Raw genomic sequence first — 115,343 nt, 5'->3', positions numbered from 1 at the left:
CCCACAGCATAAAGCGCAGCGGCTGGTACCCGTGGTAGAAATCAATACGTCTGGTATCAGCAGGATCACTCATCCGATCTATGAAGGCAACAGTGTAGATTATCCTACTAAAGAGGGCGTATTGCTATCGGGCGGAGCCGGTCTTAGCTCAACAACAGCTGACTATGCAAAATTCCTTCAGCTGTTGCTTAATCGCGGAATGTATAACGGAAAACGGTTGATTGGTAAAAAAACCCTTGAACTGATGACCACTAACCAGCTTGGTCAGGAAGCAATGGCGAATGGAGATGCCGGCTTCCGGTTTGGACTCGGATTCTCTTTGATAACACAGGACAATCAATACCTCCATTCGGAAAATAGCGGGTCGTTCTACTGGGGTGGTGCATTCAATACACATTATTGGGTTGACCCTGAAGCAAACCTGATCGGGCTTGTTTTTACACAACAATATTTACCATCGTCATATTGGGACCTGGGCACACTTTTCAAAAATGTCATCTACGCATCACTTAACGATTAATTGCCGTGAAAAAATACGCATACATTGGCGGCCTGGGTTTCCTGGCCGTCATTACCACTGAATTCGGGGTCATTGGCATCCTGCCACAGGTTGCCCACCACTATAAGATCAGTATCGACCAGGCCGGATACCTGTTAGGTGCTTTTGCCCTGGTGATCGCCCTTACTGGTCCGGCGATGACCTTACTTCTGTCCGGGTATGACCGCAAGAAGGTGATGCTTGTCGCGATAAGCCTGTTCTTAATTACCGGGATCATCTCATTTCTTTCTCCTCCGTTTTGGCTTCTTCTACTTGTGAGAATTTTACCGGCCTTTCTGCAACCTGTGTACATTGCTACTGCCTTAGCGGTATCAGTATCGGGTGCTGATAAGGCAAGGGAGAACGAGTTGATGAGCATCGTGTTCAGCGGCGTGGCTATTGCTATGGTTTCCACTGTTCCGTTGGCGACCTGGATAGCGAGTTTCTCCTCATGGCAATTTTCTTTCGCCGTACAGGCTATTGTCAGCACGATTGCCCTGATCGCAATATACCTGGGTCTGCCATCCATGCCGGTGACAGAGCGCAGATCCTATGGCAGCGCCTTGAGCATTCTGACCAGGCCGGTCTTCATTGTTAGTACAGCAATGAATTTTTTCATGATCACTGCCTGGTTTGCCACCTACGGTTATTTTGCAGAATACCTTATTAAAGCCAAACAGATGGATGAGATTATGGTGAGCTATATGCTTTTGTTATTTGGAATTATGGGCGTGGTTGCAAATTGGGGCGCCGGGAAAATGCTGAATAAAAATGTTGCTGCTACAACCGCTATTTTTTTGTCGGGCACAATTATAGTACCGGTGTTACTACATTTTTCCGGGGCAGACACCATAAGTACCTGGGTGGTAATTGCGCTTTGGGGACTGTTTTATTCTCCCAGTTTTCTTAACGCTTCAACCTATATGATTTCGGCAGCACCGGACAGTCTTGAATTTGCCAATAGCTTGGCCACTTCTTTTGGAAACCTGGGTGTTACCCTGGGCACGGCAGTTGGCGGATGGATAATAGTTACCTATGGTGCCGAATATTCTCCCTGGGTAACGGTAATCTTTGGGGCGCTGGCTTTTACGATGATGTTATTGAGGCGGGTACTTGAGCAGCGGGTAGCCGCTCCATCGCGGAATGAAGGAAAAGTGGAAAGGGTTTAACATTGCCGTCAAACGATCAAACAGACTTTTCCGTATTCCGTGAGATATAAAACGAAATTTTTTGAGGGCGATTAGTACCCCGGTTCAAAATTTTTGGTGCCTGATTTTTTAAAAAACCGGTCTTGTATAATTCATTCACGAAAAAGATCAGCATATTGTCCCCATCTTTAAAGTTCAATCGTTATTAAGGCGAACATAAAAATTTTAAACAATGAAAGAATTTGCGTTAATCTTCAGATTAAAAGACATTGGGGATTTTAAGCCCTCACCCGAACAAATGCAGCAACGGATGAACTGGTTGGCCGGTATTGCCGCTCAGGATAAATTAGTGGATAAGGGCAACACGCTTTTACCCGCTCCGGGAAGCGCCAAAACGGTAAAACCAAATAATGTGGTAACAGACGGCCCGTACACTGAGATCAAAGAGTTTATCAGCGGGTATATCGTGATAAAAGCCGAATCGATTGACGAGGCTGTAGCAATAGCAAAAGAGAATCCTATTTTTGAACAGGTAGGAGGAAGTATTGAAGTTCGTGAGATTTTAAAACGCGACTAAAAGATCATATGGCTGATTATGGGAGCAGGGCAACAGTGTAACGAATTATTACCCCACTTATTCCGCCAGGAATATGCGAAAATGACGGCAGTGTTAAGCCGTCATTTTGGCCTGCGCCATATTGAAGTTGCTGAGGATATTGCCAGTGACACCTTTTTAAAAGCATCTGAGCACTGGGCGATCAACGGAATCCCGGAAAACCCTATTGCCTGGTTATATGCCGTGGCAAAGAATAAGACTAGGGATTATTTTAAAAATGTACGCGTTTTTGAAACTAAAGTCAAAAACGTAATGACAACAAATGAGGTTCAGGCAGCGCCTGATTTTCATTTTAATGAGGCGGTTATCTCCGATAGCCAGCTGGCAATGATATTTGCCGTCTGTAACCCTTCAAATTCAACAGAAAGTCAAATTTGTTTAGCACTTCAGATTCTTTGCGGGTTTAGTGTGGAAGAAATCTCCAATGCATTTTTGACGAAACCTGAGACCATTAAAAAGCGGTTGCTCAGGGCAAGAGCCACACTGCGTAATGATCATTTTGAGATTAAAACATTAAATGAAAGCCAGATCACATCGAGGCTGGATATTGTATTAAAAACCCTGTACCTCCTGTTTAACGAAGGCTATTTTTCCAAAACCAATGATCTTCAGATCCGGAAGGATATCTGTTCGGAAGCATTAAGACTGACATTTTACTTAACAGAAACTCCTTTAACGAATACTCCTGCGGTGAACGCACTGATGGCGCTCATGTGTTTTCAGAGTTCTCGCCTGGAAGCCAGGACCGATGAATATAACGAAACTATCCTGTTTGAACAGCAGGATAAAAACCAATGGGATCAATCCCTCATTACCAGGGGAAATTATTATTTGATTAATGCTACCAATGGAGGCGGTATCTCAAAATACCATTTGGAGGCCGGTATTGCCTACTGGCATACGGTGACCAGTCAGGAGAATAAATGGGAAAAAATATTACAACTATATAACCAGCTTATGCTCATAGAATATTCGCCAATTACGGCACTTAACAGAACTTTTGCATTTGCCAGGGTATACGGAAATGATAAGGCAATAGCAGAAGCGGAAAAACTAAAACTTACTACCAGTAATTACTACCACGGGTTACTGGGGTATTTGTATTCGGAAAAGAACATTTCAAAAGCCATTGAACATTACAAAACAGCCATGAGCCTAACCCGGTCCGGGGCAGAAAAACAAACACTGGCGAAAGAGATCCAACGCCTGAAAAAAAAGAGTAAATGAAGGCTCGGGTGATTTTAGAGGAGAAGCAGGCGTTTTGTACGATGTAATTATCATGTTGCGCCAATGGGCCGGAAAACAATAATGGAGCTATAGAAGCCGTACCAGACAACCCTGACAATATCCTTTTTTTAACTTTACATTATGTCGATAAAACAATCGATCAATAATACTTAAGCCCGGAAACTATTATCTTCTGCGTTACAAGAACTTATCAAACTTAGTCATTAGCTTTGAGACTCCGGAGGTCAAAAAAAGTATTATGAATATCATCAATGACTATGACAACTTCTTTCTGCCAGCAGAAAACCTGGATGAGGCAAAGGAATTTTATATCAACAAACTTGGACTGGATATCAAATTTGATTTTGCCGATAAAGGCATGACGGCCTTTCGGGTGGGGGATAATGAACCTGCCATTATTGTGAACAGTATGCAAAACGCAAAGCCTGCCATCTGGTTTACCGTGGGATGTGCAACAAGCTTATACCATGCTGCAGCAAAAGGGAATAAATTTTCTAAGTGAGCCGTTTGAAATTGCGACCGGGCTGGCTGTGGAATTTACCGATCCGTCCGGCAACAAACTGGGGCTCACGGATTATTCGAAAATGCCTCAGCTCCGTGTACAAAAAAACAATAAAGACTAAAACAGCAAGGCACCCACTTTACACGCTCCTTCAAACGAATAAGTAATGGTACAATTCGGCTATACAATTTTATATGTGCAGGATGTTGCAGCATCTATCGCATTTTACGAACAGGCATTTGGGCTGGAGCGACGGTTCCTAACCCCTGAAAATGATTACGGGGAGTTACAGACCGGCGCAACCACCATCGCCTTTGCCTCCCAGGGACTAGCCAATACAAACCTTAAAAACGGGTTTATTGAAAGCAACCCGGATGCCAGGCCTTTCGCTATGGAGCTGGGGTTTGTAACACAGGATGTAGCAGCGGCGGTAACACAAGCGTTACAGTCGGGTGCTAAAATGGTACAGGAACCCATGCAAAAACCATGGGGGCAGACGGTGGCTTATGTACGGGATATAGATGGGTTTTTGATTGAGCTCTGCACACCCGTTAAGCTGTAAGTAAGCTGTTTTAATATCAAAAAAAATACTGCCGCTGGCGGTGAAAGAATACCAGGAATCATATTATCAACTGCCAGGAAAATAAAACGGCCATTTATGGTGTGGTCAATGATACCGAAAACTTTTACGCCCCCAACTGATCGCCAAAACAAACCAGGGTTTCGAAGAGGGTTTCTCTGGAAAAACCGTTCAGCTCCTTTTCTTTTGCTGATCCAGATATAATCGGATAAGAACTTACTCAACCCGCTGTTTAATTACTGTGTGAAGGGTTTCAAAACTTTAAATTCATTTTATTCTTTTTAAATATAGGTCTTGAAAGTCGAAACTGAAATCCATAGAAGGCGATATTCCTTTTATTTTAAAAGATTGAGCGCTGTCTTTTTGTTCAGGATAAAAAGTGATTAAAGCGTCACAATTCATGTCACGGTATTCCCATTTGACGGCAAACATGTTGGTGTCATAAAAAAACATGCGACCGTTTAATTTTGGCGAACGCAAACTTCTGATCCAAAGCCCGGCCCCTTTCTTAAAAATCTCCATCCGTCCAAACCATTTATCTTCATACATACCAATATAATCATGAGGGTTGTATTTGGTGTTTTTTACAGAATCGACCTGTGCCCAAACCTTCCTTGTTGCTTCATCAGCAGCGCTTATGTTTACGGCAAGATTTCGGACCCTGTTATCGATCCACTTTGCATCATCCAGGCCGAAATAACTGTCCATAATTGTTCTGGTAAGCGCAAATGCCAGGCTACCACCACCGCTTTCGGTATTCGTTAAAACTACTATCCCTAATTTCAAATCTGGTACTAAGGTCACCTGTGATAACATGCCGGGCAAGCCGCCTGTATGCATGGCCACTAAATTACCTCTCATATCATTTAGCACCCAACCTAAACCATATCCGTTAAAATGCGTATTGTATCGTTCAGAGACATAATTGGGTAAAACAGTTTGAATCGTCCACATTTTACCGCTGTTCGCGGTACTAAACAGCACTTGTTTTTGATCACTTCCATACCGCCCCCTATTGATCTGGGTGACCATCCATTTTGACATGTCTGAAACATTAGAATATATCCCACCTGCCGGACCAATCATTCCAATGTTGAAGCGGTTTATCGTTTTTAATTCACCCGTTGCTGTAGAATGCGGAGCAGCAAGACTCCCGGCTGTAGGAATATTAGGGTCCCCGACAAAAGAAGAAGTCATCTGCAATGGGGTGAAAATTCGTTTTTGAATAAATTCATCGAACCTCATATTACTCACCCTTGCTATGATTTCGCCGGCAATAATATAGAGTAAATTATCATAGTTATATTTTGTTCTAAAAGGGGAAACGGGTTTGAAATGTTGAAAAATACCCAGGAGATCATTCACCGTGAAATCAGCTCCGTCCGGAATGAAAGTTAAATCACCCGCTCCCAATCCCAGGCCGCTGCGATGAGTCAGCAGATCAGCAATGCTAAAATTGTCCGTTACATAATCGTTGTACATTTTAAATTCAGGGATATGGTCTTTTACTTTATCCTCCCACTTTACCTTCCCTTCATCTACTAATATTGCAAGTGCGGCGGTGGTAAAAGCCTTGGTATTGGATGCTATTTGGAAGTTGCTATATTCTGTGACTTTCTCTTTCGTGTTGATAGAAGCGAAACCATACCCTTTTTGGTGTATAACCTTTCCATCTTTTACAACGGCAATCGAGGCTCCGGCAACGTTTAATTTAATTAAAGCCTCTTCCATAAGTGAGTCGATCTTTTGAGAAGATAACTGGGAAAAAACCGGAAGAGCAGTCAATACTAATAAGGTCACTAAAGCGAACTGAGCTATTGTTTTTTTCATGGCGTCCTGATTTTCAAAAATATAAACCAAAGAAACATTGAAAAAGCGGCTAAAACTTGTAAAATTGTTACCTGCTACATAAAACGCCAAACGTTCTTTAGTTCCGTATTTACATTTCTAAAAAAAGAATGCGGGCTTGATTTGGTCAAGGTTTTAAAGTCTTTTACCAGGTGAGGTTGATCGTAGAAGTCGTTTTCGTAGGACAACTCTGTTAAGTTTTTCACTTTGCCCTTGTTCCTTAAAGCATTTCTGAACCTAAATATTTTTCTGTAATCCATAGGAGATTTGCCCAGATACTTGTAAACCATCTTGTATAGATGTTTTCTCGAAATATTATTTTTTTGGGCAATGTCGGCAATCTTCATGTTTGATTCAATATCAGCCAAAATATTTTCAATGGCAGATAAATCTTTCTCTATCAACTTCGATAACCAATACGCTTCCAATTCCTTTCTTTGGCATTGCACATCAACAATATGAAAGATCCGACTCATCTCTTCCTTAAAATCTGAAAAGCCGGGTGTAAATTCTACCATCTGGCTAGATGAAAACATTGTCTCAACATTATTTACAAAACGATTAATACCAAGTGGCTTGAAATAAATAGTTATCTCCCGAATGGGTTTTTCGTAATATACTATTATCGGAACAGTGTAATTATAGACCAGGCTGGCATGTATATTTTTTTTTGCAGAGGGCACAATTGAGATCCTGTTTTCGGCAAACGTAAAATCTGAATTGAGATTTATTGTGACAATAGAATAATTATTGGGGAAGGTTAAATATTCTTCAGTTCTTTTCGGGTCGTCATCAGCAATGAAATAGTAGCCTTCTATAAATTGCTTCAACGTATCATTTTCTGGTATGTAAAATTGTAATTTCAAACCGATCAATTTTTTGAATAGGCGGTACGCATTAAACCATTCCTTTGGTCTATTAAAATGTTATCTTCTTTCTTTACAACAGTATGCAAATATTCCGGGGCTAATAAGCTATTTTGTTTTTGATTTTCAATTTATCACAGCCTTACCATCTGGATGTATCACCTTTTACTAAAGTTACTGTTTTTGTTTAATTGGTAATAAAAAGGAGAACAGTTCATTTTATTATTGGAACCATTGAGGGGCTTAAGGCCGATGACCGGCGGCCTTTTTAGCGAAGCATACTAAGTTGACAGGTTCGTAGAGGAGGTTCATTATGATACTAGAACGGGAAATATCGGATACCTAAACTCGGCTTTATTTTGAAGCAAGAACAAACAAAATGGCCAGCAGCGCAGGAAGTGCCTGTACAAAAAAAATTTTTTTAGAAGCGGTAAACGCGCCGAATATACCTGCAACAGCTACACATCCGAGGAAGAACAGCCTGATATTGATGCTCCATGTTGCATCATTGATGAAAAAAGACCAAACCAAACCTGCCACAAGAAAACCGTTATAAAGCCCCTGATTTGCGGCCAGCCCTTTAGTTGGTTTGAAAAGATGGTGGGGTAAAGATTTTCCGAATGTTTTTTTACCGGCAGTTTCCCATGCAAACATTTCCATCCAAACAATATAGATATGTTCTATAATAACGAGAGTAGTAAGGATGTTTGCAATTATGTGCATCATAATTATTAAAATCGGTTAGTTTGATGAACCGGTATATAGGATACAAATCTATACATTATATTATTGAAAAGGGTTTCGCTTTTAAACAATTTGTTTAAAGGTAATACCTAATTGGTTCGTTAAATTAAAAGCCTGTCAAAAGGGATTGCCTCCCGGCGGTGCCTGCCAGGCGTTCGATCTATAATAAGATTTTTGAACAGCGCTACTTCTGGCCATTACAGGTAATATTTTTAACCGGGTTGCTATTTTTCATTATTTTCTGCAATGGTCCGTAAATGGGTGGGGTAACGTTCGCCGGTGATCTTAATTGTTGACAAGGCCCTATTAATTTGACCTAATTCGTCGTTTGTAATAGTGACTTTTGTTGCACCAATGTTTTCCTGCAAACGGAGTAATTTTGAGGTGCCGGGAATGGGAACGATGAATGGTTTTTGTGCCAGCAACCAGGCCAATGCGATTTGTGCTGGTGTTGCGTTTTTGTCTGCTGCGATAGCAGTAACCAAATCAACCAGTGCCTGATTGGCGGCCCTGTTTTCTTTGCTAAAACGAGGCAGCATATTTCTCGTATCATTTTTATCCAACTCAACACCTGCGTTGATGGTTCCTGTCAGAAAACCTTTGCCCAATGGACTGAAAGGAACTAAACCAATTCCCAGTTCTTCTAATGTTGAAAGGATATTGTTTTCGGGTTCACGATAAAACATAGAATATTCGCTTTGCAAAGCTGTTACAGCTAAAACAGCGTGCGCTTTACGAATCGTTTCTTCATTTGCTTCGGAGAGGCCAAAATACCTGACCTTGCCTTCCCGGATTAAATCTTTTACTGCTCCTGCCACCTCTTCAACAGGAATATTGGGGTCAGGCCTGTGCTGGTAAAATAAATCAATGACGTCTGTCCTTAGTCTTTTTAACGAAGCTTCGGCTACGGCTTTGATGTTGTCAGGATGACTGTCTAAGCCTTGTCTTACATCCCCGTTTTTAAAACCGAATTTAGTGGCGATAACAACCTCTTTTCGTAATGGTTCAAGTGCTTCCCCTACTAAGAGCTCATTCTCTCCGTAGCCCTGGGCCGTGTCAAAAAAAGTAATACCCTGTTCAACGGCTGAACGAATTAATTTGATGCTTTCTTCCTTTGATGGTGCATTGGGGAAGCTTAACCCCATTGCTCCAAAACCAAGTTCAGACACTTCCGGTCCGCTTTTTCCTAATTTTCTTAATTTCATTTTTCCAGATTTTAAATTTGAAAAACGAAATTGACCAAATAAAAAATGGTATCATTTGCCAAATGGCAAAAAGCGGTTTTAGCGGATATTTTTTCTGATCCTGCTTAAAGAAGATTGTGTGATCCCCAGATAAGAAGCAATGTATGACAATGGTACGCGATTTACCAGTGTTGGGAATTTTTTAATGAAGTCAAGATAACGTTCAGTTCCCTCCTGAGACACCAATTCACTTCTTCTTGTAATTTTTTCAGTGTGATGTTTGGTAATTATTTTTTGAATAATACTGCTCCAGCCTATAATAGTGTCGCTGAGGTCTTTCCAGTCCTGTTTTGAAAAAACAACCAGTTTACAATCTGTGGTAGCAGAAAGGTATTCGGAAGGGGTATAAACTTCGTCAACAGTGTTTCCGGATAAAATCAAATGATTTTCGTCAATAAAGTACCTGGTAATCTCTTCGCCTTTGTTGTTGTAATAAAAAACCCGAATAACGCCATTGGTTAGAAACCCGATTTGTTTCACGGTTTTCCCGGCTTCCCAGTAGTATTCGTCTTTGTGGAGTTCTACTTCTGTCGCCTTGTTCTTAATAAGGTCAATTTGTTGCTTATTCAAATTGCCAAACTGTAAAACATATTCAATGAAGGTATCCATTGAGCAAAGTTAGAAATTGTTGTTGGATGTGAATTTGTCATTTGACAAATAATAGTTGTTTCCCGCAATGTCCTTATATTGATAACCTTGCTATTTGATTGAAATACCGGAAATCCACTGACAAAACAGGCATTGATAAGCAATAAGGAACTCCGTGCAAAAGAATGTTAAAATATGTCTTTAAACCTAAGATATTAAGGTCTATCCATAAAACATGTATTTTAGCTGATATTTCTAATCCGATGATCCGCAAATTATCAAAACAAAGTATAGCAGCGCAAGTGGAAATAATACATTTATTGCATAATGCTGTTTAGCTGAATAGATATAACATTAGTCTCAGTTTCAGTTAAATTGTAAATGACTGTAACCCCTCTCTATAGACGTTGAGCTTTTTTGAAGACACATTTGTTAGAGGAACATGGGCTTTAATTGTGGAGGGCAGATCAGATGTTAAAAAGTTTAGAGAAGTATATTTAAAGTTCTTAGCTTTTAAGGAGCTCATTCCCACAACAATCGATTTTAAAGGACGAAAATACCACAATGTGGTATTGCATTATAAAACAGGGTTTCCTACTTTAGCTAAGCTTCCTGACTAATTTAACTTGCGACTTCTTTCGCCGCTCATTGTTGGGGCTATTTTGAAAGTTGCAGGGAATTGCTCTACCTAAAAATGCTACAATGCCCAAAAACCACTGTGTCGAACCTAAGTTTGATGCGTTTAAAATTTATTGCGTCCACCGTCCTACAGCTAGAAAGAATACTTAGCCGATCATAATATTCTATCTACATACCATTTTTATTTCTCCACCAAAACCCAATCATAAATCAACTATGAGAAGAAATCAAAAACTACTGTTACTGAGCCTTACATTCGGCATCTTCCTAATTGTTAGTAATAGCTGCCGCAAAATAGATTTCGAACGGACCAAATCAGAAGATATTTCTAGTGTAAAGGCTCGGTTTTTTCAAACCACTACTACTACCCATCCAACAGTATTAGCCATTGCTCGCAGTATCGAGCGACAAGATGCTTCCCGCAATTTTGTGAGCCGCTTGACTCGAAATGCGGGTTTCCCATTATGGGATAAATCAAAGGTGGCCACAGGACGATCTCAAGCTACAAGAGGGCAGGGAAACGCCGTTGACAATCAAATGATATTTATTCCATTTGTCCGCGACAGTAGTATTACTACCGATGCTATACTCATCGCAAAGATCACACAGTCCGACACGTTGTACCGGCTGGTCTATCCAACCCGGTATCGCGACCTTTTGGGTGAAGGACAGCCTACAGAGGGGCAATGGGGGGGCAAGGACCTCTTTTTATCCTTCCTGTATTTTGACTACAACATTTTCGGGAACACCCAATTCGATCTGTACGATAGAAGATTGATTGATCAAAGTAATGATTTGTCCATGGACAATCGACTTGAAATAATTCGATTCCACAACAACAATGCGGGGCGAATTCATGGGTCCGAGAATGGCGTCTATTGGGAAGAGGTATGTATAACATATACTTATTTTGTTAGCTGTACAGCTGTTAGGAGTTCTGCCGTATATAACAGGTCTATGATAAAGCCCTCTTGCTCGGCTGAAAATACCGTCTGCATTACCTTTTGGTTTGATGACTTTAATGATGAAGATTGGAGCTGGTTTAGTGTGCAGAGCAGTGGCGGTACAAGTGGTTCCGGCTCTTGCACGAATTGTAATTGGGAAGACGAAGATCCCTGTCCGGAAAATGAACCAGGTACCCCCGCCACTGGTTTTGAATGCGACCCTGGCTGGCTTCCGGAAATTCCATTTGACAGGATCGAAAAAGTAGACACTACGACTTTCGATAGACTGGCGGAATATGAGCATGTCAGCACTTATGTAACTTCTTCCGGCCAGCTTATCACATTTCCTGCAGGTGCCCGCGTACAGGTTTATAAAAACATTGATCCAGCCAGTCATACCAATGGTGCAGTATATGGCTTCTCTATCAATGGACAGCGATACGTATCGATCCAAGAGGAATATCTTATGCCTGGTGCCATAGCAGTTCCTCCACCGAAATTTACAGGCTTCTATAAGGTTGTGAATGGCCGACCCAATTTTGACAGCCTGTTCAATCCTTCTCTGCTGGTTCAAAATCCAACGCCGGTGGACGGCTTCGTGAAAGTGGTCAGAATGAAATGGGTGAAAGAACCGAATGGGCAGTGCAAAATTGAGCGACAGATCGTAGATTATCGTCTACGGCCCAACACTCCAGGCAACATCAATACAACCGCCAGTGAAGTTTTCGATATTGAATCTGCACCCTCTTCACCAGGATCAGTAGTGGAATCTACTCCTACCGAGTGCCCGGCAGCTTCTCCCATCAGTGCCCCAGCTTCGCAGACACAAAAAACAATTACCAGTTATTTTAATGAATCGGCTGCCAAGCTGGACAGCTTTTTAAACAACCGGCTGCACAGCTCGGTAAAGATTTATTTCTATGATCAGCAGACTCAATCCGTAAAATACACTGTCGGCCAGGGTGGCCCCAAAACATTGACCTTTGGCGAAGAACTTACAGAAACTAACAAATTCGAAGACGGTACTTTCGGACCTACCGATGCTGACATTGCTATTCGCGCCTATATTGAAAATGGACAGTGGCAATATGAGGTAAAATTGAATTACACACGACTTGGCAACCCACATCCCAAAATTGTTAACCATGTACAACAGGTTGTGACCGAGATCAGGGAGCAGGCTGAAGCAGAAGCCCGTGATGTACGCACCGTTGGTCGCGAACGACAACTCGAAAGATATCAGGTGCTGAATGAAGAGGAGTTTTCTAAAGAAGGGATGGGACTGCTGGAGGCCATCAGCGCCATTTGGGATGTCGGCCGTCACATCATTAAAGAAGGCCAGATGCCTGAGTTCATCTGGGATCGTGGTGTTCGGTCTAATACTACCCTGATCAATGTGAAGGCTCTTTACGATAAGAGTGTCTTTAAAATGCCATCAGCAGCGGCAGGCGCAACCGATCAACTGGTGGATGAACTTACCGGAGTAATGCAAATGGTCAAAGCCGGTTATGACTTTATTCGTCATCCCGCCCGCACCCTCAATACGATCTGGAACGGTATCGGCAAACTCAACAGTGAAAAAATTCGCCAGTTCCTCGCGGCTGCTTCCGGTTACGATAATTATAATGCAGGCGGGGATCGCAGCAAGTACCAAGGTGGCCGGCATAGCGTGCAGGTAGCAATGATCGTTATCGGCACCGTCAAGATACTAAATAAAGGACAGGATGTGGTAAAAGGTGCTGGGGAAGAAATGACCGGTGTCCAGAGCTTTGTTCCCAACACACCAGGCACCAACCCTGTTTCAGATGCGATCAAAAATGCTTCGACCAATGGTAAGCTGGTAAGGAAAATTGACAATGATAAACTCCTGACGAAAAATATCATAAATGGCGAAGAGCATGTGATCGTGATCGATAGGACAAATGAAGTGTATAGCGGAAAAGCCACACATAACATCGACGGGGTAAACGATAATGTACTGAAAGCGTCCAATGCAGATGAGATCATTGATATGCATCAGGATCTGGCTATTAACACTGAGGCCAAAGTGTATCCGCAGCGTTGGATCGACGGGAAAGCATTTGAAAAGGCCATTAATACAGATCCATCCCATCCCCTAAAAGTACAAACAGCTAGTGGTGTAAATCTAACGGGATTTGAAAGAGTGAGTCAGGTGCAGATTAAACTCCCTGACGGTAGCTACATGGTAGCAGATAATGTATGGTATAAGAGTGTCGGACCTAACCGATATGAAATAGTAGTCAATGAAACCAAGTTGAGTAGCAATGCTCCGTTTACGACAAACCAAATAAATTTTACGAATCAGGTAAGCACCGGAAATACTAATTTTACGTTGAGAAGCAGCAGGTTTGGGCAGAATTTTCCGCAAAATGCACAACTGGAAGTAAAAGCTTATGTCAATACTATCGGAGATGGAACTCCAGGGATTTCAAACTATAATGTAACCAAAATATATTAGGAATGAACAAGACGGAAGCACGACAACTGATGATGAAATACTTGATACCCCGGATTGAACAATATGGCTTTAAGGAACGGGGAAAAGCAACTGACTTTCAAATTGTAAGAAAGGTTGATTGTGGAGAAGACGTTATTAACGGTGGGTTAACAGATTATAATCCTGAACAGCAAATAATATACAATTTTTATAAGAGGCATAAATCAATCATTGAACTGTTAATGGCACTTGAGAAAAAAGGCATTTCTTTGTCACCTCCTATTTCAAAACACACGGGGACGATTGGATTCAGTTATGAAACTATAAATGGAATACTTCAAATTGGTTACTTACCTACTATGAAAACTGAACATGACGTGGAAAAATGCGTAGGCTTAATAACCGACTTCATGGAAACTACTGCGATACCTCTGTTAGACAAATTTGAAGATTTACGGGAAATAGATAGAATGATTAACGGGAAAACCCCTTGGGAAACAGATGCGGATAAGCCCTATCGATTTGGTGGGAATTTTCACTTAAAGAGACTGATTGTTTCAAAACTTGCAGGGTTAGGAACCTACGATCGGACATTGAATTTTATAAGGGAGAATTATACTTCTCATTTTAATGACAAATATGGAGACGACTACAAACAAGCTTTGCAGCACGTTGAAGAGTTAAACAATATTTTGGAAGGAGTAATGCCGATCTACTAAAAAATCTGAAAAGTTGTTTGATGAATTCTTGTCGGACACAAAGGGATGGCGTGAAATTGCCTTGTTTTTAGCAGCACAGGGCAAGGCAATATATCAAATATTGAATAAAGAATAATCCCAGTTCGATTAAAAATGCAGTTCAGTAGTAGAAGGTATACCTGCGGTAGCTATGATACGTTTCATAACGTAAAATTGATTAACGATTAATTAGCGCAAAAGGAGAGTTAAAACAGCTCTCCTTTTGGCTATAACTCAAAGCATTAAAACCAAGCCCCTTTTACTAAGCACATTCCAAGGCTTGGGATTACAGGCTGCAAGAAAGAAGCGGGAGGTATGTAATTTCACAGGTTGTGGCATCTGTATTTGTACGACAAGTTATTTTATTACTGATCAAACATTTATAATATTGGAGAATGAGAAGTTTATTTACTTTCATGAGCCTTCTGTTGATAACCGGTGTTATCCGGGCGCAGCTTTTTGTGCAAAAGTCGTTTTATACGAATACAACCAGCATCATACGGAAATCATTGAACGGCTTTGGTAAAGGGTTTTGGACCATGGAAACACTCGACTCCCTGGGGCGTGTGTCGGCAAAGGATCATTACAGAAACAAAAAGCTACTTCAGCAAGACAGGCATTTTTATAATGATCAAAACGATATAGTAGCCTCAATCACAATTTTTGATATCAATGATCCCAAACGAAAGGATACCACCCTTTACGAATATGTTTACAACAACGGGTTAATTGTTTCGCAGAAAATGATCAGTCCCCGTAAAGACTCTACTATCACTACATTAACAGAAAACAAGGGTGATTCTATCCTAAGCTATCACAGTATAGCATACCATTATGTACCCGACAAAAAAATAACCACAAAAACAGAAAAGCGTCATGACGCCATCCTCAGTAATAAAAGGCTTGTACAACTTACATCCGAAGGCCTCAATTACGAAGTGGGAAAGGTGTCAGTCCGGTTTGAATATGACAAGGATGGTAAGCTGTTACGCAGATTTACGGAAGGACAAACGCCAGAGGTTATCACACTGGGTAGTCCCGGTAGTCCCAAAGGAGAATTTACGTATGAATATGATCGGGCCGGACGCCTGAGCAAAATGTACAGCATTGTCGAAGGAAAGGCCATTTTACTTGCCGCATATTCCTACAAGTAAATTGAAGAGACGTTAATAGCGGCATCACCAGTGGTTTTACAGCCTTTATTTGGTTATGTGCGGAAGTACGATCACGCCGTAGCTTATGGGATTAATATTTGTGCTGACCTAAGACGCAAAAGAAGAATACCCGGTTTAAACCCGTTTTTTAATCTTGCTAAAGGTGGCGCCTGTTCCGGATATCCCGTTAATTAAACGACTGTCTGAAATCCAATGGAGAAATATTGGTTTTGCGCTTAAACAGTTTGCTGAATGATTGCGAGTGTTCAAAACCTAATTCGTAAGCTATCTCACTTATGGAAAGATTTGTTGTAGTTAGTTTTTCTTTGGCTTTTTCTATCAGTTTATTATGAATGTGTTGCTGTGTATTTTGTCCTGTAAGTGTTCGCAACAAACTTCCCAGGTAACTTGGGGAAAGGTGGAGTTCTTCAGCGACATATTGTACCGTGGGCAATCCTTTTAAAATTAAATCACCACTGTTAAAATAACCGGTTAACAGATTTTCCAACTGTTCCAAAATTTGATGATTGGATTTTTCACGTGTAATGAACTGACGATTGTAATACCGCTCAGCATAATTTAGTAAGGTCTCGATATGCGAAATGATGATTTGCTTACTAAATTTATCAAGGTTGCCGAGATACTCTTGCCGAATGTTTTCTATAATATCATTGATGGTTTTTTCTTCTTTTTCTGAAAGAAATAATGCCTCATTTACAGAATAATTAAAAAACTCATATTGTTTAATTGTCTTTGCAAGTGATGTGTTCCAAAAAAAATCAGGATGAATAAGCAATAACCAACCTGACTGTGCGGGTGTTTCGCCGCTGCTTGTGAGGCTAAAAACCTGATCGGGCGACATAAAAAACATCACGCCACTATCAAAGTCATATTCTTGCTGTCCGTATTTCAGCTTTATATTTGAACTGCGTTTGATACAAACAGAATAAAAATCTACCATCACACCTGATAAATTATGTTCAGGCGAAACCGTTTCCAGGTCTGTAACGCTGATCAAAGGATGTACGGGCTCTCCAAAACCACGCAAACGATGATATTCGGTTAAGGTTTTTATTTTCCTGCTTTGCTTCATTTTTGTTTCAGGTAAACTGATGTTAAACGTTCTGGAAGCTTTGCCAATTCGCTTTCAAATATCCCTTGCGAAAACATATCCTTTTCATTGGCTTTTATATAATGACTAAGATAGGAAATCCGCAACAATGAGATTGCAAACGGAAGTTTTTCTTCGTTCAGAACAGGGTAAGTAATATTAGTTTTAGGAACATAAAGATGCTTTTTGACCAGTTTTTTCTTCAGTAATTCTTCAGTCATCTGCTCCCCGAATGAAATATCCAGATCTCCGGTTTTGTGTATATGGCCAAATTCTTTTCCCCGATATAAAAATGTTATGGCACCAAAATCACCATTCCCGGTACTTGTTTCCTCCCATTTTAGAACGGTATTTTCTATTTCCGTAATGATTTTTGAGTTTTCCATTAGTTTAAATGAATTAGAGAATTATACTTGTCAAAACCTGCAATCCAACAATCAATTTTGTCTTTGCCGGATATCGTTGTTTTAGCGAAGTCCTTTTATTAATACTGTAGTTCGGCTTGCGCCCTATCAGTATACATTTCCCAGAATTTTTCTGCCAGAATTTTTGGTGAATGTGTTTCGCTATCCGGGCGAATGGTATTATTAACAGTTAAAGTACCCACATAAATGCCGTCTTCTTTAAGAACCTCGTGTAATTGAATGGCTAGATTTCTTAATGCCGCTTTTGTAACTGATAAGGAGCCAACCTGAACATTTGGATAAAGGGCTAGTCCGCCGCCAGTAAACAATACCGCTCCATTTGTTTCTTTGAGTTGCTGATGCAATATTTTTACGCAATGAAATGCGTTTGCCACCGACATTTTGAAATCATCCGTTAGATCATCCGCCGTTTCGTCGATGATGTTTTTGTATTTCATTGCCGCTGCGTTGTATAACAACACATCTACGCTTCCCATTTTAATCGCTAATCTGGCAACAGCGTTCTCTATTTGTAATGTATTGTAAGCATCTGCAACGGCATATTCTGCCTTAACGCCTTTCGCCTTAAAGTTTTCGATTTGAGCTTTTAGTTTTTCTTCGTTTCTGCTGATCAGTCCGATGGAAAAATTTTTTTCAGCAAACTTTTCTGCAATTCCCAGGCTTAAATTTGGACCTGCTCCTACAATAATGATGTTTTTGTTCATTTCTTACTGGTTTAATTTGATGATACAAAATTGCAACACGTTCAAAAAACAGATGTATCCAAAATGACTGTTGTTGTAGTCAAAATGAAAAATCAAACGTAATAATCACCAATTCAAACAACCACTTTGATATACCTGTTATACTTTCTAAAGAACTTCAGCGGTTCTGTTCCGGTAACAACAGGATGAGATACACTTGTTTGCGATATGAAGAATAATAATCAAGCCAGATAATCCAGTATCAAATACCGGCAATGGAATACCGAATGAATTACAGGCTGCTGCAATTTTCTCAATACCACGCCCCCAGGATTCTATATAGCCGGAGCGAAAAAATGTAGCTGCAATATCCGGGTTAAAGGGGACAGAGGGGTCAGAAAGTTCACCTAAAACCTTTTTCAATAAAGGAACACTATTCGGCAAAGAAAATACCTTCTGGCGTATACCTTCCTAAATTTTGATGTTCCATTTGTACAAGTTTTTGAAATAATCTGTTTATAGTTTTGTCTCATAAAAAGTTGATTTATGAGATATGGCATTTTAATTTTCCTTATTTTATTAAGTTTTTTTGTACAAGCACAGGATACCTATTCAAATCTGACTACAAAAGCCTTAAAGCAAAAGGAGAGTGCTAAAGAAGTAGATGAGTACAAACAGGCCTTAAATCTATACGAGATAGCTTTTAAAAATTATCCTGATAGTATAGATAAGGTAAGCCTATATTACGCAGCAGTAATCGCAGTTAAAATAAAAGATTATGATAAGGCCTTTCTTTACCTTACCCCTCTTGCCGCTATGCAAACAGATGGCAATGGGTATCCTAGCTGGAATTACATCCTTAGAGATTATGCAAATGAAGAATTCAAAAATTTGATTTCGGACCAGAGATGGGGTACTTTAAAAGCGACTGCAATAAGTAAGAAAAAACAATTTTACGACGAATTGCAAAAAAGAGAGGAGGAGTTCTATAGCGGTAATAAAATTATCTTGAAAGAAACGGAAACTGCAAAGCAACTATACCAACAAATCAGGAATTTCAACCCATATAAGGCAAAAAAAGAAAGTGACTATTCCATCTCTTTTATAGTAAACGACAGTACAAAAACCTCTTTTTTTATTCACCTACCCAAAAATTACGATCCCGGAAAAAAATATTCTTTATTGTTTTTCCTCCACGGGGCCGTAAGACATAATGCGTTGGTTGATTATCAATTTGCCGATTGGAATTTAGGGGGTTGGAATAGATATTACACAAAATACGCTGAACAAAACGATGTGATTTTAGTTTTTCCAAAAGGAAGCCGACAATATAACTGGATGACTCCAGATGACGGTTTTTTTATGATACCTGAAATGCTAAAAGTTATAAAAAGGGGAATTAATATAGATGACAATAAAGTTTTTATTTCCGGGCACTCAAATGGCGCAACAGGTTCTTTTTCCTATCTCATGAAACAACCAACACAATTTGCAGGTTTTTATGGTTTTAATACATATCCCAAAGTTTTTACAGGAGGATCATTTATAGAAAATATAAAAAACCGTTCATTTGTCAACTTTTCGACGGACGAAGATTATTATTATCCGCCAAATGCAAATGATGACTTTACCAGGTTAATGAATGAAATAAAGGCAGATTACAAGGAATATCGTTACAACGGATTTCCGCATTGGTTTCCTCAATTTGACGAATCTGAACCTGCTTATAAAATTCTTTTTGATGATTTAACAACGCGAAAAAGAAATCCGTTTCCAAAGGAAATTTCTTGGGAATTTGACGACGAAAAATACGGGAATATAGATTGGATTTCCAACATAAAGTTGGATACATTAAGTTCAAAAGCAAAATTACATAAAGAGCTAAATTTTAAGATTACCCAATGGTTAGAATATAATAAAGATGACAGTTTAATAAGTAAAACAGTTGATAAAGCTGCTTTCGACTTTCCTAGAAGTTCGGGGAGAATAAAAGCACAATACGACAATAATATATTCCACATCGAAACTTCAGGCATTCAGTCATTTTTAATCAATATTTCTCCTGAAATGGTAGACTTAAAAAAGGAAGTAAAGGTTTACATCAACAATAAATTATGTTTCAAAGGAAAAGTAGCATACAATCGGGCGTTTATGTTACAAAACTTTGAAAATAACAAGGACCGGGAGCAAATTTGGATAAACTACATCAGGCTGAAAGTACAATAAACTCATCTAATCCGGAGAGCATAAATAAGGTTATGAGGCTTCCTTTCACTTATTTGACAGGAAAATTTCAAGCCGTTTCCGCATTGAAGGAAATAATCAATACAAACTTAAAAGCTTAAAAGTTTTGCAGAATTGCAGCTCAGCAGAAAATTTTTAGCCTTTTCTACGGTAAAATGAATGAGGTACCAGGAACTGCTTTTTAAAGGCTTTAGAGAAGTTTGACAGTGCTGAAAATCCCAGATCTAAGGCTATACGCTTAATTGATTCGTTTATATGCAAGAGCCGGTTGCGTACCTCATCCATACGGTGAGTGGACAAGTAGTCGTATATGGACTGACCATTGATTTGTTTAAACATTTTTTTGAATGTGGAAGTATTCATCCCGGCTGTCCTTGACATTTGGACGAGGTTGGGTGGGGTGGTAAAGTCTTTCAGAAACCGCAAGATCCGGGAATTGATGAGCCTGGAAGTGATTCAACAATAGTGATATTAATCGTGATCGACAAGTTATAAATTGAAGGGATAAGCTAATTTACAAGGACGCCAAAAATTAATCTTAAAAGGGTGCACAATTATTCAATTACTGCTTATTAAATAAAGGATGAAAACAATATTTCCTTAACTTGGATAATTGATGATAAAAATGATATTAAATTAGATTGTCCTTGTCGAAAAAATGCATTCATGCGGTTGTGGAAAGTCCCGCACAGAATCTTAAGCCCAAAGACTTGCTATGGAAAGGGTACATATGGACAACATGATTACAGGTCACTACCTTAAACCAAAGCGAACAGAACGAGATACGATGAACTTGGATTTTTACATACCAAAGAAACTGGAAGGAATATCACCCATAATTTGGGAACAGACATCAGACAGCTCCCTGAATTGGCAAATGCTTCCCCAGGGACTCATTTCGCTGACTTTCAATTTTGAAGACCCGTGGACGTTTCACAGTGAACGCTTTACCAACAAGTCGTCCAACCCGACCGAAAAATTTGCCTTTTTATGCGGCCTGAATACAAAACCACTTAAAGTTTCATTCCCCCATATAAAAACAATGGGTATAACCTTATATCCGATAGCCGCCAATCTTGTATTTGGTATTCCTTGCAGCGAACTGGTTGATTTGGCGGTTAACGGAGAAGATATTCTATCCCATCATATGGACAGAATGGAAAATGAAATTCGGGAATTGCCAGACTTCAGTTCCCGGGCAGTGTGGCTTGAAAACTTCATATACTCTATTATACAAAACAATACTGACTTTAGCATAGCAATAAAAATATCTAAACTTCTCGACCAGCTAATCTACAGAAAGATAAACGGGTATTCAGCTGACCTATACCGTCTCACAGGGTACTCAAGAATGCACACGTACAGAATTTTCAAAGATTGGTTTGGCCTTTCTCCTTCACAGGCAGTTTCGATTAGGCAATTTAACCATACTCTTGAAAACATGCATCAAGAATATGACACACTTACAAAGATTGCATTGAGGAACGGTTATTACGACCAGGCGCATTTTATCCGAATGTTTAGGCAATATGCCGGCATGACGCCTCGTGAATATGTAAAGCACAAAACCCATATTGTAGGCCAGCTCCCCTTCTGATGCGATTTTAGGAAGATGTTACATTCATACAATTTAGCAGAGCCGTAACCTTCTAGTTTTGCTTGCGATATAATATTTATTTCACCGATAAAAAAATGAAGTCAAACTTCGTAATAACTATCAATCTTGCGTAAAAGTCAGACTTAAAAAGATTTATCGCAATAGAAAGACTGCTTATGAAAGATTTTTGAATTTCATTTCTTATAGATTAAAAAACTAAGATTAAAATGAACACTATTAGAGCAATTTCAACGGGAGCTTTAATCTGGCTACTTGTTTTTTCTACATTTATCATTCTAAGCTATGTTCCTGCTATTAAAGATTCCTTGAGCCAACAAACACTCATTGTTGCGATATTCATTATTCCTTTTGCACTATTGGGTGCTTCAGTTTTTTACAAAAATGGTAATAGGATTAATGGTGTTATTTCTGGAACAATCATGAGCCTTACAGCTATTATACTTGACACTTTAATAACCGTTCCATTGGTGGAAATACCCAAAGGAGGTAGCTATGAAAGCTTTTTTACATTTCCTCTATTTTGGTTACTTGTAGCTGTAAATATGGCAACGATATATTTTTATTGGATGTTAAAAATTAGACGAAGCTGAACACTGATCAAAACAAAAAAAAGAGAAGGAGACCAGCCTGCCATTGCTAACCTATATTAGCATTAATTTTTTATACCCTTATTTTTTGGTTGGTTTATTTTATGATGTATTCGTAAGTGGTAGTACTGCTTAATGTACCATTCGATGTTTGTTGGCTGCTGGTGGGGTAGCCATTGGCATTGGCTACATAACTGTATGTATAAGTATTTGTGCCTACTATAGTGCCGTCATACTCTTGCACCACTTCTTTTTCTATAGCATTGATATAGCTCCAGAATGTAAGTGGCTCTGTAGCCCGATAAGGACTTTTCAGATTGCTATCTGGCATAGTAATTATTTAAGTCACTCAAATATACCAAATAAGAAGTTCAGTTAAAGAATAACGGTATCATTGGAAAGCAGGACCTCAGGCGTGAAAATCAGCCGCATATTTCCTGTTATACTAAATGCGGTATTAGGGATAAAATAAAAAATTTCAATGGCTTCCTGTGCCCCAGCGGTACTAAAAAAACCGGCAAGGGGTAAAATGCGCTTTAAACTATACGAAATTATATCACTAGCTAATTAAGCTAGTCTGCTGTTGTTGTATAAACTAAAAATTTCTTGATCATAGTTGTAACATTTCAATTGCTTTACCGTTTAAATTCAGACAGTTTTCTGGCTGGTATTAATCTGAAAACCTGAAATGAAAAATATGTTAAGAATCCTTGCCTTGTTTTTCCTTATAGTATCAATCGCCCTAAATAGTGAAGTTGCTATAGCACAAAAAATCACCCATTATGACGGTAGTATTTATATTGATTCCTTAAAAACCCTCAATGCTACTTTTAATGTTAGTTATCAAAATACACATGAAAAGGATTTTCATTTCTATTTAAACAAAAATGCCAACATTAAACAATTGAAATTTGGAGATCAAGCTGTCAGCTACAAGGTGATTGACACAATTGAAGATTTAAAAAGTATTAGGATTCAAAATACATTCCCCTCAAAGTACATTCTAACAATAATATACTCCTACCCACTGGATAAAATTGAGAGTGCTGTATTTGCATATAATCCTAACTGGATTGAACTAAGCCTTTACACGGGTTGGTTCCCTGTAAACATTGATGATAAAAATTATTCCTACTATTTAAAATTTCACAAACCAGAAGAGTACGAGGTTATTGGTAACGGAGTTATTAAGAATGAAAAATCAAATGTAATAATCGCCAATTCAAACAACCACTTTGATATACCTGTTATACTTTCTAAAGAATTTCAACGGTTCAGTTCCGGTAACAACAGGATGAAATTCTACGGTACAAAGCTGCCAAAAGAAAAAATAAATGAAATTCGAGTAATATCACAATCCATTTACAGTTTTTTTGAGACATGGTATGGAATAACCGATTCTGACAACCTAATTATAGCGGTAAATCCTTTTGGACATGATATGTCATACGCAAGGAAAGGATTTATTTCATTATCTCTATTAGATGGGTTTGGCCCAGTGGACAAAAAAGTACTTGCGCACGAAATAGGACACCTTTGGTGGCAAAATGCAAAAGTAGAGGGTTGGGAAGACTGGCTTAATGAATCTTTTGCAGAATTTGCAGAATTAAAATGGATAGAGAATACACTTTCTAAAGACGCATTTCAAACGTTGTTGAAAAAGTATGAAGATGCCTATAAAAAACCTATAAGGATCTCCCAAATAACAAAGAGCGATAACCAATGGCATTCAGTAGCCTATTTTAAAGGGCCTTATCTTTTGTATAAACTCGAACAAAATATTGGTGAAGAGAAAATGTTGCTGTTTTTGAAGGATATCCATAAGAGAAAAGTTTCAACGACCGAAGAAATGATGACAGTGCTAAAAGAGTATGCTGATGAAATATCTGTAAATGCTTTTAAAGCAGAAGTTTATTAAGCAACTAGGTTGACGACAGCATCGGCAACTCTTCCATATTAAATTTATTGAATAAGCAACAAGACAATTTATCAAAGTGTATTATGATTGCAAATTTAAATCCGAAATGTATCCTCATTCGTTAGATAAGAACAATTAGTAAATTAATTATCGTCTAATAGTTACATCAACAGAACGTTGAAACTATTTGTATTTAGAGATAAGCAGGGATATAGCTAATCCCCGATTATCCAACCTGATCCGTTAATCGCAAAAAAATTAAAGAAAAGCGGAGTCAAGAGAAGCGGGAACTGTTAACGTTTTGTTTGTCGATTTTGTTTGTACGTTTTTCAAATAAAAAGGCATTACTATGTGTAATGCCTTGATTTTTCGCTCCCCCTGCTGGACAATTATCTAACCCAATAATAGATGATTTGATAAACTTTGCTAATTTACCGGAGTGATAATGGTGTTTCCATCTTTCAATGTTATTAATTCTATTAATCAAACTGTTTACAAGAGCGTTAACTTTATCTATATTCAATAAGTATGGAAAAGGGAAATGTTATTATATATCAGGCGCCGGATGGACAGACGGCCATCGATGTTGTGCTGGACCATGATACGGTCTGGCTGACACAGGCGCAGATTATGGATTTGTTTGACTCTAGTAAAGCTAATATAAGCGAACACATAAAAAACATATTCACTTCCAACGAGTTAGAACAGGATTCAACTGTTCGGAAAATCCGAACAGTTCGCCAGGAAGGCAAACGGATGGTTAAGAGAGAGCTTGAACACTACAACCTGGATATGATTATCTCTATTGGCTATCGCGTAAACTCAAAGCGTGGTACACAGTTCCGTATGTGGGCTAATAAAGTTTTAAAAGATTATTTGGCTAAAGGATATGTGTTAAACGAAAAGCGCCTGGAGGAGAAAACACAACAGTTTGATACGTTAAAACAAACTGTCCGGCTTTTGAGCAATGTGTTGGAGTTAAAACTTCTCAGTTCGGATGAAACCAGTGGATTAGCTAAAGTACTGGCCGATTACACTTATGCGCTGGATGTATTGGACAAATATGATCACCGTACATTAACGATAGACGGCACAAATAAGAAGTCCTCGTTTGTTGTTACTTACGATGAAGCAATTAAAGCTATAAATGGACTAAAAAACAGGTTTGGTGGCAGCAGTCTGTTTGGCAATGAAAAAGACGAGTCTTTTAAAAGCTCCATTGCAACAATCTATCAATCTTTTGGGGGAGTTGACCTTTATCCAAGTATAGAAGAAAAAGCGGCCAACCTACTCTATTTTGTCGTAAAAAATCATTCTTTCTCAGATGGGAATAAGCGAATTGCGGCTTTCCTGTTTGTATGGTTCCTGGAGAAAAACGGGATTCTTTACCGGGAGGATGGGTATAAACGGATTGCAGATAATGCACTTGTTGCCCTTACGCTGATGATTGCTGAAAGTAACCCGGATGAAAAAAATATCATAGTCGAAGTGGTGGTAAATCTTATTAATAGCCATAACTAACATAATAAAAAAGGGTTTCAAATATTTGAAACCCTTTTTTCGCTCCCCTCAATGGACAATTATCTAACCATGGTTTAATTTCAGATTTATATGCGATAAACGAATTAATGATTTGAATATCAATTGAAAATGAATTTAGTAACATGTGGTATGCTAGATAAACTGAAGTAACTTAATATCTTTGGCATATGAGCAAGAAGGCAAAAAAAACCGAATGGGAACCGAAAGGTAATAATATCCAAATTAGATATGAGAGATATTTAAAAGATGGATATGTTCTATCTCATACTCTAATACTCCGCGTTGCTGCATTAGGGTTTCAATCAAAAAACGATGATGAATGGATTGGAACTTGGGAGGGGAACCAAATTTGGGTCAAATTCACAAAACCTGGATGGGAAATCGTTTTTAGTGACAACTTTCCTGCCGAACATAAAGGGGCTGCTGAGGCTGAGGTTCGGCGGATCGAAAGACAGTTTAATTGATCCATTATCTAATTATATAAACAAAGGCGAATATAATGGGGATTGATTTATTTACACCACTGGTAAATGAAAATTTATTTCATCCTAATTTTGCAAATACAATAAGTGCCAGATCTACAGGCGTGCAAGAAGTTCTGAAAGAATGGGCGAATGGGTTTGTTGATCGTGATGGAAAGTTTGTCAGAGAATTCCAAACAACATACAATTCTAGTTTTTGGGAGTTGTACTTATTTGCAGTAATGAAATATCTTCAAGTGGATATCGATTTTAAATTCTCGTCACCTGACTTTGTTGCTGCTAATAAAGACTTTGTTATAGAAGCTGTTACTGCTAACCATGCTCATGATGATGTTCCTGAATGGGAAAAAACTTTTCATGGGCTTAAGCATACAACTGAACAACATTTATTTGAAATTTCCAGACATTCAGTAATTAGGCTGTCCAACGCATTTGCATCAAAAATTAAAAAGTACAACGATAGTTATTCTCAATTGGCTCATGTAAAAGATAGACCGTTTATCATTGCTGTCTCAAATTACACTAAACAGGATTTCAATTTTCAAGGTGATGTGGCCATGCAGTGGCTTTTATATGATGTTTTAGGCTTGCAAACGGCTCAAAAAAGAAATGGAACAGAAGTTGAATTAGGCGTTTTTAATGACGCCAGATTTGCAGACGTAAGCGGTATTCTTTACAGTTCCCTCGCAACATTTGGGAAAGCCAGGGCTTTAGGAAATGATACCGGAAACTTTTTATTCAATGCTGTAAGAATCAAAGAGAACTATTACCCAATTCGGATTGCTGCAAACAAAAAAGAATACAAAGAGAGCCTGTGTGATGGGTTGAGGCTTTTCATCAATCCACACGCCAAAAAGCCTCTGAATATCGATGATTTTATGGATGAAGGAATTAGAAAATTTGTACCAAATACAAATGGAGATATTGACATCTCCTGTCATCAAGACGGAGATTTATGTATGAGATTTGTGATCAATAATATTAGCAGTTGAAAGAAGAGCTATGGAGATTATGGACATCAGAAAATCAATAAAAGCTATGCATCCACATGTAGACTTTGATGTATCATTGACATTCTACTATGACGAAACTAATAACATAAAAAAACTTCATTTAAAAAAGGGGGATTTCAACGTTGACTACAAAGCAAACTTCGTGCTGGGTGGTTTTTGTTTTAATGGGTCAAGGCCTAACGTAGAAGACATTTTTGATAGAATACCATTGCAGCCAACGGTCAATGAGGTAAAGCTTAAACTATTGGCGACTGGTGAATTTGCGGATTGTTTAGTGTCACCGAAACTCAAAACTTTTTTAGAGAACGTCTCCAAAAAAGACATATATCTACATATATCCTCTCTAAACCTATTATACTATTCTCTCGTGGATATTGTGCAATCAGCATTACCAAAAGAACTATTGATATTTTCGCATGGGTTTAAAACAGCATTATATATTGCTTGTAAAGCCAATATTGATTCTGTTGTACCTGTACTTCTGAAATACACATACCCCAACGTTCCTCATGAGAGTCTCTATAATTTTGTTGTTGAGCTAATGGCTATCATCGAGCCTTTTAAGCAAGATCAGATGATAGGAGAAAGTATAGTTGAGCTAGATCGTTGTTTACGAAAAAAAGCAAATGAAGACGACCTTCTATTCATTACCGATGAAGAAGATCACATGTTGATAAAAGGATTGCTAGAGTTATATACACGTCCAATTTACCATTTTGTGAATTCAGAGCATATATTCGATAACGAAGGCGAGATAAAGGAACAAATAGCGAATTTTCCGATGTTCAATAACGGAGAAAAACTTTCCAATTATAAATTTTTGGATTCAAAAACTGACAAGCTTATTCAAGCCTCTGATGTAATTGTTGGTCTGACTGGAAAGTTTTTCAAATTCATAAACTCAAAGTCACGCGATGAAATGAAGCAAGAAATAGCCGGCATGACACAGCTACAATTAGAAAATCTAGATTTGTTTTTAGGACTTTTTGAGAAATCTCTTGGTTATAATCAGGGCTTAATACATTACACGGATAGTTTTGACGCAATTCTCAAAATTGCTTTTTAGGAAAAATTAGGGGCAAAGACTTTGGAAAAAGTCCTTTTTTAAATTAAGGAAAAATCGAACGTCTACAATTTATTATTACCAATAAAAAGTGGTGTCCAATAAACTTTTAAAAAATTGGTCTTAACGGCAACGACTTGGACATTAGCATGAGTACGTTTTTAAAAAGCTTGAATCTCCAAAGTAATCGTACCCAATTGCCGAGCTGTCTTATCTAATAGCTCGGTTTTCGTCCCTTCCCTTTCCCTCATTTTGGTAACAACTTCGTCAAGCAGAGCATAAAAAGCCTCGTCTTGTAAGCAAATTACATTCAACAGATTAATATTTTAAAATCAAAATTTCTATGGTGAAAATAACAAATAAAACGCTAGCCTCATTCAATCAGATGAGGTTATCAATCTCTATTAAATTCTCAACAGGTGTGTAAATATCTGTATCTTCCGAAGGTGTTTCGATAGTCATTACGAGGCTATAGTTCACTGAAGAGTTATATCTCTCTAATTTTTTTCTATTCTTCCACCATCCGCCTACAGGGTATATAGCAATTTTATTTCTTGTAGCTAAGTCGGCGGCAGTTCCTTCCCAAATATCTTTGTGGATAGAACCTTTATCTCTTAATTGACTACCAAGAATCCAATGGTCTGTACCTTCTCCTACATACGACTCATCCCTAAATGTCCTACTAATTCGCCCTCGAAATGCAGCCTCACTTTCATTCGAGTTTATCATTTTAAACCTAAGCCCATGAGATTTATAACTAGCCGATAATTCATATTGTCTATTGCCTGGGTTTGGCTCAATGAAATACGATAAAGTTATTTTAAATTTAACTGTTGTCGCAAGCAATTCTTGCAAAACTTCAACAGGCCAAGGAAGGTCAAACAAATGAAATTCATTGGTCTTGACCGTTGAGCCGTCCAGCCTGAAAGGAGTTAAAGTCCTTTCAATAATCATAGAAAGGGAATTATTAGCACTATATCTAGCCTTTTCTAAGTTTGGTACTCCATATCCAACGTGTGCAATTAATTTTTCTTTTTCTAAGGATGGAAGCTGAGTAATAGAACGATTGCCAAGCATCTCTGGTGTCCAATCAGCAGAGTGAATCATTAACGCCCTAATTGTTTCTGGTTTTAAATTAGGATAACCAGTATATAGTTCTGCCAAAAACTTTGAAGCCAAAGCTGTTGAGGCACTGGTATCGTTAAACGTTGTAAACAAACTGCGTCCTAACCCGCCTCTAGAGGCACTAAGTAATAGTAATGATTCTGGGCTAATTATTCCGTTGTTTTGAACAGCCCAGTTTCCACCTTCCATAACAATGTCTGGTTTTTTACACCATTCATGGAGCCAGCCAATAGAAGTAGTATTACATGGTGACATTTCACCCCTTTGAGCCAATAGTTCACTATCAGGAAAAGCCTGCAAATCTATTCTGTCCTTTAATGTATAAGCACCTACTGTTATTGTGTTATATGATTGAGCAGGGTCTTGTATGGTCGAATCCTCGTTGCTAAGTGGGTAATTTATTCTTTCTTCTTCAAGCATATTACCCGAAGAAACAACCATCAACAGTTTGGTATTTGGTTCATCAATTGAACCAAATAGCGTTTGGTCTATCGCCGCAGACCACGAGGTTGGCCGTCCTCGGTGAATAGTATCTGCGCATGTTACGGCCATGCAGACAATACGCTTAAACTGAGGATTAATTATTTCACCTCTTGCTATTGCTTCCTGTGTAACCGCTCCATATAAGATCGGGTCATGCGGAACATTGGGATTAATGAATTTAATACTTTCCAAATGGTGGAATATTTGAATTCGTTCATTGGAAGCCAAAGCATCGGTCAAGTCACCATAAAAAGATAATGCAGCCATTGGGGTTCCATGTCCGTAAAGGCCGCCTGTATCAGCAGTTGTCCATGCTGGATCCACTGAATCTAAATGATGCATGGGAACTAGTGGTGCTAACAATGGATGTTCCCGATTAACACCGGTATCAAGCAAGCAAACGGCAACCGCATTTTGTTCAGAAAGTATTTCTATTCTGTTAGTTAAATCCTCAACCCATTGGGCTTCTTCCTGTCGCTCCAATGTAGTAAAGAAATCTGCCGTTTCTCTCGGCTTTCTTATTTCTGCAAGTCTATCAGAATATAATATCGCACTTAATTGGGAAGCCGTTCCTCTCAGTAAATAAATCCAATGTTCAGGGAATTGTAAAAATCTATCCCCGATTTGCAACCCAGCATCATTTAATCGCGGCAGTAGATTTTCAATGGGATTTTCGATATTGTCGGCTACATCACGATGTAACCACACCTCCCACCAAACATCCTCATTTAATAAGGGAAACGTCAATTCTGGCTCTTGCCAAAAGCTCTGTAAAGTTGCAGCCTTTATCTCCTCAATATTTGCAATAAGGGATTGATTGTATGGATTGCCGCCCCCCTTTACAGAACCATCTTCATTGTAGGTTAAAGGGGTTGTTCTATTTAAATAATCTTCAATCTTTCTGAGAAACTGAGCAATTGCGCGGCGATTTAAGCAAACAGTTGCTTCATAATAAGCATGAATACTGTCGTCTTCAATATTGCTGGATATTCGTTTATAGGATGCGAGCCTAAAATTCCCTTTGTCAAATTTATCAATATCCAAAAGAACATCTATCGGCGATTTGAAAACGACATAAATTACATCGGTATCTTGTTCATCATAAACTTCTCGAAAATCATCTACTGCTGTTTCAAACTGCTGCCTGATGTTTGTTCCATGCTGCTGTCTATTGCCTATTGGACGCGGAACGACTTTTGACCTGCCCGTATTGGGGCTGGTATATGGCAAAACTTGAGTTCTTTCATTGATTAGAATGTGGTTGCGTAAAAATCGAGGCATGCAGCAATCTTATTAGTATGGGTTTTTACGTTGGTGTGCATACAAAATCAAACGATCTTCCGAAACTTCACTTGCACCATATACCAAATAGTCTTTGATTATGTCCTCACATATCTTATGAATTTCAGCGTAACTTAAACCAACGGATTCTTGGGAAATTTTCTGTAGATTAAACTTCTTTGACAATTTGAACTCTGACAACTCTTTTTTATATAACTGATATATCTTCTCCTTATCAGGTAGAGGAAATTGTATAATATCATCAAATCTCCTGAAAAGTGCTTTATCTAAAGATTCAGGATAGTTAGTTGCTGCAATTATCAAGCTCGAAGAATCATCTTTTTCGATTTGAAGAAGGAATGTGTTTAAAACCCTTTTTATCTCTCCGACATCATTACCCTGTGAACGGGTCGTTCCTATACTATCAAATTCATCAAAAAGATATATAGCCCTAAATTGGCGCATTGAATCAAAAATCAAACGGAGTTTGGCTATTGATTCTCCCATATAGCGGCTAATTAACCCGTCTAATCTTATTATAAATAATGGCAGACCTAATTCGCTTGCTAGCACTCTCGCTGACATCGTCTTTCCACAACCAGGAGGGCCAATAAACAAAAGGTTCTTTCTTGGAAATAAATTATTCTGTCTTAAAACGTCCAATTTTTTTTGCTCATCCAAAACTCGCTTCAAAGATTTTTCCAATTCTGGTATAAGAACCATTCCCTTCAGCTTTTCGTTCGGATGAACCAATTCAAGTAGGTCATTAAGCTCTTTTTGACTGGCACTTACGGGAAAGGATTTGACTACACCCAACGGTGTAGATTTCCCTGCCTTTGCCTTGTCTATTAGATTTTTTAGTTCTTCGGCAAGGGCATGATGACCATTCCTTGCTTCCGATGCTGCAATTTGCATAGCAGTAGCATAGAAGCGAGAATCATCTCCTTCCGCAAAAGATTTAATCAAACTTTTTATTTGGTCTGCTGCTGCCATGATATGAATTACTTACTCAAAGATAAACTTCTCAGTGATTAATATAGTGTATTACAACCATATACCATAATTATACTTGCGGTTTAATTATTTTTCAGAAGAAAAGAGGTCTTTCAAGATATTTTCTTTCGTTATTGTATTCTAACACTTTTCTGTGCAAATCTTGTGCAAATGAAAAAAGGGTTTCAAGTGTATAACCTGAAACCCTTGTCTATTCAGCTCCCCCTGCTGGACTTGAACCAGCGACCCTCTGATTAACAGTCAGATGCTCTAACCAACTGAGCTAAGGAGGAGTGTTTTCCCTTTCGGGGTTGCAAAAATAGGAATTTTCACTATCCAACAAACTATTCAGCACTAATTTTTTACAGAGTTTTTCTTCTTTTTACAATAACCCCGGTTACCGGGCCTGAAAATTATAATTTAATGATATAATTAAGCACAAGGGCCGGGTTTAGTGCCGGTAAAGCTGTGCCGCTGCCTGTATTGCCAATGGTACCAGCTGCCGTTACGGTGTGATTATGGCTGTCAGACCCCGTACTCAGGTTAACATTACTACTGTTGTAATTCGATGTATGGCCGTTGCTGGTGGTCCGGAATAAAAAGCTGTTGTCATTATCTGTACCCGCACTGGTTCCAAAACGGCCATTTCCACCAATCGCACCCGTGCTGCCAATCAGATTGGTATTTTCGGCAAAATAAGCATCCTGGTAGGTATGGGTATGGCTGTCCGAGGATGTTGTGCTTGTGCTGCCGGTAAAACTATGGTTATGTGCCGGCAGGTTGGTAACGGCTATACTTAAAGCCTGGGTACCGCCGTTGGCTCCCAGGGTATTATTGGCGTTTATGCCGCCTGCTGTGGTTAAACGGCCGGCAGCTGTGCCACCCATATTATCCAGTCCAAAAACGGTCCGGCCACGCAGGTCGGGCACATTAAAGGTAGTTGAGCCGTTCCCGGCGCCATATACAGTACCGATAGTGGTAAATAACAGTGCGTTAACCGTACGGCTGATGGCTGCGCCATTACACAATGCCCAGCCATCGGGTACCACCGAGCCGGCAAATGGCATAATGGTGCCGGTAGGTACGCCGCCGGATCCGCCGCTGACAAGATTGGTCCATGCGCTGCCGTTATAATAATAAAAGCCGGTTACATCATTGGTCTGGTATACCAGTAAGCCCGTAGCCGGGTTTACTATGCCCAGGCGTTGTGTTACGGTTAAACGCGGTATCAGCAGGCCCTTGTCATTAGCCGTAATGTCTAACTGGGCAGTAGTATTGGGCGATGTGGTGCCAATGCCCACCTGGGCCTGGCTGTTATAAATGGTAAAGGATAAAAGAATAATCAATATTTTTTTCATAACGATATTTTTTCCTGTAAACAATTAGTGTTTGGTAATTTTAAAATAGTGGGTCTTGTTTTGTTCGGTAGTTACAGCCAGCAAATAAATACCCGGCTTTTGCCCGCTTAAGCTGTACGAAGAAGCCTGCGACCAGCTTTTTAACGGCGTGCCGGCACTGCTGTACAGGGTTACGGTTTTCACTGCATCGGTACCACTAGGGGTAATTTTAAAGCCATCCGTTACAGGGTTAGGAAATAACACCATTCTTACCTGCTGCACATCAATGGCATCCACCGTTACAATATTGGAAAAACTATGCTGCCCGTTAAGATCGGTTTGTTTAATGCGGTAATACACTTGTGACGGCTGGTATTGCAGGTCGGTGGCCTTATACAAGCCCCCCTGTGTACTGTTCTTTGCCGGTATATTGGCCACCACCACCTGCCAGGTTATGCCATCCATGCTGCGTTCTACGGTAAAGCTTTTTACCTGCTGCTCCTGTTTGGTTTGCCAGCTTATTATAGTATGTTGCCGGGCCCGAAAAGCCTGTACTGTTCCCCATTGTACAGGTAGTGGTATCAGTATATTGGCAATGGCCAGTTCGTTTAGCTCCCGGGCATTTACGGCATTACTGGTTACATAATTATCTGTGTAATCAGCATCCGATGTGCCTAAGGACCACCATTGGGTGTTATCGTGCAGGTTTATCTCCAGCATGCTTTCGGCCATGCCGCTTAACTCCGCATCATCATAAAACATGGAAATATACCCGCTGTATGCACTGGTATTATGGGCAAACTTGTATACCCTGGCGGCATATTGGTTAACCGTGTAGTTTACCAAGGTGGTGTTTTTTTCCAGGCTGTTATTCATAATGGTAAAGCCTGCGGAGGGCTGCAGCGCCAATCCATCAGCGTAAAAAACAGTGGAAGGAGCAATGTAAAGAGGAACAGAAGCCTGTGCTGTAAAAATGGTTTGTGCGTGTATGCCAACAGCAATGCAACAACTGCTACCCAGTAAGTAGAGTTTTCTCATATAAAATTGGATTTGCCCTTATTAACGGGCTGCTCCGATTTTATTGCCGGGCCTGCGTATAAAGCGGGGTTTATTTGATATTTGTCAATATAAATTTAGGTAAAGCCGCCTACCGGGAGATAAGGGTTACTTACTAAAAACTTACCAAAGGAAAAAGCCGGAAGGTTCCAGGCCCAGGAAAATACCGTCTTCCCGGTTCTCTACAGGCCAGCGTTTTAAAAAATACCCTTCACCGGTAACATTGCGGCCATTCCGCATATCAAACTTATAACGGTGTAAGGGACATACTACCCGGCCCTGCGCATCAATATATCCATCCACTAAGGGCTTGCCGGCGTGCGGACATAAATAGTTAAAAGCAAATATTTCGTTATTAAACAGGCCAAGGCATATTTTTTTACCCTTGATTTTTATCACGGCAATATTATTATCAGCAAAAGGCAGCTCGTTCACATGCATTGCTATCTTATGCCATTCATACGTTTTTTCCACGGGTAAAATTTATAGTACAAAGTTCGCAGATAATAATGAATAACAGTACCCGGCATTAAAGGGTTGAAACCTCAGATAATTGATTTTTTTCAGATGCTTTTGGGATAATCGCAAAACAGGAAATGTTTATCGGCATGTGTAAAGTTGGCCCAATTATCCGTTGCAACCGAAACGGCAAATATGCCGCAGGTGGGCAGTTCATCAATACGCGTGCTGGTTAACAGGTTGGCAAAATCGGTGAGCCCGTTATTGTGCGAGAATACGGCAATATGGTTATACCGGTTGTCGGTATTACTGATCACATCAAAAAAAACGGTTGGCGGAGCAAGGTATAAGGCGGTGTGATAAATAATCTCATCTTTCTCCCGCTTATAAGTCTCGGCAAATATTTGTGCGGTCTTCTTTGCCCGTTTGGCGGGGCTGGCAATAAAGGCGTCAATGGTTATACCTTTTTCAACCAGGTGCCTGGCCATTCGGGGCGCATCACGTAAGCCTCTTTCATTTAACGGGCGGTCAAAATCGCTTAAGCTAAGGTTTCCCCAGTCGCTTTTTGCATGACGTACCAGAATTAACGTTTTATATGGTTGCTGGCCATTGGTTTTCATTTTGTGAAGTTAATAAATGTACCCGGTTTAACCAGTTGCAAACACATACATACTATATGCCGGTACCGGCTATGGATGAGTCCAATATCTGTTGCGGTATTATAAGTTAAAATGAATAGCTTTGAAGTTTTAGATACCATAACGGGAGATAGAATGAGTAACCAACACAGATATGTGGCCATTATGGCCGGGGGAATCGGAAGCCGTTTCTGGCCCATGAGCCGTACAGGATTGCCTAAACAGTTTTTAGATATTTTAGGATTGGGCAAAACACTTATTCAGCAAACCTTTGAAAGGTATGCCCGCCTGGTACCTGCAGAAAATATTTTTGTTATCACATCGGCCGAATATGTACACAAGGTACAGGAGCAATTGCCTGACATACCGGTTGAAAATATTTTAGCTGAGCCTTCACGCAAAAACACGGCGCCCTGCATTGCCTATATCGGGTTTAAACTATTGCAAAAAGATCCGCAGGCCGTAATGATCGCAGCACCGGCCGATAACCTGATATTGGATACCGATGCTTTTGTGAAAGTGGCTGAAAAAGCACTTGATTTTGTTACACATATCAATGCCCTGGTAACCATTGGTATTAAACCCACCAATCCCAACACCGGTTATGGTTATATACAACACGATGCACCGGAAGCAGCGCCAGGCATTTATAAGGTAAAAACCTTTACCGAAAAACCCAACCTGGAGCTGGCAAAAACATTTGTGGCCAGCGGCGATTTTTTATGGAATGCCGGCATCTTTACCTGGAAGGTAAAAAACCTGGTAGATGCGTTTGAAAAATCATTACCCGAGATGCATGAAGTTTTTCATGCCGAGATGGACAACTTTAATACGCCGAATGAAAAAGCGGCTATAGAAAGAATATATCCCCAGTGTACCAATATCTCTATAGACTTTGGTATTATGGAAAAAGCCGATAACGTATATGTCGTGCCGGCCGATTTTGCCTGGAGCGACCTGGGAACATGGAACAGCGCCTGGGATAATATGGAGAAGGACTATTTTCAAAACGCAGTGATCGGTGATCATGTAATGATCGTTGATGCAAAAAACAATATGGTACATATGCCGCATAACAAACTGGTATTGCTACAGGGCATGGAAGATTATATTGTAGTAGATACCAAAGACGTATTACTTATTTGTAAAAAAGAGAAAGAACAGGAAATAAAGGAATACGTAGCCGAAGTAAGAAGGAATAAAGGCGACAGGTTTTTATAATAAACCCAACCGGTGGGCTTAACTTTTTAGCATTACTAAAATGGTAAATCAAGGCCGGCCTTAATTTTGGCTATTAGCTTATCTGCGTTTGTTCCGTTTTCCAGGTGACAGTATAATCCCTCCTCAAAATCAGGGTGATCCAGTAAAGGAGACAGTTCCTGTATCAGATATTGTCTTACAGAGTCGGGACCATTTAAAACTTGCTCATCAAAATTCTTACAATTTTCAAAAATATATACCATGTCTTCAAAGTCGCGGCTTGTTCGTAAATCGCCGCCTCTTGACTTATAGGCCTCCCATTTGCAAGCCAGGAAATAAGGCAAAGAAAAAATATGGATTACAGTTTCATCGTCCAGCTTATAGGGAATTGCATGATTAAATCCTTCGGCATACCACCGGTTACTGAATCCCAGGATTGTTGAATCCGTTGGCATGATATCGACAATAATCCCGTCGATAGTATACCGGCATATCACACCGGAGGAAACGTCATTGATAAAACCCAGGCTTCTGAGCCTTTCCTCCATTTGAGTATGATCGGCGTAGGTGGCCAGCTCTACCACTATATCCACATCATCGGTAGGCCTCACATTGGCGGATATTGCCTTTTGTGTGGCATATAGAGAAACAGTAGCACCGCCAACAAAAACATAAGAATGATTAAGCCCTCTTAAACATTGAGCTACTGCTTTTATCCGTATAACATTTTCATGCATCTTGTATATTGAATTTTTCTTTCAACAAACGGAGGGCTATTTCTTTTTCTCTTACTTTACCCATGCGCATCACATCAACCAGGGATAGTAAGTGATACAGTGTTTCATCTTTTAAGGCCGCCTGCACCGCATTAGGGTACAAAGGGCTTATTGTTTCCCCCCGGGCTTCTCCTTCAGCGTGCGGCCATATCACCAGGTCATTTAACTGGTTGGTCATAAGGTATGGTGAAATTGCGGGAGAGGAAAAAGCGGTAGGTATACCAACAGCAAGCGGTCCCCGGATAGCAGGGAACACCCGGGGCAATCCATATTGAATAAATTCCAGGAAGGCCTTTCTCATGACCGTCTTTTTCGAGGCATCCAGCAAGCCTGCCTGTGCTGAACGCTGTAAAGAATAACTTACTTCTGCAGGACTTAAAACCAGGTCTTGTGCAATATCCTTACTCATCCAACCTGGGTTGGAAATAATTATTTTTAACAATACCGCTATATCCTGTGGGCGCATGCCATGGTGCTGATTCATAGTATAAAGATACAAATAATTCACAATTCATGAATCATGAATTGTGAATTAGTAAATGACGACACAGCAGATATTACACAAAAAATTGACAACCAATTAAATATTTAAAAGGTTAACATTACCTAAGGGACCAGGAAGTACCTGCAAACAAAAAGCAATGGCACCGGCCATTGCTTTTCTATAAACGCTAACTTAAAATTTTATAACCGTTTGGATACCGCTTTTAATTCGGTAAAAGCCTTCTTCTCCAGCCCGGCGATCTCTATCAGCATATCGCCCATTACATCATAATCGGCCTGCGACTGTAAACGGCCTTTATAGATCCCCGCCGCCTGTATGGCCGCATCACGCCAGCGGTCGCCCGCTTTGGTAAACTGCTGCGACAGGTCCAGCAACTCATCTACCGGGTGGTAAGCATGCGATTGCTGCAAAAACGCCCCGTAAATAAAACGGAAACCACCGCCACCTGTACCTATCTCCTCCTGCATACGCACCAGTTGCGCCAGGTAACTGCGGGCTTTATCGTCGCCCAGTTTATCCTTCCAGGTTTTTATTTTTTTGCCGGTGTGCTGTATGCCGCTCACGCCGGCAAAAAAACCGGGAATGTTCAGCATATCCCGCACATTACGCTTAATACCTTTTACAATGGCCCGTTTAATTTGCTCATCAGTTACCGGGTTGGTAATGGTACCGGGGTAATACAGCTGTCCGCGTGGTGCCAGCGGGCCTTTAGCAAAACGTACCCTCTCCAGTTCATAGCTGCTTAAAGTATGCAGACCTTCCATCACCGGGTCGCTGATCAGGTAATTATCTCCTTCCTTACCAATAACAATCAGGTTATGGGCATTAAAGTGGAAACGGTACTCCTTGGGAAAATAGGTCAGGTAATACACACCTACCTGGCAGGCGGCCGGCAAGCCTTGCTCTAATCTTTCATCCAGTGCCTGTTGTGCTTTCTCTTTCGATAAAAATTTTTTGCGTACCACCGGCACACCTAAGGACTGACAGGTGCGCTGAAATATTTTACCGGGCATGGTCCGGAACGATATCAGCGGGGCATTATTCACTTTTACCACACTCAGTATAATGTAAAACAAACCCGAGCCAATACCAAAAGCCAGGGGCTCGGTCATTTGCTGTACACCGGCGTGTTTTAACAGGCTAACGCTTACGCCGTTCTCACAATGCGCCGTTTGTATATGTTCAAAATCTAATTTCATGTAAATGTGTAATGTGGATAAGGCAATAATAAACAACCGTAGTTGTTCGTGTAGTTATATTAAAAGGGCTTTTTTAATTCGTCAACGCTTATATCAAAAACTTCTGCATATTTTTTCAAACGCTGTTCGCTCAGCTTTTGAAAAGGTCCGTATTTTAAATGGCGCTTAATGGTGATCCCCCAGAAGCCGGTATAGGCCGATAAAATTTTAACATCCATCAGTTTTTTTTCCATGAAATACAAAAGGGGACTGGCTTCCCTGCGTTCCACCTTCTGCCGGGCATCGGCCACCCGTTTTTCAATATCCTGCCAGGCATGGTCCAGCGCTTCGGCTTTTACCGACCAACCCGTACTCAGGTCAGTGGTATAATTACCGGCATCATCAACGGCATAAGCTACCTCTTTGGTAACATTGTTCAGTGCGCTGGGGTCCTGTGGTATTTCCTGCTTTTTCATGTTGCGGCAAAGTTATACCAAATTAAAATAGTAAGTATTTTTTGGGGCTGCCGGCTGCATAGCCCTGGTCAGCGGCAGTACCGGCTGTTGCGGGGTGCCGTGCTACGCTGGCGCTGCGCACCGGCTCCCCCTGGTCGCCGCCCTCCACATCCGGCAGCCCGTCGGCTTTATAACATTCTTCAGCATTACCACAGCCGTAAAGGATGGTAAATTAAGGAAGATGTTTGTACCACTGAGTAGCACTAAGATTTTTCACATAGGCGCACAAAGTAGGGGCACACGGTCTCCGTGTAACTCCGTGAACTTACTCCTTTACCTCTGTGGTTAAAAGCCAGTCATAATACGTAAGGCGCCCCTGGGGTTAAAATCCGGCACTAATAAATCACCCATCCGTCTTATCTTAGTAATATGAAACAATTACTTCTTATCACCGCTATACTCCTGAGCATTACTGCAACTGCTCAAAACAACGACGAGCAAACCATCCGCAATATTCTTAAACGACAGAATGCCGACTGGAATGCCGGTAATATCGATGCGTTTATGAAGGGTTACTGGGAAAGCGATTCCCTCATGTTCATTGGTAAAAGCGGCATTACCTATGGCTGGCAAAACACCTTGAATAATTACAAAAAAAACTATCCCGATACTGCCACCATGGGCAAACTGCATTTTGATATAATATCTGTAAAACGTTTATCCGTGCTTTACTTCTCCGTTGTGGGCAAGTGGCATTTAACCCGTAGTGTAGGCGACGCCCAGGGCCATTTTACCCTCCTGTTTAAAAAAGTAAACAAACAGTGGGTTATTGTAAGCGATCATAGCAGCTAGGCCAATTTGGTAATTAGTTAATTTGGAAATTTGGTAATTGAATGCTGGTACAAGGGGAGTTTGATTATAATATGGGTGCGGTATATAGTATTTAGACAGGAATTTTATCTAAATACTAATATCTTAATACTAAAATCTACACCTAAAACTACTCCTTCCCGGGCCCGTACAAACTTACCCCACCCCGGGTGCCGGTATGTACCGCTTTGTCAACAGTTAATTGACCGTTCACCAGCACATACTTAAAGCCAATAGAATAGGCATGCGGTTTTGTAAAAGTAGATACATCGTTTACCTCGCCGGCGTCAAACACTACTATATCCGCTGCCATACCTTCTTTTAATAAACCCCGGTTATGCAGCATAAACTTTTGCGCTGGCAGGCTCGTCATACGGCGGATGGCTTCTTCCAGTGTTATCACTTTTAAATCGCGGACATAATGACCCAATACCCTGGCATTAGTACCATAACCACGGGGGTGGGGCATGCCCGCGTTAAAAATGCGGATAGAAGCATCACTGGCAAACATGTTATAGGGGTACTGCATAATGTATTGAACATCTTTTTCACTCATACCATGAAAAACAGCACTGGCGCCCCCGTTGGTCATAATATCCATCACGGTTTCGGCCTCCGCTTTGGCGTTGTGTTTACGGCCCAGCATCAGGTTAATGGCTTCAATACTTTTTCCGTTATAGCTGGTGTCCGCAGCATAATAAGCCACTACCGCATAACTCAGGTGTTTTAATTTCCTTTTCTTTAACCTGGCCAGTATATGTGCCGTTACCTGTTTGCGTATGTCGGCCCGTTGAAGCCGGGCTTTAATACTGTCCTGTCCATCGGCTAAAACAGCATCGGGCAATAATGTGCTGATGCCGGTACTGCTGGCGGTATAGGGGTATTGGTCTATCGTTACTTCAATGCCTTCTTTACGGGCAGCTTCTACCATGGCAACCGTTTCTTTACTGCGTCCCCAGTTATGCTGGCCGCTTACTTTAAAATGTGATATCTGTACCGGTAATCCGGCCTCTCTTCCAATAGTAATGGCTTCATTAATGGCTTGCACTACACTGTCGCCTTCATCCCGCATATGGCTGGCATATAAACCCCCATAGCGGGCTGCTACCCTGGCAAGCGAAACGATCTCGGGCGTTTTGGTATAAGTGCCGGGTATATAAATTAAACCGGTAGAAAGGCCTACGGCTCCTTCCTGCATGGCTTTTGCTACCAGTTGCTCCATCTGTTGCAGCTCAGCGGCCGTCGCATCGCGGTTGGCCCGGCCCATTACGGCTTTGCGTACATCATTATGTCCAACAAGCGTAGCTACATTCACCGATAATCGTAGTGAATCTATCCAGCTTAAATACCTGCCTATGCCTACATTAGAAGCCCCGCAATTACCTGCAACCACCGTAGTAACCCCATCGTAAATAAAACTTTTTGCCTCGGGGTCCCGGCTTTCATCGCCCTCAATATGCGTATGTACATCAATAAAACCGGGAGCTATCGTTAAGCCTTTTGCATCTATGATCCTGGCGGCGGTGGCATTGTTTATACGTCCCAGCTTTACAATCTTACCATCCTTAACCGCAATGTCTCCATAATACCAGTTATTACCGCTGCCGTCAATAATACGGCCGTGCTGTATTAACACGTCATAATGTTGCTGGGCCTGTACAAATGATGAAAAAAGCAATAAAACAACAGGGAGTAAGCGCATAACAAAAAGTTGTAAGTATAGTAAAACGGAGTATGTAATATTAACCGAAAATATATTTTTAAACAAGTTTAATTTAGCAATAACAGTTTGTTGGCAAAACCCTGCAACGAAGCGTTTATCTTTGTAGCTATGCCACGTACATACAAGCATTTATTTTTCGACCTCGATCATACGCTCTGGGATTTTGATGCCAATGCCCGTGAAACCCTGACCGGCTTATACAGCGACCTGCAACTGGAAAAAAGAGGTGTTCATAACTTTGACCTGTTTTATAAAAACTACCTGGTCCACAATGATAAACTGTGGGAGCGCTATCGCAAAGGGTTTATCAAACAAAACGAGTTAAGGGTAAAACGCATGTGGTTGTCATTGCTCGATTTTAAAATTGCAGACGAAGCCCTGGCCAAACAAATGAGCGAACAGTTTCTGGAACTGTTACCTACCCGCACCATATTATTCCCGCATGCAATAGAACTGCTGCAATACCTGCAGGATAAAAACTACGAGCTGCACCTTATCACCAACGGTTTTGAAACCGTGCAGCACAGCAAACTAAAACATTCGGGCCTGGCGCCATTCTTTAAAGAGGTGATCACCTCCGAAGGGTCCAATAGTTTAAAGCCAGAAAAAGAAATATTTGAGTACGCATTTAAACGGGCGAATGCTGTACCCGATAGCAGCATTATGATCGGCGATACGGTTGAAGTGGATATATTAGGGGCTAAAAATGCAGGTATAGACCAGGTATATGTTAATCACGTAGGTAATACTGAACAGGTAAACAGCACTTATACGGTTACATCGCTGCAACAGTTGTTCGATATTTTTTAAAACTAGCCATGCCATTAAACGCCGCATACAGGAAATTTTTTTTAGTGACCATACTTTCCTGTATGGGTGCAGGCCGTCTGTTGTCGCAAAACAACACCTCACCGGCTGAAATAATTATCATAGGTACCATACATACGGGCAATAAAAAATTCAATCATAAAACCTTATACAAAACAATTAAGGCTGTTGAGCCTGATATGATTTTACGGGAACAGGATAAACCCTATAAACCTGTTTTTGGCTTATCGTTGGTACGTTTTTTTAAAATAGGCAAACCGAGTATAGAACAACTAAGTGTTCAGAAATATGCCCAACGGAACAAGAACTGTGATATAGTACCTTACGATACCCTTATTCCTGACAGGCGGGGTTACGTTAAAAAATGGATAGGGATTAATAAGCGGTTTTTTGCCCAACTGGACAATGCGTCCAAGTCTGCCAGCGACAGTATACTGTACAGCGATTTCAGAAAAATGAATAAAGATTACTATGCCGGCGTTGTCCGTTCCACCCTGGCCGAAATAAACCATGCTGCAGTAATGGAACGTACCCGGCATCTTTACGAAGTAGAGAAAAAGCAGGTGCTGGCAATGGGTAAGTCATATATAAGGGACACGGCAACCGTAGCGGATTTTGAAAAAACGCTTATATTCTGGGAAAAAAGAAATAACTATATGGCCGAACAGCTTATAAAAATAGCCAACGAAAACCCAGGTAAAAAAATACTGGTACTTTGTGGCCTGAACCATAAATACTACTTAACACAACGCCTGGAACAGGCGCAACTTTTGGTGACAGATAGTTATAAAATACTGGCCAAAGAATAAACAAGGCGGGGTTTAAACAAAGGACATTTTAAAACTATTTTATGCGTCATTTGTTTAACCTTTGTAAATATTAAATAAATAATCTCTTCATATGATAACAGCGGATATACAAAAAATTGAACGCCATTTTTTACCAAAAGATTTTGTCATTACCGATTGGGCCTCCCTGGAGCCCTACTTCAAAAACCTGGAACAACGGGAAATAAACACCATTGACGAATTAAACAAATGGTTGCAGGACAGCAGCGAGCTGGAAGCCATCATCAGCGAAGATGTTTGCTGGCGCCAGATCAAAATGACCTGTGATACAGAAAATAAAGAACTGGAAGACGCTTTTAACTTTTTTATGATGGAGATACAGCCGCATATACAACCCTATGCCGATGTATTGAACCGTAAACTATTAGCACACCCGCTGGTAAACGAGCTGGATAAAGACACTTATTTCACTTACCTGCGTAATGTAAAAAAGAGTATTGACCTGTTTCGCCAGGAGAATGTAGAGATAAATGCCGCATTGGGTGTTGAAGCCCAGAAATTCGGCGCTATTGCCGGTAAAATGACGGTGACCGTAAACGGCCAGGAATATACCCTGCAGCAGGCGATGAAGTTTCTGGAAGACAGCGACCGGAACGTAAGGGCAGAAGTATACCGTAAAATAGCCGAAAGAAGACTACAGGATAAGGAAGCGCTGGATGAACTGTTTAATTCCTTATTACAAAAACGCCACCAGGTGGCTGTAAATGCAGGCTTTGAAAACTATCGTGACTTCCGTTTCGCCGAATTAGGCCGTTTCGATTACACCAAGGAAGACTGTTTCCTGTTTCATGAAGCGGTAAAGCAACATGTAATGCCCCTGGTGAACCAGATATATGAGAACAAAAAACAAAAGCTGGGTCTTGACACATTACGTCCCTGGGACGTAGAAGCCGAGCCTGCCGGCATACAACCTTTACGGCCCTTTACCAATGGTGAGGACCTGGTGCAAAAAACGATCAACTGCTTTAACCAGCTGCAACCGTTCTTTGCCGATTGTATCGGTAAAATGAAAACCATGGGCCACCTTGACCTGGAAAGCCGCAAGGGCAAAGCACCCGGCGGTTATAACTGTCCCCTGGCAGAAAGCGGCGCACCGTTTATTTTTATGAATGCTGCCGGCCAGTTCGATGATGTGATCACCATGGTACACGAAGGTGGCCATGCCGTGCATTCTTTTTTATCGCATAACCTGGCGCTGAACGGCTTTAAAGAATACCCCACCGAAATTGCCGAAGTGGCCAGTATGAGCATGGAACTGTTTACCATGGACCATTGGCAGGTATTTTTTAAAAGCGAAGAAGAATTATTAAGGGCGAAGGAGCAGCAACTGGAAAGAGTGATCACCATTTTCCCCTGGGTTGCCACCATCGATAAATTCCAGCACTGGATCTATGAAAACCCCAACCATACCACGGAACAGCGTAAAGAAAAATGGTTCGAGGTATATACCGAGTTTTTATCACCGGTAATTGACCGCAGCGGCCTGGAGGAGTATATGTATTATCATTGGCAGCGCCAGTTACACCTGTACGAAGTACCCTTCTATTATATAGAATATGGCATTGCCCAGCTTGGCGCCATTGGTATGTGGCAGCAGTACAAACAAAACCCGGCCAAAGCAATAGAGAACTATATACAGGCTTTAAGCCTGGGTGGAACTAAACCTTTGCCACAACTGTTTGAAACAGCGGGACTTAAGTTTGATTTATCACCCGGTCACATTGCAGGCTTAATGCAGTTTGTACAGGGCCAGCTGGACGCCATAAAATAAAAAAATTACCTGTTTGTGGTATATCAAATTTTGGGAAATATCAAAACCTTAAACTAGCTTTGATAGCTAATTATTTGGTGACAATTATATTATTCTAAAATAGCTACTAATCAGAGCCTTAACCTAAGTCACCGTGTTTCCACACGGGGGCTTTTTTATTTTAAGGATGATTGCAGTAATAATCCATCATTATCATTACTGCAGCAGTTGGGTTACAATACATACAATAGGCATAAATAAAAAAGTACGGTTATAAACCGTACTTTTCCAATGATCTATATAAACAATATTACTCTGCTTTCTTTTTTGGCGCTGCTTTCTTTTTGGCAGGCGCTTTTTTCTCAGCAGGCGTTTCATCCTCTGTTTCTTTTGCTTTTTTAGCAGCTTTTGCTTTAGGCTTTTCTTCTTCCGTAGCGTCGCTTTCAGCGGCTTTTTTCTTGGCAGGCGCTTTTTTAGCTGGTTTTTCCTCAGCTACAGCAGCAACAGTCTCTTCAGTAACTTCTTCCTCTTCAGGTAATTCAGTCACTTTCAGTTCCACATTCTTACGTTTTAAAACGTCAAACCATTTTACTATTTTTTTCATGTCGCTGGCGTACACACGGTCAAAATCCATGTTGGCATATACCTGCTCAAAATATTTCTTTACCCCGTTATTATCTTTTACATCGGGTAAAGCCGTACCGGCAGCATCCATTGCTTTAAATACTTCTACCAGGTTTACATTATCACCAACAGTATATATTTCTACACTTTCCAGGTGTGAGAACTGATGTACCCTGGAGGCGGCAAATTTTGTTGTACCATCTTCAATAGAACGTACAATGGCGCCATCGTTTTTGCTGCTTAACAACTCAAACAAACCGGGTAAGCCACTTACGGCCACAAGTTTTGAATATTCCATACTTCTAACATTATTAAGGAGGTGCAAGATAACAGACTTAGGCCAAACAACGCACACTAAAGGGTTGTAAATATTTTTCTGCCCCCTTAAAGCCCCCGGAACATGCCAAAATCATATAAATAACCTGCGGACCATACCCCTGTAAATAATTTGCTGCCGCGCATTTTTAGTATAATTAGGTATTTCTTAACATTTACCGGGTTTTTCCGGGAAAGCCCGAAAGGACTGGTTCTTACCTCTCTACAACATCCTCAAAACAGGATGGGCAACACAATTCTGCAAAAAAAAAGAACAGGGTAAAAGGAAACTTAAAAACCAACGTCTTATCAGCATTATTACATTTTTTATGAAGCATTTTCACTTTTTAGTTTTGTTATTATGCGTGGGTGTTGCGGTTCAGGCTCAATCCGTAAGCGGTAAGCTGTTAGACCTGGCCGATAATACGCCACTTAAAGCTGCTAACCTTACACTTAGCCAGACAAAAGATACTACTGTAAAATTCAATGCACTTTCCAATGCTGAGGGCGCTTTTACGTTTAGCGGAATTCCTGTTGGTACCTATACCTTACAGGTAAGCTCCATCGGGTATGATATATACAAGCAGGCGGTTGCCTTAACCGATTCACTTCCTTCGGCTCAGTTGGGCACTTTATTTATTCCAAAAGCTACCAAAGAGCTGGAAGGCGTAACGGTGGTGGGTAAACAGGCCCCGGTACAGCAAAAAGGCGATACGGTTATTTACAACGCCAGCCAATACAAGGTAAACCCCGATGCTACGGTGGAAGACCTGATCAAAAAAATGCCCAGCGTAACTGTTGGCCGTGATGGTACGGTTACTGCAGGCGGCGAAACCGTAAGAAAAGTAACCATTGACGGTAAGGACTTTTTTGGCGACGATGCTTCGGCAGCCTTAAAAAACCTGCCATCCAGTGTGGTGGATAAAATACAGGTATTTGACCGCCTGAGCGACCAGGCACAGCTTTCGGGTTTTGATGACGGTAACTCGGTAAAATCATTGAATATCATTACCAAATCGGGCATCAGCAATGGCCAGTTCGGCCGTATTTATGGCGGTTATGGTACTGATGACCGTTATGCTGCCGGTGGTAATATCAGTTTCTTTAACGGTAACAGGAGATTATCATTCATTGGCAACTTTAATAATGTAAACCAGCAAAACTTTGGCAGCCAGGATCTGTTAGGCGTTACCAGCAGCGGTGGTGGCGGTGGTCGTGGCGGTGGTGGCCGTGGCGGTGGCGGTGGTATGATGGGCGGTGGAAACTGGGGCGGCGGTGGCCAGAACTTCCAGGTAGGCCAGCAGGCCGGTATTGCTACAACCAATGCCATTGGTATTAACTATGGCGACAAATGGGGTAAAAAAGTTGATGTAAGCGGTAGCTACTTCTTTAATCAAAGTAATACCGATAATGATAGCCGTACCAGTATGACCTATCCTTTAAACAACCGGTATGTATATGATAGTGCCACTTCAAGAACCTCAAATTATAACCACCGCATCAACATGCGTTTGGAATATAAAATTGACTCGTTTAATACGCTGATGGTCATTCCAAGCTTAAACTTCCAGAATAATGAGAACCGTAGCAGTACTTATGGTTTTACCTTAACAGGAACAGATACATCCAATACGCAAAACGGAACAAATGTATCTTACCGCAATGGTTATAACCTGCGTAACAATATTATGTTCCGCCATACCTTTAAAAACAACCGTCGCCGTTCTTATTCAATCAGCTTTAACCAGGCCTTTAATAAAAACGACGGCAGAAGTTATGTAAACACACTTAACAGAACGTTTAAAGGATTAATAACAGAAGATTCGCTGCAAAACCAGTTTATCAATAACCCGACAAACGGTTATACATTAGGCGGTAATATTTCTTACAACGAGCCAATGGGTAAAAAAGGAATGTTACAGATAAGCTATCAGCCTTCCTATACAAAAAATGAAGCTGATAGAAGAACTTATGATTATGACTATTTTGACAAGGACTATACAACTTTTCAGCCCATTGCATCCAATACATTTGAAAACACCACCACCACGCATAACGGGGGTGTTACCTATCGTCTTGGTGCAAGCAGGGATAACCAGTTTTCAGTAGGCGCTAACCTGCAGTACAGTATACTGACAAGTGACCGAACCTACCCGACCACAGGGAACTTTAAACAGTCCTTTACCAATGTATTACCCAATTTAATGTGGAGTAAAAAGCTGAATGCAAAAAGCAGCTTCAGGTTATTCTACCGTGCCAGTACCAACTTCCCTTCGGTAACACAATTACAGGATGTGGTAGATAACAGCAATGTATTACGTTTAAGTGTGGGTAATCCCCAGCTGAAACAGTCATATAACCATTTCTTATCCGGCCGGTATACCTTTACCAATACTCAGAAAGGACAGAGCTTTTTTGCCAACGTGTTTTTAAATGCCCAGCAGAATTATATTACCAATGCACTTTATATTGCAGCTGCCGACTCCTTAGTGAATGGTATTGAGTTAAAAAGCGGATCCCAGTTAACCAAACCGGTGAACATGAACGGCTATAAGAACATGAGCACATTCTTCACGTTCAGTCAGCCTATCAACGCCATTAAAACCAACCTTAACCTGAGCACTGGCTTTAGCTATTCCAGTATTCCCGGTTTAAATAATGGCGAAAAAACTATGACAGACAATTACGGCGTTAATGCCGGTATCGTTTTAGCCAGCAACATTAACGAGTACATCGATTATAACGTATCGTATAACGTACAGTTTAACGATGCAAGCGGTACCAGATACACCAACCAGAATGGTGGTGTACAATTGAACCTGTTATCTAAAAACGGATGGTTTTTACAAAACGATGTTATTAACCAGACCTACACAGGTATGTCCGAAGGTTTTAATACCAGTTACTGGTTGTGGAATGCGGCCGTGGGTAAAAAATTCTTAAAGAACAAAGCAGCCGAATTAAAACTATCGGTATTTGACCTGTTAAAACAAAACCAGAGTGTTTCCCGTACAGTGGGTGAAAATAATGTTATCACCGACTCCTGGAACCAGGTGTTACAACAATACTTTATGCTCACCTTTACCTATAGCCTTAAAAACTTTGGTAAAGGCCGTGCTACCAACCAGCAACGTGGCCCATGGGGCGGTCCCGGCGGACCTGGTGGTATGGGTGGCCCGCCCATGTTTTAAGGGATAATCCGCTGAGGGGATAACAGGTTCCGGTATATTTTATCCGGCAGCTCATCGGTTTATTAAAAGTAACAGGCATTGTTTCGCACAAAGCTCAGTAGTATTACAAAAGCTGAAGTGTGCGACGCAACAAATGCTGATGGTTGTACTAATGCCGGCTACAAAAAACTAAAGGCCATAACATTGTTATGGCCTAAATTTTGAAGTATAACGCCTGCTTAAAAACGGCTGACAACCATAAATTTATTTAGCCGCTAAACGGCAAGTTCTTTTGTTTTAGCAATAATTATTGTAATATCGCCATACAATAAAATATAGTACACTTTGGACGAACGGCTATTGATTGAGCAACTGAAACAAGGCGATGAAAAGGCCTTTAAAACAGTTGTAGATAGCTGGAAGGATATGGTATTTAATACCATTTTAGGCATTGTGCAGAGTGTGGAAGATGCCGAAGATCTTACACAGGATGTGTTTATCCAGGTATACAACTCCATCGGTACGTTTAAAGGCGAATCAAAGCTGTCCACCTGGTTATACCGTATTGCCATTACCAAATCGCTGGACTTTGAACGTAAGAAAAAGCGGAAAAAACGCTTTGGTTTCATGAAAAGCATTTTGGGCGATAATAACGAGGAGGAGGTGATCATTCCCGATTTTCATCACCCCGGAATAGCGCTGGACAAAAAGGAAGATGCCAGCCTGTTGTTTGAAGCAATAAAGGAACTGCCTGAAAATCAGAAAATTGCCTTTGTTTTAAACAAGGTAGAAGGGTTAAGCTACCAGGAAACCAGTGAAATTATGCAAACCACGGTTCCCTCTGTCGAGTCCCTGCTGCACCGGGCAAAAACAAACCTGAAAAAAATTTTAACACAAAAACTGTGACTAACCCATAAAAAAACGTTTTTTAGCAAAGGGTTTTTTCAGTGAAAACGTCAAATACTTGTCCATGAACGAAAATAAACATACGCAGTCAAGGGTTGATGCTATCCTGAATAGCACCGACGGTATCACAAGGGCGGAGGCAAATCCTTTCCTGTATACCCGTATCATGTCGAAGCTGGGTGAAGAAAGATCGGTGTGGGCGGTTATCAGCGGTTTTGTTACAAGGCCGGCAGTGGTACTCAGTACCTTATGCCTGGTAATTGTATTAAATGTTTTTGTGGTGGTAAACAGCAAGGAGGATACAGCTAACACTGCCACACAAACCAACAGCCTTACCGATAACGAATACCAGCAAATGGCATCGGCCACTACCTATGACTATGTAAATGTTGAACCCTGATCATGTCCACAACAACCACAAGATATAAAACACTCTTATTCATTATAGCCGTATTGCTGATAAGCAATATTGCTTTAGTGGTATATGTATTTACGGGCGGCAGGTGCCCGCATAAGCCACCCTCCAGGGACCAGAACAAAAGCGGTATTACCAGTGCGCTGGAAAAGGAAGTGGGTTTTAGCGAACAGCAACTTGCCCAGTATAAAAACTTAAGGGAAGAGCATTGGAAAATTGCCAAACCATTGTTCGACTCCATGCAGAAAGGAAAGGAACTATTATTTAAATTAACCCAAACAGCCGCCGTAGAGGACAGTGTGGTACAGAACGCTGCAGCATCCATTGCTGCCAACCAGAAACTGATGGAACTGCAGAGTTTCCGTCACTTTAAACAGGTGCGGGACCTTTGCACCCAGGAACAATTACCCAGGTACGACAGTGTGCTTAAAAAAATCGTAAGCAAACGCGGTAAACCGCAACAACCACAAGGCGATCAAAAAAAATAAACAATAAAACAACATCGAAATGAAAAACAGAATAATTTTGACGGGTATTGTTTTGGCGGCTGCCCTGACAGTAAACGCACAGGGGGGCTTCCAGCGTACTACAGTAGAAGAAAGGGTGAAAATTGTGCATCATAAAATTGACAGTGCTTTTAAACCCTCAGCCGAGAACCTGAAACAGATTGATGACGTATTTACTACGTATTACAAGGAGCAGGACAAGCTGAGAGAAGAGCTGATGGGTGGCGGCGGACGCCCCGATATGGAGGCCTGGCGCGAAAAACAAAAGCCGATCACAGAAAAACGTGACGCTGCGTTAAAAAAATTACTGTCAGAAGAGCAATATAAAAAATATATTGACGAAATTGAGCCCGCATTGCGTCCCCGTGGTCGCGGACCCGGTGGCGGAGGCCAGGGTGGCGGAAGAAACAGAGATTAATACAAACTCATTATAAAGAAGGTTTAATGGTTAATGTGCATGTAAGCCGGGTATTTTTATACCTGGCTTCTCTTTTTTTAGGGGTACAGGTATCGGGGGCTATCAGCGGCAGTAACTCCGGTCGGCCATGTCCCCGCCTTCTGTAGTAGTGCAAGCCCCCGCACAGGCCAAACACTATTGCAGCTACTACTGCCAGTCGGGCAGCCCCTCAGCTATAAATAATAATATGTTAAAACGGCACTGTTTTTAATGTAATTGTTTGATAACCATTTAAATAGATTTATTTTTGCCGGCTCATCAAACTATTTTAACTTTTGCCGGTAAGCCAGAATGCAACGCCAAGCAGCCGTTTTTCCATCTTTGTGGCTATGAAAGCTCAGCTTTTTCTTGTACGTTTACCCTTATTAATGGTAATAAAAACACTATTAAAGTTCAAACAACACGCTACAAAAGCAACGCTTGCCCTGTTGTTCCTGTGTTTGTGCGGCCTCAGCAGCCTGCAGGCACAAACCGCTTATGTAAATACCTATAAGCCGGTTGCCGACTCTTTATCCGGTGTTTATGGCATCCCCTCATCCATTATCCTGGCCATTGCCATTGTGGAGTCGGGTGCGGGCACCAGCCGCAATTCCAAACTACTCAATAACCACTTTGGTATAGTAGGTAAAAATAACCTGCTTAAAACAAAAGGTATTAAAACCCGCTATAAACAATACAACTCGGTATTGGGGTCCTATGTGGACTTTTGCAAACTACTGTCCCGCCGGAAATACTATGCCCGTTTAAAAGGAAATAACGACTATAAACTGTGGATAGATGCCATTAGTAAAGCAGGTTATTCCGAGGCACCCGTTGAATGGAGAAAACGCATAACTTCGACCATTCAAAAGTATAAACTGGCCGGTAGTAAATAATTTGTAACCTTATATGAACAGCACGAAGCGGGTGTTTTTATTTGTAGTGGTAAGTACTCTCTTATTATTGCTGCTGTCATTGGCCGATATCTTCCTTTCCTGGTCCTTTACTCCCTTACAGCGTATCAATCTTGTTGCCGATGTTTTTCCCCGCACGGACAATCACAACCCTGCGGACAGCAGCGAAGCCATTGTGCTGGATACCAGTAGCACACATGCACAAAAGTTTGCCACCAATTTTGACCTGTATACCGAACCGGGCACCATCACCAACTTTAATGCCGATACAAATGCTGTCAGCATGATACAACTGGTAAAACAACTGCACCAGTTAAAACAACAAAAAAAAGGAAAGATCCGGATCGCTTATTTCGGTGATAGTATGATAGAAAGCGACCTGCTTACACAAACCCTGCGTAAGCTGCTGCAACAATACTTTGGTGGCCAGGGCGTGGGTTATATACCCATCAGCACACAAACGTATAAACTAAGACAAACGGTGGTACACGATATTGGCGGCAGCTGGAAGGTGACCAATATGAAAAATGCCACCGATAAAAAATACATGTACTTATCCGGGTATACCTTTACCACTGCCAACGGCTGGATACAGGTAACCGATAAAACCATTACCGACAGTACGGTTGCTACTGAAAAAATATTGCTTTGCGGGTATGCGCCAAAGCCCGTCACCATTTCGGTTAACGGCAAGCCTTTTGTAGTACAGGCCAATAACCTGTTTAACCGTATTGTACTGGCTACCGACAACAGTAATAAACTAACGGTGAATATTACCGATGCTTCTTTACCGGTATATGGTATTGCTTTTGAACCCACAGAGGGAGTGGTGGTAGATAACTTTAGTTTCAGGGGCACCAGCGGTGAGCTGTTAAAACCATTGGACAGTACATTTTTAACCACCATTGCTCAGCAGAACCCCTATAATATCATGGTGTTTCAATATGGGGTGAATGTAATGTTCAGACCCAACGACACAAAATTTAACTGGTACAAAAGCATATTTGAGCCCGTGGTTAAAAAGTTTACCAACTGTTTCCCGTCAACCGGTATTATTATATCCAGTACGGCCGACAGGGCTTTCCGTTATGCGGACGGTTATAAAACGGCGGTGGGCATTGACAGCCTTATCAAATTGCAGGCAGCCATTGCATTTGAGACGGGTAACATGTTTTATAACCTGTATGCAACAATGGGGGGAAAGCAAACCATCGTAAAATGGGCCGATGCCAAACCACCCCTGGCCAATAAAGATTATGTACACCCCAATCATGCCGGTGCAGCCATATTGGGCGAATACTTTTATAATGCCGTTCGTAAGGAGTATGATAAATATGAACAAAGCCTGCATTAATTTTAGACAGATAAAAGACAAAGACAACAGACAAGCATAGCAGTAGGGTATGACAAACTTTGATATCACCACATTCTTTAAGCAGTTTTTGTACGATCCGGAGAACCCGTTACTGTTCAACAGCGGCTTTTTTGTTTTTTTCTTTACCGTTTTTATAGCTCTCTATTACTGCTTCCGCAATAAAATAAATACCCGCCGGTATATTTTCTGTTTTTTCTCTTTATACTTTTTTTATAAAGCCAGCAATGAGTTTGTGGTGCTCGTTATTGTATCGGCCATTGTGGATTTTGTGCTGTCCAATGCCATATACCGGCAACAAAACAAATTAAAGAAAAAGGGGCTGCTCATTCTCAGCATTGTTTTTAATTTAGGCATGCTGTTTTATTTTAAGTACACCAACTTTTTTATATCGCTCAGCAACGACCTGTTTAATACCGGCTTTAATCCCCTGAATGTCCTGCTGCCTATCGGTATTTCTTTTTACACTTTTGAGAACCTGAGTTATACGGTGGATGTGTACCGTGGCGAGTTTAAGCCTGCCCGCAAGTTTAGTGACTACCTGTTATTCCTTTCCTTTTTTCCCAAACTAATGATGGGGCCTATTGTGCGGGCACACGATTTTGTACCGCAGATCAACAAGCCTTACCAGATATCGGAAACCGATTTTGCCAAAGGGTTTTACCTCATTGTATCGGGATTAATTAAAAAGCTCATCATCTCCGACTATATCACCTTAAACTTTGTCAACTATATTTTTGATGACCCGGCCCGCTATACCGGGGTGGAGAACCTGTTTGCGGTATACGGCTATGCCATTGTTATTTACTGTGACTTTAGCGGGTACAGCGATATTGCTATTGGTATAGCCCGCTGGTTGGGCTTTCATATACCCACCAACTTCCTCTCGCCCTACCAGAGTAAAAATATTACCGAGTTCTGGAGGCGCTGGCATATTTCCTTATCCTCCTGGCTGCGTGACTACCTCTATATTCCTATCGGCGGTAACCGCAATGCCACTATTACTACCTGGATATTTGCCATTGCCTTTTTTGGGGGTATATATTTTATGGGCACCCACCTGTTTAATCTAAGCTGGTGGTGGTCGGCACTGGTGAGTGCATTGGTACTGTTCATCTTTTTACTGCCTGCCATCATAAGTAAGGAAAAAAAGGGGGTGAGCGCCAATATGAACCTGCTTACTACCATGTTGCTGGGCGGTTTCTGGCATGGTGCTAACTGGAATTTTATTATCTGGGGTGGCCTGCACGGTATTGCCCTGGCCATACATAAAGTATGGATGTTATTAACCGGCAGATCGCTGGGCAGCATCAATAAACGCTGGTGGTATAAAGCCATTATGATTTTGGTTACTTTCCACTTTGTATGTTTTTGCTGGGTGTTTTTTAAAACGGCCGATTTTGATGAAACCAATAACGATTTTGCCAAAGCCCTGACCATGTTAAACCAGATATGGAATCACTTTGACCTGTCGGTGTGGAATGGCTTTATACAGAACTACTGGCCGGTAGTGACCATGATGGGAATAGGTTTTATTTTGCATGCTTTACCCGATAACCTCGCCGATAACGTGATCAACCGCTTTACCAAAGTTCCCTTACTGGTTTATATCACCGCATTCCTGGGTTTTGTGTTATTATACGGCTACTTTAAATCGTCCGAGCCGGTAATGCCTATTTACCTGCAGTTTTAACCGTTATTTGATTAGTTGTACATTTGGCAACCTAAAACTTACCATTAAGCAAGCACTGCTATGATAAAAGAGAACAATAAAAGCTGTGCCGTTATCGGCGCCGGCATTTCGGGTATTGGTGCGGCCATACGCATGCGCAACAAAGGGTATAAAGTAACCGTGTACGAGGCCAATGCTTTTCCGGGCGGAAAGCTTTCTTCCGAAACCAATAAGGGCTATCGTTTTGATATGGGACCATCCGTATTTACCATGCCCGAATATGTAGACGAGCTTTTTATTTTATCCGGTAAAAATCCCCGCGACCATTTTAATTATGAACAGCTGAACCCGGTATACCGTTATTTTTTTGAAGACGGCAGTATGCTGGATGCCTATCACAGCAACGAGGAGTTTGCCGAAAAAATTGCACAACATACCACCGACAGCAAAGAAGCTATTTTAAAATACCTGGAAAAAGCCGGAGTGGTTTATCACCTGACTGAAGAAGTATTTTTAAAGAACAGCCTGCATAAACTTAAAAGCTACCTTACCTGGCCTACGCTGAGAGGCATTTTAAACTTTGGAAAGATCGGCGCTTTTGATACCATGAACCAGGCCAACGAAAAAGCATTTAAAGATCCCCGCCTGGTACAGGTGTTTAACCGTTATGCTACCTATAATGGCAGTAGTCCTTACTTATCGCCTGCTACCTTAAACGTTATTGCCCATGTGGAAATACAAAAAGGTGCCTATTACCCGGTGGGAGGTATGTACAGCATTACTAAATCGCTGGTACAGCTGGCAAAGGATATTGATGTGGCATTCCGGTTTTCAACCCCTGCCGAAGAAATTGTGGTAGAAAACAAACAAGTAAAAGGGGTACGCACGGCACAGGATTTTACCCAATATGATGTGGTGATCAGTAATATGGATATTTACAACAGTTATAAAAAGCTGATGCCCGGTGTTAAAAAACCACAGAAAACCCTGGATCAACCCAAGTCCAGTTCGGGTATTATCTTTTACTGGGGCATTAAAAAATCATTTCCGGAACTGGGCCTGCATAATATTTTATTCAGCAGTAATTACGAGCAGGAGTTTGATACCATTTTTTCCAAAAAAGCGATCTATAACGATCCCACTATCTACATTAATATTACCAGTAAACACAGCCCGGATGATGCGCCCGAAGGCTGTGAGAACTGGTTTACCTTTATCAATGTGCCCAATAACAGCGGCCAGGACTGGGATGCTTATATTCAACAGGCCAAGGCGGCCATTATACAAAAAGTAAACAGGTTACTTAAAACCGATATTGAACCCCTGATAGAAAGCGAAATGGTTTTTGATCCGCGGGTGATTGAGAAAAGAACCTCCAGCGCTTTTGGTGCTATTTATGGCAACAGTTCCAATAACAAATACGCTGCATTCCAGCGTCACCCAAATTTTTCAAAAGAAATAAAAGGGCTTTACTTCTGTGGCGGCAGTGTGCACCCGGGACCTAGTATTCCCTTATGCCTTTTATCGGCTAAAATAACCACTGACCTGGTAAAGGAATAAGTGACAAAACTTATATAATAAGGCCGCTGTAAAGCGGCCTTATGTTTTATGCTAACAATAACAACAGGTATTTAAGCCTGTTCTTCCATTTCGCTGAATACCCGTAACAGCTGGTGCAGCCCTTCAGGCGCATGTATCAGGGTGGTACTGATTAAAGTGTCGTTGGTTACAGCAGCGGCTCTTTGTAACATGTTGCGTTCATAGGCGGCAATGGCGCTTTGCGTATCCGTAAACATATTATTGGTTAAGCAGGCAGTTAGTTCAAAAGCATCCTGCATAGCCATATTTACCCCTTCGCCCGCATAAGGCGGCATGCGATGGGCCGCATCACCGATCATTGTAAGGTTGGGTAGTGCTTCCCATTGCTGATCTAATGGAAAATGATATTGCGGACGTGGTACAAACCAGTTGTCATCACCTGCAAAAACTTCCTGCCATATTGCATCCCAGTTGCCAAAAGCATGGCTGAACCAATGATGAACGGATGTTTTATTATTAAAATCAATACCACTAACTGTTACCCAGTTTTCAGGCACTTTACAGCCCGTATAAAAAGATAAACTGCCATCACCCTTTGTACTCAGTATCAAAGACTGTTCATTACCCAGCGCAAATAATTTTCCGCCTTTTACCAGGTCCCAGAGCTTTGGCGCATGGGCCCTGGCATTATACAGGTTACCTTCCACAATGGTAATACCCGAATAAACAGGTTGTATGCTGGTAATATAAGGGCGGATCTTTGAGTTGGCGCCATCTGCTGCAATAACAATATCTGCATATGCCGAACTACCGTTTTTAAAATGTATTAACCAGCCATCGCCCTGCGGTTGCATTGTTACAAACTGACTGTTCCAAGAGATTGTGCCAGCTTGTAAAGACTGTACTAATATATCACGCAACGGAGCCCGGTCAATTTCCGGGCGGGAGTCCTGGTAGTCCTCAATGGCGTGATCATCCATTTTTATATTGCCCTGCGGGTCGGTTATACGCAGCTTGCCGGCATGGGGGCGGTATTGCGCTTTAAACTCATTCATCAGACCGGCCCTGCGAAGCGCTTCTAACCCGGATTCTTCATGCAGGTCCAGTGTAGCGCCCTGCTGGCGTATCTTGTCATTTACATCCCGTTCGTACACGGTAACAGTTGCATTGTTCAATTGTAAAAGCCTGGCTAAAGTAAGGCCGCCAGGCCCCCCGCCTACAATGGCTATTTTTTTATCTTGTAGTATCATTCCGTAATTGTTTATTTACGGTACAAAATTATTTTCCGGGCAGGGTTGAAAATTGTATAAATCGGCCGTTCTGGTTTCGCTTCAGTTCTTTGGGCGAAACACCCGATAGTTTTTTAACCTCTTTGATAAAATGAGACTGGTCAGCAAAGTTTTGTGTGGGAAATAATTTGCCTTCTTTAATATGCTGAAAGGAGGTCCGGAAACGCAGGATATTACAATATGCTTTTAGTGTCAGGCCAAATTGCTGGTTAAAATAACGGTTGATCTGCCGGCTGCTCCAGAAAACCTTTGCTGATAACTCTTTTACTGTTAAAGCACCATCCGAAGCATAGATGAGATCAAATAGTTCCTGTTTGCGGTTATCCACTTCAACCGGTAACAAGGATTGTATTTTTTCCGTAGCTTTTTTGCAAAAGGAATCAAAATCAGTTAAGTCTTCCTTGCCAAATCCCCAGAAGTTAACGGGTAAACGCTGGGCACTGTCCAGTAAACCGGCAATGGTACCGGGAAAAAGATATTCCGCTCCCAGTGGTTTAAAACTGATGGCAAAGACAAGATAACCGGGAGGAATAGCGGCTTCGTCATACCCTGTTTCAAACCCTAACAAGGTAACATGAAAAGGTTCTGTAGCTGACTGTGCAAAAAACAGGTCGATACGGCCATCGGGTAATACCACCACCGGCCGGGCTTCCCCCGATGAATTTTGTAAAAGCCAGAAGCTTTCAACAAAAGCGGTCAGGGCTTTACCAGGTTTAACCAGTTTATACTGCAGATCGTCGTTCATTATTTATTTGCTGTTACAATTTAAGGTAAGCATTTCATAATATACTTATAAAACAAAAAGCCCTCCGGTACCGGAGGGCTTTACTATAAAACAAAGACGCTTAGTGTTTAAAATGTCTTAAGCCGGTGATCACCATTGCCAGTTTATTTTCAACGGTATAGTCAATGGAATCTTTATCACGGATAGAACCGCCGGGTTGAATAAAGGCAGTAATACCCACTTCATGTGCCATTTTTACACAGTCGTTAAAGGGGAAGAAGGCATCACTGGCCAGTACGGCATCCTGCAGGTCAAAAGAAAACTGTTTTGCTTTTTCAATGGACTGGCGCAAAGAATCGATACGGCTGGTTTGACCACAGCCTTTACCGATCAGTTGTTTGTTTTTTACCAGTGCAATGGCATTACTTTTTAAATGTTTGCATACGAGGTTGGCAAACTCCAGGTCGGCTCTTTCGTCAGCCGTGGTTGGCCGGCCACCTACTTCATCCCAGGTAGCATAAGACCCTTCATCTACCTGTTGTACCAGCACTCCGTTCAGTAAAGATTTATACTGTTGTTTGGCTGCGGGGGCCTGCTGTAATTGTAAAAGAATGCGGTTCTTTTTTGATTTTAATATTTCCAGTGCGTCTGCATCAAAAGCAGCAGCGATCAGCACTTCAAAGAATATTTCGTTAATAGCTTCGGCTGTGGCTTTATCCACGGTGCCGTTGGTTACCAATACACCACCAAATGCACTTTCCGGGTCGCCGGCCAGTGCAGCATCCCAGGCTTCTTTAACCGTTGAGCGGGAAGCAATGCCGCAAACATTGGTATGTTTAATAATGGCAAACTCGGTACCGCTGAATTCCTGTATTAATTGTATGGCCGCATCCACATCTACCAGGTTATTATAAGAAAGCTCTTTACCATTTAACTGGTTGAACAACTGCGAAAGGTTGCCATAGAAAACGCCCGACTGGTGTGGGTTTTCGCCGTAACGCATGATCTTGGTCTCGGGAACAGAGGCTAAGAAATAGTTAGGGGCCGTAGGGTTAAAATACTGCGCAATGGCCACATCATAATGCGCCACTACTTCAAAAGCACGGGCGGCAAAATCCTTACGTTGTTCCAGCGTGGTTTCGGCATGTTGCTGCTCCAGCAGGTTCTCCAGGTGGGCATAATCTTTCTTGGCGGCAATTACCACTACATCTTTAAAGTTTTTAGCGGCGCCGCGGATCATGGATGGTCCGCCGATATCTATTTTTTCAATGATCTGTTTTTCATCGCTGGTGCTGGCAACGGTTTCCTCAAAGGGGTAGAGATCAACAATTACCAGGTCAATTTCAGGAATATTGTATTGTTTCATTTCCTGTAAATGGGTCTCATCATCACGTTTGCCCAGTATACCGCCAAATACCGATGGGTGCAGTGTTTTTACACGACCGCCCAGGATAGAAGGGTAGGTGGTTAAATCCTCTACAGGGATCACTTTTATACCTAAGTTTTCAATAAAGGTTTGGGTACCGCCGGTAGAATAAATGGTTACACCGTTTTTGTCTAAAAGGGAAACGATACGCTCCAGGCCGTCTTTATAAAAAACGGAGATGAGTGCTGACTGAATTTTTTTGTTCATGATGTTGGGGGTTGCGGGCTGTATGCCCATTAAGCGCCGCAAAGGTACGTTAACGCAGGTTCATGACAAAAGCGCCCTGTTCATTTACGCTGTGACAGGGGATATGCAGCGCATCAAAATCCTGTTTCCAGCGTTTGGCTTTCCAGGCTGGCACTGAACCATCAATAACCACCTGCCGGGGCTGTATTTTTTCAGTTAGTTGATTTACATACAGTTTGGGGTTTTGCGAAAGTACCAGCAGGTCAACATCCAGTTTTGAGGCTGCTGTAAAGCGGGGTACCGGGCTTTGCCAGATAAGAATGCTTTTATTGCCAAAAACATAGTGACCATTACCGCCGGCAAAGGCACCCGGACCGCTGGCCGGGGCCACCCGCTGTAAAACCCTGGAGGGTTTGAGGTGAAAGTTTTGACTAAAGCCCTTTACCTGCAGGCTGCTGTCCCCGATAAAAGAATAGTTATTGCCCCGGATAAAATCGACCGCCTGCATTTTGGGTACATTGTATACAATGATCTTTTGCTGTTGGGCCGTTTGGTAAAAGGATATAAACCGTAATACCATAAAGCCCAGTAAAGCTGCAATACCGGTTAACAAAAAAGGTTTCAACCGGTGAAACCACCAGCATGCTGTTGCGGCAATAGCCATAAACAATAATATTACCTGTACTATAGTTAACTGAAAGCCCTCCCATAAGGCCATTGGCAGGGTTTCTACCCAGGCGATATAATTATTGAGCAAACTAATACTGTATTGTAAACCAAGGCCCAGCCATTGTGTAAGCACAGTAAACGGCGATAATAACAGTAATAAAAGTTCACCGATCAGGATAATACTGGATAAGGGAACCGCAATTAAATTGGTGAGCAAAAAATAAACAGGAAACTGGTGAAAGTGATAAAGGCTCACCGGGGTGGTTAACACCTGTGCAGCCAGGGTAACGCATACCAATTGCCATACGGCATCTATCATTTTATTTTTTATAAACAACAGGTTATAGATAGGTTTGTAAAACACCATGATACTTAACAAAGCTGCATAGGATAGCTGGAAGCCTACATCCCATAACCAGAAAGGGTTATAACATAATAATAGAAAAGCCGACATGGCCAGGGTATTATACGCTGAAGCCTGTTTGTTGAACGCCTTACCAATGATCAGGCAGGTGAACATAACTGCAGCCCGTAAAATAGAGGCAGCACCGCCGGCTAGCAAAGTAAACAACCATAGTATAACAATGGTCAGTACGGGGTGTAACCACCGGGTACGCCTGCTTTTTAATAATGGACGGAATAACAGGTTTAATATCCAGTAAATAAGCCCGAGATGCATACCGGAAACAGCAATAACATGTACTACCCCGGTATTGGTATAGGATTCTAATAATGTTTTATCCAGGTCGTCCTTATACCCTATAAGCAGGGCTTCGGCCAGGCCGGCTTCTTTATCGCTTTTGATATTGGTTTTAATTACCTGTAATACCCCGGACTGTATGGTTAGTAATTGCCGGTGCAGCCAGGATGTATGTACGGTGGGCAATACGGCAAACTTACCGGGTGTGAGATAGACCTGTGATGTAGTTTGCTGGAAAAGCAGGTATCGCCGGTAATCAAAAGCCCCGGGATTGCCGGCATTTTTAACAGGTTGTAATATTTCCTGTGTGATGATCTGTGAGCCATAATGTAAGGCCGCGATGCTGCTGTCTTTTTTAAAATAGATAATGGCTTTACCCGTTGTGCGATGTACCGTGTCGCCTTGTATAACAGCTTCTATCCTGGCCAGGGCTTTATAGGAGTTTGTTTTTTCAACAGGCGTTTCCAGCAGGGTGGCTATACAGGTGTTTTGTTGCCGGTAATAATGTCCATAGTAATCCGGCCTGTTGGTAATATTGTTATGCCACACCAATATGGCTCCGGCTGCAGTAAGGAGCAGTATGAGGAGGATGGTCCGGGCTACAATATATTGATACCGCCAGTGAACAGGAAGTAGCGCAAATGCAAACAATAAAATACCTGTAATAACGGCGGTGAGGTACCAGGTTTGAACGGGCAATACCACATACCACTGTATGATGATGCCTGCCACCAGGGGCGGCAGTAATTTAATAAAAGGTGTTTTGGCCAAAAAATGGTTAGCGGTAAATGGCATACCTTAAGTTACTACAAAAAACTTAAACGCCCGTCACCGTTATTGTTGTTCCTGTTCGCGGGCCTGTGTTTGTTCTGCCACTATCATCCGCACCAGTTGCTGGTAACTCACCCTCTCTACCCGGCTGGTAAGCCAGCGGGGGAAATTGAACATACTGAATACTTTTTTCTGTACCTCGTTATCCTTGTGCTGCTCCAGCAGGGTAAGGGCTTTATTGAACTCTTTTACTTTTTCAGCATAATTACGCAGGTAAAAAGTGCCGTGCAGGCATTGGATGATTATTTTTTCGAACGGGTGTTTATTTTTCTTTTTATAAAAGTAGTTATAGGTAGAGCGGTATTGAGCCTCGAACAATTTTATATTGTTCATATTATAAACAATGAGCAGGAGGAAAAGCTGGGCAAGGCTTACCCTTTCAATGCGGGTATTATCTTTAAAGTATAACAAGCCCCTCTTTATAAAAAACAAAGCATCATCATAGTTCTCCAGTACAAAGCAGGATATGGAACAGGAGATATACATATCGCGGTTTGTTTCAATGTTTAACTTATTCTCCCATTTATCGTGACGGTTTTTAAAATAAACTATCAGGTCGGCCACTTCTTTATAACGGGCCATTTTATGAAACAGCTTGTTTAAGGTTAAATATTTAAGCGCTTCAAATTCCGCCTGTAAAATAGGGTCGGTGATCTTATCATTAAAGGGATCATTAAAAGCTGTTTCAACAGCTTTGAACATATTAAGCGGTGTGCCCAGGTAATTGAGCATACTTAATACATCCATAAACTTTTCCGAATCGGTTTTTAAATAATCGCCGTGTTGTTTCCAGTCGGCAATAATATCGAGTACATATTGATAAGCTTCGGGCAGGTTTTTATTACTCAGGTATAACAGTGTTGCTTTACACAGCCTGTAATAATGCCGGTACCAGAAAAAATAATCGGCCAGGTTTTTTTTAAGTGTGGGTAATAACCGCAACAAGGCTTCAATACGGTGGGGTATTGACGTATCTGCCCAGTCGAAATGCGCATTACGTTTCAGCATCAATACTTCGGCGTAAATATCACGCATCACAATCACTTCGGCGTATTCGTTATAGGTAACAATATTATCCTTGAAAAGTGTATTCAACTCATCATAACCGGCTTTACCGTCGCTCCAGAGCAGCATACGCTCAAACTCGTTACGTAACATAATAATGAGTGCCTGGGCTTCTGCCTGGCGGGCCCTTATCATGGTTTTACGCCACAGGTTCTTGGCTTCGTCCAGCATGCCTTTGCGCCGGAATATTTGTATAAGCTGTATCTGGTTAAAAATTGCGGCGTCCTCGTTTTTACGGCTTTCATATTGAACCAGTGCGTTACATATTTGCTGGTAGAGATAATGTTTTTGAAAAGCAATATTCTGGGAATTTATTTCAGGCGCCAGTTTTTTTAAAATATCCGCTTCATTATAAACCGGTTGTTTATCAATAGCATCGAACAGTAAAATATACAGAGGGTCTTTAATAGTTGACAGGCCGATATAGTTACGGCGGAGAAATAGTTTTTCTCCTGAAGAAAGATGTTTGATAAAATGCCAGAGGGCATCTGAAACGGGCTTCATAAATACCGGTAATTAAGGGTTTGTGCTCATACAAATTTACACTAATCCACTTGTTCGATAAATCAAATTTTAATTAAGCAATAAAACGTATAACACTATGATTGACACAATTTTAAGTAGAAAACTCCCGTCACTGCTGCTTTAGATTCCTCAAACTTGAACCTTTTTTTTAAACCTAAACCCTACAAATCCACCATAGATTTGTGGTGTTATTCCTTATCTGATTAAAATATAAACAAAGGGGCTTATAATCAAAACCAATTTGATTTTAATCATTGACCTTAGACCTTAAACCTAGTTAGCCGCCCGGCGCTTAATGCCCCGAGGCGGTTTTTTTATTAAGAAATCATTGTGCCAAAAGCAAAAGAGACGCCACAAACTGCAGCGTCTCTTTTTATAAAAGTATATACCCGTTCTGTTTATTTTGCTTTTGCAGGCGTGGTTGTTTTGCCTGTGGGAATAACCGGTTTGGCAGGCAACCATTCCATCACCGGAACTTTGGCGGCTACTTTATAATAGTTGTTCTGTAAACTATCGTTCCAGCCATTGGGGTTATTGTTGAACGATTTACTACTGTAATAAATACTGCCCTGTATCTCGGGGTATTTACGTAACATTTTAATTTGATTGGGGAGCTCATTGGTGTTTTTCCATGGGGCGCTATTTTCAGTAGCCCGGTAAATACCATGACCGATATAAATATGACGGCCATAACCGTTGGCGCTCCACCAGTTCACCAGCTCGGTATAATCGGCCAGTCTATGACCTATTTCCCAGTACAGCTGTGGGGTTACATAATCGATCCATTTGTTTTCCAGCCACAAAAGGATATCCGCATACAGGTCATCGTAATTGGTTTGACCGGCCCTGGTTTTGCTGCCGCGGGGATCTTTATCGGCATTACGCCATACACCAAAAGGGCTGATGCCAAATTTTACATAAGGCTTTTCGGCCTTGATCGCAATATCCAGTTTTTTAATGATGGAGTCCACATTGCTGCGGCGCCAGTCGTCCTTGGAAAGGGTGGTGCCCGATTTTAAATAGGATTGCCCGTCGGGAAACTCTTTGCCATGTATGCGGTAAGGATAAAAATAATCGTCCATATGAATGGCGTCCACATCGTACCGTTTAACGATATCGGCAATTACTTTTACCACAAAGTCCTGTGCTTCTTTATTAGCCGGGTTAAAATAACGTTTATTGCCATAGGTAACATACCATTCGGGGTGTTTGCGCATAATATTGCTGGCGGCAATGGAAGAGCTGCCTACTTTCAGCTCGGCACGGTAGGGGTTACACCAGGCATGAAACTCCATGCCGCGTTTGTGCGCCTCTTTGATCATAAACTCCAGCGGATCGTAAAAAGGGTTGGGGGCCTGGCCTTGTTTACCGGTAAGCCACTGGCTCCAGGGTTCGTAACTGGAAGCATAAAAAGCATCGGCCGAAGGGCGAACCTGGACAATAACGGCATTCATGCCGTTTCGTTTGTGCATATCCAGCTGCTGGATAAAGGCAGCCCGCTGCCTTGCAGGGTCCGACTCGCCCCGGGGAGGCCAGTCAATATTATCCACGGTGGCTATCCATACACCGCGAAATTCATAAACGGGTGACTGTGCGTTAAGAAAACCGCTGATAACAATGGTAAGGGCCAGTAATAATTGTCGCATAGAGTAATATAGTAAACGCCTGAAATGAGCGGCAAAAATAGACTATTCATTAGGAATATGCCTTATTTTGTCGAGCAGGTCGCTTAGTATAGACGCTTCGGCGGCGGTTAGGTTGCCTAAAATATTGTCAAGCGTGGTTTGTTTAATATCCATTTTTTCCAGCACCTGTTTTCCCTGTGGTGTGATCTGGACCGCTACCAGCCTTTTATCTTTCAGGGACACATTTTTTTTAACCAGGCCTTTTACGATCAGCCGGTCCACAATACGGCTGGTATCGCTCATTTTATCCAGCATGCGTTGCCGGATCTGCATGGTGGAGAGCGGTTCGGGGAAGCTTCCCCTTAAAATGCGTAATATATTGAATTGCTGCGGAGTGAGGTTTTCGGATGCACATATTTCCTTTACCTTTTCCATAACCCAGTTATGGGTAAATAAAAGGTTTACCGAGGCTTTATGGTACTCACTGCCAAATCGTCCCTGGTTAATATCTTTTTCAATGCTCATACGTTAGCGTTAAAGTGCCTGATGTTTTAGGTTAGCTATCAGTTATTGAGCCAAAGATATTGTGAAACAAAGATTTTACAACTGAAATTATATAAGCGTATTACCGGGCCCGCGGGACCCGGTAATAATATGTTATGTGTTAATAATCCATGGCTTATTCGGCCATGCTCAGGTTCTGTGTCATTTTTACTTTAGAGGCCAGTTTGAAAATTTCGAACAGCAGTTTTGCTTCGTACAACAGGAAAAAGTTCAGCCATTGTACAATGGTCATTTCGCCGTATTCGGGATGCAAGCCGCTAAGGGAAAGTTGTTCATTGGGTATACGCTCCACAAAAAGTGTAAGGCTTTTGCGGGCGCCCAGCAGTTCTTTAATTATTTCGGAGGTGGTTAACCGGCATTTTTCGTGAAAAGCCGGGTCGGCCTCTACTACATAACGGCTCAGCTGTGGCTCGGCGGTAGTGAGTATTTGTTGCAGGCGCTCAGCAATAACGTTTTGAAATAAGGTAATATGAACAATATTTTCCAGGATATTCCATTGACCGGTATTGCTATGCTGACGTACCTGTGTGTCGGATAACCCGTCAATTAATTCGATAAGTGACTTGTGCTGGTAGTGTAAACGCGTAGAGATGGATGATGGCAGTTGTTGCAAAACGGAATTAGTTTTTTTGATGATAAAATTCAAATTGCTAAAAAACCATTCCCTTGAGTAAATGTCGTAAAAAAAACTGAAAACGACAATTATGTAGTAATTTTTTGATATATGACAGGCGATCAGCCCCAAACCTTAGTGCCTTCGCTACAGTTGGCGCAGATATCGATGTTTTTACGGCCGTGCAGCAGTTTGGTTCTGAACGCTTTGTATTCACCGTTTTGCCAAACCTCTTTAAAGCTTTTTTGCTTGAGGTCGCCCAGCTTGTGCTGGGCATCCTTATCGAAACAGCAGGGGGCCACCAGGCCGTCCCAGGTAATAACGGGGTCGTGCCACAAACGCCAGCACTGGTTGGTGATATTACCCTTGAAAACAGTACCCGAATCCGTTTTTTTATAGCGGCTGAACTTATCGATGGTGGGAATGAGGCGGTTGGGGTCGGTTTCGTAATCGTATACCTGTGCGGTTTTAAACCATACATCATCTACCCCTATCTCCTTACCCAGTGCTTTTACCTCCTCTATCTGGTGTTCGTTGGGTTTTACCACCAGGAACTGGAAAATGATGAATGGTGTTTTGCTTTTCAGTTCTTTTTTAGCCTGTACAATATTTTTAGCCCCCTGTATTACTTTATCCAGGCGTCCGCCTACCCGGTATTGCTGGTATACCTCCTGTGTAGTGCCATCAATGGAAATAATTAACCGGTCAAGCCCGCTTTCCACGGTACGGCGTGCATTGGCTTCGGTCATATAATGGGCATTGGTGCTGGTGGCCGTATAAATTTTTTTGGAGGATGCATAGGACACCATATCCAGGAAGTTGGGATTGAGATAAGGCTCGCCCTGGAAATAGAACACCAGGTAAAAAAGATCGCGGTGTAACTGATCGATGGTTTCAGTGAAAAAGTCCTTGCGTAACATGCCTGTGGGCCGGCTGAAAGCCCTTAAACCACTGGGGCATTCGGGGCAGCGCAGGTTACAGGAAGTAGTAGGCTCGAAGGAAATAGATACGGGCATGCCCCACTGAACGGCCCGTTTGGTCCATTTACTCCAATAGAAACTGCTGAATACCTTGGTTGCATTCCACACACGCCTGAACGTGAGTTTGGATAACATATTAATATTGTCAGCTAAGTTGAACCTGGACATGGTTGGCAAAGTTAGTAGTGAACGGGCAATAAGCAATTGACAATGGACAATTGACCGTGGACAAATAACAATAAGCCATGGATAATGTTGACGGGCTGCCCGATAGGCGTGGAAAGCCCGCTGAGGATTTGTGTTGGGGCCTGTGGCGGACTTGTAACAGATAGCGGGGACTGTAGCTGAAGGGAGCACTACAGCTGAAAGCCCCTACAATAAATAAACGCCGGGTAATAAAAGCTTACCAGAGTTTTTTTTCCATTACATAATGGGGAATGTTTAGCTCAATAAATTCATCGCCGGTAACCTGGTAGCCCACCCGTTCGTAGAAGCCTACGGCCACTTTGCGGGCATGCATGGTGATGGTTTTATAGCCGCGGTCGCGGGAAAGGTTTTCGGCAAAGTTCATTAAAGCACGGCCAATGCCTTTACCCTGCAGGTTGTTTAATACGGCCATCTGGCGCAGGCGGACGGTTGGCGGCTCCTTATCGATAAGCATACAGCAACCCAGCATCAGGTCATCTTCAAAAGCAGCAATGAGGATATTATTTTTTTCCAATTCCAGTTCTTCCGCGGAGAAGCTAAGGCCCAGCGGCTTGCGTAAAATATCGTCGCGCAGGCGCACCATTTGTTCGTATTCAGCAGATCCGTGATCAATTATTTTCAATGGCATAATTGGAAATTGTTGTTACCCAAATTACGATTTATATTTTACTATTAACTCATATGGGCTTTGTTAACAGGATAAAAAAATATATTTTTTTGATTTTGTGTTTATTACAGTAAAAAAAATTAAAACAACGATAGCGTAATAGATTGTTGACAGGTCTTATAATTTCTTTATTTTAGGGCTATGTTTTTGTAAAAGTAAAACTGATTATGCACCATAGAACCCGAACCACCCTTACTGCCGGAGGCCTGTTGTTTGCCAGTTTTTGCTGGGCACAGACAGGAATTAAACCCAAAGCCGTTTTATTAAAACGGGTGATTGAAATAAACCACTTTTCCCCCCGGCCCGTTAATGATAGCTTTTCGGTGAGTTTTTTTAATACGCTGGTTAAAACGCTGGACCCCCAGAAGCGGATTTTTTTGCAGCCGGAGTATGATAAACTGGCCGCCTTCAGTACCCAACTGGATGATGAGTTAAATGGTAAGAGCTGGCAGTTTTTCCCCTTATTAAAAACGATGTACCAGCGGGCGGTTGAAAGAGCCGATTCACTTACCAGGGCCCTGTTGCAAAAGCCGCTGAACTTTACTGCAAAGGAAGAGATTACTTTATCCCGCACGGCGGCGGCCTCCTATTCGGCCACCTTACCGGCATTACAGCAACGCTACACCAACTGGTATAAATACCTTACGCTGGTGAACTGTTATACCATATCCTTACAGAAGGAACCCGGAGCCGGGTTTGATAAGATTATTGAAAAAAATGAAGCGGCGGTAAGGGAGAAAATAAAAAAGAACGCCCTGCATGCCAATAAATTTACCTCGAAAAGCCTGGATGTTTTTTTGGAAGAAACCTACCTGAACAGCCTGGCCACGACCTATGATCCGCATACCAATTATTTTTCGGAGGTTGATAACAGGGTGTTCCAGGAAGGCCTGAGTACGGAAGCGCTGAGCTTTGGTTTTGATATGGATGAAACGGAGGACGGCAAGGTTGTGATTGCCCGGCTGGCACCCGGCGGACCGGCCTGGATAAGCGGCGAGCTGAACCAGCAGGACCAGTTATTACAGGTGCAACCGGAAGGAAAGGAAGTAACGGATGTTTCACTGGTACCGGTAGAAGAGGTGTATGAACTGATAGAAGATGCTGCCGTGCAAAAAGCCGCCATTACCGTACGCAAACAGGATGGAACAATAAAATCCGTTACCCTGAAAAAAGCCAAACATGAACAGGATGAAAATATTATCCAGGGCTTTATTTTACAGGGAACAGGGGCTAATAACAAAAAGATCGGGTATATGTCGCTGCCGGATTTTTATACCACCTGGGATGATGAAGAGGGCAGTGGCTGTGCCAATGATATGGCCAAGAAGATCGTAGCAATGAAGAAGGAGCAGATCAGCGGGCTTATCCTGGATTTCAGGTACAATGGCGGCGGCTCGCTGATGGAAGCTTTAGAGATTGCAGGTATATTTATAAATGACGGTCCGTTGATGGGTTATAAGGATAAAGGGCCCAAAGTTACTTACCTGAAGGACCCTAACCGGGGTGTAATATATGATGGCCCGCTGGCTGTATTGGTTAACGGGCAAAGCGCCTCCGCATCGGAAGTGGTGGCGGCTGCTTTACAGGATTATAACCGGGCCCTGATTGTGGGCAGTAACACGTTTGGTAAGGCTACGATGCAGCAGGTATTACCCATGGATACAGTGAGTACTACGGCTCAGACCAGCACATTTGTAAAAACCACCCTGGGCAAATTATACCGGTTGAATGGTTCAACGGCACAGCAAAAAGGGGTGATACCCGATATTGTATTGCCGGACTGGATGGATATGGAGGGCTACAGGGAAGCGTCCTTCCCCACATCATTAAAACCCGATGAGGTAAGCCGCAATGCATATTATAAACCCCTGGCTGGCCTACCGGTAGCGGCGCTGGCAACAGCCAGTAAAACAAGGCAGGGTTCTTCGGCGTTTTTTAAACAGGTAGCGGATTATAATCAGTTAACGGCAAAAAAAACGATAACCGTGCCTTTGCAGGCCGCGGCCTTTGAAAAATGGGCAGCCCAAAACAATTCTTTCATGCGTGAAAAAGACCCCGATACTTACCGGGCAACAAAACTTTCTATACATAACCTGGCCGCCGATGCGGTAAAACTGCAAACGGACAGTTACCTGAAAACGGTAAACGGACTTATATTGGAAAGCTTACTGGAAGACGGGTATATTGAAGAAACTTTTTTAATTCTTACAGACTTTATAAACACTAAATAGCACAGCGAAATGATGAGAAAACTTTTTGTAACCATTGCTTTTGCCGCCTGTATGATGAGCGGTGCGCCACTACATGCACAGAACTTTGATAATGCCGGAGATTATATGGGCTATATTGGCGATGCCAATAATAAACTGGCCAGTGTATACATGGCCTATTTAAGCGCTACGGCACATAATAAAAGCGCCCGGAAAATTGAAAAACGCCGTATGGAAGTGGTAAATGGTATTTATGAAACAAGGGTAAAAATTCAAACCATGCCTCACTGGAAGGGCGATCGCAGTTACCGCGACTCCACCGTAGCTTATTACCGTTTGCTGGAAAAAGTGTTTAATGAGCAGTATGCCAAGATTGTTAATATGGAGGAAATAGCCGAACAAAGTTATGATGCCATGGAAGCCTACCTGCTGGCTAAAGAAAAAGCAATGGAAAAGCTGGACGAAGCCAACGAGGTGAGCCAGACGGCTCAGGCGGCATTTGCCGCTAAAAACAATGTTACCCTTGTTACGGAAGAGACCAAGCTGAGCAAAAAACACCAGGTGGCCGGGGAGTTATTAAAACACCATAATGAGCTGTACCTGATATTTTTTAAGCCCTATAAAGAGGAAATGTACCTGCTGGAAAATATGAACAGCAATAAACCCGGTAAGGTTGTTGCTATAGAACAAAATATAAACGCTATGGGCACGGCCGCCGAAGAGGGCCTGGTTAAATTAAGGAGCATTAATGCTTTTAATAACGATGCATCCCTTGTACAGGCCAGCAGGGAAGCTTTACAGTTTTATAAAGAGGAAGCCTCATCGGCAAAAATATTTACCGATTTCTTTGTACAACTGGAAGCGTTTCAAAAAGCCGAGAAAACATTTAAGGCCAAACCAAGCGGTAAGCTGACTAAAGAAGAAATTGACACCTTTAATAAACAGGCAAAAGAGATGAACGAGGCCAGCAAAAAATTTAATACGCTGAACGAGCAGTTGAACAAACAGCGTTCGGCCATGCTGGACGCTTATAATAAAGCAGTAGGCAAGTATATGGAAAAATACATGCCGAAGCATAAATAGACTGTAAATAAGCTTTAAACCAAGCTGGATATACAAGTTTAGTATTACGTAACACGTGTATAATCAAAGCATAAGCATGGTTTAACAGTAACAGAAGAGATATGAGGAAGGCGCCTGAATGTGTAGTGGGAACGCAATGGCAGAAAGATAAAGTTTGGTGGAATGTCAAATTTTTTTGGATAACAGCGCAGATTAAAGCAAAAACTCTATTTTTGCACCCATAACTAAATTAAATAGACATGTCAGACATTGCATCAAGAGTTAAAAAGATCATCGTTGACAAACTTGGAGTTGACGAAGCGGAAGTTACCAATGAGGCTTCTTTTACAAATGATCTAGGTGCCGATTCGTTGGATACCGTTGAATTAATTATGGAATTTGAAAAAGAGTTCAATATTTCCATTCCGGACGAGCAAGCTGAAACCATCACTACTGTTGGTCAGGCAGTTTCTTATTTGGAAGAACACGCTAAGTAATTAAATTTACCTGTCCGCCCCTTGAGGTTATTTTTTTAGCTAAAACCAGGGAGGGATAAATGTTATAATACCGCCTTCTGTTGTTATGCAGCGAAGGCGGTTTTTATCTCAACCCGCGAAACTTTTGAATCATTAGAAATTGGCTATATGGAGTTAAAAAGAGTAGTTGTTACCGGCATGGGGGCTTTAACACCCCTTGGAAATTCGATAGATGAGTATTGGAATGCACTGATCAATGGTGTTTCCGGTGCCGATATGATTACACAGTTTGATGCCTCTAAGTTTAAAACCCGTTTTGCCTGCGAGGTAAAAAACTTTGACCCCGTACAGTATCTTGATAAAAAAGAAGCCAGGAAAATTGACCGTTACACCCAGTTTTCCCTGGTGGCCAGCGACCAGGCCATGGCCGATGCCGGACTGAACAAAGAGAACATTAACCCCGACCGTATAGGCGTAGTATTTGCCAGCGGTATTGGCGGTTTGATTACCTTTCAGCAGGAGGTTACCGAGTTTGCCAAAGGCGACGGTACCCCCCGTTTCAACCCTTTCTTTATTCCCAAGATGATATTGGATATTGCTGCCGGCCAGATCAGCATGCGTCATAACCTGCGTGGTCCTAACTATGCGGTTACCAGCGCCTGCGCCAGCAGTACCAATGCCATTATTGATGCCGTAACTTTATTACGCCTGGGTAAGGCCGATATTATTGTTACCGGTGGTAGTGAAGCCGTTATCAGCGAAGCCGGTGTAGGAGGCTTTAATGCCATGAAAGCCATGAGCGAGCGTAACGACGATCCTAAAACTGCCAGCCGCCCTTACGATAAAGACCGTGATGGTTTTGTAATGGGTGAAGCTGCCGGTGTACTGGTACTGGAAGAGCTGGAGCATGCCAAAGCCCGCGGTGCAAAGATCATTTGCGAGGTAGTAGGCGGTGGCGCCAGTGCCGATGCCTACCATATTACCGCTCCACATCCTGACGGATTGGGCGCAAAAAATGTAATGCTGGCAGCTTTGGATGATGCCGGTATGAAACCCGAGGATATTGACTATATTAATACACACGGTACATCAACACCTTTAGGTGATATAGCTGAAACCAAGGCCATCCTGCATGTATTTGGTGAGCACGCTTACAAAGTAAACATCAGTTCCACCAAAAGTATGACCGGGCACTGCCTGGGCGCTGCCGGTGTAATTGAAGCCATTGCCTGTATCCAGGCTGTGGTACACGATATAGTACCACCAACCATCAATCATTTCACACCCGATCCGGAACTGGATCCCAACCTGAACTTTACCTTTAACAAGGCACAGAAAAGAGTGGTAAACGCCGCCCTGAGCAATACTTTTGGCTTTGGTGGCCACAATGCCTGTGTAATTGTAAAGAAATACGTTCCCTAGTAGCAGATAGTAGTTTTAGATATTAGTATTCAGATATTAGTATATAGATGATAGTATGTAGAAGCGAAGGTCTAAATACTGTATACTTAATGCTATATACTTTTCTATGTAATCAGCTGCATTACTATTATCATCGTCTGTTGTGTCACTCACCTCTACGTTCGGTAATTCTATTGGGCAATGTGTAAGTTTCCTATCTTATTGGAGGCCCTTATTGGTAAATTTTCAAATCGGCTAATTGTCAAATTGCTTTCCGCTTTTTGCGTTCGGCTTTGAGCTTGTATAACGATAAATCGTATCTTGGGTTGTATTTATGATATCTATTTGTAAAAAAGAACTCCGCCAGTTTTTCAGTAGCCTTACCGGTTATATCGCCATTGTCGTTTTCCTGCTGGTAAACGGTTTAATGCTGTTTGTTTTTGAGGGCAATATATTAGACTTTGGGTATGCCTCGCTCGACCGTTTTTTTGAGCTGGCCCCCTGGGTATTGTTATTACTGATACCGGCCATTACCATGCGTAGTTTTGCCGATGAATTCAGGAGCGGCACTTTTGAAGTGTTACAAACGCAGCCGCTTACCCGCCGCCAGATTGTAAACGGTAAATACCTGGGTAGTTTGGTAGTGGTAGTGATTGCCCTGATACCGACACTGGTGTATATTTATTCTGTACAGGCTTTATCCTCCAATAGTGGTATTGATACCGGTGCAACAGCCGGCTCTTATATCGGCCTCTTCTTTTTGGCAGCCGTATTTACCGCCATTGGTATTTGTGCCAGCAGTTTTACCAACAATGCGGTGGTGGCATTTATCGGCAGCCTGATTGCCTGTGCTTTATTATACTACGGCTTTAACGCCATCAGTAAACTGGTGGGTTTAAATGGTGGTGCCGATTATTATGTAGAGCTGATAGGTATTGATGCTCACTATAAAAGTATCAGCCGCGGGGTGGTGGACAGCCGTGATATTATTTATTTCCTGAGTCTTATTTTTCTTTTCCTTACCGTTACCAACCGGAATTTATTAAAGCGATAGTATGAACAACCTGTTACAAAAGCTAACAGCAACAAAATATTGGTGGATCATTTTACTGGCCGTAGTAGCAGGTGTTAACTTACTGGCTTCGCTGGTGCATACCCGTATAGATCTTACCCAGGAGAAAAGGTATACCCTTAGCCATGTTACTAAAAACCTATTGCGTTCGCTGGATGGCCCGGTTACCATTGACGTTTTTTTAGAAGGCGAATTTCCGGCCGGCTTCAGGAAACTGGCCAACAGTACCCGTGAATTTTTACAGGAATATAAAGAGGTGAACCAGCGTAATATCACCATCAACTTTATCGATCCCTTAAAAAACCTGGATGACTCTACAGCCGCTTATGTACTGGACTCTATCGCCTACTTCTATAATATCAGCCCCTATACTTTACAGGCCCCCGGCAAAGTGGGCGATGAAATGAAGCAAAAACTGGTATTACCCGGTGCGGTGATACATTATGCCGATACTTCCGTTGGGGTTAACCTTTTAGAAGGAATGCGTTCCTATGGCACCCAAACCGAGGAGATGGCCGCTTTATATAATGATGTGGAAGCGACACTGGAGTATAAATTCGGCAGCGCCATTGAAAAAGTTACAGCCAAAACAAAGCCGGTAGTGGGCTATGCTCTGGGCCATGGTGAGGGCTGGGGTTATAATGTTGATGATGCTGTGAGAACACTGGCACAGCAATACCGTTTTGATACGGTGAATATCAGGACCGCACCTTTTATTCCTTCTTTCTTTAATGCCCTGGTGATATTAAAACCTACCCAACCATTCAGCGATGAAGATAAACTGAAGATTGACCAATACCTGATGCGTGGTGGCAAGATATTCTGGATGGTAGACAACATGTATGCAGAGTTTGACAGCTTATATAAGTCCGGTGGCTTTACTGCTTATGACCGGGGACTGAATTTAGAAGACATGCTTTTTAAATACGGTGTACGGTTAAACCAGAATTTATTACAGGATATGCAATCAGACAAACTGCCGCAAATAACCGGTGAGCAGGGGGCCGGGCAGCAGCAACGACTGGTTGACTGGCCGTTTTTCCCGATACTGAATGGTACCAATCACCCGATAAGTAAAAACCTGGATGGTGTGCGGGCTATGTTCCCTAATACGCTGGATACGATAACGACGCCGGGCATTAAAAAAACATTCCTGTTACGCTCTTCCGCCAATGCCAGGGTGTTGCCGGCACCAGCCATCATCAACTTTGATTTCATGCAGATTGCACCGGATATAAAGACCTTTACAGTAAAAGATACGGCGGTTGCCGTTTTACTGGAAGGAAAATTTACTTCAGCCTTTAAAAACCGTACATCCAGGGCTATACAGGATAGCCTGCGCAGTTTAAATGTACCGTATAAAGAGAGTAGTGATGAACCTACCCAGATGGTGGTGGTAGCCGATGGTGATATTGCCATGAACCTGTACAGCCAGATGAATGGTCCCTTACCAATGGGCACCAACCTGTTTACGGGTTATACCTATGCCAATAAAACCTTTTACAACAATGTACTGGAATACCTGTTGAACCCTTCGGGTATTTTAGAAACCCGCGCAAAAAGTTATACCCTGCGTTTACTGGACCCGGTAAAAGTGCGTGATCAAAAAGCTACCTGGCAGTTTGTAAATATTGTGGTGCCGGTATTGCTGGTGGTATTGGCGGCATTTATTTACCAGTATGTACGCAAAAGAAAATATGCGGCGTAGGAATGTTCTGCAACCGGCTTTCAGCTTTCCGCATTTAGCTTTCAACACTTACTTATGACCGCTGCAGTTTACCTGTTTTGGTCATGGGTAAACTATCCACAATAACTATTTTTTGCGGCGCTTTAAAATTGGATAAACGTTTGCGGCAATACTGTATCACGTTTTCCGTATTGACGATTGACTGCGGACGCAGTACAATAGAAGCCACAATGACCTGGCCTAATAAGCGGTGCGGCTCACTGCTTACCCTGGCCTGGGCAATGCCTTCATAGCTTTCCAATACGGCTTCTACCTCCTCGGGAAAAACTTTTATGCCGGAAATATTGATCACCGATTTGGCACGTCCCTCCACTTTTATTAACCCGTCTGCTGAACGGGAGGCAAAGTCTGCGGTGATAAAATAACCATTCACCAATACCTCCTCCCGCAGTTTAACCGGTTGTAAATAGGCATCAAACATACCGGGTCCTTTTATGCCCAGGTAACCTATAGTGCCATCGGGAAGCGGTTGATAGTCTTCGTCTAAAATACCGATCTCGTAGCCCGGCACGGGATAGCCAACGGCCTCCGGGTGCTCCTCCGACTGAAAGAAGTTTAACATGGGCAGGCCTATTTCAATAATGCCATAAGCCTGGCTAACCGCCACCTTAAAACGTTCTTTAAACGCAATACATATATCCGGTGAAATGCCAGCGGAGGTGGATATAACTTTTTTTAAAGAAGGCATCATTACCCCGCTGGTATCGTTGGCCAGTAGCCGCACCTGTACCGGTGATGAATACAGTAAAGTACCTGTATGATTATTGGTGATCTCCATGATATTCTTGGCTAAAAAATCTTTTACTACTGCTATGGCCGCGCCGTATTTTACATATAGTACAATTGATACCACAAAGTGATAGGCCATGGGTAATACCCATACCACCGTATCGCCAGGCCCTAACTGCAGGCCGTTATTGGCGGCATCTATCCGTTCTATTACCGATTGGTGGGAAATAATTACTCCTTTAGCATTACCGGTAGTACCGGAAGTAAAGCGGACAAAGGCCGGGTTATTAACAAAAGGAGCAAAAGAAGTAGTAAAAGGCTGATCGGAGAAGCCAAGCGAAAAGGAGGGCGTAAGGACAAGAAGTTTTTCCTGTTGATAGGCAGTACCGCTATGGTCATCTATCCAGGCATGCAGGCCGGTCTGTTGTACCAGTTCGTCGATCTCTACGGCTTTTAACTGGTGATAGATGGGTAAAGCTACCGCCCCGCTGCCTACAATGGCAAAGAGGCCGGTAATAAAATCACGGCCATTTTTAGCTTTTAAACCAACGGCCATGCCGGGTAATATGCCAGTTTTTTCTAACTGTACACGTAATATTTCTGCCTGGGTAAAAAGTTCACTGAAACTTATGGTTCCTGCTTCATCATGTACAGCCGGTTGGTTGGGCCAGCGGGTAGCGGCCTGTTGCAACACCTCATATACCGGGTACTTCTTCATATTGCGAAAATACAGTTTTCAGTTGCTGCTTTTGTAGCCTTTGTATACTTAGTTCCGGTATTGTATTTTGTACATGTCCCAGGGCCAGCAGTCCGGCAGCATAGCCCGTTTGTAAACAAATACCCATTACACGGGCGCTGGCAATAGCTTCGTCGGTTGCAGAAATACAACGGCCTCCTACAAAAAGATTAGGTATATGTGCCGATTGTAAACACCGGGCGGGGATCTGGTAATAACTGTCTTTCGGGAAGTATTGCATGGCCACCCGTTTATTCTGCTGCCATATTTCTATGGGCCAGGAACCATTGGCAATGGCATCGTTAAAATGATTACATGCCAGTATATCGTTACTCTCTAATACATATTTGCCCAGGGTACGAACTCCTGTACGGATACCTATTTCGTCCGCAATATGTTCCAGTTTTATATGCTGGCAAGCCGTTACGGCATCTCTTAAAAACTCCACCAGGCGGGTTATAAATTGTAAGGCCGTTTGGTGTAACTGTTGGAGGTTGCCCGCCCCAAAGGTTACAGGTACCGGGATGCCTATTTTGAAGGCAGCAATGCCGTTATGTAATGAGCCCGGAATTAAATAAATACGATCAAAATAATCGGGAACGGTTTTATCATAAATAGCCTTGCCGATAGCTTTTAAAATGATAAAGGAAAGCCTGGTTTCGTTTGTTTCACTGATACCCGAGAGTGTAAAAACCTGGGCAGCGGCCTGGTAGTTATCGCTTTCAATTAAGGGTAATGACAAAAACCTGGCGGCTATACTCTCGCCGGAACAATCTGCTACGGCTTGGGTATGATAGTGTAACAGGCTGCCGGCCGTTTGTACCTGTACCTGTTTAATGATATGGTTTTGCTCGGTTATTCCTACCACGGTTGCCCATTGTAAAACGGTTACGCCGGCCTGTTGCAGGAGTTGGCTGCAAAGTATTTTAAAATGTGCTACCTGGTAAGGCAGGTATGCTAAATGATATTCGTTAATCAGGGGTTGTGTTTCGGATGCGCTTTGTAACTGTTCAGCAAAAAACCGGGCAAACCCATGTACCATAAAACGGGGCTGGGGCCGGTGATCGTATTGGTAAAGCCCGCAAATGGTACCCACTTCTGCGGCAGTGGCTTTTCCGCCTAAATAAGGCGCTTTTTCTACCAGTACCACCTTACGGCGCCCTGCCTGTGCAGCAGCGATAGCTGCCGCTACCCCGGCTATACCGCCTCCGATTATTACAATATCTGTATGGTCAATGGTTGGGCTCATGATTAACTGGTACAAAGCAAACAGCGTTATTATATCCTGTAAACGCTGGTTTAAGAAGCGGTGGAAAGCAGTTTTTTTAGTTCCTCTTCAATTAATGCTATTTCAAATGTATCTATAATATCCGGAGAATAAGCAATATTAATATTTAAAGCGTTATTGAATTTTAAAAAGGAAAAGGTCAGGCCCGGGGGAAATGTTGGCGAGGGGTAAATAGTAAGCCCCGAAACGGCATGCCCCATAAAGCTTTTATGGTTGTTAAAGCCTTCACCTGTAGCAGAATATACAAAACTGGTAAAAGTACCTTCACCGGTTTTATTTACCAGCTTGTAATATAACCAAACGGGTAAATGCCGCATCATGTTCAACAGTTGACTGTATAACTGGGGGCGTTTGTTTTTTATTTGTTCCGTCATTTGCTCCGATAAACTGCTGACGGTTTGTTTAACCTGTTGTAAAACCTGTTGCGGCATACGATAAAAGAAAAAAGCCACCGTATTGGAAATAACAGGCCCCACTGCTCCCCGTAAACGCCCGTCGTAAGGAACGGGCAACCATAAGGTACCCTGGGTATTTCTTTGCTTTAATAATTTATTGACAGCATGGCTGCAGCAGGCTATATAAAACAGGTTAGGTCCTAAACGGGCCCCATGTGAAATGGCGTTCCGATGAATTTGCCCGGTTTCCTCCTCGTTAAAATAGATGATTTTGGTTTTAAAGGGAGCCCTTGCCTTACTGCTGACTGCGGCCACTGATGCGAGGGGCGGTTTGGATGATTGCTCAATAAAATTTTTAACCTTATACATATTGCGTATATGCGCCAATATGCCGGATGGTTTTTCTTTGGCCGGAAAAAGGTTGCTGATGTTGGCAGAGAAATTACCGGCTGTTACTTCATTCAGGTGGCTGATAAGCATACCAATGCCGCGGCCATCGATCAATATATGGTTCCACGAAACAACGATCAGTGAGCGGTGGTCGGGGTATTGAATAATATCGCATTCAATAAACCTTTCGCCTTCAACCGGTATATCACGTTGCAGAACGATACCCGGTATTTCATTAAATACATCGTGATGGTGTGCCCGGATGATGATCTCATGGCCCTTATTGGTATATTGCCAGTAGGGACGGCCAAATAATGCGCCGGCCTTCAGTTGTATATTGCATAACCAATGTATGACCGGCGAACCCGCAAATATTTGTTGCAGGTTTTTGCTATCAACACGGTCTTCCGTATTAAAAACAATACGCATTACATTCCCGCCTGCCTGGTATTTCTTGGCGTGTTTGTCCAGTACCAGGTGAAAACAATCGGAGCCGGTTAAATAAACTTTCGCGGGCAGTTTATGTAAAAAGGAATTCAAGCAATAATCTTTACGGGTAAACTTAGTTGTTTTTTAGTTGCAATACCAGGGCCGATAAAGCCTGCAGGGTTTTAAAATTTTCCGGTAATAAATGTTCATCCGGTATAGCTACCCCGAATTGCCTTTCTATAAATAAAATTACCTCTACAGTGGAGAAAGAGTCCAGGCCTGCATCCTGCAGGTTGGAGCCGGGTGTAATGGCTACATGTTCTGCCATTATATTTTGCTGAATAAACTGTTGTATATCGGCAATGATCTGTTGCTGGTCCATTGTTATATTTTTCTTTTCATTTTATTTACGGTCATCGCAATAGCAATGGTTATGATGAAAAAAGCTAATAGTTTGCCGGTAGCCGGTAGTACGGAACTCAATCCATCATTACGTAAAAATAAATTATAGTAGCCTTCCAGCGCCCAGTTAAGGGGCGATATTTCACTGATATTACGCATGGTTTTGGACATAACGTAAGTGGGCACCCAAATGCCGCCTAAGGCGGATAGCAATAATACCGATAAAGACCCCAGTATAGCACCCTGCTGTTCGGTATTGGCCAGCGTACCCACTAATACACCATAACCAGTTGCTGCTAAAGAAGTGGCCAGGGTTAATACCAGTATGCCGGAAAAACTATCGCCCATTACCAGCGGCGGCAGGCCAAAAAGCGGTAATATGTACAGGCCTACACATAACATTAACAGGAACTGTATCAGGCCCACTATCAGGTATACAATTACTTTACCCTGCATTAATAACAGGTAGGAGGTAGGCATGGTATGCAACCGGAAAATACTGCCCTCCGATTTTTCCTTCATAATACTGCCGCATAAGGGAATGGCAATAAAGAACATGGCAAAGATGGTCCAGGCCGGTACATTGTGCTGCACGGCATTGGGAATGATCGCACTGTTGTTCTTCGAGGCATATTCTTCGGAGTAACGGAATATTTGCGAGCGGTTAAAAGTGTTGCCGGGTTTTTTACCGCCTTCGGGTATCACTTCGGCTATTTGTTCGGAGAAGGTCTCGAACATGATCTTTGTCTTTACCTCCGATATAAACTCTCTTAAGGCACTGGTAATAGAAGAAATGAATGATTTTTTGGTAACGGGGTCAATAAGGATGATGATCTCTACCGAATCTTTCATGCCCTGTATGGCTGCAGCAGCTTCCGTCGGGTTAATAGATTCATCAATTAACTGCGATACATTTTCCCGGATGGCTTTGGTGGCATTTTGCGGCACTACAATGCCCAATAAAAATTTACCATCAGCCACGGCCTGCCTGGCAGTTTCCAGTGTGGCCGGTTTACCGTTAATAGAGTCGTAGTATTTGCACAGCTCATTATTACGCAGACCCTGTTCAACCATATCACCCAGGGAATCTTTATCATTGTTTACAAATACAATGGGAATGCTGCTTTCGTTAATGCTTCTGAAAGCGGCATCCTGTATAATGGTCATTACAAAAATGAGCACCATGGGCATCAGGAAAAGAATGGACAGGCCGATCTTATCCCTGAGCAGGATGATAGCTTCTTTCCTGATAATGGCTTTTAGTTTCGTAAACATCAATCCCGTAGTTTTCTTTTAGTGAGGTGTAAAAAAACGTCTTCCAGGTTTTTGCTGCCGGGATAGGCGTTAATTAAGGCCCGGGGTTCATCTTCCGCTAAAATTTTACCACGATCAATAATGGATACCCGCGTACAAAAATGCTCCGCCTCTTCCATATGGTGGGAGGTATAAATAATAGTAGTTCCTTCGGCGTTCAGCTCTTTTAACCGTTCAATGATCACATTACGACTTTGTACATCTACCCCTACGGTCGGCTCATCTAAAAACAACACTTTGGGATTATGTAGAATACCGGCAATTAAATTAATACGTCTTTTCATACCGCCGGAATACTCCATTACCTTCCTGTTTGCTTTAGCGCTTAAACCCAGTTTTTCGAGCCAGGCATCTATTTTATCATGCAGCGGCTTGCCTTTCAGCCCATACATATGACCGAAAAAAACAAGGTTTTCGCGGCCGGTTAAAGTTGGGTATAAGGCAATATCCTGCGGTACTACGCCTATCAGTTGTTTTACGGCATCGCTGTGTTGCTGTAAATTAATACCGTTAATAATGATGCTGCCACTAGTGGGTGGAAACAGGCCGCATAACATGGAAATAGTAGTGGTTTTACCGGCCCCGTTCGGCCCCAGTAAACCAAAAATCTCGTGTTGCCTGATGGCCAGCGAAATACCACGCACTGAAGGCTCAGCGGCGGTTTTAAACTGTTTGGTTAAATGGTCAACTATGATAATTGGCTCGTTGCTCATATAAAACGGCAAAATACAACTGCTTTACGAAATTACTATACTTAGCGGATAGGAATCGGCCATTTATTTTACGAAACGGGCAAGGGCAAAAATAAAATGACTTACAGGGTATAAACAACGTTGACATATAATTACAGCGGCCGGCATTTCAATGCCGGCCGCTGTATAAAGCTGGTGTGTATTATTTTCCCGCTTCGTTCTCTTTTTTTCTGAAGGCAACAATACGTTTTACCAGGTCAGTTGGCAGGGGCTCGTTATTGGGCAGTTGTATGGCCGATTTGCTCACTTTCATTTTCTTTAAGTCGGCATCAAAAGCCTGCAGTAAAGCCTGGCTCCAGGGACTGGAGAGCGTGATATGTTTGGCATAGGCCGAGTAATAAATAAGAAAGCCATGGTATTTAAAAGCCGGGATCTGGTAACTGATCACTTCTTCGGCTTTTGGCACTAGCTTATGAATAATATTACGGATGGCCTGCATTCTTTCCTGCACTTCGGCAGGAAAAGCGTTATGGTACTCGTCAATCGTTTTATAATCGGTTTTTGCCATAGTGTCAAAGGGTTTACTGAATGAATAAGGAGCCAGCAAAGGCATTAATACCTGTAATTTACTAAAAGCCGGCCTGTTAACCTATTGCCGGTAACAAACCTATTTATTCAGTACCAATAACAGCTCGTCCAGTTTTTCCAGGGTTAATTTCAGTCCTTCTTCCATGCCCATTTGTATCACGGTTTCCAGGTCGGCCAGTGATTTATAGGTAACAATGGTTTGTACCAGGGCATTGTTGTTAAGGTCGGTAAATGTTACTTCCCATTCGGCACGGGGCATTTCGGGGTTTACATTGCCTTCAGCATCGCAAAAGGCATCTAAAGAGTGGTAAAAGTCTATGGGTTGTATTTTGGTATAATCGGTACGGCCCCAGTACTCGGTTCCTTCCGGGTCAACCATGGCATATATCCAGTGGCCGCCTTCGCTGAAATCCATCGATTTTGTTTTGGTGGTAAAAGGCTTGGGTGCAAACCACTGGTCCAGTAATTCGCTTTTGGTGTAACAATCCCAAACCAGGCTACGGCCGGCGGCAAACTCCCGTTTAACGGTGATGGTGTTTTTCTCCTTGTCTACCAGGAAATCAAATTGTAAGTGATGCATGGGTTTATTTTTTAATCGTTAATAATAATTCATCCAGGTTGTCCAGGGCCATGGTAAAGCCTTCCTGCATACCCATAGCCAATACTTTTTCCAGGTCGGCCAGGCTTTGGTATTGCAGGGTGATATTTACGGTTGTGGTGCCGTTATTTGCCGTAAATACATTGGTCCAAAAAGTGCGGGGCATATCGGCATTCATCTTGCCGGCTTCATCGCAAAAAGCGTCCAGGGCTGTATAACTTTTGGTTGGATCAATGGTTTTATAATCGGCCAGGCACCAGTGTTTATCACCTTCGGGGCTTATCATGGCATAATGCCACTGTCCGCCTTCGGCAAAGTGTAATGTCTTCGTTTGAACGTAGTAAGGTTTGGGCGCCCACCATTGGTCCAGTAATTCGGCGGTGGTCCAGGCCAGCCATACCAGGTTCAATTCCGCACCAAATTCGCGGGTTACACGGATGGTGTGGTTTGTTTTGTCTACCGTAAAATCGAATAAAAGGTTACTGTTCATTTTTTTTTGTTTTGTAAGGTTGCCAATAAGTTGTCTAACTGGTTAAAACGGGTTTCCCATATCTTCCGGAACTGCTCCAGCCATTTATCTATTTCTTTCATTTTTTCAATTTCAAGCTGGTAATAAATTTCCCGGCCCTGTTGTTCCGGTTTTATCAATTCACATTCCTGCAAAATCTTCAGGTGTTTGGACACCGCCTGCCGGGTGCTGTCAAAATGCTCGGCAATCGCATTCGGGGTCATGGCCTGTACGGCTATCAGTACTAAAATGGCCCGCCGGGTGGGGTCGGCAATGGCCTGGAATATATCTCTGCGCATGCGTTATTGTTTTAATGAAACCATTCGGTTGCAAATATATGTGCAACTTTTTGGTTGCGCAAAAAAAATCTTTATTTTTTTTAAAATTTATCTCCGGGCAAAAAAAGAGTGCCTTAAGGCACTCATATTGTGTATGTTGTATGTGATGAGAGAAAAATTAAGAGAGCCGTTTATATAAACGACATTTTATCATACTTGCGGCCCAGTATCGTTACATCATCCGCATCCAGCCATTTATTCAGTACCGTAGCATATACATTCTTAAAGTCAACGCTGTGCTGCAGGTCACCGTCCTGCAGGTTGCCCAGGTCGGGCATGGCATTGATCAACCCTTTTTGCTGCAGGCCACCGCTGATGAAAAACATATTATTGGCTGTACCGTGATCGGTGCCGTTGCTGGCATTTTGTGCCACCCGGCGGCCAAACTCTGAAAAAGTGAACAGCAATACATCATTAAAACGGTTATTGGCTTTCAGGTCGTTGGTAAAAGTCAGCACCGCATCGTTCATATCTTTAAAAAGCTTCGACTGGCGGTCATCCTGGCCTACATGCGTATCAAAACTTCCCAGGGAAACATAGTATACTTTGGTGTTGATCTCGGAGAAGATCAGCGAGGCAATTGTTTTTAAATTATTGCCCAAGTCGGTCTTGGGGTAGGTAGCGCTGGTAGGGTGCAGCTTACTTTGTTTAAAAATATAATCGGCCGATGATAATGTTTGCGCCATGGTTTTATACAGGTAATCCACCGGTTGTTCTTCCTGTGCCTGCTGGTGCTGTTTCATCACCTCTTTAAAAAATTTTTCGTTGGAGGTGCCGTATAAGCGACGCGGATCTTTTACCGCAATACCGTTATTGCCCTTGCCTTTCAATGCCAGGCTCAGCACATCATCTATCTCAATGGCCTGGGTGGGTTTATCACAACCATTACACTGGGCATCCAGGTAGCGGCCTACCCAGCCCTGGTGCCAGTATTCATCGCTTTTACTGGCGCTATGCCATATATCCATGCTTCTGAAATGCGACCGGTCCGGGTTGGGATAGCCCACATTGTTCATTATACCCAGGTTACCTTCATCGTATAAGGATTTAAAACCGGTCAATGCCGGGTGCAGGCCCACTTCATCGGTCAATTGTAAAGCCTTATCCTTTGTTATGCCCAATTGCGGGCGCAGTTTATAATACACATCATTACGTATGGGGATCACCGTGTTAAGCCCGTCGTTACCGCCGCTTAACTGTAATACCACCACCACCTTATTACCTGGCGGAACAGTATACCCTCCTTCAAATGCTTTTAAAAAGCGGGGTAATAACAAGGATGCCGTGGCCAGTGAACCTGTTTGTATAAATGTTCTGCGTTTTATGAGCATGGTCAATAGTATTTAGATATTAGTATAAAGTATACAGACCTTAGTATATAGATACTATTGTCTTTTTATTTTGTTACCGGCTTTTGTTCCCTGATAGGGCAGCTGTTGCGACGCTCCGTTCATCGTCCCTCTCGCTCATCAACAGTAAACCTTTTCTGCGTTGAAGCTTTCAGCTTTCGGCCCCCTTTAGCACAACTGGTACTCCGGTGTACTCATTACCTGTATGGTGGCCGATCTGATGTAAGCTTCGCGGCTTGCCCCGTCAACATATTTGTTAATCGTTTCGGGTGCTAGTGCGCCGGGCGTTTGTAACTGGTATTTGCTGATGATTTGCAGCAGTTCCTCCCGTTTTACTTTACTCAATTGTTTGTAATGCTGCTCCCAGTTCATACTGGCACTAATGGCTTTGGCTCCCAGGTTCTTCTTGGGCTTAGCCTGTTTCATACCCATCATCTGGTCGTCATCGTCTTTGGGTGTAACATTCAATTCGTCTTCATCGGTAAATAACTGTGGCACCCGCAGGCGCATCATCAGGGTACTGCTGTCTATCCAGGTCTTTCCCCCGGGCCACCCTGCCACGTTAGGCGGGTAAAATAATAGCTGACCCAATACCCGCTGTATGGTTAACAGGGCATTGTCATCCTCCAGTTGCATGGGTATCATGCGTTGTATACCGGCCAGCAATATTACCGGCGACTTTATGAGGGCGCCCATATTCTTTTTATCGTAAAATGCTGTACTGGTAAAAATATCTTTCAGCAAAGCGCTGATATCGTAGTTGTTTTTATAAAACTTTTCTGCCAATGACTGTACCTGTTGCGGATCTATCGTTTCATTTACTAAAAAACGATAGAGCTTCTGGGTAATATAAATGGCCGTTTGTTTTTTCTCGAGCAAAATATCCAAAACATCATCGCCGGTAAAATTGCCGGTTTTACCCAGTACGGTTTTTTCGCCGGTATCATGCTGGTTCTTTCTAAACACAAATTCGCCCTGCGGTGTGCCGGTCCAGCCGGTAAAGGCCCGTGCCGCTTCTTTAATGTCTTTTTCGGTATAATTGCCACGGCCCATGGTAAACAGTTCCATTACTTCACGGGCAAAATTTTCATTTGGCCTGCCTTTGCGGTTTTGCTGGTTATTTAAAAAAGTGAGCATGGCGGGTGAATGTGATACGGCTTTCAGCAGGTCACCAAAATTGCCCAGTGCATTATCCCTGATGATATGTAATAACTGTTGCTGGTAAAAGGCATTGTTGCTGCGGCAGGCAAAATGGCCATGCCAGAACAGGGCCATCTTCTCTTTTAACTGTTGTTCACTGTTCACCATTTCACTCATCCACAGGCTGCTTAGTTTACGTGTGGCTTCTGTTTGTAACCGTTGTATCTCCCGCCTTTCTTCGGCAGTTCTGTCTGCCGCTTTTTTGCCTATATTTTCGGTATACAGGTCCTCCAAAGCTTTATCAGTGCCCTGTAAATAATTTGTCTTTTTTGCGGAAAGGGCTGCCAGTTTTTTATAATACTGTTGAGCGCTGTATTTCTCCAGGTCGTCCAGCTGTTCTACCGCCGGTCCAAACCCGGCCCGCCATAACAGGTGTTTATTTTGTAACAGGTCCTTCTCGGCCATAACAATATTTTTATTATTGACTGTATAAAAATCAACCGGTTTAATAACTGCGGGCAGTTATTATAAACTTAACATAGAGAGGTCCGGTATTTGTCCCCGGGAAAAGCTGCACGGATGGTACTTATCCCTGTACCTGCAAAAAAACAGCCACCTTTTAAGGGTGGCTGTTTTTTAACGATTATTAAAATATTATTTTTTTGCCTTACTGTGTACATAGGCCGATATCTGTTGTATTTCCTTTTCATCCAGCTTGGCTTTTTTTACCATGGATGCCAGTACAGGACGTAATTCGTCGTAAGTGGCACGGGAATAATCTTTCTCGCGGTGACACTTGGTACAGGAGGTAGATGATATTACCTGGCCTGCATCTATAGTGGTTTTATCGGTTTTAACGCGGCTTTCGGCCGGGATCAAAGCTTCCGTTGCAGAGGGAGAAGCCTTGGGCGTACAGGCTACCACAAAGGTGGCGACTGCTATAAATAAAGCGGCTACTTTTTTCATAATTAATGATTTATGATACAATATATATTTTTTAGATGACAAAACAATGACAAACCAAATTAATGCCAAAATTTTCGGCCCGGACATAGGTGGTTCCAAAGGTTCAAATGTTCAAGGGGTGAAAAGTTCCAAGAGCCCGTTTAAAATTGCATTGTTTTCACCGGCATAACAGTATAGATACTTTAATCTAATACTCTACACCTTCAACCCTAAGCCTTACGCCTTATACCTACCTCTTTAGTCCACCTTCTTTTCCCCGCTTCGGTTTTTACATTTACCTTTGCCGCCTAATTATTAAAAATTATGCTTCAATTACAAGTACTGAGACAGGACACAGAAGGCGTGAAAGCCCGGTTGAGCAGGAAGCATTTTGCCGATTTACATTTGGTAGATGCGATCATTGCGTTAGACGACGAAAGAAAAAAACTACAACTATCGTTCGATACCAATCAATCCGTTGTTAACAGTACTTCCAAAGAAATAGGAGCTTTAATGGCCAAAGGCCAGAAAGAAGAGGCCGAAGCAAAGAAAGCGGAAGTAGCGGCTTTAAAAGCCACTTTACAGCCGATAACAGAACAACTGGCAGTAGTGGAAAAACAACTGCATGATGAACTGGTAAAACTGCCTAACCTGCCACACGACAGCGTACCAGTGGGCAAAACCCCGGAAGAGAATGATGTGGTAAGAGAAGCCGGCGTCAAGCCTGCTTTACACGCAGGGGCTGTGCCCCATTGGGACCTGATAAAAAAATACGATATCATTGATTTTGAACTGGGTTCCAAGATCACAGGCAGCGGCTTTCCTTTATACAAAGGCCAGGGCGCCAAACTGCAGCGGGCATTGATACAATACTTTTTAGATTACAATACCGCCGCCGGTTATACCGAATACCTGCCGCCTTTTATGGTGAACGAAGCCTCTGCTTATGGTACCGGTCAGTTACCGGATAAAGAAGGCCAGATGTATCATATGCCTGCCGATGGTTTTTATATGATACCAACCTCCGAAGTACCGGTTACCAATATATTCAGGGATGAGATTTTAAAAGAAACGGCCCTGCCTGTTAAAATGACCGCTTACTCACCCTGTTTTCGCCGTGAGGCCGGAAGTTTTGGTAAAGATGTGCGTGGCCTGAACCGCGTACACCAGTTTGAGAAAGTAGAGATAGTGCAATTAACACACCCGGATAAAAGTTATGAAGCGCATAACGAAATGGTATTGCATATTGAAAAATTATTGCAAAGCCTGGAATTGCCTTATCGTATACTGGCCTTATGCGGTGGTGATATGAGCTTTACTTCAGCCCTTACTTACGACTTTGAAGTATTCAGCGCAGCCCAGGAGCGTTGGCTGGAAGTAAGCTCAGTATCTAATTTTGAAGCCTACCAGACAAACAGGATGAAGATCCGTTTTAAAGATGAAAAGGGTAAAACACAATTGACGCATTCCTTGAACGGAAGCTCCCTGGCACTGCCACGTATTGTGGCCAGCTTACTGGAGAACAACCAGACACCGGAAGGAATAGCGATACCAAAAGTATTACAACCTTATTTTGGTGCGGCGGTGCTGAAGTAATAGTATGCAGTATTCAGCTATTAGTATTTAGACTTTACTACCGGGCTCTGACTACGAAGTTTAGATTTTGTTAGGATAAATTATCGTTAAAGCAAATGAGTGAATAACTCATTTGCTTTTTTTGTTTGCATCTTTATAGCATTCTTTAACCAAAACAGTTCATATGAAAAAAACATTACTCTTCTCCTTACTGTTTATTATTGCTGCATCCACAACAACACAGGCACAAATTACTAAAGGGTCAACATTGCTGGGCGGAAATTTATCTTTTGGTCAAGTTAAATTGAATAGTGATATTGCCGCAGCCGAAACAAAGTCCTCAGGATTTAATATTAGTCCGGCTATTGGCATAGCGATTAAAGATAATCTGGTGGTGGGTGTTGAACTTGGTTACAGTACCGGTAAACAAAAACAGGTTTCTTCCAACCAAACAATTTTGAATATAAAAAATCAGGGTTTTACAACAGGGGTATTTATACGTAAGTATAAACAACTCGCAAAAAGCGATTTTTATTTATTTGGTGAGAGCAGCCTGAAGTATAGTAATATGAAACAGGAGCGAACAGAGCAAAGCCCTGATGAGTTTATTAGTAAAACGAACAACGTTAATTTAAGCATTAAGCCCGGGTTGTCTTATGCCGTTAATAAACGGTTGCACCTTGAGCTGGGGCTAAACAACCTACTGTCTGCTGAATACTCTTCAACCAGGCAAACCGTTAACCAGGGTAATGCGGTAAAGCAATCAGGGTTTAGCGCGTCTGCAAATATTTCCAACATCACAAATAATATTTCATTTGGCGTGAGGTTTTTATTGGCTAAATAAGTTTTATAAAAGGGTTAGTTGAATTTTTACAGCTAACCCTTTTATCATCCAATATTTACGTTGTTAATTTCTGGTACCATTATATTCTTTTTTACAAGCTTCACAAACTCAAGCTTATTTAATTCATTGCTGAAATATCTTTTGGGGATTATAATGGCTACTTCAGTATCAACATATAAGTAAAAAGCTTTTTTGCTTTCATTAATCGATTTAACAACGCTCCAATTATATTGGCCGCGGTTGTTTTTATCGACGTAACCGACTCCTTCATCTGTAAAATCATATGTTTTTAAGCCTAATATCACTCCGTTTTCATGAGGTATTTTCAGGCTTCTGTAAAGCGAGTAGTAAACGCTAAGAAAGTAAATAATTAAATATAAAACGGAAGTTATAATAACCTGATTCATATCAGAAACAGTTTTCTTGTCATGAATAAACAATTGAAGGACAAGTAGACTTGCCAGAGAGTTTACAATTGTCGAGACCAATCTGTTTTTAAGGAAATGATAAATATTATAATCCAAATAATCCTGTCTTGTCATTTCTATTTCTAATGTCATAATCATCTGTGTTAATCAGAATGCCTAAATATACTTATCGTTTTGTTCTCCCGTTACTACTATTGTTTATTTTAAAAAACTCCCGGTTTAATCGGGCTATAGCGTTTTGCTTTTAGCATTCAGCTTTCGGCATTTTCATTTAGCTTTGGGTATTATTAATCCACTGCACAACATGGGGCAAACAATTACTGCCGGTAGTTTAAAAAATGATATCAAGGCCCTGGCCCGTGCTATTTCACTGGTAGAAAATGAAGCGGACAACTATCAGCAGTTGTTACAATCCATACAGCCCAATACCGGTACCAAAGTCATAGGCATTACCGGTCCTCCCGGCGCGGGCAAAAGTACACTGGTAGATGCTTTACTGGATAAGCTGGTAACCAATGGCAAAAAAGTAGCCGTACTTTGTGTAGACCCTTCTTCACCTTTTAACCTGGGCGCTGTATTGGGCGACCGCATCCGCATGAGCGACTGGTATACCCATCCCAACGTTTTTATACGTTCCCTGGCCAGCCGCGGTGCCATGGGCGGACTGCATCCAAAAATTATCGAGATAACCGATATCGTACTGGCGGCGGATTTTGATTATATAATGATAGAAACGGTTGGCGTAGGACAAAGTGAAATTGAAATTGCCGGCCTCGCCGATGTAACGGTGGTAGTAGTGGTACCCGAGGCCGGCGATGAGATACAGACCATGAAAGCCGGGCTGATGGAGATTGCCAATGTATTTGCCGTAAATAAAGGCGACAGGCCCGGTGCTGATAAATTTATTAAAAACCTGCGCTTGATGCTGGCACCGGCCTTTACCAAAACACAGGTGCCGGTGGAAGTAGTTAAAACAATCGCACACGAAAAACAGGGTATTGATGAATTATTGAAAGCGATCGATCAGTATGTACAGGCCAATCATTTTAATGATAAAAAAGCCTGGCTTTTAACGGAGAAAGCCTACCAGCTTATACTGAAACAGCGGATGAGTGATATAGATAAACAGACCTTAAAAAATAATGTGACCCAGGCACTGCAAAGCCATACAACATTTAATCTCTACAACTTTGTACACCAGCTTAACCAGCAACTATAAAGGCCCAACCCTTTGAGCCTCTTGAACCTTTGAACGCTTGAACCTTTGAACGCTTGAACCTTTGAACTTTTAAACCCTCTTTATATCAACCCTTCCTTAATAATATCGTGCAGGTGCACAATGCCTAAATAAATACCATTATCTACCACGGCGATCTGTGTAATGGATCTTTTACGTAAAATATCCAGGGCTTCAATAGCCAGCTCGTCCGGGGCAATAACAACGGGGTTGGCAGTCATAATATCTTTGGCCGTTAGGCTGTTGGCATCGGGCACATTATTCTTGATCAGGCGGCGCAGGTCACCGTCGGTAATAATGCCTAAAAGATGATCGTTACCATCTGTTACAGCAGTTACGCCCAGGCGTTTCTGGGTCATTTCCAGCACTACTGAGCTTAGTTTTTCGTCGGGGCTTACCATAGGTTTTTCGTTGTGAATATACAGGTCGCGTACCCGCAGGTATAACTGTTTGCCCAATGCACCACCGGGATGGAACTTGGCAAAATCCTCACGCTGAAAACCTCTTTCCTCAATTAAACAAACTGCCAGCGCATCACCCATCACCATTTGAGCTGTTGTACTGGCCGTGGGGGCCAGGTTATTGGGGCAGGCTTCCTGGTTAACCGTAGTATTTAAAAATAGATCAGCGGCTTTTGCCAGGTAGGAATCTGCCTTGCCGGCAATAGCCACCAGTGTATTACCAAAGTTTTTTACCAGGGGCACCAGTACTTTTATTTCGGGACTTTCGCCGCTTTTGCTGATAATGATCACTACATCGTTGGGTTGTACAATGCCCAGATCACCATGAATAGCATCGGCCGCATGCATAAACACAGCGGGTGTACCGGTAGAGTTTAAAGTAGCAACGATCTTTTGGGCCACAATGGCGCTTTTACCAATACCACTGATCACTACACGGCCATTACAGTTTAATATGGCAGTAACAGCTTTTTCAAAATCATCATTAATATAATTGGCCAGGTTGGCTACTGATTGGGCTTCCAGTTCAATCGTTCTTAATGCTGCTTTGCGTATCATGTTATAATTAATTGGTGCAAAATTATGCTTTTTAAAATAGTCGGGAGGGGCTATGGTTTTAAAGGGGTTTTTCTGCTTATCAGGAGTTGACCTTGATTTTATCACTGAGTATCACTGAGTTCTTTTCACAGTGTAACACGGAGTTTTTTTCTATGTAATTGTGTGGAGATATTTCTTGTATACCAGTCATCGGGTTAGTGGCGGTATTTTGCATTTGCAAAACCTGCTTTCTTCACTGTGCAACTCCATGAAATTCCTCTGTGCTACTCTGTGGTTACAATAACATAGCAGGCTTCTATAATGTTTGATACAATTCCTGCTCAATAATGAAATGCGTGTACAGTTTCATTACCAAATTTTCAAATCAGCTAATTACCAGATTATTCCCCAGTTAGCTTAAGTTTGTTAAATAAACTACGTTATGCTTTCCATACTATTCGAAATTAAAGACGGAGTGGCCGTCATTACCCTTAACCGCCCCGAAAAGCTCAACAGCTTTAACCGGGAAATGGCTTTGTTATTACAGAAACATTTGGATGATTGCAAAGACCCCGCCATCCGCTGTGTGTATATTACCGGTGCGGGTAAAGCTTTTAGTGCGGGGCAGGACCTTGCCGAAGTAGTGGACCCACAGGGACCGGGTATGAATAAAATTTTGTCGGAGCATTATAACCCCATTGTAAGCCGTATTAAAGCCCTGGAAAAACCCGTGGTAGCTGCTGTAAACGGTGTTGCCGCGGGGGCAGGTGCCAATATTGCCCTGGCCTGCGATATAGTAGTGGCGGCACAATCAGCTTCGTTCTTACAGGCATTTTCTAAAATAGGGTTAATACCCGACAGTGGTGGTACCTATACTTTACCCCGCCTGATCGGCTTTCAGAAAGCAACAGCCCTCATGATGCTGGGCGAAAAAGTGAGTGCAGCAGATGCGGAAAGCATGGGCATGATCTATAAGGTTTTTGATGACGTTCCTTTTGCAGAGAATGCTTTTAATATTGCGCTCTTCCTGGCCAATATGCCAACCAAAGGGCTTGCATTAACCAAACAGGCTTTACAGGCTTCGGAACAAAACAGCTGGGAGCAGCAGCTGGCTGCGGAAGACAGGCTCCAGCAGCAGGCTGCAGCCACCGAGGATTATGCCGAAGGCGTGAACGCCTTTTTAGCAAAAAGACAACCACAATTCAAAGGTAAATAAGCACGTTATGACTACAACTCCGGACCAGGTGGTAACCCATATGATGGAACACGACCTGTTTTCACAATGGCTGGGCATTACCGTATTGGAAGTAAAGGAAGGCTATAGTAAAATAAGCATGACCGTAAGGCCCGAGATGATCAATGGCTTTGGTATTGTGCATGGTGGCATTGCCTTCTCTTTTTCCGACAGCGCTTTTGCCTTTGCCTGCAATAACCGCAATAATCTTTCTGTTGCATTGGATACCGCTATCAACTTTACCAAACCCGTACATGTAGGCGATGTGCTGGTGGCCGAGGCAAAGGAAATACATAATGGTAAGTCAACCGGTTTGTACCATATAACCGTAACCAACCAGCACGATCATATTGTGGCTTTATTCAAGGGCACTTGTTTCAGGACCAATAAACAATTGGTGAAGGGGGGTTAATGTGCTGATTTGATAATTTGCTGATGTGTTGATGAAGAGTGGCTGTTATAAAAGGATGATGCACAAAGAACGGGAGGGTGCAGTGTGCGACGCAACCTAAGCTGATAGTAGTACAAAAGCTGGCTTAATTAAAATAAATAAGCCTGGATAAAAAGCTATTCACTAAACAAACTATTATACCGGTTTGCTATAGCCTGCCATAATAATTCGCCGTGTACGCGGTAACCTTCTACCGTATAATGTACCCTGTCGCGGTTTATCAGCCCGCTGCGAATCCAGCGGTAGGCGCTGCCGTAACCTCCCCCCACCTGGTATAAATTATACAGGCTTATTTGATGGGCATTACAATAAGCCTGTATAAAACTATTTAACTGCCGTAATACCAGGTTAGATCTTCCCAGTTTATAGGAATCAGGCGCGGTGGTAATTAAAATACCGGCCTTTGGCGAAACCGCTTTTATTTTTTGCAGAAAAAGCTGCAGGTTCTCTTTAAACTGTGTTTCATTAAAGGCCGCGGCCTGTGCTTCATTCGTACCTAAAGAAACAATATACAGGTCGGCCTGTAATAAAGGCAGCTGTTGCCAGAACAGGGCTGCCTGGTTATAATGATCGTAACGGGCACCGTTAACCCCAATGGTATGTACCAGAACACCGCCGCTGTTGTTATGCAAAACAGCGCCGTAAAAACTTTTTGTATGCGTGGTGGGTATAGTGCTGATGGTGAGGTTGCTTACCGGGCTGTCAAGCGTGGTATAAGTATAAAAACTGTTACTACTGTCAGGCAGGTAATACCGGTAAAAGCCGGCTTCGCCGGTGGATACACTCCATTTGTTTTCCCTATCATCATCGGTGATCAGTGTAACGGCCGAAAATTTTTCATCGTTTTTTAAACCCAGTGTTAGTTGGGCAATATTACCGGTGGTACTGATGGCAAAACCGCTTAAACCGGCCTCGGGTTGGTTTTTAGTGTACACCAAACGGTTGTAGGCCCAGGTATTCACCGAACTGCTGATAATATCCAGCGGCGCATTGGATTTTGCCAGGCGTTGCGGAAAAACCAGTCCCCTGCCGGCATTACCAAAATACGATTGTAAACCTTGTCTTAATATGGCCGTCATAAAATCGCCCTGTATATGCGAATCGCCTATATGTACAACAGATAATTTTTTTTGCGGATCATTTTTTAAACGGTGCAGCTGATAAAAAAAACTATCGAGTGCTGAAGGGTTACCGATAAAGTTAAGCGGCTGCTGCAGGTAACCGAGCCGGGCTGTGTAAGTATGGGGAACGGGGATAGGCTGTGCCTGTATGTAAACAGGTAACAGCAATAACAAACTATATAAAAAAAATAATGGTCGCATATGTACTCACTCATCTATTTGTTGTTAAACAAACCCGGGATGGGAGCAATATACGACCATTCATACAATGATGCCATGGTAAATACTGTTAAACTTACGCAGGCACAGCATATCAGTAACTTATCAAATATCTTTTGCAGGTCCGTGGTCAAAGCTTAGTATACGGGTCATTTTCCATACCCCGTTGTTCAGCTGCCATACATGTGTAAACCGGGCCATACCATCACGGTACTCTTTTTTACCGGGTTCATTAATATAAAAATAATGTCTGCCGGACATAATGGCGCCGTAGATAACACCGTTGTTTTCCAGTGGAAAAACCGTTACGGTGCCGGGTATGGCCTCACGTCTTAACCTGAAATTGGGATTGCTGCAAAGATTGTTGGTTATAGAGTTTACCAGCTTAGCCTTGCCGTAGGTTATGCCGCCCTTATCGTGGTAAAACTCCACATCATCGCTTACATAATTACCAAAGCCTACCGTATCGCAGTTGTTATAGGCTGTCCAGAACAGGCGGTCCTTTTCTAAAATAGTACGGGTAAGGGTATCGTATTTGCTTTGTGCCTGTAATATTGAAGCGGTCATAACGGCAAGCAGTACCAGGCTTAATAATTTTATCTTTTTCATCTGTGTAAAGCGTTATAAATTAAATCCAGCTGATAATGGTGATAACGGAAGGCGGAATACCGAAAGATCTGTCAGCTACGGCCTCTTTGCGGGCGGGAGCCTGCTGGTAAGTGGTTCCCAGCTTTTTGGTTTCTTTCTGTATTTTTTCCAGTTCTTTTAACCGGCGCTCTGTTTCTTCTTTTTCTCTTTCAATGGCCTCTTTCTTTTCTTTAGCCTGGCGTATCTGTTTTTCTATATCAGATTCTACGGTATCTGCTACTTTGGGTGTGACCCGGTTATTACCGTCTGAATAACGGTAGCCGTCGGCTGGTTTCTTTGATTCCATTACCGGGCTGCTTTCGTCCACCAGCTGGCCGTTGGCCTGCATGGTGTAGTACACATTAGAACGCCACCAGTAATTCTCGCTACGATGAATTTCAAACCTGTTACCATCGCGGGTTCTCCTGCTTTTTATGGTAACAGGGCTCAGTTTACGGTTAATTGATTCATGGAACCTTAGTTTTTTACCAACCGGCACTTCTATTACTACCACCACTTTCTGGTTCCTGAACTTGCTGTTGCTGCTTATTACCAGGCCGTTTGACAGGTCAATTACACTATCGTAAGCATTTACGCTGTATTGTAAAGCTTCCGCACGTTTAAGGGCATCGGCTTCATCGCTGCCGGCAGCATATTTTTTTAAGCTTACATGGTATTGGTCATCGGGGCTTAATTTGGTTTCAAAGCTTACCCAGGCCAGTTTTAAACTATCCTTGCTCAGGTCCCAGCCTTCCCACTCATCTGCAGTGATCCAGCCAAAATTGCCGTTATAGTTCAGCTCTTCTTTTGATACGGTAACGGTCAGGTGATCTTTAACATTAGGCGATATGGCCACTGGTACTTCAACCGATTCATATTGACGGAAATCCTTGGCAAAGCTCGCAATGGTAAACATTAAAGCTACCCAGCCCAGTGTCCACAGGCCACCGAATATCCAGCCCATATAGTTGTTAGCCGATCTGGCATTGATCAGCCTGCGGATGATCCAGGTAATAAAAGCAATGATAGGCACCAGGAAAAACAGGATAATGGTTGCCCAGGTAAGCCATTGCTGGGTGCCGCTGGTCCATATAAAATTACTCATAGGCCACCAGGCTAAACCGCCAAAGAACAATGACATGATGGCTACAAACAAACCGAAGGCGATGGAACCGAATATGATAAAGAAAAAGGCTTTGAACAATACGCCAAACGCATGACCGATACCATTGGTGCTGCGGTTAATGGTGTTGGAAAACTCGTTGCCAAATTCACGGCCTCTTGTCTGGCTAAAGGTCTTTGCTTTCTCACCCAGCTCTTCCGCTGTTTGTGCTACTTCCTTGCTCCACTCTTTCACCCGCTGTTTCACATTGCTGTAACCTTCCTGTACATTATTCTTAATACTGTTAATATCTACCTGCTCGCCACGCATCTCCATCTTCTGGTAAGGCGAGTTGGCCTCGGGTAATACGATCCATAAAATGATATAAGCCAACAGGAATGTACCGCTTAATGAACCGAAGAAGATATTAGGAATAAAGAACGGACCGGAAAGGGCGCTCAGGATAAGGGGTGCTACAAATATTAAACGCATCTCCCAGGTCTTGCGGTCAAAATAAGCCGCTAAACCACCGGCTACGCCACCTATTACCTTATCATCGGGGTTACGGTACAAACGTTTACCGCTATAGCTTTCCACATCCTTGGCCGGAACAAATATCCACAGCAGGATATAGATCAGGAAGCCGGAGCCCCAGCCGCCAAAAGCAAGTATGGCAAATATGATACGTACAATCGCAGGGTCAACATTCAGGTAGGAGGCCAGGCCGCTACACACACCACCAATAAACTTATCGTTTACATCGCGGTAAAACCTTCTCGATGAAAAACGTGACTGCTGGTAGTTGCCGGAAGAACTGCCCTGGGATGAGCTGCTGCCGGTAGCCTGTCTTTCAAACTCGGCTTCGGCCTCATCAAAATCTTCGGGGCGGCCCATGGTATTGATAATTTCCTGTACGTACTCATCGCTTATATGAGCAGCACCTTTACGGATATGCTCATTCATTAACTCGGCAATACGCGATTCAATATCATTAATGATCTCATCGCGGCCCTCTTCATTCGCAAAATGTTTGCGCAGGCTTTCCAGGTACTGTTGCAGTTGCTGGTAGGCACTGTCTTCGATAGGTATTACCCTTCCGCTTAAGTTTATGTTGATAATCTTTTTCATCCCGGTATATTTTAATTAGTTATTGGTAGTTGTTTCCTTATTACTTAATTGGTTTACGCCGTTGGCCAGCTCCACCCAGGTTTGTTCCAGTTTCTGGTAAAACTCCTCGCCAATGGGTGTCAGCGAAAAATATTTTCGGGGCGGCCCGCCTTTACTTTCCACCCATTTATAAGTAAGCATTTCGGCGTTCTTTAAGCGGGTAAGCAGTGGGTAAAGGGTGCCTTCCAAGATCTGCAATCCGGCCGCCTTCATCTCCTCTACTATATCGCCGGGGTAGGCTTCACCCCGTTTAATGATGGAAAGAATACAAAACTCCAGTATTCCCTTCCGCATCTGGCTCTGTGTATTATCGATGTTCATCTGGTGTTCGTTTTTATTATCTGTTTAATTTTCAGTCAGTTACAGTTGTTTTCACTTAAAAAGCTGTACTGGTTAATCACATTCACAACACAAACATAGTGAATATTCAGTACTATGCAATGCAAAGTACTGTGATTTTGCAAAAAATCTGGGCGAACTGCATTTTTTAAAGGACAAATGGTAAAAACGGGGAGGGGTTTAAAATTTTTTATTTAGGGGCTGTCAGCTGCAGTAATACTATTCAACTGTGGTTCCCGCTGTACGCTGTACCCCGGTCCTGCGTCCGGTGTGCCGCTTCCATCGGGCAGCCCTTCAGGTTTGGCACAATAATCAGGCATATAAATAAAAGGTGCCGGTAAGCAATTAAACGCCCTGCCGGGGCATCAATAAAATCACCCGTATATTTACATTTATAAAACAAAAGGTTATGCGTACAATAATAGTTGCCACCGATTTTTCCCCTGCTGCCCATAATGCCGTAAACTATGCTGCCGATATGGCATTGGCCATACAGGCACAGCTGGTGGTATTACATGTGTACCAGATACCGGTAGCCGTTACCGATACGCCTTTGTTAATGTTATCGGTGGATGAACTGCGGGATGCAGCCGAGGAAAAACTAAAAACCCTCTACGATGGGTTGGTACATATTACCTCGGGCCAGTTACCCATTACTACCGTTGCCCGTTTGGGTAATACTATTGATGAGCTGGAAGAGTTGGCCAGTAACCACCAGCCTTTTGCCATTGTGTTAGGCACCACCGGTCTCAGCAATTTTGAAGCAACATTGTTTGGCAGTACCACGGCTTTGGCCATAAAACACTTAAACTGGCCCGTACTGGCCATCCCCGCCGGTAAAGAGTATGGTACCGGCATTAAAAAAATTGGTTTTGCCTGCGATTTCAATAATGTAAGGGAAACAACACCTTTTGCAGAGATCAATAACCTGGTAAAAACCTTCGGCGCCAGCCTGCATGTGGTGCATATTGAAAAAGAATCTGAAGAAGGGCAGACCAAGATCAAAGAATCCAGTATCCTTAAATTATGGCTGGAAGAATCGCAGCCGAGTTTTGAATTCATTACCCATGATGATATTGAAGACGCTATTAATGAATTTGCCGAAAACAGTAACCTCGACCTGCTCATCGTTATTCCAAAAAAACATTCCGGCCTGGCAGCCCTGTTTCACAAAAGCAATACCAGGCAACTGGTATTCCATTCAAAAATACCGGTGGTTTGTTTGCATGAGGAATAAGTATACAACTAAATCAATCTGCAACATGAAAAAATTACTCCCTTTAGCTTTTTGTTTTTTTGCAATAGTTTCCTGCAATAATGAACAGCCTGCTGCACCGGCCGAAAACATAACAACGGTAAACTATGATTGGTTACCTGGCGAATGGGTAAGGACCAACGATACAGATGGCAAACAAACTTTTGAAAACTGGGTAAAACAGAACGATACTACTTACCTGGCCCATGGTTTTACCATGAAAGGTGCTGATACCGTGTGGCAGGAATTTGCTACGTTATCGCCCGTTAATAACCAGTGGTACCTGCGTGTGAAAATGGGTAAAACGGACAGCAGCTCAACAGACTTTAAAGTAATTGAACAGGGAGAAAATTTTTTCAATTGCGAAAACCAGCAAAACGATTTTCCTAAACTGATCAAATACAAAAAAAGCGGGCAACAGTTATTGGCCGAAATATCGGCCGATACCATGAAGGTTAATTTTGTGTTTGAGAAGAAGGGAAACCAGGTGGTTAAATAGCTTGCTACCAGTACTTGTTCCGGCAGTTTTACCCTTACCCATATTGAATACAAGGTTATTTTGTATTCCGTTTTTTTTAAAAAACCGAATACAAATAGCTTTGATTACAGTTATTGAACACAAAACATGTTGCGTTCCGGATCTTAAAAAAAACTGAACACAACTTTCCCGATTCATTATAATCTTCTTCCGGCAGTTTATCGTTTAACTGCTGATGGATGAACTGAACGTACAAGTGTGCGACGCAACAAAGGCCCGATCAGGGAACTGTAGCTGGAAACAAAAGAATTAAACGGTAATATGTAGTTCTTTACAAAGCTCCAGCAGGTCCTCCACATACTTTCTATCATTACTTAAACGGGGAACTTTATGCTGACCGCCTAATTTACCCCGGCGGCGTAACCATTCGTTAAAAGTGCCTTTTTTCACAGCATGTATCACCGGCTCACGCAGGGCAATGCTTTTATGGCGTTTGGCCTCGTAATCGCTGTTAATACTTTTAAGGGCGGCATCCAGGTGTTGGTTAAACAGGCTGATATCTTCGGGTATGTTCTCAAATTCAATTACCCATTCGTGGGCGCCGTTACTATTGTCGGAAAAGTAAACAGGGGCAGCCGTATAGTCGTTAACCATTAACCCGGTTTGTGCACAGGCTTCGGCAATGGCTTTATCGCTGTTGTCAACAATCACTTCTTCGCCAAAGGCATTGATATAATGTTTTAAACGGCCCGAAACAATAATACGGTAAGGACGCAATGAGGTAAATTGTATCGTATCTCCCAGCATATACCGCCATAAGCCGCCGTTGGTGCTGATCACCAGGGCATAATTCTTTCCTACTTCTACCTCGTTCAAACCAACGGTTTGTGGTTTCTCGTTGCCATATTCACTTACGGGCATAAACTCCATAAATATACCATGGTCGGTAAAGAGCAGCATGCCGTCATCATTGGGGTTTTCCTGTGCGGCAAAAAAACCTTCACTGGCATTGTACATCTCCAGGTAGTTAATATCCTTTCCAATCAGTTTTTTAAACTGTTCGCGGTAAGGGGTAAAGGATACGCCGCCATGCATATATAATTCCAGGTTGGGCCATACTTCGGCCATGGTCTGCTTACCGGTTATCTCTAAAATTCGTTTAAATAATACAATGGTCCAGGTAGGTACGGCCGATATGGAGGTTACATTTTCTTTAATGGTGGTTTCGGCCAGGCGTTCGATCTTGCTTTCCCATTCGTCCATTAAAGCAATATTCAGTTCGGGGGTGCGTAACCAGTGGGCCCAAAAGGGAGAGTTTTGTAATAATACCGCACTCAGGTCGCCAAACTGGGCTTCCTCGTTCATGGGGTTAATGCTGTGGCTGCCTCCCAGTATTAATCCTTTTCCCGTTAACAGGTTGGAGTCGGCGTTAAACTGGTAATACATCGTCAGCACATCCTTGGCTCCTTTATAGTGGCAATCCTGCAGGCTTTCGTCGCTGAGGGGAATAAACTTGCTTTTATCGCTGCTGGTGCCGCTGCTTTTGGCAAACCAGTTTACGGGGGAGTTCCATAACAGGTTCTGCTCGCCCCGCATCATGCGTTCTATATAAGGTTTAAGATCGTCGTACTCATGAATGGGTACAGCTTCCTTGAATTCTTTTACTGAAAACAGCTGGGTAAACTTATACTTACGGCCTATCTCCGTGTATTGGGCAGAAGTAACAATATCTTGCAATACTTCACGCTGGGCATCGGCCGGGTTGTTTTTCCATGCTTCAATACGCCACAACCGCATACGTGCAAGGGATGATATGGCAGGACTTAACAGACTCATGTATGTTACTTATAATTTACTAACCTGGTATAGTAGTGCGCTACTGCCGGGTATTAAAAATTAATATTCGCTACAGATAAAGTTAACAGGAAAATGCAACCGCCGGTAAAATTATTCGGGAATTTCCGGGGTTTCGTTTTCTTCGGTGGCTGGTTCAGCAACATAACCTTCGGCACTTTTACGTGCTTCTTCAATCAGGTAATCTTTACGTTTCAGTTCAAAGTTACGGCCCAGGTAAAGTTTTTTCACCTGTTCATCAACGGCCAGTACTTCGGCAACACCATCGCGGAAAATCTTACCCTCTATCAGTAAATAAGCCCGGTCGCAAATGGACAGGGTTTCGGTTACATTGTGGTCGGTAATTAATATACCGATGTTCTTATATTTTAAACGGGCAACAATGGCCTGTATATCTTCCACTGCAATGGGGTCAATACCGGCAAAAGGCTCATCCAGTAAAATAAACTTGGGGTTAACGGCCAGGGCACGGGCAATTTCGGTACGGCGGCGTTCGCCACCACTTAAAACATCACCATTACTTTTGCGTACATGCTGTAAGCGGAACTCATCCAGTAAGGATTCCAGCTTTTCCATCCGTTCGGCCTTGCTCAGTTTGGTCATTTCCAGTACGGCCATAATATTATCTTCCACACTTAACTTCCGGAAGATGGAAGCTTCCTGGGGCAGGTAGCCAATACCCATCTGGGCACGTTTATACATGGGCAGGGCAGTGATATTCTCCTCGTCCAGGAATACAGATCCCTCGTCAGGTTTAACAAGGCCCACAACCTGGTAGAAAGAAGTGGTTTTACCGGCACCATTGGGTCCCAGCAAACCGACAATTTCACCTTGCTTTACATCAAAGGAAACATTATTTACCACTGTACGGGAGCCGTACCGTTTCATTAAATTTTTTGCGTAAATAGTAACTGCCATGTATAGCAAAAATACAATAACAAGGTCAAAAAAATTTGCTAATTAGTTAATTCGGCAATTAGCGGATAAGGGTATTATTTTAAAACCAGGTACATCCAGGTTTGGTACCGGTTCTGATAAAACAAAAGCGACCGGTGAGGGTCGCTTTTATAAAATAGATTGAACAGGTGTTTATTCTGCTTCGGCCACTACCTCCTGTACTTCGGGTATCATGCGTTTCATCATGCCTTCAATACCGGCTTTTAAGGTGATCATGCTCGAAGGGCAACCGCTGCAGCTTCCCTGCATGGCCAGGTTTACCACACCGTCATTATAGCTTTTAAACTGTATGGCGCCACCATCCATCTCTACAGCGGGGCGTACATAGTTGTCTAATAATTCTTTGATACGTTTAACCACATCATCATCATCCGCACTTACCTCGTTGCTGCTCTCTTTTTTTATGGTCACAACCTCATCTTCGTTTATCACCACTTTACCTTCTTCCAGGTAATCTTTCAAAAACTGGCGTACAGATGGGATTACATCGCTCCACTCGGTATCAGCCGAAGTACGGGTAAGGGTAACAAAATTGCTGGCGATAAACACGGCTTTCACAAAAGGAAAACCAAACAGTTCTGTTGCCAGGGGAGATGGCTTTGCGCTTTCCATATCAGGAAAATCAATACTTTTCCCGGGATACAATAATTTATTGGCCACAAACTTCATGGTTTCCGGGTTCGGGGTCATTTCGGTGTATATGCTTATCACGGGATTTCCTGTTTTTAACATAACTAACAAAGTTTAATACGCAAAAATAACAACTATTAACGGCTATTGGTTCTGTTTATCAACAAAAGAACTAATTATTTTATAATAATATACAGGGTTCATCAACCGGCCTGCGACCTTGCAAGGTTCCTGTTAACCGTTATACTATCAACCGGTCCTTATCATTGGTTTCCGGGAAAAAGAACGGGTGAAGGCAAAAGAGAAGTCCGTTTGCTGCAAAGAACAGGGTCTTTTTTATTAAAATCTAACTCGTTAACAATCAAAAATATAGACGATTGTTTTATGCTCACGGGGGATTTACAGCCATGTTCCGCCCAAAAGTATGACAGTCGCTTGTTTTAACGGTTTTCCACAATTTGTTCATATTGCCAAAAGCCCTATTTTTGCCATCCTTAAAAAACTTGTATATATATTATGTCAGTTATCCAGCAGATCCAGGAGAAGTATGCGAAATTGATGGCCGTTATCCTGGCCGTTGCGCTTATCATGTTTGTTGTTATGTTAGCGTTTGAAAACGGCGGATCCTTATTCAACAACCAATCCACTACCGTTGGTAAGATCAATGGTGAAGAAGTGGACTATATGGCTTTCCAGGTAAAAGTGAAACAAGCCGAAGATATGATCCAGCGCCAGCAACAAGGTTATGGCCCTACAGGAGCAGCGCTTACGGCACAGGCGGTAGAACAGGCCTGGAGCATGGAAATTGACGAGGCCTTAATGAAAGGCGAATACAAAAAATTAGGCATGACAGTGGGTAAAAGAGAACTGAACGACATTCTGTTCGGCGCTAACCCACCGGCTGACCTGAAACAGGCTTTTACCGATTCAACAGGCACCTATAATGTGGCTATTGCGCAACAACGCTTTAACCAGTTAAAAAAAGAAGGTACTGCCGAAGAGAAAGCCGAGTTTAATAACTACCTGGATCAACTGGAGTTAATGCGTTTACGTGAAAAATATAACTCCTTACTGGCCAACACTTCCAATACCCCTAAATGGTTACTGGAAAAACAAAATGCCGATAACAGCCAGATCGCCAATATCTCTTTTGTAAGAGAAACTTATGCCAGCATTCCTGACAGCGCGGTTAAAGTAACCGATAAAGAAATTGAGAATTACATCAGCAAACATAAAGACCAGTTTAAACAAAGCGCCAGCCGCAGTATTGCCTTTGTTCCGTTCAGTGCTGAGCCTTCTGCTGCCGATAGCGCTGCTATTAAACAAAGCCTGGAAGCCCTGGCTCCTGAATTTGCTGCCGCTACAAATAACGAAGAGTTTTTAGAAGGTCATGGTATTAACAACTACTACAATGGTTATATCAGTGGTAAACGTATCCAGATCCCTAACAAAGATTCCATCTTTAAAACACCGGTTGGTCATTTATACGGCCCTTACCTGGATGGTACAAACTGGGCTTATGCTAAAATGGTAGGCATTAGAAATATACCCGACACCGTTAAAGTAAGACACATACTGGTGGGCACCAGACAACAGGACCCGCAAACAGGCCAGGCATATACGATCCGTGATGAAGAAACGGCGTACAAATTAGCCGATAGTTTACGTAATGCTATTGCCAAAGGATCAAACTTCGATACTTTATTAGCCCAGTACTCTACCGATTTAGGCAGCATCAGCAAAGGTGGTGTTTATGAAGATGTTCCAAGCGGCCAGATGGTAGGACCTTTTAACGACTTTATTTTTACCAACCCGGTAGGCACAAAAGGAATTGTAAAAACTGAGTTCGGTACACACTATGTAGAAATTCTTTCTGCAAAAGGCGGCGGTACGGCTTACAATGTTGCTTACCTGTTTAAACCTATTGAGGCCAGCAACGAAACAACCAATGCTGCCAGCAACGAAGCCACTAAATTTGCTGCTAACAGCCGCAATAAAAAAAGCTTTGATGAAAATGCCGACAAACTGTTCAAAGAAAAAGGCATCAATAAAAGTGTGGCCACCAATATTACACCTACCAGTGTAGATGTAATGGGCTTAGGTCAGTCACGTGATTTTGTAAAAGCGATTTATGCAGCCGACCAGGGCGATGTATTGCAACCGGCCCGTGTAGGTAATAACTATGTTGTGGCCATTGTTACCGAAGTATTAAAAGAAGGTACTCAATCAGCTGCAACAGCCCGTTTATCTGTACAGCCTTTATTGATCAACGAAAAGAAAGCCGAATTAATTAAAAATAAAATTGGCAATATCACTACGTTGGAAGCTGCTGCTGCCGTTTTAGGTAAAACAGTAGAAGTGGCCGACAGCATTCGTTTCAGCGGTGCTTCATCTACCGTATTAGGTATGGAACAAAAAGTAATTGGTGCGGCTTTCAATAAAGCCAATGCCAATAAAGTCATCAACCAGCCTATTAACGGCGCACAGGGCGTTTATGTGGTACAGGTAAACAGTGTAGCCACTACACCGGTTGATAATGCCAATGTTGCCCAGCAAAGAAGCCAGCGTTATATGCAGGCAAAACAACAGGCTATGTACATGCAGCCTTCACAGGCTTTACGTGAGGCAGCAACCATTAAAGATAACAGAGCGAAGTTCTTCTAAGCCCGATTATAAACTAATTGCCTAGATACAACAGCCCCCAACGGGGCTGTTTGTTTTTAAACAAACAAGGTAAAGCAGTTGTTTTATGGTTGTCAGTGACCATTACCCGGAATACCTGTTTTTTGTTTTACCGGCTGCAGTAACAGTGCTCAGCATTGGTTGCATCGCACACTGCACCCTCCGGTACTTTATTCGGCAGGGGTATAAACTAAACCGGGGTAAATCATGGCATTCGTAGATTAATCGGCATTAAAGTTGTAAATTTAAAAGTATGACAGAAACTATTGTAAATAAAGTAGCCCAAAGCGGGTTGATCACGCTGGACCTGGCCAATTACCTTCCCAGGGAAGAACAGGCTGTGTTTGACCTGAAAGGCTTTTTGTTTATGGAACTTATTTTAAAGGAGAAGGATTTCAGGGAGGCGCTAAAACAACATGACTGGTCGGCCTATCAAAACAAAAACGTGGCGGTTACCTGTACTGCCGATGCCATTATTCCCAACTGGGCCTATATGCTGGTGATGATGTATCTGCAGCCTGTTGCGGCCAATATTGTTATCGGCGATACTGCTACTTTACAAAGAACGCTCCTGTTAAGAAATATCAATACCATTAACCCGGCAGACTATTCCGATCAACGGGTAGTGATCAAGGGTTGTGGGGATGAATCGGTAGGGGATTACGCCTACGCCGAAATTACCAGGCTTTTATTGCCTGTGGCCAAAACCATTATGTACGGCGAGCCCTGCAGCACCGTACCCGTGTATAAAAAGAAATAGTTTATATGCCGGCGCCTCTGACTGCTGATATCGTGTTTTACGAACAACAACGGATAAGATCTGTCTGGGTTTGGTTGTTGTTGATCAGTATGAATATTTTATTTATCAGCGTCCTGGTTGCCAAACTGTTTTTTAATATATCCGTTGGTTCAAAGCCGGCCAATACAACGGAGCTGGTCATTATTACATCCCTCAGCCTGGTATTCACCGGCATTTTTTGCCTGCTGCGTTTGCAGACCATGATAACGGCCGATGGTATTTATGTACGTTTATTTCCCATTCATTTTAAATACAGGCGGCTTCCCTGGAGCAGCATCAGCAAATGTTTTGTACGCAGTTATAAACCCCTGGCCGAATATGGCGGTTGGGGCATCCGTTACGGGTTTACGGGTAAAGCCTATAATATATCCGGAAATAAAGGCGTGCAGATCGTATTTAACGATAATCGTAAATTATTGATCGGCACCCAAAAACCACAAGAGGCTGAGGCGGCCATCGCACAATGTTTTTCTGTTCCGTAGAGATGCGATGTTCGCATCTCTACGGTGATGTTCGCAACGTTACGGCGATGTTCGCAACGTTACGGCGATGTTCGCAACGTTACGGCGGTGTTGCAACGTTACATATAAAGGCGATTTATCGCCTTTATATGTAACGGATAAGAAAAGAGGCGCCAGCATGGCGCCTCTACGACAACGTTATCCTATCGCCTGTTGCAGGTCTTCTATTAAATCATCCGCGTCTTCCACACCAACACTTAAACGGATCAATCCATCGGACAAACCATTTTTAATTCTTTCCTCGCGGGGAATAGAGGCATGGGTCATGGTGGCCGGGTGATTGATCAGGGATTCCACGCCACCCAGGCTTTCCGCCAGCGAAAATAATTTTGTGGCCGATAAAACTCTTTTTACCTCTTCGGCGGTATCGTTCTGTAATTCAAAACTGATCATGCCGCCAAAGCCGCGCATTTGTTCACGGGCAACCGCATAACCCTTGCTATCCTCAAAACCGGGCCAGTACACCGCTTTAACCTTGGGGTGTTTACGTAACCAGTGTGCAATTTTTTCGCCGTTAATGCTATGCTGCTGCATGCGCAGGTGTAATGTTTTAATGCCGCGTAATACCAAAAAGCAATCAAAAGGGCCCGGAACAGCGCCGCTGCTTTTTTGAATAAAATATAACTGCTCACGTAAACCGGTGTCGTTTACCATAATAGCACCCTGTATTACATCACTATGACCACCCAGGTATTTTGTAGCGGAGTGCATCACGATATCGGCACCAAGGTCTAAAGGATTTTGCAGGTAAGGCGTAGCAAAAGTATTATCAACACATAGCCATACATTGGCAGCTTTGGTAATGGCGGCCACTGCGGCGATATCCGTTATATTCATTAAAGGGTTGGTAGGAGTTTCCAGCCAAACCAGTTTTGTTTTACCGGTGATAGCCGCTTTTACATTGGCCGGGTCGGTAGTATCGACATAGATGAATTTAATACCGAACTTTTCAAATATTTTGGTGAATAAACGGTAAGTACCGCCATACATATCATTGGCAGCAATTACTTCATCACCCGGAGCCAGTAATTTAATAATGGCATCGGTAGCGGCTACCCCGCTGCTGAAAGCCAGGCCATATTTTGCATTTTCAATAATGGCCAATGCATCTTCCAATGCCTTGCGGGTTGGGTTTTGCGAACGGGCATATTCATACCCTTTATTTACACCCGGCGCCTCCTGCACATAGGTAGAGGTCTGGAAAATAGGGGTCATAATCGCTCCTGTTGAAGGATCAGGCTCGGCGCCCGCATGTATGTATTTTGTAGCCAGCTTTTTCATAATCAATTTATAAAGTGTAAAACAATAGAAACAACAAAGATGGCCATTTTGTTACACAATAAAAAGCTAAAAGGGAATAGGGTGTTTTAACTGCTTTTGCGGGGAGAGTATTTTATTATCATACATCAAGGTACAGCTCGGCGGTCATACGGAAATTTGTGTTATTAAAAATAAGCGCACAATGAAAAATAAAACCATACAGGAAGTATTTACACCACCGGCCGCTCATATGGTAGGCGATGGGTTTAAAGTACATAACTTTTTCCCCGGCGGTAATAAAATCGGCATTCAGCGGATGAGCCCGTTTTTTTTAATGGATTATAACGCCAAAACCTATTTACCGCCATCAGACAAACCCCGTGGCGTGGGCGTACACCCGCACCGAGGTTTTGAAACCGTAACCATTGCCTATCATGGTAAAGTAGCCCACCACGACAGTGCCGGCAACAGCGGGGTTATTGGTGAAGGCGATGTACAATGGATGACAGCCGGTTCAGGCGTATTACATAAAGAGTACCATGAAAAAGCATTCAGTAAAGCCGGTGGCGATTTCCAGATGGTGCAACTATGGGTGAACCTGCCTGCAAAGGATAAAATGCATGCGCCTAAATACCAGGAAATAACCCGTGCAAATATGGGTGTTTATGCCATTGATGATAAAGGCAGTGTAGTAGAAGTAATTGCCGGCAAATATAAAGACGTAACCGGTGCTGCCAGTACATTTACACCTGTTGAATTATATACGGTGAAGCTGAAAAAAAATGCCGTTGCTGACTTTTCTTTACCCGAACACTATAATACCGGCCTGTTGATCATCGAAGGAAATGTAGTGATCAACGGGGACACCAAAGCACCTGAAAGTAATTTTGTATTGTTTAACAACGATGGTGAAGACTTTACCATTGAAGCCAGTGAAGATGCAGTGGTTCTACTGTTAAGCGGTGAACCTATTAACGAGCGCATATTTGCTTATGGTCCTTTTTTAATGAACAGCCGGGAAGAGATCGAGCAGGCGTATAGTGATTATAACCTGGGTAAATTCGGTTACCTGGAGGAGGATTGATAATTTGGTAATGAGATGATTTGGTAATTTGGAAATTGGTTTTTGGTCTGTTGACGGGCGTTAAAATGTAGAATAGGTGTTCTATCTCCGGCGAGTGGGCATATACCAGTAATCATGAGCACTCACTAAATAAAAAATCTCAGGTTCCGGCCTGAGATTTTTTGTTGGAGTTAGTTTGCCAAAGCATATACGGCAAAACTGGCCAGCCAGTGTTCGCCGCCATAATTCCCACCCGCTACATGGGGCAGGGCCGTACTTAAATGTTCGATGGCCGATTTGAATAAAAGACGTTTACGTTTATCGCCTGCCGGTAATGCACCGGCAATGCCTTTCATGGCCCAGCTGCGGCTGAAACATAAGCCATCCAGGTGTACGATCTGGTAATCGGTACGGTCCGATACATGGGGCAGTTGTGTGAGGTGCTGCAGGTCTTTATGACTGATGAAGGCACTGAACCATCTATTAAATTCAGCCGGTGCCAGTACACGGCGCATCAGGTCGGCTTCTTCCAGCGAGGGTGATAGAAAATCAGAACCATCAGGTTCCCACCGTGTTGGTGCCTCCTTGTCTTTTAAAAATAATTTTTTTGCATGGGCCACAATACTGTTCTCAAAAGATTTGTTTTTGGCCGTACGGGCATAATCCAGGGCAAATACCAGCCCGAAAGCTGTATTGGGATGTACACCGGTACGGTTAGGATAAGTTTGTTTAGGCATATAGGCCACCCAGAAATCGACAATTTTTTGCGTTAATGGCTGCAGGGCCGTATGCCACTGTTTCCCGTCAGCATCATTCCAGTTCAGTAACTCTTCATCCAGTTTTAATAACCAGGCCCAGCCATAGGTTCGTTCCCAGGTTTTGGAAACGGGGCCATCAAAGTATTTTACCTCGGTGGCAATATTCTGTGCATTGATGGTTTGGTGAATGGCTTTGCGGATAGCCGCTGCTTCAGGAAGGGTTGGAAACAGTTTAAGCAAACGCACCAGCATCCAGTGGCCATGCACGCAGGAGTGCCAGTCGAAACAGCCGTAAAAAGCCGGGTGCAATTGTTTGGGTGTTAACAGGTGATCGCTATCGCTTAATGAAGTATGACTGGTTTTATTGGGGTACTCCTGGTCAATACATTTTAAAGGCAGCGAGGCCAGCAGGCTGGCGCCATCGGCTGTTAGTACAAAGCCGGTACTGTCTTTATTAACATGAAAATAGTTTTGTGCATGCAGGCGTACACCAGCTGCCAGTAACATAAAAAAGCAAACGACGGTCATTTTTTTCATAGGGTAAATATAGGTATAAAAAAACCAGCCGGCCGGCTGGTTCTGTCGTTTTCTCATGTGGTGTGTACTAGGCTAAAACAGTGATCAGGCCTTTAATGATAGCGCCCGTTTTTACGGCTTCAAACACGCGGCTTTCGCTGCTGCCATGTTGTAATACCGATTGTTCATGTGAGGCTACACACATTTCGCAACCGTTAATGGAGGAAACCACCAGGCTTAACAGTTCGAAAAATTCTTTGCCTAATACCGGGTTCATCATAATACTCATTTTAATACCGGCAGGCATATTGTTGTAACCATCTTTATTTAAAAAGTGACGGAAGCGGTAAAACACATTGTTTACATTCATTAAGGAAGTAGCCGCAATTACTTCGGCCAGTTCGGCTTCGGTAGCGCCTTCTTCTCTGGCTATTTGCGTAAAGCTGGTTTTCAGCGGTTCGTATTTTTCGTTTACGGCAACAGCCAGGGCTAATAACACCGCTTCTTTTTTGGTAAGCTGTTGTGTGTTATTAATGGCGTTGCTAACATTGATCTTCAGGTCTTTGATATAACGTGCTTCGGTATCCAGTAATAGCTGTGCACTATCAGAAGGTGTATAACCGGTAAGCTGCAGATCATTCAGCAGGTTGCTGAAGGTTTCATTTTGTATAGCGGTTGTGCTCATATTGTTTGCTGTTTAAAATGAAGGCAACCTGGTAATGAAACAGGTTGCCTTAACATGTTATGTTGCGATAAAATTAATTAAGGCTTAACTGGGTGGTCAGGGTTTCTTCACCTTTTTTCCAGTTACAGGGGCAAAGCTCATCGGTTTGTAAAGCGTCTAACACACGGATCACTTCCTGTACATTACGGCCTACGCTCAGGTCGTTTACATTTACCCAACGTACAATACCCTGGGGGTCGATGATATAAGTAGCGCGGTAAGCAATTCTTTCTTCCGCATCTAAAATACCTAACTCTTCTGCTAATGATTTAGAGGTATCGGCCAGCATAGGGAATTTCAGGTCACGCAGGTCAGCGTGGTCTCTTCTCCAGGCTGCGTGTACAAATTCAGAATCGGTAGAAGCACCGATCAATACCGCGTCACGGTCAGAGAACTCGCCTGCCTTTTTGTTGAATTCGGCAATTTCGGTAGGGCATACAAAAGTGAAATCTTTCGGCCACCAGAACATTACCGTCCATTTGCCATCTTTTGATGCATACTCGTTGTTCAGCTCGATAAATTCTTTACCTTTTTCGATAGATACTACTGCCTTCTTGTTAAAAGCCGGGAACTGGCTACCTACGGACAATACTTTGTTGCTCATGCTATATGATTGTTTAAATTGTTTGCAATAAATGGGAGGCAAGAGGCTGAACCGTAAATGGTTATCGTTAGAGCTGCAAATATACAGCAGGGAGTAATAGAGGTTA

The 115,343-nt window shown here is 42.4% G+C and carries 107 protein-coding genes and 1 tRNA gene (1 of these 108 only partly in view); 48 read left to right on the top strand and 60 right to left on the bottom strand.

Features of this window, described 5'->3' with window-relative positions:
• From ACFS6H_RS04170 to ACFS6H_RS04145, 6 genes are all read left to right on the top strand, one after another.
• Positions 1 to 520, top strand: partial view of a serine hydrolase domain-containing protein gene (locus tag ACFS6H_RS04170; protein WP_386095519.1) — the 3' portion only. Its footprint begins 728 nt before the window's first position; the window shows 520 of its 1,248 coding nt (coding positions 729-1,248); the start codon falls outside the window, past its left edge; the stop codon is at positions 518 to 520.
• 5 nt (positions 521 to 525) lie between these two features.
• Positions 526 to 1,707, top strand: coding sequence for an MFS transporter (locus tag ACFS6H_RS04165; protein ID WP_386095517.1), 1,182 nt, complete (start codon positions 526 to 528; stop codon positions 1,705 to 1,707).
• A gap of 211 nt (positions 1,708 to 1,918) precedes the next feature.
• Positions 1,919 to 2,263, top strand: coding sequence for a YciI family protein (locus ACFS6H_RS04160; RefSeq protein WP_386095515.1), 345 nt, complete (start codon positions 1,919 to 1,921; stop codon positions 2,261 to 2,263).
• Positions 2,264 to 2,281: 18 nt separating this feature from the next.
• Positions 2,282 to 3,529, top strand: a complete 1,248-nt coding sequence (locus ACFS6H_RS04155) for an RNA polymerase sigma factor (protein ID WP_386095513.1) — start codon at positions 2,282 to 2,284, stop codon at positions 3,527 to 3,529.
• A 259-nt stretch (positions 3,530 to 3,788) separates the two neighbouring features.
• A complete protein-coding gene (locus ACFS6H_RS04150; protein WP_386095511.1) occupies positions 3,789 to 4,052 on the top strand; it encodes a VOC family protein in 264 nt (87 codons plus the stop codon).
• A gap of 166 nt (positions 4,053 to 4,218) precedes the next feature.
• Entirely contained in the window at positions 4,219 to 4,614 is a 396-nt protein-coding gene (locus ACFS6H_RS04145) for a VOC family protein (protein ID WP_386095510.1), read from the top strand.
• Between the two features lie 285 nt (positions 4,615 to 4,899).
• Here the strand turns inward: ACFS6H_RS04145 and ACFS6H_RS04140 are convergent, their stop codons facing one another.
• From ACFS6H_RS04140 to ACFS6H_RS04120, 5 genes are all read right to left on the bottom strand, one after another.
• Positions 4,900 to 6,462: a serine hydrolase gene (locus ACFS6H_RS04140; RefSeq protein ID WP_386095508.1), complete on the bottom strand. Its 1,563-nt coding sequence runs from the start codon at positions 6,460 to 6,462 to the stop codon at positions 4,900 to 4,902.
• Positions 6,463 to 6,536: 74 nt separating this feature from the next.
• A complete protein-coding gene (locus tag ACFS6H_RS04135; RefSeq protein WP_386095506.1) occupies positions 6,537 to 7,346 on the bottom strand; it encodes a helix-turn-helix domain-containing protein in 810 nt (269 codons plus the stop codon).
• Positions 7,347 to 7,700: 354 nt separating this feature from the next.
• A complete protein-coding gene (locus tag ACFS6H_RS04130; protein WP_386095504.1) occupies positions 7,701 to 8,072 on the bottom strand; it encodes a DUF1304 domain-containing protein in 372 nt (123 codons plus the stop codon).
• 242 nt (positions 8,073 to 8,314) lie between these two features.
• A complete protein-coding gene (locus ACFS6H_RS04125) occupies positions 8,315 to 9,295 on the bottom strand; it encodes an aldo/keto reductase (protein ID WP_386095502.1) in 981 nt (326 codons plus the stop codon).
• 78 nt (positions 9,296 to 9,373) lie between these two features.
• The gene (locus ACFS6H_RS04120; protein WP_386095500.1) at positions 9,374 to 9,943 is read right to left on the bottom strand and encodes a Crp/Fnr family transcriptional regulator; all 570 of its coding nucleotides are present in this window, start codon (positions 9,941 to 9,943) and stop codon (positions 9,374 to 9,376) included.
• An 834-nt stretch (positions 9,944 to 10,777) separates the two neighbouring features.
• Here ACFS6H_RS04120 and ACFS6H_RS04115 point away from each other — a divergent pair.
• From ACFS6H_RS04115 to ACFS6H_RS04105, 3 genes are all read left to right on the top strand, one after another.
• Complete coding sequence (locus ACFS6H_RS04115) at positions 10,778 to 13,984, top strand: hypothetical protein (protein WP_386095498.1); 3,207 nt, start codon at positions 10,778 to 10,780, stop codon at positions 13,982 to 13,984.
• Between the two features lie 2 nt (positions 13,985 to 13,986).
• Positions 13,987 to 14,682: a hypothetical protein gene (locus tag ACFS6H_RS04110; protein WP_386095496.1), complete on the top strand. Its 696-nt coding sequence runs from the start codon at positions 13,987 to 13,989 to the stop codon at positions 14,680 to 14,682.
• A gap of 413 nt (positions 14,683 to 15,095) precedes the next feature.
• Entirely contained in the window at positions 15,096 to 15,854 is a 759-nt protein-coding gene (locus ACFS6H_RS04105; RefSeq protein ID WP_386095494.1) for a hypothetical protein, read from the top strand.
• A gap of 187 nt (positions 15,855 to 16,041) precedes the next feature.
• Here ACFS6H_RS04105 and ACFS6H_RS04100 read toward each other — a convergent pair whose 3' ends face one another.
• The 4 genes from ACFS6H_RS04100 to ACFS6H_RS04085 form a co-directional block, all read right to left on the bottom strand.
• Entirely contained in the window at positions 16,042 to 16,947 is a 906-nt protein-coding gene (locus tag ACFS6H_RS04100) for a helix-turn-helix domain-containing protein (RefSeq protein ID WP_386095492.1), read from the bottom strand.
• The gene (locus ACFS6H_RS04095; protein ID WP_386095491.1) at positions 16,944 to 17,351 is read right to left on the bottom strand and encodes a luciferase domain-containing protein; all 408 of its coding nucleotides are present in this window, start codon (positions 17,349 to 17,351) and stop codon (positions 16,944 to 16,946) included. Before ACFS6H_RS04095 ends, ACFS6H_RS04100 begins: the two co-directional genes overlap by 4 nt.
• Positions 17,352 to 17,449: 98 nt before the next feature.
• Positions 17,450 to 18,094, bottom strand: coding sequence for an SDR family NAD(P)-dependent oxidoreductase (locus ACFS6H_RS04090; protein WP_386095489.1), 645 nt, complete (start codon positions 18,092 to 18,094; stop codon positions 17,450 to 17,452).
• Between the two features lie 147 nt (positions 18,095 to 18,241).
• Positions 18,242 to 18,496 carry an ATP-binding protein gene (locus tag ACFS6H_RS04085; RefSeq protein WP_386095488.1) on the bottom strand — a complete coding sequence of 85 codons (255 nt, stop codon included), beginning with the start codon at positions 18,494 to 18,496 and terminating at the stop codon, positions 18,242 to 18,244.
• A 123-nt stretch (positions 18,497 to 18,619) separates the two neighbouring features.
• On the opposite strand from ACFS6H_RS04085, the gene ACFS6H_RS04080 reads away from it, so the two are divergent.
• The gene (locus ACFS6H_RS04080; protein WP_386095486.1) at positions 18,620 to 20,299 is read left to right on the top strand and encodes an alpha/beta hydrolase-fold protein; all 1,680 of its coding nucleotides are present in this window, start codon (positions 18,620 to 18,622) and stop codon (positions 20,297 to 20,299) included.
• A 153-nt stretch (positions 20,300 to 20,452) separates the two neighbouring features.
• Here the strand turns inward: ACFS6H_RS04080 and ACFS6H_RS04075 are convergent, their stop codons facing one another.
• On the bottom strand, positions 20,453 to 20,698 hold the full coding sequence (locus ACFS6H_RS04075) for a helix-turn-helix domain-containing protein (RefSeq protein WP_386095484.1): 246 nt from the start codon (positions 20,696 to 20,698) through the stop codon (positions 20,453 to 20,455).
• 334 nt (positions 20,699 to 21,032) lie between these two features.
• Between ACFS6H_RS04075 and ACFS6H_RS04070 the strand changes: the two genes are divergently transcribed.
• Together ACFS6H_RS04070 and ACFS6H_RS04065 are read left to right on the top strand one after the other, a co-directional pair.
• Entirely contained in the window at positions 21,033 to 21,914 is an 882-nt protein-coding gene (locus ACFS6H_RS04070) for a helix-turn-helix domain-containing protein (protein ID WP_386095482.1), read from the top strand.
• A 227-nt stretch (positions 21,915 to 22,141) separates the two neighbouring features.
• Positions 22,142 to 22,525, top strand: coding sequence for a DUF5367 family protein (locus ACFS6H_RS04065; RefSeq protein WP_386095480.1), 384 nt, complete (start codon positions 22,142 to 22,144; stop codon positions 22,523 to 22,525).
• A 94-nt stretch (positions 22,526 to 22,619) separates the two neighbouring features.
• Here ACFS6H_RS04065 and ACFS6H_RS04060 read toward each other — a convergent pair whose 3' ends face one another.
• Positions 22,620 to 22,853 (bottom strand): hypothetical protein, encoded by a 234-nt coding sequence (locus ACFS6H_RS04060; protein ID WP_386095478.1) that lies wholly within the window; start codon positions 22,851 to 22,853, stop codon positions 22,620 to 22,622.
• 366 nt (positions 22,854 to 23,219) lie between these two features.
• On the opposite strand from ACFS6H_RS04060, the gene ACFS6H_RS04055 reads away from it, so the two are divergent.
• From ACFS6H_RS04055 to ACFS6H_RS04035, 5 genes are all read left to right on the top strand, one after another.
• Positions 23,220 to 24,440, top strand: a complete 1,221-nt coding sequence (locus ACFS6H_RS04055; RefSeq protein ID WP_386095476.1) for a M1 family aminopeptidase — start codon at positions 23,220 to 23,222, stop codon at positions 24,438 to 24,440.
• A gap of 528 nt (positions 24,441 to 24,968) precedes the next feature.
• Positions 24,969 to 25,961 (top strand): RhuM family protein, encoded by a 993-nt coding sequence (gene rhuM, locus ACFS6H_RS04050; RefSeq protein ID WP_386095474.1) that lies wholly within the window; start codon positions 24,969 to 24,971, stop codon positions 25,959 to 25,961.
• A 188-nt stretch (positions 25,962 to 26,149) separates the two neighbouring features.
• Complete coding sequence (locus ACFS6H_RS04045; RefSeq protein ID WP_386095472.1) at positions 26,150 to 26,446, top strand: hypothetical protein; 297 nt, start codon at positions 26,150 to 26,152, stop codon at positions 26,444 to 26,446.
• Positions 26,447 to 26,481: 35 nt separating this feature from the next.
• The gene (locus ACFS6H_RS04040) at positions 26,482 to 27,456 is read left to right on the top strand and encodes a hypothetical protein (RefSeq protein ID WP_386095470.1); all 975 of its coding nucleotides are present in this window, start codon (positions 26,482 to 26,484) and stop codon (positions 27,454 to 27,456) included.
• A gap of 10 nt (positions 27,457 to 27,466) precedes the next feature.
• Positions 27,467 to 28,543 (top strand): DUF3800 domain-containing protein, encoded by a 1,077-nt coding sequence (locus ACFS6H_RS04035; RefSeq protein ID WP_386095469.1) that lies wholly within the window; start codon positions 27,467 to 27,469, stop codon positions 28,541 to 28,543.
• A gap of 378 nt (positions 28,544 to 28,921) precedes the next feature.
• On the opposite strand, the gene ACFS6H_RS04030 is transcribed toward ACFS6H_RS04035, so the two are convergent.
• From ACFS6H_RS04030 to ACFS6H_RS04000, 7 genes are all read right to left on the bottom strand, one after another.
• Positions 28,922 to 31,429, bottom strand: coding sequence for a S8 family peptidase (locus ACFS6H_RS04030; protein ID WP_386095467.1), 2,508 nt, complete (start codon positions 31,427 to 31,429; stop codon positions 28,922 to 28,924).
• 12 nt (positions 31,430 to 31,441) lie between these two features.
• On the bottom strand, positions 31,442 to 32,422 hold the full coding sequence (locus ACFS6H_RS04025) for an AAA family ATPase (protein ID WP_386095465.1): 981 nt from the start codon (positions 32,420 to 32,422) through the stop codon (positions 31,442 to 31,444).
• A gap of 219 nt (positions 32,423 to 32,641) precedes the next feature.
• Positions 32,642 to 32,715, bottom strand: a tRNA-Asn gene (locus ACFS6H_RS04020).
• 120 nt (positions 32,716 to 32,835) lie between these two features.
• Complete coding sequence (locus ACFS6H_RS04015) at positions 32,836 to 33,780, bottom strand: phage tail protein (RefSeq protein ID WP_386095464.1); 945 nt, start codon at positions 33,778 to 33,780, stop codon at positions 32,836 to 32,838.
• Positions 33,781 to 33,804: 24 nt separating this feature from the next.
• Positions 33,805 to 34,797, bottom strand: coding sequence for a T9SS type A sorting domain-containing protein (locus ACFS6H_RS04010; protein ID WP_386095463.1), 993 nt, complete (start codon positions 34,795 to 34,797; stop codon positions 33,805 to 33,807).
• A 141-nt stretch (positions 34,798 to 34,938) separates the two neighbouring features.
• The gene (locus ACFS6H_RS04005) at positions 34,939 to 35,289 is read right to left on the bottom strand and encodes a Rieske (2Fe-2S) protein (protein WP_386095461.1); all 351 of its coding nucleotides are present in this window, start codon (positions 35,287 to 35,289) and stop codon (positions 34,939 to 34,941) included.
• A gap of 89 nt (positions 35,290 to 35,378) precedes the next feature.
• Positions 35,379 to 35,894 carry a SixA phosphatase family protein gene (locus tag ACFS6H_RS04000; protein WP_386095459.1) on the bottom strand — a complete coding sequence of 172 codons (516 nt, stop codon included), beginning with the start codon at positions 35,892 to 35,894 and terminating at the stop codon, positions 35,379 to 35,381.
• Between the two features lie 153 nt (positions 35,895 to 36,047).
• On the opposite strand from ACFS6H_RS04000, the gene ACFS6H_RS03995 reads away from it, so the two are divergent.
• Entirely contained in the window at positions 36,048 to 37,133 is a 1,086-nt protein-coding gene (locus tag ACFS6H_RS03995) for a mannose-1-phosphate guanylyltransferase (RefSeq protein WP_386095457.1), read from the top strand.
• A gap of 35 nt (positions 37,134 to 37,168) precedes the next feature.
• Here the strand turns inward: ACFS6H_RS03995 and ACFS6H_RS03990 are convergent, their stop codons facing one another.
• The 4 genes from ACFS6H_RS03990 to ACFS6H_RS03975 form a co-directional block, all read right to left on the bottom strand.
• Positions 37,169 to 37,849, bottom strand: a complete 681-nt coding sequence (locus ACFS6H_RS03990; protein WP_386095455.1) for a hypothetical protein — start codon at positions 37,847 to 37,849, stop codon at positions 37,169 to 37,171.
• Entirely contained in the window at positions 37,842 to 38,372 is a 531-nt protein-coding gene (locus ACFS6H_RS03985) for a hypothetical protein (RefSeq protein WP_386095453.1), read from the bottom strand. Before ACFS6H_RS03985 ends, ACFS6H_RS03990 begins: the two co-directional genes overlap by 8 nt.
• A 200-nt stretch (positions 38,373 to 38,572) precedes the next feature.
• Entirely contained in the window at positions 38,573 to 39,592 is a 1,020-nt protein-coding gene (locus ACFS6H_RS03980; protein ID WP_386095451.1) for a BtrH N-terminal domain-containing protein, read from the bottom strand.
• A 59-nt stretch (positions 39,593 to 39,651) separates the two neighbouring features.
• Complete coding sequence (locus tag ACFS6H_RS03975) at positions 39,652 to 40,047, bottom strand: hypothetical protein (RefSeq protein WP_386095449.1); 396 nt, start codon at positions 40,045 to 40,047, stop codon at positions 39,652 to 39,654.
• 408 nt (positions 40,048 to 40,455) lie between these two features.
• Here ACFS6H_RS03975 and ACFS6H_RS03970 point away from each other — a divergent pair, with 408 nt between their 5' ends.
• A complete protein-coding gene (locus tag ACFS6H_RS03970) occupies positions 40,456 to 40,878 on the top strand; it encodes a YybH family protein (RefSeq protein WP_386095447.1) in 423 nt (140 codons plus the stop codon).
• Positions 40,879 to 41,026: 148 nt separating this feature from the next.
• Here the strand turns inward: ACFS6H_RS03970 and ACFS6H_RS03965 are convergent, their stop codons facing one another.
• Positions 41,027 to 42,598 (bottom strand): N-acyl-D-amino-acid deacylase family protein, encoded by a 1,572-nt coding sequence (locus tag ACFS6H_RS03965; protein WP_386095445.1) that lies wholly within the window; start codon positions 42,596 to 42,598, stop codon positions 41,027 to 41,029.
• 129 nt (positions 42,599 to 42,727) lie between these two features.
• Here ACFS6H_RS03965 and ACFS6H_RS03960 point away from each other — a divergent pair, with 129 nt between their 5' ends.
• The 3 genes from ACFS6H_RS03960 to ACFS6H_RS03950 all read left to right on the top strand — a co-directional run bounded on the left by ACFS6H_RS03960 (position 42,728) and on the right by ACFS6H_RS03950 (position 46,066).
• Positions 42,728 to 43,429, top strand: a complete 702-nt coding sequence (locus ACFS6H_RS03960; RefSeq protein WP_386095444.1) for a YjjG family noncanonical pyrimidine nucleotidase — start codon at positions 42,728 to 42,730, stop codon at positions 43,427 to 43,429.
• A gap of 8 nt (positions 43,430 to 43,437) precedes the next feature.
• The gene (locus ACFS6H_RS03955; protein ID WP_386095442.1) at positions 43,438 to 44,256 is read left to right on the top strand and encodes a hypothetical protein; all 819 of its coding nucleotides are present in this window, start codon (positions 43,438 to 43,440) and stop codon (positions 44,254 to 44,256) included.
• Between the two features lie 91 nt (positions 44,257 to 44,347).
• The gene (locus ACFS6H_RS03950; protein ID WP_386095440.1) at positions 44,348 to 46,066 is read left to right on the top strand and encodes a M3 family oligoendopeptidase; all 1,719 of its coding nucleotides are present in this window, start codon (positions 44,348 to 44,350) and stop codon (positions 46,064 to 46,066) included.
• A 289-nt stretch (positions 46,067 to 46,355) separates the two neighbouring features.
• Here ACFS6H_RS03950 and ACFS6H_RS03945 read toward each other — a convergent pair whose 3' ends face one another.
• On the bottom strand, positions 46,356 to 46,967 hold the full coding sequence (locus ACFS6H_RS03945; RefSeq protein ID WP_386095438.1) for a DUF5606 family protein: 612 nt from the start codon (positions 46,965 to 46,967) through the stop codon (positions 46,356 to 46,358).
• A 346-nt stretch (positions 46,968 to 47,313) separates the two neighbouring features.
• Between ACFS6H_RS03945 and ACFS6H_RS03940 the strand changes: the two genes are divergently transcribed.
• The 9 genes from ACFS6H_RS03940 (at position 47,314) to crtD (ending at position 57,935) form a co-directional block, all read left to right on the top strand.
• Positions 47,314 to 50,175: an outer membrane beta-barrel protein gene (locus tag ACFS6H_RS03940; protein WP_386095437.1), complete on the top strand. Its 2,862-nt coding sequence runs from the start codon at positions 47,314 to 47,316 to the stop codon at positions 50,173 to 50,175.
• A 324-nt stretch (positions 50,176 to 50,499) separates the two neighbouring features.
• Complete coding sequence (locus tag ACFS6H_RS03935; protein ID WP_386095435.1) at positions 50,500 to 51,060, top strand: RNA polymerase sigma factor; 561 nt, start codon at positions 50,500 to 50,502, stop codon at positions 51,058 to 51,060.
• Positions 51,061 to 51,124: 64 nt separating this feature from the next.
• Positions 51,125 to 51,460, top strand: a complete 336-nt coding sequence (locus tag ACFS6H_RS03930; protein ID WP_386095433.1) for a hypothetical protein — start codon at positions 51,125 to 51,127, stop codon at positions 51,458 to 51,460.
• A 2-nt stretch (positions 51,461 to 51,462) separates the two neighbouring features.
• Complete coding sequence (locus tag ACFS6H_RS03925; protein WP_386095431.1) at positions 51,463 to 51,963, top strand: hypothetical protein; 501 nt, start codon at positions 51,463 to 51,465, stop codon at positions 51,961 to 51,963.
• A gap of 19 nt (positions 51,964 to 51,982) precedes the next feature.
• Complete coding sequence (locus ACFS6H_RS03920) at positions 51,983 to 52,399, top strand: hypothetical protein (RefSeq protein ID WP_386095429.1); 417 nt, start codon at positions 51,983 to 51,985, stop codon at positions 52,397 to 52,399.
• Positions 52,400 to 52,713: 314 nt separating this feature from the next.
• Positions 52,714 to 53,313 carry a glucosaminidase domain-containing protein gene (locus tag ACFS6H_RS03915; protein ID WP_386095427.1) on the top strand — a complete coding sequence of 200 codons (600 nt, stop codon included), beginning with the start codon at positions 52,714 to 52,716 and terminating at the stop codon, positions 53,311 to 53,313.
• Positions 53,314 to 53,326: 13 nt separating this feature from the next.
• Positions 53,327 to 54,685: a hypothetical protein gene (locus ACFS6H_RS03910; RefSeq protein ID WP_386095425.1), complete on the top strand. Its 1,359-nt coding sequence runs from the start codon at positions 53,327 to 53,329 to the stop codon at positions 54,683 to 54,685.
• Between the two features lie 49 nt (positions 54,686 to 54,734).
• Positions 54,735 to 56,396 (top strand): MBOAT family O-acyltransferase, encoded by a 1,662-nt coding sequence (locus tag ACFS6H_RS03905; RefSeq protein ID WP_386095424.1) that lies wholly within the window; start codon positions 54,735 to 54,737, stop codon positions 56,394 to 56,396.
• Between the two features lie 60 nt (positions 56,397 to 56,456).
• Positions 56,457 to 57,935, top strand: coding sequence for a 1-hydroxycarotenoid 3,4-desaturase CrtD (crtD, locus tag ACFS6H_RS03900; protein WP_386095422.1), 1,479 nt, complete (start codon positions 56,457 to 56,459; stop codon positions 57,933 to 57,935).
• Between the two features lie 71 nt (positions 57,936 to 58,006).
• Here the strand turns inward: crtD and ACFS6H_RS03895 are convergent, their stop codons facing one another.
• The 10 genes from ACFS6H_RS03895 to ACFS6H_RS03850 all read right to left on the bottom strand — a co-directional run bounded on the left by ACFS6H_RS03895 (position 58,007) and on the right by ACFS6H_RS03850 (position 69,946).
• Positions 58,007 to 59,164 (bottom strand): FAD-dependent oxidoreductase, encoded by a 1,158-nt coding sequence (locus ACFS6H_RS03895; RefSeq protein WP_386095420.1) that lies wholly within the window; start codon positions 59,162 to 59,164, stop codon positions 58,007 to 58,009.
• Between the two features lie 28 nt (positions 59,165 to 59,192).
• Positions 59,193 to 59,948, bottom strand: coding sequence for a helix-turn-helix domain-containing protein (locus ACFS6H_RS03890; protein ID WP_386095418.1), 756 nt, complete (start codon positions 59,946 to 59,948; stop codon positions 59,193 to 59,195).
• 100 nt (positions 59,949 to 60,048) lie between these two features.
• Positions 60,049 to 61,560, bottom strand: a complete 1,512-nt coding sequence (gene purH / locus ACFS6H_RS03885; protein ID WP_386095416.1) for a bifunctional phosphoribosylaminoimidazolecarboxamide formyltransferase/IMP cyclohydrolase — start codon at positions 61,558 to 61,560, stop codon at positions 60,049 to 60,051.
• Positions 61,561 to 61,609: 49 nt separating this feature from the next.
• A complete protein-coding gene (locus tag ACFS6H_RS03880) occupies positions 61,610 to 63,703 on the bottom strand; it encodes a ComEC/Rec2 family competence protein (protein ID WP_386095414.1) in 2,094 nt (697 codons plus the stop codon).
• A gap of 39 nt (positions 63,704 to 63,742) precedes the next feature.
• Positions 63,743 to 65,308, bottom strand: a complete 1,566-nt coding sequence (locus ACFS6H_RS03875; RefSeq protein ID WP_386095412.1) for a hypothetical protein — start codon at positions 65,306 to 65,308, stop codon at positions 63,743 to 63,745.
• Between the two features lie 419 nt (positions 65,309 to 65,727).
• Positions 65,728 to 66,975 carry a glycoside hydrolase family 10 protein gene (locus ACFS6H_RS03870; RefSeq protein WP_386095410.1) on the bottom strand — a complete coding sequence of 416 codons (1,248 nt, stop codon included), beginning with the start codon at positions 66,973 to 66,975 and terminating at the stop codon, positions 65,728 to 65,730.
• A gap of 42 nt (positions 66,976 to 67,017) precedes the next feature.
• Complete coding sequence (locus ACFS6H_RS03865) at positions 67,018 to 67,479, bottom strand: MarR family winged helix-turn-helix transcriptional regulator (protein ID WP_386095408.1); 462 nt, start codon at positions 67,477 to 67,479, stop codon at positions 67,018 to 67,020.
• Between the two features lie 154 nt (positions 67,480 to 67,633).
• Positions 67,634 to 68,131, bottom strand: a complete 498-nt coding sequence (locus tag ACFS6H_RS03860) for a DinB family protein (RefSeq protein WP_386095406.1) — start codon at positions 68,129 to 68,131, stop codon at positions 67,634 to 67,636.
• 122 nt (positions 68,132 to 68,253) lie between these two features.
• The gene (locus ACFS6H_RS03855; protein WP_386095404.1) at positions 68,254 to 69,279 is read right to left on the bottom strand and encodes a radical SAM/SPASM domain-containing protein; all 1,026 of its coding nucleotides are present in this window, start codon (positions 69,277 to 69,279) and stop codon (positions 68,254 to 68,256) included.
• Between the two features lie 235 nt (positions 69,280 to 69,514).
• Complete coding sequence (locus tag ACFS6H_RS03850) at positions 69,515 to 69,946, bottom strand: GNAT family N-acetyltransferase (RefSeq protein ID WP_386095402.1); 432 nt, start codon at positions 69,944 to 69,946, stop codon at positions 69,515 to 69,517.
• Between the two features lie 206 nt (positions 69,947 to 70,152).
• Between ACFS6H_RS03850 and ACFS6H_RS03845 the strand changes: the two genes are divergently transcribed.
• The 6 genes from ACFS6H_RS03845 to gldG all read left to right on the top strand — a co-directional run bounded on the left by ACFS6H_RS03845 (position 70,153) and on the right by gldG (position 77,914).
• Positions 70,153 to 72,216: a S41 family peptidase gene (locus ACFS6H_RS03845; RefSeq protein WP_386095400.1), complete on the top strand. Its 2,064-nt coding sequence runs from the start codon at positions 70,153 to 70,155 to the stop codon at positions 72,214 to 72,216.
• A gap of 9 nt (positions 72,217 to 72,225) precedes the next feature.
• The gene (locus tag ACFS6H_RS03840) at positions 72,226 to 73,278 is read left to right on the top strand and encodes a hypothetical protein (RefSeq protein WP_386095398.1); all 1,053 of its coding nucleotides are present in this window, start codon (positions 72,226 to 72,228) and stop codon (positions 73,276 to 73,278) included.
• Positions 73,279 to 73,517: 239 nt separating this feature from the next.
• Positions 73,518 to 73,754 (top strand): acyl carrier protein, encoded by a 237-nt coding sequence (locus ACFS6H_RS03835; protein ID WP_008587437.1) that lies wholly within the window; start codon positions 73,518 to 73,520, stop codon positions 73,752 to 73,754.
• Between the two features lie 147 nt (positions 73,755 to 73,901).
• A complete protein-coding gene (gene fabF / locus ACFS6H_RS03830; RefSeq protein ID WP_386095395.1) occupies positions 73,902 to 75,155 on the top strand; it encodes a beta-ketoacyl-ACP synthase II in 1,254 nt (417 codons plus the stop codon).
• A 313-nt stretch (positions 75,156 to 75,468) separates the two neighbouring features.
• Complete coding sequence (gene gldF, locus ACFS6H_RS03825; RefSeq protein WP_386095393.1) at positions 75,469 to 76,188, top strand: gliding motility-associated ABC transporter permease subunit GldF; 720 nt, start codon at positions 75,469 to 75,471, stop codon at positions 76,186 to 76,188.
• A gap of 1 nt (position 76,189) precedes the next feature.
• Positions 76,190 to 77,914 (top strand): gliding motility-associated ABC transporter substrate-binding protein GldG, encoded by a 1,725-nt coding sequence (gene gldG, locus ACFS6H_RS03820; RefSeq protein ID WP_386095391.1) that lies wholly within the window; start codon positions 76,190 to 76,192, stop codon positions 77,912 to 77,914.
• A 52-nt stretch (positions 77,915 to 77,966) separates the two neighbouring features.
• On the opposite strand, the gene ACFS6H_RS03815 is transcribed toward gldG, so the two are convergent.
• The 13 genes from ACFS6H_RS03815 to ACFS6H_RS03755 all read right to left on the bottom strand — a co-directional run bounded on the left by ACFS6H_RS03815 (position 77,967) and on the right by ACFS6H_RS03755 (position 89,815).
• Entirely contained in the window at positions 77,967 to 79,400 is a 1,434-nt protein-coding gene (locus ACFS6H_RS03815) for a class I adenylate-forming enzyme family protein (protein WP_386095389.1), read from the bottom strand.
• A complete protein-coding gene (locus ACFS6H_RS03810; protein WP_386095387.1) occupies positions 79,378 to 80,667 on the bottom strand; it encodes an FAD-dependent oxidoreductase in 1,290 nt (429 codons plus the stop codon). The genes ACFS6H_RS03815 and ACFS6H_RS03810 overlap by 23 nt, the downstream gene beginning before the upstream one ends.
• 50 nt (positions 80,668 to 80,717) lie before the next feature.
• A complete protein-coding gene (locus ACFS6H_RS03805; RefSeq protein ID WP_386095385.1) occupies positions 80,718 to 82,031 on the bottom strand; it encodes a WS/DGAT domain-containing protein in 1,314 nt (437 codons plus the stop codon).
• A gap of 22 nt (positions 82,032 to 82,053) precedes the next feature.
• Complete coding sequence (locus ACFS6H_RS03800; RefSeq protein WP_386095383.1) at positions 82,054 to 82,302, bottom strand: phosphopantetheine-binding protein; 249 nt, start codon at positions 82,300 to 82,302, stop codon at positions 82,054 to 82,056.
• Between the two features lie 2 nt (positions 82,303 to 82,304).
• Positions 82,305 to 83,597 (bottom strand): ABC transporter permease, encoded by a 1,293-nt coding sequence (locus ACFS6H_RS03795; RefSeq protein ID WP_386095381.1) that lies wholly within the window; start codon positions 83,595 to 83,597, stop codon positions 82,305 to 82,307.
• Positions 83,597 to 84,349 carry an ABC transporter ATP-binding protein gene (locus ACFS6H_RS03790; protein WP_386095379.1) on the bottom strand — a complete coding sequence of 251 codons (753 nt, stop codon included), beginning with the start codon at positions 84,347 to 84,349 and terminating at the stop codon, positions 83,597 to 83,599. The genes ACFS6H_RS03795 and ACFS6H_RS03790 overlap by 1 nt, the downstream gene beginning before the upstream one ends.
• Before the next feature lie 181 nt (positions 84,350 to 84,530).
• Complete coding sequence (locus ACFS6H_RS03785; RefSeq protein WP_386095377.1) at positions 84,531 to 84,896, bottom strand: iron chaperone; 366 nt, start codon at positions 84,894 to 84,896, stop codon at positions 84,531 to 84,533.
• Between the two features lie 99 nt (positions 84,897 to 84,995).
• A complete protein-coding gene (locus ACFS6H_RS03780; RefSeq protein ID WP_386095375.1) occupies positions 84,996 to 85,496 on the bottom strand; it encodes an SRPBCC family protein in 501 nt (166 codons plus the stop codon).
• A gap of 4 nt (positions 85,497 to 85,500) precedes the next feature.
• The gene (locus ACFS6H_RS03775; RefSeq protein ID WP_386095373.1) at positions 85,501 to 86,004 is read right to left on the bottom strand and encodes an SRPBCC family protein; all 504 of its coding nucleotides are present in this window, start codon (positions 86,002 to 86,004) and stop codon (positions 85,501 to 85,503) included.
• The gene (locus ACFS6H_RS03770; RefSeq protein ID WP_386095371.1) at positions 86,001 to 86,321 is read right to left on the bottom strand and encodes an ArsR/SmtB family transcription factor; all 321 of its coding nucleotides are present in this window, start codon (positions 86,319 to 86,321) and stop codon (positions 86,001 to 86,003) included. The genes ACFS6H_RS03775 and ACFS6H_RS03770 overlap by 4 nt, the downstream gene beginning before the upstream one ends.
• Before the next feature lie 170 nt (positions 86,322 to 86,491).
• The gene (locus ACFS6H_RS03765) at positions 86,492 to 87,691 is read right to left on the bottom strand and encodes a DUF1501 domain-containing protein (protein ID WP_386095369.1); all 1,200 of its coding nucleotides are present in this window, start codon (positions 87,689 to 87,691) and stop codon (positions 86,492 to 86,494) included.
• A 186-nt stretch (positions 87,692 to 87,877) separates the two neighbouring features.
• Positions 87,878 to 89,314, bottom strand: coding sequence for a DUF1800 domain-containing protein (locus tag ACFS6H_RS03760; RefSeq protein WP_386095367.1), 1,437 nt, complete (start codon positions 89,312 to 89,314; stop codon positions 87,878 to 87,880).
• A 189-nt stretch (positions 89,315 to 89,503) separates the two neighbouring features.
• Positions 89,504 to 89,815, bottom strand: coding sequence for a hypothetical protein (locus ACFS6H_RS03755; protein ID WP_386095365.1), 312 nt, complete (start codon positions 89,813 to 89,815; stop codon positions 89,504 to 89,506).
• Between the two features lie 303 nt (positions 89,816 to 90,118).
• Here ACFS6H_RS03755 and serS point away from each other — a divergent pair, with 303 nt between their 5' ends.
• Both serS and ACFS6H_RS03745 read left to right on the top strand, forming a co-directional pair.
• Positions 90,119 to 91,390 (top strand): serine--tRNA ligase, encoded by a 1,272-nt coding sequence (serS, locus tag ACFS6H_RS03750; RefSeq protein WP_386095364.1) that lies wholly within the window; start codon positions 90,119 to 90,121, stop codon positions 91,388 to 91,390.
• 163 nt (positions 91,391 to 91,553) lie between these two features.
• Positions 91,554 to 92,213 (top strand): outer membrane beta-barrel protein, encoded by a 660-nt coding sequence (locus tag ACFS6H_RS03745; RefSeq protein ID WP_386095362.1) that lies wholly within the window; start codon positions 91,554 to 91,556, stop codon positions 92,211 to 92,213.
• 44 nt (positions 92,214 to 92,257) lie between these two features.
• Here the strand turns inward: ACFS6H_RS03745 and ACFS6H_RS03740 are convergent, their stop codons facing one another.
• Positions 92,258 to 92,773, bottom strand: a complete 516-nt coding sequence (locus tag ACFS6H_RS03740; RefSeq protein WP_386095360.1) for a YcxB family protein — start codon at positions 92,771 to 92,773, stop codon at positions 92,258 to 92,260.
• A 172-nt stretch (positions 92,774 to 92,945) separates the two neighbouring features.
• Here ACFS6H_RS03740 and meaB point away from each other — a divergent pair, with 172 nt between their 5' ends.
• Positions 92,946 to 93,860 (top strand): methylmalonyl Co-A mutase-associated GTPase MeaB, encoded by a 915-nt coding sequence (gene meaB, locus ACFS6H_RS03735; RefSeq protein ID WP_386095358.1) that lies wholly within the window; start codon positions 92,946 to 92,948, stop codon positions 93,858 to 93,860.
• Positions 93,861 to 93,940: 80 nt separating this feature from the next.
• On the opposite strand, the gene ACFS6H_RS03730 is transcribed toward meaB, so the two are convergent.
• The gene (locus ACFS6H_RS03730; protein WP_386095356.1) at positions 93,941 to 94,897 is read right to left on the bottom strand and encodes a KpsF/GutQ family sugar-phosphate isomerase; all 957 of its coding nucleotides are present in this window, start codon (positions 94,895 to 94,897) and stop codon (positions 93,941 to 93,943) included.
• Between the two features lie 421 nt (positions 94,898 to 95,318).
• Here ACFS6H_RS03730 and ACFS6H_RS03725 point away from each other — a divergent pair, with 421 nt between their 5' ends.
• Together ACFS6H_RS03725 and paaI are read left to right on the top strand one after the other, a co-directional pair.
• The gene (locus ACFS6H_RS03725; RefSeq protein WP_386095354.1) at positions 95,319 to 96,092 is read left to right on the top strand and encodes an enoyl-CoA hydratase-related protein; all 774 of its coding nucleotides are present in this window, start codon (positions 95,319 to 95,321) and stop codon (positions 96,090 to 96,092) included.
• 7 nt (positions 96,093 to 96,099) lie between these two features.
• Complete coding sequence (paaI, locus tag ACFS6H_RS03720) at positions 96,100 to 96,522, top strand: hydroxyphenylacetyl-CoA thioesterase PaaI (RefSeq protein WP_386095353.1); 423 nt, start codon at positions 96,100 to 96,102, stop codon at positions 96,520 to 96,522.
• A gap of 155 nt (positions 96,523 to 96,677) precedes the next feature.
• Here paaI and ACFS6H_RS03715 read toward each other — a convergent pair whose 3' ends face one another.
• From ACFS6H_RS03715 to ACFS6H_RS03700, 4 genes are all read right to left on the bottom strand, one after another.
• On the bottom strand, positions 96,678 to 97,883 hold the full coding sequence (locus ACFS6H_RS03715) for a GDSL-type esterase/lipase family protein (protein ID WP_386095351.1): 1,206 nt from the start codon (positions 97,881 to 97,883) through the stop codon (positions 96,678 to 96,680).
• Between the two features lie 123 nt (positions 97,884 to 98,006).
• Positions 98,007 to 98,510: a nuclear transport factor 2 family protein gene (locus ACFS6H_RS03710; RefSeq protein ID WP_386095349.1), complete on the bottom strand. Its 504-nt coding sequence runs from the start codon at positions 98,508 to 98,510 to the stop codon at positions 98,007 to 98,009.
• Positions 98,511 to 98,529: 19 nt separating this feature from the next.
• Positions 98,530 to 100,758 carry a PspC domain-containing protein gene (locus ACFS6H_RS03705; RefSeq protein WP_386095347.1) on the bottom strand — a complete coding sequence of 743 codons (2,229 nt, stop codon included), beginning with the start codon at positions 100,756 to 100,758 and terminating at the stop codon, positions 98,530 to 98,532.
• 15 nt (positions 100,759 to 100,773) lie between these two features.
• The gene (locus ACFS6H_RS03700; protein WP_386095345.1) at positions 100,774 to 101,118 is read right to left on the bottom strand and encodes a PadR family transcriptional regulator; all 345 of its coding nucleotides are present in this window, start codon (positions 101,116 to 101,118) and stop codon (positions 100,774 to 100,776) included.
• Positions 101,119 to 101,545: 427 nt separating this feature from the next.
• Between ACFS6H_RS03700 and ACFS6H_RS03695 the strand changes: the two genes are divergently transcribed.
• Together ACFS6H_RS03695 and ACFS6H_RS03690 are read left to right on the top strand one after the other, a co-directional pair.
• Positions 101,546 to 102,373, top strand: a complete 828-nt coding sequence (locus ACFS6H_RS03695; RefSeq protein ID WP_386095343.1) for a universal stress protein — start codon at positions 101,546 to 101,548, stop codon at positions 102,371 to 102,373.
• Positions 102,374 to 102,398: 25 nt separating this feature from the next.
• Positions 102,399 to 102,890, top strand: coding sequence for a hypothetical protein (locus ACFS6H_RS03690; RefSeq protein ID WP_386095341.1), 492 nt, complete (start codon positions 102,399 to 102,401; stop codon positions 102,888 to 102,890).
• Between the two features lie 288 nt (positions 102,891 to 103,178).
• Here ACFS6H_RS03690 and ACFS6H_RS03685 read toward each other — a convergent pair whose 3' ends face one another.
• The 3 genes from ACFS6H_RS03685 to ACFS6H_RS03675 form a co-directional block, all read right to left on the bottom strand.
• Positions 103,179 to 104,705: a GH3 auxin-responsive promoter family protein gene (locus tag ACFS6H_RS03685; RefSeq protein WP_386095339.1), complete on the bottom strand. Its 1,527-nt coding sequence runs from the start codon at positions 104,703 to 104,705 to the stop codon at positions 103,179 to 103,181.
• 111 nt (positions 104,706 to 104,816) lie between these two features.
• Positions 104,817 to 105,641: an LPS export ABC transporter ATP-binding protein gene (gene lptB, locus ACFS6H_RS03680; RefSeq protein ID WP_386095337.1), complete on the bottom strand. Its 825-nt coding sequence runs from the start codon at positions 105,639 to 105,641 to the stop codon at positions 104,817 to 104,819.
• A gap of 171 nt (positions 105,642 to 105,812) precedes the next feature.
• The gene (locus ACFS6H_RS03675; protein ID WP_386095335.1) at positions 105,813 to 106,412 is read right to left on the bottom strand and encodes a NifU family protein; all 600 of its coding nucleotides are present in this window, start codon (positions 106,410 to 106,412) and stop codon (positions 105,813 to 105,815) included.
• A 414-nt stretch (positions 106,413 to 106,826) separates the two neighbouring features.
• On the opposite strand from ACFS6H_RS03675, the gene ACFS6H_RS03670 reads away from it, so the two are divergent.
• The 3 genes from ACFS6H_RS03670 (at position 106,827) to ACFS6H_RS03660 (ending at position 110,273) form a co-directional block, all read left to right on the top strand.
• Positions 106,827 to 108,974: a peptidylprolyl isomerase gene (locus ACFS6H_RS03670; protein WP_386095333.1), complete on the top strand. Its 2,148-nt coding sequence runs from the start codon at positions 106,827 to 106,829 to the stop codon at positions 108,972 to 108,974.
• A gap of 271 nt (positions 108,975 to 109,245) precedes the next feature.
• The gene (locus tag ACFS6H_RS03665) at positions 109,246 to 109,752 is read left to right on the top strand and encodes a DUF2480 family protein (RefSeq protein WP_386095331.1); all 507 of its coding nucleotides are present in this window, start codon (positions 109,246 to 109,248) and stop codon (positions 109,750 to 109,752) included.
• Between the two features lie 5 nt (positions 109,753 to 109,757).
• Positions 109,758 to 110,273, top strand: coding sequence for a DUF6141 family protein (locus ACFS6H_RS03660; protein WP_386095329.1), 516 nt, complete (start codon positions 109,758 to 109,760; stop codon positions 110,271 to 110,273).
• A 177-nt stretch (positions 110,274 to 110,450) separates the two neighbouring features.
• Here the strand turns inward: ACFS6H_RS03660 and ACFS6H_RS03655 are convergent, their stop codons facing one another.
• Positions 110,451 to 111,593 carry a cystathionine gamma-synthase gene (locus ACFS6H_RS03655; protein WP_386095327.1) on the bottom strand — a complete coding sequence of 381 codons (1,143 nt, stop codon included), beginning with the start codon at positions 111,591 to 111,593 and terminating at the stop codon, positions 110,451 to 110,453.
• Positions 111,594 to 111,774: 181 nt separating this feature from the next.
• On the opposite strand from ACFS6H_RS03655, the gene ACFS6H_RS03650 reads away from it, so the two are divergent.
• A complete protein-coding gene (locus ACFS6H_RS03650; protein ID WP_386095325.1) occupies positions 111,775 to 112,656 on the top strand; it encodes a pirin family protein in 882 nt (293 codons plus the stop codon).
• A gap of 170 nt (positions 112,657 to 112,826) precedes the next feature.
• Here the strand turns inward: ACFS6H_RS03650 and ACFS6H_RS03645 are convergent, their stop codons facing one another.
• From ACFS6H_RS03645 to ACFS6H_RS03635, 3 genes are all read right to left on the bottom strand, one after another.
• Complete coding sequence (locus ACFS6H_RS03645) at positions 112,827 to 113,987, bottom strand: DUF2891 domain-containing protein (RefSeq protein WP_386095323.1); 1,161 nt, start codon at positions 113,985 to 113,987, stop codon at positions 112,827 to 112,829.
• Positions 113,988 to 113,997: 10 nt separating this feature from the next.
• Entirely contained in the window at positions 113,998 to 114,594 is a 597-nt protein-coding gene (locus ACFS6H_RS03640) for a carboxymuconolactone decarboxylase family protein (RefSeq protein WP_386095321.1), read from the bottom strand.
• Positions 114,595 to 114,667: 73 nt separating this feature from the next.
• A partial coding sequence (locus tag ACFS6H_RS03635) for a peroxiredoxin (RefSeq protein ID WP_386095319.1) occupies positions 114,668 to 115,343 on the bottom strand: 676 nt, incomplete at its 5' end.

The sequence above is a fragment of the Terrimonas rubra genome, assembly GCF_042686025.1.
In the GTDB taxonomy this organism is placed as follows: Bacteria; Bacteroidota; Bacteroidia; order Chitinophagales; family Chitinophagaceae; genus Terrimonas; species Terrimonas rubra.
Note: the sequence above shows the minus strand (reverse complement) of the source record. Positions and strands in the feature narration are given on the sequence as shown.

Coding starts and splice junctions, on each gene's coding strand:
- ACFS6H_RS04160 (WP_386095515.1), top strand. CDS start 1,919: ATGAAAGAATTTGCGTTAATCTTCAGATTAAAAGACATTGGGGATTTT.
- ACFS6H_RS04155 (WP_386095513.1), top strand. CDS start 2,282: ATGGGAGCAGGGCAACAGTGTAACGAATTATTACCCCACTTATTCCGC.
- ACFS6H_RS04150 (WP_386095511.1), top strand. CDS start 3,789: ATGAATATCATCAATGACTATGACAACTTCTTTCTGCCAGCAGAAAAC.
- ACFS6H_RS04145 (WP_386095510.1), top strand. CDS start 4,219: ATGGTACAATTCGGCTATACAATTTTATATGTGCAGGATGTTGCAGCA.
- ACFS6H_RS04140 (WP_386095508.1), bottom strand. CDS start 6,462: ATGAAAAAAACAATAGCTCAGTTCGCTTTAGTGACCTTATTAGTATTG.
- ACFS6H_RS04130 (WP_386095504.1), bottom strand. CDS start 8,072: ATGATGCACATAATTGCAAACATCCTTACTACTCTCGTTATTATAGAA.
- ACFS6H_RS04125 (WP_386095502.1), bottom strand. CDS start 9,295: ATGAAATTAAGAAAATTAGGAAAAAGCGGACCGGAAGTGTCTGAACTT.
- ACFS6H_RS04120 (WP_386095500.1), bottom strand. CDS start 9,943: ATGGATACCTTCATTGAATATGTTTTACAGTTTGGCAATTTGAATAAG.
- ACFS6H_RS04115 (WP_386095498.1), top strand. CDS start 10,778: ATGAGAAGAAATCAAAAACTACTGTTACTGAGCCTTACATTCGGCATC.
- ACFS6H_RS04110 (WP_386095496.1), top strand. CDS start 13,987: ATGAACAAGACGGAAGCACGACAACTGATGATGAAATACTTGATACCC.
- ACFS6H_RS04105 (WP_386095494.1), top strand. CDS start 15,096: ATGAGAAGTTTATTTACTTTCATGAGCCTTCTGTTGATAACCGGTGTT.
- ACFS6H_RS04100 (WP_386095492.1), bottom strand. CDS start 16,947: ATGAAGCAAAGCAGGAAAATAAAAACCTTAACCGAATATCATCGTTTG.
- ACFS6H_RS04095 (WP_386095491.1), bottom strand. CDS start 17,351: ATGGAAAACTCAAAAATCATTACGGAAATAGAAAATACCGTTCTAAAA.
- ACFS6H_RS04090 (WP_386095489.1), bottom strand. CDS start 18,094: ATGAACAAAAACATCATTATTGTAGGAGCAGGTCCAAATTTAAGCCTG.
- ACFS6H_RS04080 (WP_386095486.1), top strand. CDS start 18,620: ATGAGATATGGCATTTTAATTTTCCTTATTTTATTAAGTTTTTTTGTA.
- ACFS6H_RS04075 (WP_386095484.1), bottom strand. CDS start 20,698: ATGTCAAGGACAGCCGGGATGAATACTTCCACATTCAAAAAAATGTTT.
- ACFS6H_RS04070 (WP_386095482.1), top strand. CDS start 21,033: ATGGAAAGGGTACATATGGACAACATGATTACAGGTCACTACCTTAAA.
- ACFS6H_RS04065 (WP_386095480.1), top strand. CDS start 22,142: ATGAACACTATTAGAGCAATTTCAACGGGAGCTTTAATCTGGCTACTT.
- ACFS6H_RS04060 (WP_386095478.1), bottom strand. CDS start 22,853: ATGCCAGATAGCAATCTGAAAAGTCCTTATCGGGCTACAGAGCCACTT.
- ACFS6H_RS04055 (WP_386095476.1), top strand. CDS start 23,220: ATGTTAAGAATCCTTGCCTTGTTTTTCCTTATAGTATCAATCGCCCTA.
- rhuM (WP_386095474.1), top strand. CDS start 24,969: ATGGAAAAGGGAAATGTTATTATATATCAGGCGCCGGATGGACAGACG.
- ACFS6H_RS04045 (WP_386095472.1), top strand. CDS start 26,150: ATGAGCAAGAAGGCAAAAAAAACCGAATGGGAACCGAAAGGTAATAAT.
- ACFS6H_RS04040 (WP_386095470.1), top strand. CDS start 26,482: ATGGGGATTGATTTATTTACACCACTGGTAAATGAAAATTTATTTCAT.
- ACFS6H_RS04035 (WP_386095469.1), top strand. CDS start 27,467: ATGGAGATTATGGACATCAGAAAATCAATAAAAGCTATGCATCCACAT.
- ACFS6H_RS04030 (WP_386095467.1), bottom strand. CDS start 31,429: ATGCCTCGATTTTTACGCAACCACATTCTAATCAATGAAAGAACTCAA.
- ACFS6H_RS04025 (WP_386095465.1), bottom strand. CDS start 32,422: ATGGCAGCAGCAGACCAAATAAAAAGTTTGATTAAATCTTTTGCGGAA.
- ACFS6H_RS04015 (WP_386095464.1), bottom strand. CDS start 33,780: ATGAAAAAAATATTGATTATTCTTTTATCCTTTACCATTTATAACAGC.
- ACFS6H_RS04010 (WP_386095463.1), bottom strand. CDS start 34,797: ATGAGAAAACTCTACTTACTGGGTAGCAGTTGTTGCATTGCTGTTGGC.
- ACFS6H_RS04000 (WP_386095459.1), bottom strand. CDS start 35,894: ATGAAAACCAATGGCCAGCAACCATATAAAACGTTAATTCTGGTACGT.
- ACFS6H_RS03995 (WP_386095457.1), top strand. CDS start 36,048: ATGAGTAACCAACACAGATATGTGGCCATTATGGCCGGGGGAATCGGA.
- ACFS6H_RS03990 (WP_386095455.1), bottom strand. CDS start 37,849: ATGCATGAAAATGTTATACGGATAAAAGCAGTAGCTCAATGTTTAAGA.
- ACFS6H_RS03985 (WP_386095453.1), bottom strand. CDS start 38,372: ATGAATCAGCACCATGGCATGCGCCCACAGGATATAGCGGTATTGTTA.
- ACFS6H_RS03980 (WP_386095451.1), bottom strand. CDS start 39,592: ATGAAATTAGATTTTGAACATATACAAACGGCGCATTGTGAGAACGGC.
- ACFS6H_RS03975 (WP_386095449.1), bottom strand. CDS start 40,047: ATGAAAAAGCAGGAAATACCACAGGACCCCAGCGCACTGAACAATGTT.
- ACFS6H_RS03970 (WP_386095447.1), top strand. CDS start 40,456: ATGAAACAATTACTTCTTATCACCGCTATACTCCTGAGCATTACTGCA.
- ACFS6H_RS03965 (WP_386095445.1), bottom strand. CDS start 42,598: ATGCGCTTACTCCCTGTTGTTTTATTGCTTTTTTCATCATTTGTACAG.
- ACFS6H_RS03960 (WP_386095444.1), top strand. CDS start 42,728: ATGCCACGTACATACAAGCATTTATTTTTCGACCTCGATCATACGCTC.
- ACFS6H_RS03955 (WP_386095442.1), top strand. CDS start 43,438: ATGCCATTAAACGCCGCATACAGGAAATTTTTTTTAGTGACCATACTT.
- ACFS6H_RS03950 (WP_386095440.1), top strand. CDS start 44,348: ATGATAACAGCGGATATACAAAAAATTGAACGCCATTTTTTACCAAAA.
- ACFS6H_RS03945 (WP_386095438.1), bottom strand. CDS start 46,967: ATGGAATATTCAAAACTTGTGGCCGTAAGTGGCTTACCCGGTTTGTTT.
- ACFS6H_RS03940 (WP_386095437.1), top strand. CDS start 47,314: ATGAAGCATTTTCACTTTTTAGTTTTGTTATTATGCGTGGGTGTTGCG.
- ACFS6H_RS03930 (WP_386095433.1), top strand. CDS start 51,125: ATGAACGAAAATAAACATACGCAGTCAAGGGTTGATGCTATCCTGAAT.
- ACFS6H_RS03925 (WP_386095431.1), top strand. CDS start 51,463: ATGTCCACAACAACCACAAGATATAAAACACTCTTATTCATTATAGCC.
- ACFS6H_RS03920 (WP_386095429.1), top strand. CDS start 51,983: ATGAAAAACAGAATAATTTTGACGGGTATTGTTTTGGCGGCTGCCCTG.
- ACFS6H_RS03910 (WP_386095425.1), top strand. CDS start 53,327: ATGAACAGCACGAAGCGGGTGTTTTTATTTGTAGTGGTAAGTACTCTC.
- ACFS6H_RS03905 (WP_386095424.1), top strand. CDS start 54,735: ATGACAAACTTTGATATCACCACATTCTTTAAGCAGTTTTTGTACGAT.
- crtD (WP_386095422.1), top strand. CDS start 56,457: ATGATAAAAGAGAACAATAAAAGCTGTGCCGTTATCGGCGCCGGCATT.
- ACFS6H_RS03895 (WP_386095420.1), bottom strand. CDS start 59,164: ATGATACTACAAGATAAAAAAATAGCCATTGTAGGCGGGGGGCCTGGC.
- ACFS6H_RS03890 (WP_386095418.1), bottom strand. CDS start 59,948: ATGAACGACGATCTGCAGTATAAACTGGTTAAACCTGGTAAAGCCCTG.
- purH (WP_386095416.1), bottom strand. CDS start 61,560: ATGAACAAAAAAATTCAGTCAGCACTCATCTCCGTTTTTTATAAAGAC.
- ACFS6H_RS03880 (WP_386095414.1), bottom strand. CDS start 63,703: ATGCCATTTACCGCTAACCATTTTTTGGCCAAAACACCTTTTATTAAA.
- ACFS6H_RS03875 (WP_386095412.1), bottom strand. CDS start 65,308: ATGAAGCCCGTTTCAGATGCCCTCTGGCATTTTATCAAACATCTTTCT.
- ACFS6H_RS03870 (WP_386095410.1), bottom strand. CDS start 66,975: ATGCGACAATTATTACTGGCCCTTACCATTGTTATCAGCGGTTTTCTT.
- ACFS6H_RS03865 (WP_386095408.1), bottom strand. CDS start 67,479: ATGAGCATTGAAAAAGATATTAACCAGGGACGATTTGGCAGTGAGTAC.
- ACFS6H_RS03855 (WP_386095404.1), bottom strand. CDS start 69,279: ATGTCCAGGTTCAACTTAGCTGACAATATTAATATGTTATCCAAACTC.
- ACFS6H_RS03850 (WP_386095402.1), bottom strand. CDS start 69,946: ATGCCATTGAAAATAATTGATCACGGATCTGCTGAATACGAACAAATG.
- ACFS6H_RS03845 (WP_386095400.1), top strand. CDS start 70,153: ATGCACCATAGAACCCGAACCACCCTTACTGCCGGAGGCCTGTTGTTT.
- ACFS6H_RS03840 (WP_386095398.1), top strand. CDS start 72,226: ATGATGAGAAAACTTTTTGTAACCATTGCTTTTGCCGCCTGTATGATG.
- ACFS6H_RS03835 (WP_008587437.1), top strand. CDS start 73,518: ATGTCAGACATTGCATCAAGAGTTAAAAAGATCATCGTTGACAAACTT.
- fabF (WP_386095395.1), top strand. CDS start 73,902: ATGGAGTTAAAAAGAGTAGTTGTTACCGGCATGGGGGCTTTAACACCC.
- gldF (WP_386095393.1), top strand. CDS start 75,469: ATGATATCTATTTGTAAAAAAGAACTCCGCCAGTTTTTCAGTAGCCTT.
- gldG (WP_386095391.1), top strand. CDS start 76,190: ATGAACAACCTGTTACAAAAGCTAACAGCAACAAAATATTGGTGGATC.
- ACFS6H_RS03815 (WP_386095389.1), bottom strand. CDS start 79,400: ATGAAGAAGTACCCGGTATATGAGGTGTTGCAACAGGCCGCTACCCGC.
- ACFS6H_RS03810 (WP_386095387.1), bottom strand. CDS start 80,667: ATGAGCCCAACCATTGACCATACAGATATTGTAATAATCGGAGGCGGT.
- ACFS6H_RS03800 (WP_386095383.1), bottom strand. CDS start 82,302: ATGGACCAGCAACAGATCATTGCCGATATACAACAGTTTATTCAGCAA.
- ACFS6H_RS03795 (WP_386095381.1), bottom strand. CDS start 83,597: ATGTTTACGAAACTAAAAGCCATTATCAGGAAAGAAGCTATCATCCTG.
- ACFS6H_RS03790 (WP_386095379.1), bottom strand. CDS start 84,349: ATGAGCAACGAGCCAATTATCATAGTTGACCATTTAACCAAACAGTTT.
- ACFS6H_RS03785 (WP_386095377.1), bottom strand. CDS start 84,896: ATGGCAAAAACCGATTATAAAACGATTGACGAGTACCATAACGCTTTT.
- ACFS6H_RS03780 (WP_386095375.1), bottom strand. CDS start 85,496: ATGCATCACTTACAATTTGATTTCCTGGTAGACAAGGAGAAAAACACC.
- ACFS6H_RS03775 (WP_386095373.1), bottom strand. CDS start 86,004: ATGAACAGTAACCTTTTATTCGATTTTACGGTAGACAAAACAAACCAC.
- ACFS6H_RS03770 (WP_386095371.1), bottom strand. CDS start 86,321: ATGCGCAGAGATATATTCCAGGCCATTGCCGACCCCACCCGGCGGGCC.
- ACFS6H_RS03765 (WP_386095369.1), bottom strand. CDS start 87,691: ATGCTCATAAAACGCAGAACATTTATACAAACAGGTTCACTGGCCACG.
- ACFS6H_RS03760 (WP_386095367.1), bottom strand. CDS start 89,314: ATGGCCGAGAAGGACCTGTTACAAAATAAACACCTGTTATGGCGGGCC.
- ACFS6H_RS03755 (WP_386095365.1), bottom strand. CDS start 89,815: ATGAAAAAAGTAGCCGCTTTATTTATAGCAGTCGCCACCTTTGTGGTA.
- serS (WP_386095364.1), top strand. CDS start 90,119: ATGCTTCAATTACAAGTACTGAGACAGGACACAGAAGGCGTGAAAGCC.
- ACFS6H_RS03745 (WP_386095362.1), top strand. CDS start 91,554: ATGAAAAAAACATTACTCTTCTCCTTACTGTTTATTATTGCTGCATCC.
- ACFS6H_RS03740 (WP_386095360.1), bottom strand. CDS start 92,773: ATGACATTAGAAATAGAAATGACAAGACAGGATTATTTGGATTATAAT.
- meaB (WP_386095358.1), top strand. CDS start 92,946: ATGGGGCAAACAATTACTGCCGGTAGTTTAAAAAATGATATCAAGGCC.
- ACFS6H_RS03730 (WP_386095356.1), bottom strand. CDS start 94,897: ATGATACGCAAAGCAGCATTAAGAACGATTGAACTGGAAGCCCAATCA.
- ACFS6H_RS03725 (WP_386095354.1), top strand. CDS start 95,319: ATGCTTTCCATACTATTCGAAATTAAAGACGGAGTGGCCGTCATTACC.
- paaI (WP_386095353.1), top strand. CDS start 96,100: ATGACTACAACTCCGGACCAGGTGGTAACCCATATGATGGAACACGAC.
- ACFS6H_RS03715 (WP_386095351.1), bottom strand. CDS start 97,883: ATGCGACCATTATTTTTTTTATATAGTTTGTTATTGCTGTTACCTGTT.
- ACFS6H_RS03710 (WP_386095349.1), bottom strand. CDS start 98,510: ATGAAAAAGATAAAATTATTAAGCCTGGTACTGCTTGCCGTTATGACC.
- ACFS6H_RS03705 (WP_386095347.1), bottom strand. CDS start 100,758: ATGAAAAAGATTATCAACATAAACTTAAGCGGAAGGGTAATACCTATC.
- ACFS6H_RS03700 (WP_386095345.1), bottom strand. CDS start 101,118: ATGAACATCGATAATACACAGAGCCAGATGCGGAAGGGAATACTGGAG.
- ACFS6H_RS03695 (WP_386095343.1), top strand. CDS start 101,546: ATGCGTACAATAATAGTTGCCACCGATTTTTCCCCTGCTGCCCATAAT.
- ACFS6H_RS03690 (WP_386095341.1), top strand. CDS start 102,399: ATGAAAAAATTACTCCCTTTAGCTTTTTGTTTTTTTGCAATAGTTTCC.
- ACFS6H_RS03685 (WP_386095339.1), bottom strand. CDS start 104,705: ATGAGTCTGTTAAGTCCTGCCATATCATCCCTTGCACGTATGCGGTTG.
- lptB (WP_386095337.1), bottom strand. CDS start 105,641: ATGGCAGTTACTATTTACGCAAAAAATTTAATGAAACGGTACGGCTCC.
- ACFS6H_RS03675 (WP_386095335.1), bottom strand. CDS start 106,412: ATGTTAAAAACAGGAAATCCCGTGATAAGCATATACACCGAAATGACC.
- ACFS6H_RS03670 (WP_386095333.1), top strand. CDS start 106,827: ATGTCAGTTATCCAGCAGATCCAGGAGAAGTATGCGAAATTGATGGCC.
- ACFS6H_RS03665 (WP_386095331.1), top strand. CDS start 109,246: ATGACAGAAACTATTGTAAATAAAGTAGCCCAAAGCGGGTTGATCACG.
- ACFS6H_RS03660 (WP_386095329.1), top strand. CDS start 109,758: ATGCCGGCGCCTCTGACTGCTGATATCGTGTTTTACGAACAACAACGG.
- ACFS6H_RS03655 (WP_386095327.1), bottom strand. CDS start 111,593: ATGAAAAAGCTGGCTACAAAATACATACATGCGGGCGCCGAGCCTGAT.
- ACFS6H_RS03650 (WP_386095325.1), top strand. CDS start 111,775: ATGAAAAATAAAACCATACAGGAAGTATTTACACCACCGGCCGCTCAT.
- ACFS6H_RS03645 (WP_386095323.1), bottom strand. CDS start 113,987: ATGAGAAAACGACAGAACCAGCCGGCCGGCTGGTTTTTTTATACCTAT.
- ACFS6H_RS03640 (WP_386095321.1), bottom strand. CDS start 114,594: ATGAGCACAACCGCTATACAAAATGAAACCTTCAGCAACCTGCTGAAT.